The organism is Dialister invisus DSM 15470 (assembly GCF_000160055.1).
GTDB classification, from domain to species: domain Bacteria; phylum Bacillota; class Negativicutes; order Veillonellales; family Dialisteraceae; genus Dialister; species Dialister invisus.
In genome coordinates, this window is sequence record NZ_GG698602.1 from 230687 (window position 1) to 346029 (window position 115343).

Here is a 115343-nt window from a genome sequence, read left to right on the forward strand (position 1 = left end):
TTCTCTGGCTTTACTTCTGCTCATTGTTCTGCTTTCTTTATTTAATAACTTCTGTTACGGCTACATCAACTGATAAAACAGGTTCATCAGTCAGTAGTAAAATTTCGCGTTGTACTTGTTTTTGTACAAGATATCCCACCTCATGGACATGACAGCCATAAATGAGCGAGATAAAAATATTAATAGTCATTCCATTTTTATCATGGCGGATTAAAATCCCTTTATGCACCTTTTTGCCAAATGCTGAAGTAATTCCCTTGACGATATGCTGAAGACCTTCCGATGTAAATCCCTTAACTTCCGGAATAGCAAGAATAATTTCTTCAATTTTCAGATAAAGTTCTTCATCTGAAACAACAGAATGCAAATCTTCCACCATATCGCTTACCTTGCTGCACCAAAAACAATCTGCTGCACATTTACATTAACCTCCGCAACAGTAATTCCCGTATATTGAAAAATATCTTCTTTGACAGCTTCCTGTAACTGCAAGGCAACAGCAGGGATTCTCATCCCATGTTTCACGCAAATATATAAATCAATAATTACATTTTTATTTCTTATGGAGACACGAACACCTTCCGCATCCCCATCGCCAATCACAGAAGAAATTCCATGCGAATATCGACCATCCATGGACATAACCTCATTAATTTGAAGCGCTGTATCCCTGGCAATGGTAGCAAGCACCTGTTCAGAAATACTGATAATCCCCAATGATGTTTTAATTTCTGCAGCTGCCATCAAAAAGATCTCACTTTACACGTTCAATATAGTCGCCGGTACGTGTATCAATACGGAGCACTTCCCCTTCATTAATAAAAAGTGGAACGGATACGGTATATCCGGTTTCCAGCTTGGCAGGTTTTGACCCGCCAGTCGCCGTATCGCCGCGAATCCCTGGTTCTGTTTCAACAACTTTCAGCTCAACAGAGTTCGGAATATCAATCCCGATAATATCCCCATTGAAAAACATAACAGAACATTCCATCTCTTCCTTAAGAAAATTAATCTTATCTCCCAATTGATCCTTGCGAAGCATAATCTGTTCATACGTTTCCGTATCCATAAAACAATAGGATTCATCAGCCTCATACAAATACTGCATCGGCTTACGTTCTACAATGGCCGGCTGCAATTTAATCCCGGCATTAAACTTACGCTCAACAACCGAACCATTTACCATGTTCTTCAGCTTTGCACGTACAAATGCCGCACCTTTCCCCGGTTTTACATGTAAAAATTCGACACACTGCCATACAGATCCATCGAGTTCAATGGTAATACCCGGTCGCAAATCATTACTGGAAATCATTTACTTTCTTCCTCCTGCTACATTCTTAAAAATTTTTTCGGGAATTTTGTTAAGACTTCAATACCGTCTTTTTTTATAACAACCGTATCTTCAATACGGACTCCACCAATTCCTGGAATATATACCCCAGGTTCCACCGTTTCTATCATATTTTCTTTCAATACTGTATGGTCCCGTGCTGATAAAAAGGGGGATTCATGAATCTCCAGCCCCACACTATGTCCGAGTGAATGGACGAAATAAGACTCAAATCCATCTTTCTTCAGATACTCTCGCGCCGATTTATCCACTTCCGAACAAATAATTCCCTCCTTAAGCTGCATTTCAATATGCTCATTGCAGCATAAGACACTGTCATAAATCTTCTGCAGTCGCTCTGAAACATCTCCTATGGCAACCGTCCGTGTAATGTCAGAATGGTACCCCTTATAAATAGCACCAAAATCAAAAGTGACCAAATCACCATCTTCCAAAACCTTTCCTGTGGCTACACCATGAGGATATGCGGACCGTTCACCCGATGCGACAATAGTATCAAAAGATTTTCCTTCCGATCCTTCTTCAAGCATAGCGCACTCAAGGATAGTCCTCAACCGTGCCTCAGTTATTCCTGCCCTGATAAAAGGAAGAGTTGCCTTAAATCCCGCATCTGATATACGACAAGCCTCTTTTATACAGAAAATTTCTTCCTCAGATTTGATCTGCCGCAGCCGATCTATTTGAGAAAACCTGAATTCTATATTCGGCATATATTCATGAAAAGACAGGTACATCTGATAGGAAAAAACCGTTTCTACTCCCATAGTTTTTATATGGTATTCACCAGCAAGCTTCGCGACTATTTCTGCCAGATGACCTTTGTAATCCACCACTGTATAATCGGCAGATTCTTTTCTTGCCTGCTCTGTATATCTGCTGTCCGTCAGAAGGTACAACTCCTCTTTTGTCAGAAGCAGATAACTGTCTGAACCTGTAAACTTACTTAAATATCTGCAGTTTTCATCCTTTTGCACAAAAATTGCATCTAATTGATTTTCTCTAAGAAAATCAATTATTTTCATTTTCTCAGTCATTAAATCACCACTTTTCCGTTTCTTTATGATACCGTAAAAGTGTATGTTTGTCCATTTGGCTTTGGTTCCGGCAATGATTTCTGTTACGATTCCTTATTACCGGATAATCCGATAAAAAATGTTCCGTTATGGCAGTATCCGTAAATCACTTTATCAGATGATCCGTAAAATTATGAAAAGTCAAAATTGTTCTGTCACCCATATAATGTGTCATGCAAGTAATACCGGCATTATATAAACTGAAATTCCAAGCTGTTTTTAACGGTATATCCAAAAGACCGCAGATAATTGTCCTGATAGCCGCACCATGGCTTACAATTACATAAGTCTTATTATCCCCGCGGTCAATGATCTCTTCAACTGCTTGCACCGTCCTCCTCTGTAAATCGGCAAAAGACTCGCCGTGAGGCAGCTGCAGTAGTTCCGGATGATGATACATCTCCTCAATCATTCCCGGCCAGTAATGCTCAATCTCTTCAAAAGTTTTTCCTTCCCAGTCGCCAAAATGAAGTTCCTGCAACGCATCAATCACTTCGACATTCATACTCTTCAATTTTGCAATTTCTTTCGCCGTTTCCATGGCTCTTCCCAAACTGCTGGATATTATTCCATTCAGAGAAATTCCTTCAAACCAATGAGCTGTCAGCTTCGCCTGTTTTTTCCCCAATGCACTCAGTGCCACCTCAGTACTGCCTTGATACCTTCCAGATTCATTCCAGACCGTTTGTCCATGACGAACAAAATATAGCGTGATCATCTATTCAAGAACCTTTCTCAATGCATTAACTAATCGCAGATTTTCTTCCTTTATCTTTACTGCAATCCGAAAATAACTTTCATCCAACCCCGCATAATTACCGCATTGCCGCAAAATAATTTTATAAGGCCATAGTGCTTGCTGCAGTTCATATGCTGATTTGAACTTTCTCATCAGTTTGCATAAAAAGAAATTAACACTTCCCGGATATACCTTAATACTATCGATTGCAGACAAATCCGTAATCATCCTATTCCTTTCCGTTTTACAATATTCTCGTATTCTCTGAATATACGCATCATCTGCCAATGCACTCTTCATATAAGTCTGAACAAGTCCATTTACATGCCAAGGAATTAATTGCTCCTGGCATTTCTTAGCAATTTCTTCTGTGGAAAAACTGCATCCGATTCTTAGCCCCGGGACAGCATAAAATTTCGTTAAGGAAGAAACTATAATAACCTGTCTATGGCAAAGGCAAAGTTTTCGGTAGGAAAAAGAGTCTCCTAAAAAGTCCACAAAAGACTCATCCAAAATTAAATAGCTTTGCGTTTTTTCTACAAGCAGAAGTATCTGTTTCAACCTTTCCTCATTAAGTATTTGTCCGTCAGGATTGTTGGGGTTCCCTAAATATACAACAGATTTCGGTTCTATCTTTGTAAAAAACTCCACTGGAATTTTGAAATCTGTTTTTGCAGACAACGGTATTTCCTCTACCTTTGCGTTGACAGATTCAGCTGATAGACGATACTCGCTAAATGACGGTGCCGGTACATAAACCTTGCCAGGCAGCAGCACACGGAGCAGAGTATACATAATTTCTGTAGCACCATTTCCAACCGTTATCATCCGGTCAGGCATGCCATACCTGTTTGCCAAAGCAGAAATAAGCTCTCGACATTCCATATCAGGATACCGCAATACCTCTTTTTCCCAGGATCGAATAAGTGCTTCTTTGCCTTTCGGGGAAAGTCCTAACGGATTGATATTGATACTGAAATCTAAAAAACCATCCCGTTCTCCTCCCGGCAATTTAAATATATCGCCACCATGCCTACTTTGTGAAAGGATCATCCAATTTACACTTTCTAATCTGCATACCTTGATTTGTCAACCGTACTGTATCTAGATAAAAAACTCCTAAATCATAATCTTTAATTTTCGTCCGGATTGCTTCAATATCTGCACCAGGTGCTACGATTAACCCAAGAACAGTTCCACTGTGTGCGCAAATAACCCCTTTTCCGCCTAATGTGGTTCCCCTCGTATAAAAATCTTCCAGCGGCTTTTTAAAAAGTATCTTCTGGTTTGCAAACGCGCTGATTGTAGCCGCCTTTCCGATAACTTCCAATGACTGATTTTTTAATCCTTCCACCAAAAAAGACATCGCTTTCTCTATTTCAGTTTGATTGCTCTTTTGCAATGAAATCAAATCTTTCCTATTGTTAAAAGACATCGTATCAACTTCACCGCCACAATCGTAAATTAAAATCTGCATATCAGGACAATGCCCCATTTCCCGAATCACTTTCCCGTCACGGTAATCAAACTCCACAATCCCCTCAAAAAACGTAGCATCACTGGGTTCAATAGAAAGCGCGATCGTTGCTAATTCACGCGGAGAAAGAATTTCCCCGACACTTAACGCTGTCGCCTGGCATACCGCACTTATATCGGCCGTACTTGACGCCAATCCCTTTCCCCTCGGAATATAGGATTTTAGCTTAATCGGAACAATCGTATCGGGTCTTTTCAGATAAACTAATGTACGTTTCACGGCCTCCGCCGCCTTATCAGGCAAAATGTCACCAATTCCGTCGAATCCGCTATAAGCATAAGAATATCGATTAATCGGGCAAGTCACCATAAAGGAGGATCCATTCGCATACCCCTGAATAAACTCTCCGCATGATCCGGGAGATATAACTAAATATGCCATGCCCCACCTTTAACCAATAACACAAATAAGAATGCTATAAATGCCTCAGTGATTTCTGTAATAAACCCATAAGTATCACCGGTTGTTCCGCCAATCTTTTCAACTATCCACGAATTTAAATAAAGACCGAACAATATAGCCGCGCTGAAGAGAATAATATAGTCAAGCCCAAAACAAACTGCCGGCAGAATAGCTGTAAAAAATGCATAAAAAACCGCATTTTTAGACCTATAGGCCGAAAAGGACTTCCCGATTCCATATGGTCTGGCATAAGGATATTCACATATACTGATAACCAGATTTAACCTTCCCAGTGTCGGCATCGCGATAAGGACAAAATATAGCGCAGTATCAGCAGAAGCCAGCGCGAATGTTTTTAAGAGAACTATCAATAAGACAGAAAGTACCCCAAAAGCTCCTACATGGCTGTCTTTCATAATTTCCAGGCTTCTCTCTTTACTGCGTCCCGAAAATAAGCCGTCAGCGGAATCCATAAGCCCGTCAAGCAATAATGCCCCTGTAATAAAAAGTTCCGATATAACCAAAATAAATCCAATCAAAAGAGGGCTGCCGAGTGGTCGTATCAAAAAGAAAACACCGCATAACAGGAGTCCTATAATCCATCCAATTACAGGAAACCATGTTACACTTTTCCCAAAGTCTTCATCTTTCCATTCAGTTTGTGTGTCAAGGCGAAGCCGCGTCAAAAACTGCAGCCCGACAAGAAAACTTTTCATTCCATCACCAAAATAATAGAATCAACGATTCCATAAAGGCAAAAATAATAGTAGCCAGATACATCATCCAAATAGTAGTCTTAATGTGCTCCGCCCGCAAAGTTTGATCCGAATCCCCCATATAAGCACGAAACTCCGGTTTCCCATTGTAATAATTATATCCGCCAAGCTGCACATGCATTGCACCCGCCACAGTAGCTTCAGCATAACCCCCATTGGGACTCGGATGTTTGTTCGCATCACGAAATCCGATCACGCATGCGTTTCGCCAATCTAGCCGAAGAATAAAAGCGGCTATAATAAAAAGTAAATAAGTAACCCTCGCGGGTATGTAATTCAAAATATCATCAAGCCGTGCAGCAGCTCTGCCGAAGAAAAGATAGCGTTCGTTTTTATAGCCGATCATGGAATCCATCGTATTGCCTGCTCGATATACAATAGCGCCAATTGGGCCCAAAAGTAGAAAATAAAATAGCGGGGAAATAATTCCATCAGTCGTATTTTCTGCAACAGTTTCTATCGTCCCTCTTGAAATTTCACTTTCATTTAATCCGTCAGTATCTCTTCCTACAATCCAAGATAACCGGGCACGTGCTGTTTCTACATTTCCTTTTTTCAGAAGATTGTATATTTCCATCCCATCACGGGCAAGCGCGCGCGGAGTAATCGAAACATAGAGTAAAACCGTACTAAGCAGAAAATAACAGAAAATTCCTGCTTTCGCAGCAATATACAATATTACCGTAGATAGAATACCTACGCTCACCAAGACAAGAAAAACCACACCACATCCGTAAAGGAACAGCTTCATATTATCCGTATGATGCTTCGGATACAATTTATTTTCCCATGTGGAGATCAGTTTCCCGATGAGAACTACCGGATGCCAGTCCGATCGGGGATCTCCTATTACTGCATCTATTATCAATGCCATAAACGGAACCAACGCATAAGGGAGAGTTCCCAATTCACTCACCCCAAGACTTCATAAAACTTCTTCATATCAAAATGTTTTCGTACTGTATCGGCAAGACGGTCAAATTCCGATTCTTTATATTGGCGATAACGGAACTGCACAGGAAGCGTCTCCAATCCTTTTCTTTTACGAAGTGCGTTAATTATTGCCCGCCTAAGATCATCATTATCAAAGATACCATGGCAGTATGTACCAAATATATGATGTGTTTCATTGATATATCCGTCTTGCACTTGCACCGGTTGATTACTTCTCCGCACTATATTAAAAAGGCTTTGTGCTGAATGGGTAAGTACCGTTTCCCCCATATGTATTTCATACCCTTTTAAATGGCTTCCTTTAAAATCCATACCAAGAAATGGCAAGGCTTCACAATTAAACTCTACCTGATATGTATTTTTTTCCCCCTGCATGGTTGTAACATAAGGCATTAACCCCAGTCCTTCCACTGCATCATTACTGCTTTCTACATGTAATGGATCACAAACCTTTTCTCCAAGCATCTGATAGCCGCCGCAAATTCCAACCACGGGAATACCTCTTGCTGCAAGCGCTTTAATATCATGATCGTACCCCTGTCGCTTCAGATAAAGCAAGTCCTCTGTCGTATTTTTACTGCCCGGCAGTATAATAAGATCCGGACTCCCAATCAAATCTCCCTGCTGAATAAAACGCACGTTTACATCCGGTTCATGGGTAAATGCATCAAAGTCCGTGAAATTTGAGATTTTAGGCGTTTGGATAATAGCAATATGAACATCATGCATAATCTGATTCCGTGGCATTTCTTGAAGTGACACGGAATCTTCATCATCAATCCCCAGCTTATCCAAATAAGGAATAACACCTAAGACCGGAATCCCCGTATGTTCTTCAAGGAATGTCAATGCCGGTTCCAAAAGTGTAATATCCCCGCGAAATTTATTAATGATAAGTCCCTTCACAAGTTTACGTTCTTCAGGCTCTAACAGTTCAAGGGTTCCTACAATAGACGCCAACGCCCCGCCACGATCAATATCTGCGATCAAAAATACGGGAGACCGGCATTCTTTTGCAATCCGCATATTGACAATATCATTCTTTTTCAGATTGACTTCAGCAGGACTTCCCGCCCCCTCAATCACCAGCACATCATAATGTGTTTCCATGAAATCAAGACTCTTTTTTACGGAAGACCATGCCTCTTGGCTATATTTATTTTGATATTCTGAAGCGCTATAATTACCGACCGATTTACCGAGAAGAATCACCTGAGAGCAGGAATTCCCCGTGGGTTTCAAAAGTACAGGATTCATCTGCACAATAGGATTTTCCCCTGCGGCTTCCGCCTGGGCAACAGTAGAACGGCCGATTTCTCCACCAGAATGCGTAACATAGGAATTTAGTGCCATATTCTGCGCCTTAAATGGGGCAACATGATACCCATCTTGTTTGAGAATTCTACAAAATGCCGTTGTTAAAATACTTTTACCCACATGAGAGCTTGTTCCCTGAAACATAATTTTTTTGGCAATTTTTCTCACCATGGTTCCACTCCTCTGCTTTTAAGCTCCACTGTAATTCCTGCAATTGATAGATATACCTTATCTGCCTTTTGGGCCACATACTGATTTGCCAATCCCACCAAATCGCGGTATACCCGGCTCATTGCGTTGGCCGGTACGATGCCCATCCCCAACTCGTCAGAAACAAAGATAATTTCCTTGTTATCCGTCTGGGAAATGATATTAAAGAGCAATTCCAAATCTTTCTCCAGTAATGTTTGTAATGCCGTCAGATCGTTAATTCCAAGTGTTTCATTATCTTTATTCGCCAAATGCTCCATAAGAATATTGTTGACATACATCGTAATGCAATCAAAAAGAACCGTGTCCGCTTCCATAAGAACAAATCCTATTTTGCCGCTGACTTCTCCTAAAATTTCAAATGTTTTCCAGTCTTCCGGGCGCCTTTTTTGATGCAAGATAACGCGGTATTTCATTTCATCATCTAAGATTCGGCTTGTTGCGACATATCCTTTTCTTTTCCCTGTAGAATGATACATCAGCTCTTCGGCAAACTCACTCTTGCCACTTCTTGATCCGCCTAACACTAAAAATATTTTATTGCCCATCTGTGCCTTACCACCTTAAATCCCGAGTATGTCTTTTACATAATAACATATGTAAAATTCCTATGCCAATTAGACGGATTCCACCACTCGTCTTTCTTAAAAGTGCTACAATGTAAATATATTTTAAGTTATGGAGGATATCATGACAGAAGAATTGAATCAAGATTCTTACCACATTGATTTAATGCGGACCTTATGGGAAAACACTTATCGTGGAACCGTTTTCGATTATAAAGAGCAATATGTTGCAACCATACGATTAATCCTAAGCATTCCCCTTGATCGCAGCGAAGTCCCTGAAAACGCTCCGAAAGTTAATCCCTCAGTTATTGTACTCATTGAAGACACTATTCTTTCTCCGCTTGAAGTCGTGGAATTTGAACAAATTATGTCCAAGATCATCACGAAAAAAGTATCAAGTGAATATTTTCAACCAGACCGTATTATGTACTTTTACCCAAGCCCTTCTGATGGTGCAGAAACAGCAAATAGAAATGTAGATAATGTAAACTAATTATTTGGGTTATAGGACATTTTGTGTTGGTGGTTAATCCCAAAAACAAGCAGGAAATGAATCGGATTTATGTAATTCTGACCACACAATAGCATCTCCCCATGTGGGAATTGAATCCTCTAATTGGGATCGTTCATTCATCGCTTTATACAGTTTAGAAATGCTTCTGTCAGTGGGCATTACCTTTAGGATTTCAGATGCAGAAAGCGGTTTCGGTGTGTGGAAGTAACACCACCAGAAAACCGCTTTTATGCGTCTTTCAATGGACATCCCCCGATGGTTTCTAAGCATCGTTCTTAATTGTGCATTTATTCCGCCTTCTATACGGTTATTTGTCGATGGTAGTTCTTCTCCACAAGATAACGATTCATCCAAATAGGTAAATAATGTGTTTTGCCGTACTAATCTGACCAGTGACCGCTCGGCCTTTAGTAAACGTTCATGCATAGGGCGAAGTTTGCCTTTTTCATCTTGTGTCATTTCACTAAGAAAGGTCTTATGCTTTATTCTCCAGTTTATCAATCGGGTTGCCCAATGACCTGCTTGCTCCATGTCTTTTATCATCAGCAAATCCTTTGCTATCATGTACATCTCAATGCCGGCAATGGTTTTAGGACTACCGGTTGTGTATCTCTTTACCTGGATGAATGCATGGAAAGTACAACGCTGCAACTTAGCCTTGGGCCAGACTCTTTTTAGTGCTTTCCGGAAGCCGTGGCCTCCATCAGAAACGACCATAGCGGGAGCCGCAATTCTCTGCATCAATGCTTCCCAGGCTCTGGAATTCTCATAGCGGCACAAATACCATCCAAGCACATATCTTTCATTACAACAAATAAGGATACATGCTTTTCTTCCTAAATAAATCCCATCCACATATATGACATTCATCGGACTCTCAATTTTAGGCTGCATAGGCCATATTTCCCAAAATTTAGAGGTTTTCCTTCGAAAACCACGACCGTTGCCAGGCATGGATTTTTGCACATCCTTACCAAACAACCACTGAATAAAGTGCTTAAAATCATGAACCGTCTTATTAATCGGATTCACAAAGACAGAATGACATTCTTTGCAGTACCACCGTTGCCTTCCTGTACGAGTTTTACCATATTTTGAGCAAAAGAAACCGCAATATAAACACCTAACTTGTTTCATAAGGTTCTCCTTTTAAAATAAACATATTTTAAAAAGATATAACCCTAATTAAAGCAGTCATAGCAATCATTTTCGGATTTTTTACCAACTCATTTTGTCCACCCTTTATCTTCTTAGGAAAAGGATAAAATACCGATGAAGCCAGACAATGTCTAACTTCATCGGTATTAAAATCAACACAAAATGTCCTATAACCCTGAAACATGTCTAAAATATAAAAAGACAAGTTCAAACAACTCGTCTTCTTATATTCATCTCTTATGCTTTTTTAGCAGCTTCGCAAATTACAGTAAAACCAGCGGGATCACTAATAGCCAATTCAGACAACATCTTACGATTTACTTCGATACCAGCCTTTGTCAAACCTGCAATCAATCTGCTGTAAGTCAGCCCATTCATACGAGCTGCCGCATTTATACGGACAATCCAAAGCTTACGGAACTCCCTCTTCTTCGCTCTACGGTCTCTTCTTGCATAGTAGAGAGCCTTCATTACCAATTCATTCGCTTTTTTGAATTGGGCATGGCGGGCACCTCTGTATCCCTTCGCCATTTTTAAAATTTTTTTATGCCTTGCGTGTGCGGTTACACCAACCTTAACTCTTGCCATTCTCTAAATCCTCCCTATCATCCGTTCGGCAGCAATCTTGCTACGCGTTTGTAATCAGATTTGGAAACCAGTGCTGCTTTTCTAAAATTTCTCTTTCTCTTTGGAGATTTTTTTTCGAGAATGTGGCTTTTAAAAGCCTTATTTCTCTTAAACTGGCCGGAGCCGGTTTCGGTAAAGCGTTTTGCCGCAGCGCGGCGGGTTTTCATTTTCGGCATTTTCATTTCTCCTTTATTATGCTTTCGGACCAACAACCATAGTCATGTTACGTCCTTCCAATTTCGGTGGCTTTTCACGAACAATAGAATCACCAAGTTCTTTTGCAAATCTTTCAAGAACTTCTCCGCCAAGCTCCGGATGAGTCATTTCCCTGCCACGGAACATAATTGTAACTTTGACTTTATTCCCATCTGCTAAAAAACGCTGTGCATTTTTCAACTTGACATAGAAATCATGGTCTTCTATATTGGGGCGAAGTTTGACTTCCTTAAGTTGGAATACCTTCTGTTTCTTCTTCGCTTCTTTATCTCGTTTCTGCTGCTCATATCTGTATTTTCCGTAGTTCATGATACGGCATACCGGCGGTTTCCCGTTCGGTGCAACTTCTACAAGATCAAGACCTTTTTCCTCCGACAAACGGATGGCTTCATGGAGCGTCATAACTCCCAACTGTTCGTTTGTATCGCTGACTACCCGTACCTCTCTGGCACGAATCTCCTCATTGATACTGAGTTCCTTTCCTATTCTTTTCACCTCCGAAAAAGAAATTCATTGCAAGTAAAAAGCGGACAGCATATACTATCCGCTTCCGAATTCATACATAAACCTTAGTAGCTTTCGCCATGTAAGGTGAGAAGCGGATGACTTCTGCTTGCAATCAGTTACTCGTATATAATAAGTGATTCCACAAATAATGTCAAGCAAAGAGTGAAAACTTATTCCGACAGATCGTCACGAAGGACACGATGCGCCATTCCTACAGCAACCTCATTAAACCGGAGAACGCCAACCCCCACATAAACTGCAACACATAAATGTTCGTGCCACCGGGCTACACCGATTTTTCCGCCTACATTCATTCCCAATGACTTTAATTTTATCTGTTCGATAGCGGATTCCACCGCTCCCAAAACAGAGCCGTCACCTACATGGGTATCACTGATGACATGTTGACGTTGGGCAGCAACGATAGCCGATTCATAAATCTTAGGCAGAATATCTAAAAACTTTCCACCAAAATTAACCGCTACCGCGCGAATTTCCAGTTTGGCCAATTCTTCCCGAAGGATACTTTCTTCCACCCTCGTTTCAGAAAGTGCCATACGCAGCGCCGCCCGGCCAACATCACCACTTTGATATTCTTTATCCATATCAATATGACCTATCCCTAATCTCACGAATCAGATTGGAAACAAATACAGCCACTGGTAGAGAGCCTTCATCACCATTTTTACGGCTTCGAACCGAAACAGTATGTCCATTCATTTCCTTATCACCTACAACAAGCGTATAAGGAACCTTTTCCATCTGTGCCTTACGGATCTTATATCCTAAAGTATCATTTCCCTCTTCAATTTCTACACGTACATTGGATGCAGAAAGTGCGTCTGCCACAGATCTTGCATAATTCATATGTTTTTCTGTAACGGGAACCACTTTGACCTGAACTGGCGCAATCCAACTCGGGAATGCTCCGGCAAAGTGTTCAATCAAGATACCAATGAACCGTTCCAGGGAACCATATCCTGCTCTGTGCAGCATAACAGCTCTATGCTTTTCTCCATCTTCCCCCACATAGTTTACATCAAAACGTTCCGGCAGCTGCATATCCATTTGAATAGTGCCGCACTGCCATGTACGCCCAAGGCAGTCTTTAATGTGAAAATCCAGTTTAGGACCATAAAATGCGCCATCACCTTCATTAATAACATAAGGAACACCGGCCGCTTCAACAGCATCCCGTAATGCATTTGTAGAAATTTCCCACAGCTCCTCAGAGCCCATGGAATTCTCAGGACGCGTGGACAGCTCCACATGATATTCAAGTCCAAAAACACTGTATAATTTCCTATACATTTCCATAGTCTTAATTACTTCATCTTTCATCTGATCCTGCGTCATGAATATATGAGCATCATCCTGTGTGAACACACGGACACGGAATAATCCATGAAGCGCACCATGAAGTTCATGGCGGTGTACAATCCCAAATTCACCCACGCGTTTTGGTAATTCCCTATAAGAGTGCTGGTTTGTTTTATAGTATAAAATCCCGCCAGGACAGTTCATTGGTTTTACAGCATAATCTTCTTCATCAATCTGGGTAAAGTACATGTTTTCTTTATAATGATCCCAGTGACCGGACTGTAGCCACAACTTTTTAGAAAGGATAATTGGTGTCATAATTTCTTCATAGCCAAATTCGCGGAACAATTCCCGCTCATAAGCTATAAGTTCATTGCGAATAACCATTCCTTTCGGATGGAAAAACGGGAATCCTGGTCCCTCTTCATGGAAAGAGAATAGATTTAATTGTTTCCCCAATTTTCTGTGGTCACGCTTTTCCGCTTCAGCACGGACAAAGAGAAATCGATCCAGCTCCTCTTTATCAAAGAATGCGGTTGCATAAATACGCTGGAGCATTTTATTGTGTTCATCACCACGCCAATAAGCACCGGCCACTGCCATCAGCTTAAATACTTTTAACTTGCCTGTCGAACGAACATGGGGACCTCTGCATAAATCGGTAAAATCCCCTTGTGTATAAGTCGATATGATCGCATCTTCTGGAAGATCCTGTATTAAGATAACCTTATAATCCTGGTTTTTGCTCCTGAAAAATTCTAATGCCTCATTTCTACTCAAAATCTTTTTTTCAATAGGCAGATTTGCTTTAGCAATTTTAGCCATCTCTTTTTCAATAGCAGCAAAATCTTCCTGACTAAAAACATGGTCAGATTCTAAATCATAATAGAACCCATCATCAATTGCCGGTCCAATTGCAAATTTCGTTCCAGGATACAAATGCTGAATCGCCTGTGCCATTACATGAGCGGCTGTATGCCGAAGTGTAAAAAGCCCCTCCTTATCTGCTTTGGTAAAGAATTCAACCTGCGTTCCATCAGTAATATTATTCCGGATATCAGTTAATTCTCCATCTACTTTAGCTACCAATACATCTTTAGCAAGACTATTGGAAATTTTTTTCGCAGCTTCAAACAGTGTCACTTCATTTTCAAAGTGTAGTTCCTTCCCATCTTTCAACCGAATTGTTATCATAATCTTCCCTCTTTTCTTTCCGGAAATACCTCCCATATATTAGAGAAAAATTTCCTAAAAATAAAAAACTTCCATCCACAAGGGACGAAAGTTTAATTCCGTGGTTCCACCCAAATTAGAGTTAGTACTCCGCTTAAATAACTTATAACGCAGTCAACCGTGAAAACATACTTAATTCTGTTTCCCTGTTTAAGAGTGGTAATATAACCATGACAATACCTGCTTACACCAGCCGCAGACTCTCTATGCATGTACAATGGAAATATCATGTCTCTGTCATCACATTATGAGTATAATATTACACTCTTTTTATTTTATGTCAAGAATCTATTTCAAAAATCCTCCTTATAAAGAAAAATTTCATACCTCTTCAAAATAAACAACAGATTCTGTATTTCGCAAATCATTTTTAAACGCCTTTTTCTGTCCATAGTGAGGCAACCGCAGAGACATTGCGACCGCCGGAATATGCAATCCCAACTTATCTTTTCTGAAGTCAAATTCTAATAAATCAACTTTTTGCCTGCGGAGTGATTCCATAAAAGGACGGATACTTTCTGAATCTTTAAATTCCATATATAAATCTATCCTCCTGGAATTTTTATGTAATTTTTTATCAAGAGGCGCCAATACACGAAATATAAACAGAATAAAAATAACTGCCAAAAGAGTACCTTCAGCAAATCCGATTCCGGCGGCCAGTCCCACTCCCGCACATGCCCAAAGTCCTGCAGCAGTAGTAAGCCCCTTCACCTCACTTCGTCCGTTCATCATAATCGTACCCACTCCAAGAAAACCGATTCCACTGATTACTTGAGCACCAAGACGAGTGATATCTGTATTCATATTTGGGAATTCTCTAAATACATATTCATTTACGATCATTGCCATAGCCGCGCCAATACATACCAACGCATGTGTTTTTATCCCTGCGCCTTTATTTTTGTACTCCCTGTCTAACCCGATAATCACCCCTACAAAAGTCGCCAAAGCAAGCCGAAAACAGATTCCCGTCACGTTCCACTCTTTAACAAGATTCATTACTGTATCAAACATATCTGTCACTTCCCGTCCGCCTTATGCTTATATGTAAGAAATATTAAAAGTCATTTTTTTACATAAGCAATGTTTCTCGTCTTATAAAAAACGATTTTCAAGTCTTGCTGCAAACCACATTTTAATCTTGGTTTTTTATGAACTCTATGACCGCTTTTTTCTTTTCTTCTAAAAGCAACTTATCCCCTCTCGTTTCCATATTAAACCTAATCAGGGGCTCCGTATTGGAAGCACGCAAATTAAACCGCCATTTCCCAAAATCCATTCCCAGTCCATCTATATGCTGAATTTCTTTCGCATCATTTGCATATTTTTTTTCAACAGCCTGCATCACTCTATCAACATGACTCGCCGGCAGATTAATCTCCCCACTGCATGGAAATTCTTTTTCCAAATCGGAAACAAGCTCATAAAGAGATTCATTTGTTTCACTAATAATTTGCGCTACAATCAGCCAAGGAATCATCCCGCTGTCACAATAGGAAAAATCTCTGAAAAAATGGTGGGCGCTATTTTCTGCACCATAAATACCGCCAACTTTACGCATAGTTTCTTTCATAAATGCATGTCCACCTTTTGATTCTACAGAGATTCCCCCCAGCTCCTTACAAACTTTCTGTACACACCAATACACGCGTGGATCGTGGATAATAGTTTCTCCTTTATACCGATTCAGGAAATATCGAGAAAGTAAAGCCACCATATAATAGCCTTCTACAAAATTTCCCTTATGATCTATGAAAAAACACCGGTCGAAATCACCGTCCCAGGCTACACCCATATCGGCACCGTCCAACAGGACCTGATCTATCAAAGGTCGTCTGCATTCCTCCAGCATAGGATTAGGTACACCATGAGGGAATGTTGCATTTGGTTTCATATACTGTTCCGTAAAATGAAACGGTAAATACTTCTTTAAATTTTCGAAGCAAATATTGGCACAGCCATTTCCTGCATTGACAACAATTTTTAACGGCTTCATTTTAGAAATATCCACAAAAGATAAAAGGCTCTGAATGTAATCTTCTATAATTTCTTTTGTATAAACATGTCCTTTTTCAGCACAATTTTCAAACTCACTTGAAAAAGCAACTCTTTCAATATCCTTAAGACCGGTATCTGCGCTGACAGGTATTCCTTTTTCCCGAACGATTTTAATTCCATTGTTATTTGCCGGATTATGACTGGCAGTAATCATAAACCCGCCATCCAACCCATAATAAAAGGTGGTGAAGTACATCATCTCCGTCCCACAGAGACCGATGTTATATACATCAACACCAGCACCATTCATTCCTTGAATTACAGCATCAGCAATCGATAGGGAACTAGGCCGGATATCATATCCCACGCTTATCTTCTTAGGATGGTATAATTGTGCATATGCACGAGCCACACGATAAGCCAATTCCTCATTCACTTCCGTAGGTACGATCCCACGTATATCATAAGCCTTAAATCCGGAATGGCGCATTTTTGAAAAATCTCTCATTATACATCCTCCTTCTCTTTCTCTATTCTTTTCAGCATCTGGGCGTATCCATCGGCGCCATAAGCAAGCGACCTTTTTACGCGGCTGATTGTTGCCGTGGATGCTCCAGTTGCTTCTTCAATCTTGTCATATTTTTCTCCATGCCTAAGCATACGGGCCACTTCAAGCCGTTGTGACATATCATGCAGTTCATTAATTGTACAGAGGTCCTCAAAAAATTCATAGCACTCTTCCCTGGTTTCCAATTTCAAAATAATATCAAACAAATTATCTGTCAGTGGATTTACCAAACGCTGATTTACACTCATCATAACCTCCTTAATACACTTTTGATAAATATTCGCTCCCTTAATAATTAAAAATCTTTCTCACTTTAATGCATTATAGCATTTATGTGATACCACAAGCAAAATATTCCTATATTTTATAATATCGGTAAGTTAGTATTGACATTTTCAGATATAGAGCGTAATATATTCCCATCTTAATCCTTATGCAACGCATAACGGCAAACTTCAGAAAATTCATCATGAGTAGCGGAGGGACTGGCCCGGTGAAACTACGACAACCTTTCCAATGGAAAACGGTGCCAAATCCAGCGGGTATTCTGCTCGAAAGATGATATGATTTATTACTTTCATCTTTTGATGAAAGTTTTTTATTATAAAGGAGCATTATATGATTGAATTAAAGCACATAAACAAAATCTATAACGGCTTTAATGCATTAAATGATATCAGTCTCACTATCAAGGATGGTGAAATCTGCGGCATCATCGGACAATCAGGTGCGGGGAAATCTACGCTCGTCCGCTGTATAAACATGCTGGAACCGCCAACTTCAGGAGATGTTATCGTGAACGGAAGAAATATGGTCACCCTTTCAAAAAGAGAACTCCGTAAAGAACGAAAAAAAATCGGCATGATTTTTCAGCATTTTAATCTCCTGTCCAGCCGTACTGTATATGAAAATGTAGCATTTCCTCTCGAATTATCAAATGTACCTCAAGGAGAACAAAAAGAACGCATTAATGATATCTTAAAATTAGTCGGACTGGCAGACTACAGAAATAAATATCCCGCACAGCTTTCCGGCGGACAAAAACAACGCGTCGGCATTGCCCGCGCCATTGTCTCCAACCCATCCGTCCTTCTGTCTGATGAAGCAACAAGTGCCTTGGACCCGGAAACAGTAAAATCCATTCTCCAATTGCTGAAAGATATTAATAAAAAACTGGGAATTACCATCGTTATGATTACACACCAAATGGAAGTCATAAAAGAAATTGCCCAGCATGTAGCTGTTATTGAACACGGGAAAATTATTGAAGAAGGTTCTGTCATTAACCTTTTCACAAATCCTCAAACAGAAACACTGAAAAAATTTGTCGGTTCCGTCATGTCTTCTGAACTGCCCGCACAGCTTTCCCACATGAATATACATCCTACAAAAGAACATGAATCTGATAATATACTTATTTCACTCTCGTTCCGTGGTGATGTAACTAATGAACCGATTATTGCCCAATTGATAAAAAAGTATAATCTTAACGTAAGTATTCTTTACGGCTCCATCGACTACATCCAAGATATTTCTTTTGGCCGCCTGCTCATTATGATTAGTGGGCATTTGGAAGATCTTACAGACGCGCTTACACATTTAAACGCTTTACCAATTACAAGTGAGGTGATCGGATATGTCTCCCGTAATAACTAATTTACTTTTAAAAAGTCTGGCTGAAACCCTTTATATGCTTTCCATTTCTGCCTTTATCGCGGCAGCCGCAGGCATACCCTTAGGAATACTTCTTGTTGTTACAGAGAAAAATGGAATACTTTCCTGCCCGATTATTAATAAGCCACTGGCTTTTATCGTTAATGTTATTCGTTCCATTCCCTTTATTATTCTCATGGTAGCAATTATCCCTCTTACCAGATTAATTGCGGGTACCTCTATTGGTACCACCGCTGCCATCGTTCCGCTAACCTTAGCAGCAATCCCTTATACCGCCCGCATGGTTGAAACTTCTATCCGTGAAATTCCGTCGGGCCTTATTGAAGCTGCCGAATCCATGGGCGCTTCTCCATTCCAAATCATCCGCAAAGTTTTAATTCCCGAAGCACTTCCTTCTGTCATTCAAAACATGACCGTTGTTATAGTCTCCCTCATCGGATCCTCCGCTATGGCAGGAACCATTGGCGGAGGCGGCCTCGGTGACCTTGCCATCCGTTACGGATACCAGCGCTTCCAGGCGGATGTCATGATTGCCACAATTATTGTCTTAATCATTATTGTCCAGTTTATGCAGTTCACCGGTAACCTTTTGTCAAAGAGGGCAAACAAGAAATGAAACGACCATATAGGCTTTATTTGACAGTGATTTCATTCCCATATTTAGAAGTAAACATTACATAATATTTACACACGCAAAAAATCTCCTTCGATTTATTCATTGCAGTTTTCGTACCGCAATTTTACATCAATCGTAAGGAGATTTTTCTTGCTTGTAAAATCTTGCTGATGAATATTTACTCTCCTCTGTCTATATAAAAGAATATCTTTTTTACAAAAGCCTTTCTTCGTTATTCATTATGAATAATTCTGTTCTTATTCCAGCAATGCATTTTTTGCCAATTGATCAGCCATTTCGTTGTACATGACGCCTGTATGGCTTGCCACCTTATGAAAATGAACCATCAGCTGTCCTTTTATTAATTCATAATACTCCCGCAGCGCTTTTGTTCCCCGTTTATTCGCTTTCCACTCTCCGGTACACCATTTCTCTATACCGACATAATCATAATATAAATTTATCTCCGAGATCCCTTTTTCCAAACATTTTCCCATCGCAAACACTGCACCATGTATTTCTCCCGCCACATTCCGCATCTGCGCTTCTTCTGCATCAATAATTTTCTCTGCATAAGTTTCAACAGTTCCATGGTGAATAAAGACAACCCCAAACGAAAAGGTATCGGGAATTGTCGGAATATAAGAACCGTCTACATATACCGCCACTCTTAATTCGTCTTTCAAGGCTTTCACCTTTTTATCAGCAACATCCCCCAAGAATTCCATTGCTTCTTCTTTTGTAAAAAAGCCTTTGTAGGACGCACCGGGATATCCAATAACCTGCAATTTACAGTCATCCCAACTTGTAAACAAACCGGTTTTCCTGCCGGATTTCACAGCATACCATAATTTTTTTTTCACAAAAACGCTCCTTTATTATTCATATCCATAGACTGCCTGTGGTAGTATAATAAAAACTGAATTTATTAGAGGATCATTATGTTAAAATTCAATTTATTACACACTTTCCCTGCTTTTACCATCAAAAACTATCGGACTTTTTTCCTTTCCCAATGGGTTGCTCTCATGGGGCTTTGGATGCAGCTTACTGCACAGCAGTGGCTTGTTTATGAAATTACTGATTCCCCTCTGCTGTTAGGTGTTCTGAGTACTATGCAATATATGCCAAGCCTCCTTTTCACACTGTGGACCGGTTTTTGGATTGATCGCCACAAAAAGAAAAGTATTTTGTTGGGAACACAGCTTATGTATATGCTCCAGGCTTTTCTTTTAGGGCTCATCCTGTGGAGCGGTCATATTGATTATTATTGGATTCTTCTTTTTGCATTTTTTCTCGGTACCATAGACTGTATTGATCTTCCCGCACGGATGGCTTTCATGCCTTACTTAGTGGGAACACAATACCTGAAAAGTGCAGTCAGCTTAAATTCCACCAACTTTAATATTACAAGAATGCTTGGTCCCATTTTAGCAGCTTTTCTTCTTAGCTATCTCAGCTACAGTACTATTTTCTTTTTGAATGCACTCTGTCTTATCCCTATTATCATTGTCTACTTGCATATAAAAGTGGATGAACCACAAAACCATACCATCTCAAACGATATAATGGGAGAAATCAAGGCAGGTCTCAGATACACGTTGCATCATAAAGTTATTTTATCCAATTTGCTTGCGGTCGCAGTTGTCAGCGGTTTGATTCTTAACTTCGGTACTTACGGTCCACCCTTTGCGGATAGAGTACTCCATGCCGGATTAAACGGATTCAGCAAAATACTTTTTTCTGTTGGTACCGGTTCCATGATTGGCGGACTGATTTCCGCATCAGGAATATCCAAACCGAAACAGACTCTTCCTTTTTATTCAGCTCTTTTATGTGGTTTGTGCTTAATTATCATCAGTCAGACGAATTCGCTTTATCCAGCACTTCTTCTTTATGCAGGAATTGGGTTCACCGCTATTATCAGCATCGTCAACTTTAATACAATCATCCAATTTTCAACAGAACGCAGCTACCTAGGACGTATCATGAGCTTATATGCCCTTGTATTTTTAGGTGCAACACCATTTGGCAGCCTTATTGTCAGCAGCATGATTGAATATTCTGGAACCTCAAATGGTCTTCTTTCCATTGGGCTCCTTGATATAATGTTTATTCTCCTTATCAAATATCTCTACTGGAAATAGCGCAAAAGAAACCCTTTTATCTATCACACAACTCTCTTTAAAATCAATGTCTCATTTTCCCAAAATTTTATTAATTATCTGGGTCGTAGAATACCCCTTTACAAAAGGAAGTATTCTGACTTCCCCCGCATACTCTCTTCCAATAACATCCTCCACACTATAGTCACCGCCTTTTACCAAAATATCCGGTTCCAGACATTTTAACAATTCCAAAGGGGTTTCTTCATTAAAAATGACAACTTCATCCACAAACCTCAATGAGTTAAGCATAAATGCCCGATCCGATTCCGAATTAACCGGTCTCCCTTCACCTTTAAGTTTTTTTACAGATTCATCCGCATTAAGACCTATAATCAAATGCTCCCCCAATGCCGCCGCCTGCTGCAGATAAGTAACATGTCCCTTATGAAGGATATCAAAGCATCCGTTTGTGAAAACAACAGTTTCTCCTTGGGATTTCCACGCATCCACCTTACTTTTTGCTTCCTCCCAGCTTATCGGGATATAAGCCGTCCGCATCATATTGGATCCGCACCATGCGTCGATCATTTCAGTGTGGCCGACAGGATAAGTTCCCACTCGAGACACCGCAATTCCAGCTGCCGTATTTGCCAGTTCAAGAGCGGTCATCATATCCAAATTGACAGCTGTTGCGGCTGCAAGTATGGCCATAACAGTATCTCCCGCTCCGGAGACATCAAAGACATCCTGTGCGACAGAAGCACAATGTACACTTCCATTTTTATTAATACAGGTAATTCCCTTTTCAGACCTGGTTACAAAGATATTTTCTATCTGAAACGTTTCCCGCACCTTTCTGCCAATCCGTTCAATATCTGAATCATTATTATTGATGACGAATCCAGCGACATCAGATAGCTCTTTTATATTGGGGGTAATTCCATATGCACCTCTATATTTTGTCCAATCGCATCCTTTAGGGTCAATCAGTACCGGCACATCATACTCTTTCCCTTTTTTTATAATGGTTTGCGCCAACTGTTCTGTAATCATACCTTTTTCATAATCGGACAAAACAATACTGCCTACTCTTTGCTGAAGCAATTGATCCAGCCATTTTAAAATATATTTGCATACTTTATCATCAGGATTACACCTTTCTTCAAAATCAAGACGCATCATCTGTTGGCGGGCGCCAAGAATCCTGACTTTAGTCGTAGTATAGTACTCTTCTGACACGATAACTCCCATATCATCAATCCCGGCTGCCCTTAATAACTCTGAAAGTGTATCTCCATCTCTATCATTTCCTCGCATACCTGCAATAAAAACTTGTCCACCCAAAGAGGATAAATTGGCAGCCGTATTAGCAGCTCCTCCCAAAACATTTCGCTGTGATTTCACTAAATTAATAGGAACAGGCGCTTCCGGTGATATGCGTTCCACATTTCCGGAAATATATCGATCAAGCATAATATCACCTATCACCGCTACTTTTATATTTTTTATATCTTCTCTTAGAAATCTTTCTCCACCTATTTTCATCGTTGCACCTAAACTTAATCAAACTATATTTATCTAAAATTTACTTTTTTATTATACCATTTTCTTTCTGTAACCCATGAAAACAACAAATCTTCTAATGGTTTCATCACAAAGCTGCCCGTTTCATACAAAATAGGCAGCCGTTTTATAACAGATTATACTTTTTCATTCCCGGCTGTATATTTCCCGCTCTTTTTCTGTGCCTCATAAAGCTCAAAGTATTTTCCCTTCTTCTCCAAAAGTTCTCCATGAGTTCCTTTTTCTATAATCTCTCCATGATCAAGCACGATAATCTGATCGGCATCACGGACAGTGGATAATCTATGGGCAATAATGATCGTTGTGCGGTCCATTGCCAAGTCGTTCAATGTTTCCTGTATCTTTTTCTCTGTCTGGCTGTCAAGTGATGATGTGGCCTCATCAAAGATAACAATAGGAGGATTTTTCAAAAATACCCTGGCAATAGAAATCCTCTGTTTTTGCCCGCCAGATAACTTAACTCCGCGTTCTCCCACTTTGGTTTCATATCCATGGGGAAGCTGCGAAATAAATTCATCAGCAGCAGCCAATTTCGCTGCTGCTTTTATCTCTTCCGCAGAAGCCCCTTCTTTTCCATACCCAATATTTTCACCAATTGAATCTCCAAAAAGGAAAACATCCTGCTGCACGATTCCAATCTGTTTTCTTAAATCCTGTTGGCAATATTCTTTTATGTCTTTTCCATCTATCAATATTTCTCCCGATGAAGGATCATAAAAACGAAGAAGGACATTGGCAAGAGTACTCTTCCCTGTTCCTGTCTCCCCCACGAAAGCAATCGTTTTACCTGCAGGGATATCCAAACTTATATGATGCAAGACCAAACGATTATCATCATAGCCGAAACTCATATCTTTAAAACAAATATCCCCTCTGACTTTATTAAAAACGAGTGGCATTTCGGGATCCTCTATAGACGGTTTGGTATTCATAATTTCTTCAAAACGTGAAAACCCGGCCATGCCCCGCTGATATACTTCCGCCAATATAGTTAATCGGAATACAGGACGCATAAAAATATTCACATACAGTAAAAATGCAACAAAATCCGGCAATGTAAGTATATTGATGGAAATCATATATCCACCCGCCAGCAAAACCACCACATTGATAAAATTCGTAAAAAAATTAATACTTCCTGAGAAATAGGCAACTAATTTATAGGAATTGAACCTTGTATTTCTAAGCTCCCTACTTTTACCACAAAAACGCTTCCGCTCAAAATCTTCCATGGCAAATGCCTTTATAAGGCGAATCCCTGATAAACTCTCTTCCGCTCTGGCACTTACTTCTCCTGCTTTTACACGGTTTTTACGAAAGGCATCTTTCATCTTCCGATTTATTTTTACTGTATGGAATGCTTTACCAATCAGGAGCCCGCCGATTAAAATGGCCAATGTCCAATTCATAATAAGCATGGCTACGATGGTTCCTGTCATGATGACGGCACAAAGTAAAACGTCATTGGGACCGCGAAAAGCCAATTCACTTACTTCCGTCACATCACTTGTTATACGGGATAAAAGCTGCCCTGTTTTTTCATTATCAAAATAACGGAAAGATAACGTTTCGATATGAGAAAAAAGATCATTTCTCATATCATGCTCAATAGATGCACTCATAATATGCCCATAATATTGTACGGAATAAGAAATAATAAATTCAAAGATATAAAGCAGCAGCAGAATCGCGGATCCCCAAAAAAGTGCTGTCATGTTTTTAGAAGGAAGAACCTGATTAATAAGCTCTCTTACCATGACAGGAAAAATCAAATCAAGCCCCGCCATGGCAAAAGTCCCAATAATTACACCTATAAGCAGTTTCATATAAGGCTTGTAATAGTGCATAAGGTTTCTAATCATTATCATTCTCCCTGTTCCAAATATGCAAATCATAGGAACCGATTAAATCTCCATCCGGTGTTACCGCAGGCACTTCAATTCCTGCTGCATATTTCCCATCATCAGAAATAGAAATTGCCTGAATAGGCCCTTTAGTATGATATCGATTTAGCTCCTTTCCGTTGACTAAACTGATCACCGCAGCTCCATGCGCACCATAATCATGATTTCTTACATTCCGCCCAATAGCAATAGCTGCGATACCTGATGAGGAAAATGTAATTCCTTCCACTTCTGCTCCTGCTGTATATTTAAATTTATACGCCCCTTCCATATCAAAAAGATATATGCTATTACTGGAAGGATGTATAATCGGTGCGGGAATTTGCCAATTTGCCCGGTTAAATGTATTAATAGTTGTGAAGACAACACCTTCAGGCACGATATAAGCATCTCTACCGGCAGCGTTATACCAACCGCCGGCTACCTTATGTGGTTTTGAAAGGACCCGTTGCCAAAGTATACTGCCGTTCTCATCAAAAAGGATTCCTCTCCCATCACTGGTCATCGCAGACAAATACTTTCCATCCTCTGAATAATTAGGACCATTGCGTATCGTTGTTATCTCAAAAAGTGGTGCCGCCGGTATATCCTTAGCACTAATCAAAGTTCCTTTATCCTTGTCCAAAACATATATATTTTTATTATATTTTCTTTCTTCAGGCCCTGATTTGTCATAATTAGCAGAAGCAAACGCAAACCGCCCTGTTGCAAAAGATACACTGCCCCAATTAATCCAGCTGTCCATATTTTCATTGAGCGGGTACCGCCAGCGTTCATTCCCTCTTTCATCAAAGGAAATGATTCGGCTTATATAAGCTCTTGAATGATTCTTACTGACAGTAGATCGATAAAAAATGGCATATACATTCCCTTCCTTGTCTGTTTCTACATGAATCGGAATCGGATACGCGCGAATTTCATTTTCAACTCCAATAACATCAACTCCGTCAAATTTCCATAAGATATCTCCCGTTGCAACCTCTAAGGCGTAGAGCGTACCGGATGGGCTGCTTTCTCCGACATAGACAATCCTGTTATCTTTACTCAACGCCAACGAACGGATTTCACCAATTCCGATGGTTCTGGACCATCTTTCATATCCTTCTATAGAAAAATGATACATTTCCCCTTTTATGGTTCCGACAATCCATCCACGATTAACCGGTGAATAAAGAATCTCTCCGCCATCAAAGCCCATTCTGTCATAGTTTCTTCCTGCCACATTCCCCAGTGAAACAATGGTTTCTCCTTCAGCTTTTTCTCCATCGAACATTCCCCATGGCGTTTTATTTCCTGTCAGAAAGAACAGCAACAGCCAGGTCATCCCCAACAACAGAAAAATAAGCATTGTCTTCATCTTTTTCATAGATATAATTTTGTCCAATCATAAACTATACGCAGCGCGCCAAAATAAATCCCCTGCTGTGACAGTGCATACATGAGCTTGCTGATACCGGCTGCCATAATAGTCCCCATTAGGAACAGACATACTGCCTTTTCCCGCAAATCCCAGATTCCATAACTCTGCTGTTTTGCCAGAAACAACCCCCTGCTGACAACAGAAAGCGCCAGAGTTTGGGATCTCCTGATACATCTCGCCAAAAGAGGTTTCACTATATATGGCAAATGTCGGATAATCTGGGTTCTCCCTTTATTCCCATGACTGCGCAGCTGCAGCGCAATAATAACTTCACCAGCTTCAGAGGCCAATACAGGAAAAAATCGAATGGCTGTTACCAGCATAAAGGATATTTGCGGCGACAGACGCCAGGATGAGAGCCCCTTTAAAAGCTGGCGAGGATCGCTGGTCCAGCATACAAGCAGCCCCAATGCAATCATAGATACAGATCTCATTCCCTGTATCGCACCATATACGATTCCCTCCTGATAAATATAAAGTCCGTCGGTCAGTGCACCTAGAACAGGAAATGCAGGACTGATCAGCATAAGAATAGGAGTACGTGGATTTTGTGCAAAGAACAATGCCTGGCTGGCAACAGATTCCCACAACCCAAATAAAATAAATACCGCAAGCACCTTCCACTTATATACGGGTGTTCCCGCAGCTATATGAAGCGCTATACTTATAGAAAACAAAATAAATAATGTCCGTGGATTATCCACGATAACCATAATCAGAGCAAAAAGAAACAGGACACACAATTTAGTCCTTCCATCCAACCGTGAAAAGAAAGTATCATTGTTCGTACCTTCCCATAATTGCCTAAAGGACATGGCACATCACCTCCTTTACTGTTATACAGGGATCTATACCAAGGTATTCCGATAATTCAAGCATCGGTGGCATGGATAATCCCCCCATTCTAAGAACTTCTTTATTACTGAATATTTCATGAGGTGCCCCCACCGCTACAAAATGTCCTTGTGCCAGCACAAAGATGCGATCTGCCAGTGATGATGCCAATTCAATATCATGCGTACAAAAAAATATTGTTTTTCCTTGCTCCGCTGCATAGGAAAGGAGCATACTGAGATTTTCAAGACTTTTTTGATCCTGTCCCGCTGTCGGTTCATCTAATAAAAGAAGCTCATTGTCTCTTCGTGAAAGTAATGCTCCCAAGACGACGCGAAGGCGCTGCCCCTTTGATAAGGCAAGCGGGAAATCATCCCGATAATGATATACGTGAAGCTTGTGCAATAAAATATCCAATTCCTTTTCTGTCATTGTTTTATTATTCCACAACAATTCTTCCCGAACTGAATCATTTAGGAGCATCAGATCTGCTTCCTGCAGCATATATCCAATATATTCTCTCCGCTTCCCTATCGATTTCCCATGAATTAAAATTTTCCCTGAGGAAGGCTCCTCCAATCCCGATAAGATATTCATGAGTGTTGATTTCCCTGCGCCATTAAACCCCATGAGTGCATTGATAGATCCCTTCTTGATTTTAAAATTCAATCCGTTTAATGTATCAGAATCCGCACCGGGATATCTGTAAGTGATATTTTTACCTTCTAAAATCAACTTATCACTACTATCTTCTGCTATACATGGCTCTATGGATTTTTGGAATTTTATACCTGCTCGCTTTATTTCCTCCGCAGTCTTTCTCAGCGAGTAAGATAATTTTTCCAATTTCATGAATCTTCCCAATTTAACGCTTTGCGGTTCACGAATTCCATATCCATCATTTTTATCCAGAATATACCATGATTCATCCATTAATCCATCATATACAAAATGCCCCTTATGCATAACACAAAGACGAGGAAACCACGCAGCCAACTCATTGACCCTATGTTCAACAACTACAATGGTCATATGTTCTTCTCTCTGCAAAGAAACTAACAATTCAAGAAAAGACTGCACTCCCTGGGGATTCATCTGGCTCACCGGTTCATCAAGAATAAGCAATTTCGGCTTTGTCACTAATACGGATGCTAAGGCAAGCCGCTGTTTTTGTCCGCCGGAAAGCGCATGAATACTTCTTTCTTCCATCCCATCCAATCCCGTGCGTGCAAGAACTTCCTTAACCTTCTCTTTAACAACAGAAGCTTTTATTCCTCTGTTTTCAAGAGCAAACCCCACTTCATCGGCAACGGTCATCGCAAAAATCTGATCGTCCGGTGTTTGGTATACCGTTCCTACTAAAACGCCTATCTCTTCCGCGGACATCGCTGCCGTATCTTTTCCATCCAAAAAGATTTTCCCGTCTATAGAACCATCCTCTTTATCCAGCAGTCCTGTCACCGCTTTTACTAAAGTGGATTTTCCACATCCGGATCTACCTGCAATAAGCACCATTTCTCCTTCTTCTATACGAAGATTGACTCCTGTAAGCGTATCCTTTTCTCTGGAAGTATATCGGCAAGATACATTTTGAATATCTAAAATCATGTTCCCATCACCTGCTTAAGCTTCTCTCCCATGCGATACCCCATCCAGGCACCAATACTGCTGTATAGAATCCCATTAACCAGCATATAGAGGGCAATAAACCAATCGGCATAGTATAAACGATAAAAGAACATCATCTGCTGCATGTTTATAAAGGTAATAGACGCATCAGCTATACCTATCATTACCGCAATCAAAACAGCGTATTGTTCCGTGATTACTTCTTTTTTAAAGAATCCCCAAACCCATAGCACAAACTCTAAGACAACAATAGATACTGAGCAAATCAGGATTCCCACCAATGTAACACGCCCGAAAAGTATGGCAGACAGGAGCCAACGCATCAGGAAAAACAACGATAATACACCGGGACGCCTGAATAAAATTAACAACGCCATTAAAAGGAGGTATTGCACAATACCATTTAAGACCCCTGTTATAAGCCCCGAAAACGGCCCTAAGATAACATGAAAAAAGTCTCCCAGCAAAGTTACGGGTACAACAACACCGCCAAAAGCAAGCGCGGCAAAAAGAGCCACTGTAATATCTCCCCGTGCGCCAATCCGGATAGTACATTTCTTCAGCTTTTTAAAGGATGCCATTACAAATGCTACGCAAGCCCCGGCAAAACCGATGGCAAATATCTCTGTACTTTTTCTTTTCACAATTGTCAACGGAACTTCTGTTACTTTTGATGTATTTCCATCAGTCAAAGTAATCCGTAAATTATAATTGCCTTCATTAATAGTGAATGGGTTTATATAAAGCGGCATGATAACTGGTTGGCTTACTTGCGGCAAAAGACCTATAGATGCTTCCATAGCATCAGTGTTCTCATCACTCCAGCCGATACCTCCATCTTCAGTCCTGACTGAAATTAATCCCTTCTTCACTTCACCGCCGGGCCGGTCCACAAGTTCTGCCACGAAATGAAGTGTTCTTGTATCTTTATTCGGATTTCTCATTTCAAGGAGAATATACGCTGCCGGCGTATTCAATAATGACGGCCAATCTGCGGGCTTGCTTCCTATAAGCCGATTCCTTATGTTCTCAAGAGTCACATCCCGTACATACAATATATCTTTTGCTTCTCTTTGATCAACTTTTCCATCTTCATCTACAGGGACAATGATACGTTGTATATACCAAGTAGAATTTTTCTTTTCTTCAGAAGCTTCCGCAGTGGGCACCTCACTTTCGCCAATACTGAAATCAATTTTTTGTAGAAATTCTTTATCTCCATAACGAATTTCTACAGGAATCATATAATTTCCTTCTTTTAAATCCTTATCACAAAAAAGAGAAATAGCCGAAAAGACTTGTCCATAGTTGGCCGGCAGCCTCCACTTTGCTGTAATCACATTGTCTTTTGTCGTGCTCCACCCCTCCATTTTCAGTGCATGGATACCACTTGGCAGAGTCACTTTAATATCGGCCGTTTCTTCTTTCGGAAGATTTATGCTCTCAATATTTAAGAATAAAATTTGTGTACTCCCCGCGGGTATTATTTTATGTTTTTCTCCATTCAAACTGTAAGGGAACTGTACATCCAATTGAACTGATTCGTTCCCATAAACTGTTAATTGAAACAATTCCGAAAAGATCACTGCGAAAAAAAATAATATGCTACGAATCATGCTGTCCTCGCTCATAAGCTGTTTGCCGCCCTATACATAGCAAACGATCTTCGCTTATCTTGTCTACATGAAAATACGATGCACCCATTTTCTGAGCTAATTCTTTTGCAAGTCCCAGTTTGATAAAACCCGATTCTGTGTCAATTACTGCGGCCAGCATATGCCGATGTCCAATCCGCTCTGCTTCTGACAATGCATCTCTCACGGGATCCGTATTTTTATTAAGCGAATTAGTTGCTCTCCCATCAGTAATCAAAATTAACACCGGATCTTGCAACGGATCCTGCTTGTAAAGCCTGTCGAGCATATCTTCCGCTTTTATAAGCCCCTGGGCAAGTGGTGTTTTACCGCCAGTAGGAAGTGCTGCTAACTTCTTTTGTGCAAATTCTATACTTCGTGTTATCGGTAAAAGGACTTCCGCCCTATCCCGCCTAAATGCGATCATACCCACTCTATCACGTTTCTGGTAAGCATCCGCCAGCATTTTAAATACCACCCCCTTAACCGCTTTCATCCGTTCACGGGCACCCATAGATCCACTTGCGTCAACAAGAAATAAAAATATATTGCCTGTCCTTTTTTCCCTTTCTTTCCGCCGGATATCCTCATGACGGATGACCACAGCGCATCCGTTGGATTGTCTGCCTTTTTGATGGGGTGCCGCTGCGCGGAGTGTGGCATCAATTGCAATATCATGTGTTTCACCCTTAGGAATACCGGCTTTTACATACCGTCCCTGTCTCTCATCGCTTCTCGTTATATGTCTCTTTCCACTGCCTTTGGGGGTAAATTGTTTTTTCTCGTTCTGTATCCAGAGCGGAGGAAGAGTTACATGTAAATCTGCGGAATCTACTTTTTCATCATCCGCCCCCTGCGGAAATTCCGGCATATCCGATGATGATTCATCATTGTTACCCCCATTCCCCATCGCTTCAACAATATGATTCCCGCTTGGATCCTCTCCATCATCACCAGGATCGTTATTTTCGGATTCCTGATCTTTCTCTGTATTGTTTTTATCCGGATCTTCCAGTTCATCAGACTGCGGCAGTTCCTCTTCCCAGTTCTTTCTCATACGGTGGGGAAGTACAAATTCCGCCGCTTTTTCCAGATCCTTAGGCAATACATATCTTCTTTCTGCCAAGGCAGCCAATGCTCGTGCCGCTTCAATTAAATAGATATCCGCCCGATGTCCGGATACATGTGCTTTTAATGCATATACCGATGCCAACTGTATCATGGCCGATGAAACAACCACTTTGGGCAGCAAGGACATTGCAGAATGTATTGCCTTCTTTATTTTTTCATTTTCCAATTTCCATAATTTACAAAAAGACGCACAATCCTTTTCAAAAGAAATAGTACGTTTTAATATCTCAACACGTGTATTTTCATCATGGATATTGTCAACATTTACGAAAAGCCCAAACTGATCCAAACAAGCCCCGGATAGCATCCCGCTCTCCGGATTTATCGCGGCAATAACGGTAAAACTCGTATCACACCGCAGTGATAATCCATCCCGTTCAAGCTGATACGCCCCAACTTCTGCAATATTTAAAATAGAATCCAGCAAATCCTCCCGCAATAAATTAGCATCATCTAAATAGAGCACACCTTGATCCGCTTCATTAATAATTCCGGGATACAGTTTTTTCTGTCCGCTGTAAATGGCTTTTTCAGTATCAATGGTACCAAACAACCGGTCTTCGGTAACACTTACCGGTATATCCCGCCACGGTCTTTCAATCAGTTCCTGTGTGCTTCTCATCAGTGTAGATTTACCAATGCCTTGAGGTCCGGAAATCAAAAGACCACCGGCGCGAGGATTTACCAGCACAACAAGTATGGCTGTTTTTGCATGATTTAGTCCCAATACAGCGGAGAAAGGAAAATTATTGCGTCTCATCATCAATAACCTGATCCACCTGCTCCCAATTCAATGTTTGTTCTTCAAACGGGCGGCGATGCATACGATGCGGGAGCACCATCCTTGACGCCGCTCTCAGATCTTCCCTGTTTACTGCTGTACGCCCTTCAACAGCTGCTATCGTTTCTGCTGTTTTAATCAATGTTATATCTGCCCGATGCCCATCAACACCGAGCAATATAGATATTTTAGCGGCAAGAAGCAGTAAACTGTCAGAAACCATAACCCGTGGAAGCAATTTTATAGCCTGCTCTATCCTCCCCACTTCTTTTTCCTGTTCCTCTTTCCAATCGGCAATAAACTTCTCCGAATCCGCCTCATATGCCAATCGGCGTTTTACAATCTCCGCCCTTTTCTCCGGATTTTGTTCCCCCGCAACCTTGACTGATAATGCGAAACGATCTAATAACTGTGGACGGATGTCCCCTTCTTCCGGGTTCATTGTTCCTACAAGAGAAAACTGCGCAGGATGAGAATAGGAAATTCCTTCGCGCTCCACTGTATTAATTCCCATAGCTGCCGAATCTAAAAGGATATCTACAGCATGATCGTCCAAAAGGTTAATCTCATCTACATATAAGATATTACGGTTCGCATCTGCCAAAATACCTGTTTCAAAACTACGACGTCCTTCCCGTATCGCCAATTCAATGTCCAATGTTCCCACGATACGGTCTTCTGTTGCGCTGACCGGCAATTCCACCACTTTCATAGGCAATAATACTACCGGAGGTTTTCTGGTGTCATATAATTCGTGACAGCTGTCACACCAGTTTGTTTTATTTTCAGGATCGTCATGATAATGACATCCTTGAATACATTCCCGCGGCGGTAATAAATCCGCCAATGCACGGACAGCGGTAGATTTGGCAGTCCCTTTTTCTCCCTGGATAAGAACACCGCCTAATCGGGGATTGACCACATTGAGTATGAGCGCCTTCTTCATTTCTTCCTGCCCGATAATCGCAGTAAACGGAAATACTCCCTGTCTTTTCATATGGCTTTCTCCTGTCTTTTCAGATACCGTTTAACAAAAAATTTTTTTAATGCGCATTCTGCTTCTGAACACCTTACTTGTCCGTTCTTATCAAGCCATCGGGAAAAGCATCCTCCGCCGCAAAGTGAAAAATACTCACACATTCTGCACGCTTTCATAGAGTTTCTAATGAACGTTCCTATCTTCCTGACATTTTTCGGGCACCTGCCTGTATACACATTGCCCAATTTATATTCACTCTTTCCCATCAGTGAAGAACAGGCATAAATATCACCATGCACATCCACAAAAGCAGCTTCCCCATTCATAGCAAAACATTGAGGAAACTCATACTTCCCCGTCCTCTGCAGCATTCGCACCCGATCTTCCTGTGTAAAATGAATATGTTTTCCTGTAATTTCTTCCAACATATCCATTTTCTTTGCAGTTCTTTCAAGAGCTTTTTCCATTTGCTCGGCAGTGGGCGCATGTAATCCTTTCCCGCGCCCCTGCTCTCTGAGTATATCAAAACCAATCTGATGGACATTCCCATAAAAGTATGCCATATCAACAATCCCATCCAGCTGCTCTACCGTGTCATCAGTTACGACACAAGTAATTCCGGCCTCTATATTTGACTCTCCCAGATTTTGGAAAGCTTGAATCACTTTTTGCGAAGATCTGTCTCCATCTTTTGAAACACGCAAGCTGTTCATAAGTTCAGGACGACCGTCACAAGAAATACCAATTCCTACATGATGGTCAAAAAGCCACTTTCCAATGTCTTTCGTCAGCAAAGCTCCATTCGTTTGTATCTGCATCTGTGCATTCACATGATTTTTCTCTACAAAATCCACTACTTTCCGGATTAAAGGAAATTGCAGCAACGGTTCTCCTCCGGAAAACTGGAGAAGAAATTGATTTTTCGACACATGCGCTAAAGCCACTGCAGCTATGGCAGTTTCTTCAGTCATATCAACTGGATCCTGCTCTGAAGCATAACAATAAAGGCACTTAAAATTACATCGGCCGGTTAACGTGAGCACAAGCATTCGAATTGGTGGAATTTCACACATTGTCATCCCCTTCGCCTTCCAATTCTCCCTCAATGGATAAATACAGATTTTTTAGTTCCTTCATTGTCTTTTCTTTTGCATTCCACAGCCCCCTTGCTTCAGCTTCAAGAAGCGTTTCGGTAATACGCTGCAACGCCCAAGGATTTACACGTTTCATCCAGTCCTGTACCTTTTCATCAAGTGCATATTTTTCTGCATACTTTTCATACATCCAATCTTCCATCACCTCGCTTGTCGCATCCCATTGGAAACTGACAGACACCATTTTTGCCATATCGGATGCTCCTTTATATCCGTGATTCATCATACCGTTAATATGCTTGGGATTAATTGACTCCATACGAAAAATACGCTTTGCTTCTTCCTGGACTGTCCTTACTTTTGGACGCAGCCGATCTGCACTGTCGCCGGCATAAGAATGGGGTGCTGATCCTCGTATACTTCTTACCGCAGCAATCATCCCTCCATGATAGGCGTTATAATCATCAGAACTGAACATATTCGTTTCATGATTATCCTCATTCTTTACGGTGACATCCATAACGGATAACCGTTTTCTGAACAGTTCCGGAGAATATTCACCTTTTACCGCTCCTCCATACGCATGACCGCCCCATCGTACAAAGACATCAGCCAAATCATCGACGGTCTGCCAATTTTTGGATTCCAAAAGCGCCGACACCCCAGCACCATAAGTCCCCGGCGCATCACCAAAAATTCTGTATGCTGCATTCCGCCAAGATTCTTCATGTGTCATCCCGCTTTTTTCCATTAAGCTGCTTTCCTCGGAAATATGTTTTTTGATATAGTTGTCATCTTCCAATTCATTAAGATCTGCTGCCAGTAAAACAGCTTTATCCAGCAGCTCGACAACAGTAGGCATTGTGTCACGGAATAACCCGCTGATTCTGGCGGTCACATCTATACGGGGACGCATTAATTCAGAAAGGGGAATCACTTCCAACCGTTTAACCTGAAGACTTCCCTTTTCCCAAACGGGTTTGATGCCCATAAAATAGAGAAATTCCGCTATACACTGACCATGGCTGCGCATATTGGAGCCTGACCAAAATACCATTCCTATATTTTCAGGATATTTTCCTTCATCGGCAATATACTGCTCAATGACCTGATCACCCAATCTTTTACCAAGCTCCCATGCTGCTTTTGTAGGAAGCGTCCTCGGATCCAAGCCGAAGAAATTACGTCCGCTCGGTAAAAGATTGACTCCTCCGGTGTGAGGAGATCCTGACAGTCCAGGGAGTATGTACCGCGAAGAGAGCCCATCCATGATATGATCCATTTCCTCCGCAGTCTTCCATAAGCGCTGAATCAGGTCATGACATATATAGGAAAGTATACCTGTCAACTTCTTCTTCCACGATTCATTTTCCTCAAATATACAAGTTTCAAGAAGAGCTTTTTCTATTCCTTCATCACTGAAATCATAGGCCTCCAATATTTTTATAATATTTTTAGTCTCATTACGTATTCTTGACATCAGCTCACTGTAAGTGATTTGAAACCGGGGATGCAACTTTCCTGCATTGCCAATGATTTCATCAACAGTGGTGTCATATTTTTCCGCCCATATTTCATAAATTGACGGGATTTCCCCGTTATCCAACCGCAGAAACTGGAGAATTTCATCGATAAGGATTTCTCCTTGGGGTGCTTGTCCCAATATATGAAGTCCCACATGGACCTCACCATTCTTCAATTCTTCAAGGTATTGATGAAGTTTTCCGACATATTCCAGAAAAGGCTTGTTCTCATCATAAGGTATTTCCCCGTCTAATTCGGCTTTTTCGGCAAGTTCTCTGATCATCGGCTCCAAAGAGCCTGCATTTTCCGGTTGTATCTGCATAAAATGGGCATACTCGTCCATCATCTTTTCCAATTCCGCCAGCTCATCATAAACACCCGCTTCAGCAAGTGGTGCCGGCAAATGATCAACCAGACATGCTGCACTTCTTCTTTTAGCCTGTATACCTTCCCCTGTAATTGTCATATGGTAAGGATAAATATTAGGCAGATCCCCCAATGACAAATCGGGATAACTTTTCCTATCCAGCCCCGCTCCCTTTCCGGGAAGCCATTCCAGATTCCCATGTGTCCCTACATGGATAACGGCATCTGCTTTCCATTCATCACGAATCCATTGATAAAAGGAAATATATTGGTGAGTAGGCGCTACATAAGGATCATGATAAATCTTGGCAGGATCCATCCCATAGCCGCGAGGCGCCTGAACGGTAATAAAAATATTGCCGTCCATAATTCCGGGAACCAATAAGTTTTTATAATCATCAAGCATAACTTTACCGGGAGCCTCTTCCCAGTCTTTTTCCATCTGTCGCTTTACCGATTCAGGAAATGTTGCAAAAAAGTCAATATACGCCTTAGAAAAATTTTTATTACATTCTTCTACTTGTTTATCAGTAAGCATGGATATGTCATTTGTCGCATGAGCAGTTAAGGTCTTAATAAAACTCTCCGTATCTTCAGGAATAAAATCAACCCGGTATCCTTCCTTCTTCATACGCTGTAAAAGCAGGCGGATACTTTCAATAGAATCCAAACCGAATGCGCTTCCGATGCTTGCGTTAGTGGGCGGATAATTATGGAAAATAATTGCGATTTTTTTATCTTTATTCTCTTTACTGCGCAATAACGCCCATTTTTTTGCCTTGGAAACCATAAAAGCCATACGCTCTGAAATGGGAAGATATTCCACCTCTCCATTTTCCTTCATATGTTTTGCCGCAACAGGTACACCATGAATAATTCCGTCAAACTCCGGCATGGAAACACTAATGGATATTTCCACGGGATTCATGCCTTCTTTGGATTTCGCCCATTCCTGTTCAGGCATGATTAAGGAATATCCCTCCAAAACAGGAATGCTTATTTCTTTTAGTTCCTCTTTTGTGATAGAACCTGATGCTGTAAAAGAAAACTTCAGAATATTGACAATTATATCTACTGCCGGTTTCCCGTCTGCCATAAAGTAGTTATGAAATACTTGGTTAAGCGTAGGCATTCCCATTTCGGAAACAGGAAGTCCGTTAGTAAATACGGCAATCGCATTCATCCCCTGTCTTTCACATTCGCGAATAAACGTATTCTGATACTGTAAATCTCCCCATATCCACTCATCTCTGTAAAAAATCATCCCAACCGTTGGCCGGTCCTCTCTGCAGAACATTTTTTTATATCTTCTCAAATCGGTTGTACACAGTTCCGGCAGTCCAGGATGATATATTCCTGCCCAGCAGTAAGCGGACGGTTCTGCCGGCATCTCCCCGCCTTTATTCGTTATAAATTGCAAAAAGAGCCACAGGTTTTTATAATTTTTGATTCCGCTGTAAAAACTATACTGCTTAATCTTTTCAACATCCGCTTCACTCACTCCGTTCCGAGCCTCTTCCTCCGCAGATCCCGCAGCATCCATGTAGTACGGAATCGACTTAGCCGCAAAGAACGCCAGACATTTATCCCAAAACATCGTCCGGATAGTCGTTCCCATAAAACGAATCATAACTAAATCGGCATCGCCAAGTTGTTTTTCCCAGATTCTGCTCCATAAAGAAGTACTTTCTACTTTCAGCGTCTCATATTCCGCCGGAACAAGCCCCTCTCTTTTTAATTCACTGCAGGCTTTGCGCATCATAAAGAAACGACGGTCTACATTTGTTAAATAAATAACTTTCCCTTCCATTTATCTCCTCATATAATTAACTATTTAATAAAAATATGGTTATTCCCACAATTCCGGATAAACAGCTCGTGCAACAGCTTCAACAGAATCCGTTACATGTTGGGACATTACATACTTATACCGTTCCGAAAAGAAAATAAACTGATTATTCTTAACAGCTTTTACATCCTGATAAGCAGGATTTTGCATAAGCTCCTTTTTAAACTCATTTTCATCATCCCCTTCCCGCGTTTTCCACACAGGAAGTAAAAATATATCCGGATTTATAGAGGGGATGAGTTCATTCGACAGATAAACACCGGCGCCTTTGGGAATATCAATACCATCTGCGCCATTTTTTACATGCGCCATTTTCAATATTTCATTAAACAGCGTGCCCCGCTTCCCGATAATTCCGCGGAAGGAAAGCGCGACAACTGTCTTTTCCTGATTAGGACTTAATACCGACAATTTCTCCTCTATGGCTTTTCGCTTCATACGCATGCGGGAAACGACCTGATCTCCCCGTTCGCTTTCCCCCACCGCCTTAGCCATTCCCTGCACTTTCAGTTCTACTTCATCCCATGTAGTCGCTGTAACTGACACATATACAGGAACTCCCATACCTGACAGGACTTCTGTTATTCCGTTTGAGACAGCAGAAGATATAATTACTAAATCAGGATTCAGCTCCATAATATTTTCGGGATTCAATTCAACAACATGCCCCACCGCCTCACGCTGCGCTTCAGTAACAAAGGTGATATCAGGATTCCCCGCATATTTGCTGAGACCAACAATTCGGCTTATATCCACTAAATCAAGAAGCACTTCATCCGTTCCATAAGTAGTGGAAACAATCCGCTGCGGTTTATGTGGAATCTTTACGGTACGCCCCAGTTCGTCTGTCACTACATAAGCATTATTTTCGACAGGCACTTCGGCAAAATGAAAACGGCACCCGTTTGTTGCTAAAAAAATAATACATAATAGTACAAATATTAGTTTTTTCATGTTTTCGCCATTCTTATATGCCCACTAAGTTTTGCATTCCATATTTTCTCATAAAGGTATTCTGCCCCTCTTATTCCGCAAAGAGGAAGGTCGCTCACTGCCATTTCATCATAAACAGGTCTTGTAATATGGCAGCTTACAAAAGGCCTATTCATACGGAGTAATCGTTCCGTTTCATGTGAACTTGACAGAATCAACCCGCCATCCCATTTTTTATAATCTTCAGCAATAGATATGTCATTAATGCCGATTACTCTTACTGTATCCACTGCCGGCGTTTCGGAGCAGGTATCTGCCTGCAAATGAACAGTCAAATTTTCTGTGTCCGCCCATTCCCCCCGCAACGCTTCTGCAATTCCCAGACTCTCTTCCGGTGGTGCCGAAAAAAGAATGCGGTCAAACCAAAGCGTTCCCCACATGGATTTCATATTATTCCCAAAATGAAGAAGCCTTTTCTGTCTGCATCTGATTTCCATTTCTGCTGCTTTCAAAGAAGCCGAATTTACTGCTTCTGCGATTCTATTCAACCATCGCAAAGTCCCTTCCATCCCATAGGGAAGCCCCACAGAAATATAGGGGATATCGAATCGGGATTTCATGTCTTCTGCTGCTTTTAACGCCAGTTCATTCCTTACCACTATATTCAATGCCGCTTCCGGAGCTTTCATAATACTTTCCCAGGAATCTCCCACACCGGGCATGGACACTACATGTATATCGCATAACTCCAGCAAACGTCTAATTTCAATGGCATCAGCTTTTCCGCGCAGATAAACGGAAGAAAGTCCAAGCACGTTAACACCGTCAGATTTTTTTAAAGGGTTCATCTGCTGCACCAGCAGAGATAAGGCCCTTGAAAACCCGCCCGCAAAGCTCCCGTGAAGTCCCCCGCTGTCTATTCCATATACGGGCCACGGCAGATGGCTTTTAGCCGCAATCCCCTCAATATCATCACCTACAAGACTTATACTGCAATTATTTTGAACAAATAGCCGCTCCGGATTTCCATTTTTTTTCAAGTATTCAAATCCATTAATCAGATCCTTCTCCGTTCCATAAACCAATGAATTCTGATCCGGCTGTGTGCAATAAAATCTTTCCGCTGCACCGGGCATACTGTCATCAATATATTTCATCGCATAAAAGTAGCACCATAGCGGACCATTCACTATGACATAGCTGCCGGGAATTGATGCAAACAATGCAGCGGAACCGGTTAACGCACAAGTTCCTATCCGGTGACAGGAATTTTCCCACTCAGATGGTTGCATAGGCAATCCCCCCCTTATTCCCATATCGGCAAAGCAGCCGGTATAATGCCCGAAATATCATAATTTCTCCATTTGTACCAACCATCGGTACCATAGGTATAAAAAATTGTTTCGTTTTCGTGCTGACAATTTCATTCGTCGTCAAAAGTATATCGGCAGCATCTATCAACTCCTGTCCGTCTCGCCCGTCATAGACTGGAATTGACTCCTCTTTTCCAATCCGATGGCGATATTCCGCTTTTTCCTTATCAGTTAAATTATCATAAAGAATTACCGCCTCAATACGCATTTCCAACTGCCGCAGGGCGGAAATTGTATCTGACGGATTATACCAGTGCGTACCGCGGCCAATACCGATGACTGCCTTTTTACCTTTTGTGATATGCAGAATCGATTTCACATAAGAATCTATTCTCTTCTTTTCTTCCTCTATAATCACTTTTGCCTTTTCTACGTTTTTATGAAGCCGTCCTATTTCAAGAATCCATTTACAAGTATTTTCCCAACCGATTGGATATATATCTTTAACGGCATGGATACCAAATTTCTTTTCTAACAAATCAGCCATTCCATTCATACGATCTGATTGTCCTGTTGTTCCCAGCACGATAGCCAATTCAGCAGCAGGAGCATTCGCCCATTCGGGAAAAGGAAGATAGCCGGGAAACTGCCCCTGTACCTCCAATCCGAGTAAGGAGAGAAGGCGTTTCACCTCGGTCACATACTGCCCTTCGGGCCCCATTTGGTCTCCTAAGAGCAGAATCCTATTAGGTACGTGCTCACAGGGTCTAAAAAAGCGCTCTATGATCGTTTCCGCCGTCTTATAATACCCCGCTGAATACTCACCGCCAAGAAAGCCCGCATAAGGAATACAGATAACCGGAATCCCGTACCTCATTTCCGCATCTGCCGATTCTGACTCTGCATCATCTCCAATAACTCCTGCCACACAAGAAGTCGCAATAAAAAGACATTCCGGATGATATGTTTCCATAACATACGAAATACTCTGCCGAAGTCGGCCTGTTCCACCGAAGATACTGTCTTTTTCCCGTATATTTGAGGAAACAAGAGGCACACATTCCATATTTTCCTGTCTGCCGTCAGCAAGAATCCGGTAATGCGATCCCAGATCCATCGTCTCTGCCACATGGACACACCCCATGGGACTGTGAAAAATTACTGCACATCCCCGGCAGCATGCAACCGCCCTCCATACGCCCGACATAGTACAGCTGCAGGACCTATTTTTAGAAAGAAGCCACTTAGTTCTCGGTTCCATAAATATCTACCAGCTTTTCTAATTCCTCAAACGTTATTGGTGTCGGTACAGATAACTCTTCATTCATCCAAATATCATTCGCTAATTTTCTGTATATATCCGCCTGCGCTGAATCCGGTGCATACTGAAGCACAGTCTGTTTCGAATTTTCAGAAATATTCACAATTCTGTCGCGCGGTACGAAAGCTACCAACTTTGTATTTAAACGCTTAGCAAATTCCGTGAGCAACTTCTTTTCGTTGGGTGTGTTCCTGCTGTTGCCAATAATACCTGCGAGTCTTACATTTCCGCGCATAGCAAACCGCCGCACACCTTTGGCGATATTATTAGCTGCATAAAGAGACATTAATTCACCTGAAGACACAATATAGATATCAGATGCATATCCTTCTCTTATGGGCATTGCGAACCCCCCGCATACCACATCACCAAGTACATCATACAAGGTTAAATCGACAGAAGGCAGTGCATTCAGTTTGTCCAACAGCTGTAAAGATACGATAATCCCCCTTCCGGCACAACCTACTCCGGGCTCAGGTCCGCCGGTTTCCACACAGGTAATCCCGTTAAATCCGGCATGGACTATATCTTCCGCTTTAATATCCTCAATCTCACAAGCCCGAACCTTATCCAAAATAGTTTCTTTACATATGTGCCCCAAAAGCAACCGGGTCGAGTCATTCTTCGGATCACAACCGATTTGGCAGACTTTTCTCCCCATCAGACTTAACGCGGCAGAAACATTCGATGCAGTTGTGGATTTGCCAATACCGCCCTTTCCATAAAAAGCAATTTTTTTCATGAGAATCTCAACCTTTATTTTTAATAATATGATCGAATCATATATTGTTCCTTACTCATTATTATATACAAATGCGAATGTTTTTGACAGAATATTCTATAATCTATAAATCATTCTCTAATAAAATAGTTTTATACGACATTTATTTAGAAATGAAATATCACCATCAAATCAAGCAGATGGACTCCGGTCCTTACTTTCTCTCCATCAACCGAATTTTCAAGACAATGCCCATCTTACTAAAGCGCTCCATATGAAAAGATCCTCCTGCTGTATAAGACAGAGAAGGATCTTAATATTTTATTATGATTCTAAAATCATGCTTCCGCTCTATTTCTGCTGCTCCTGACATGTTCATGCCAGGTTACCCAAATGGATGTAGCTACGCAGACGGAAGAATAAGCGCCTGAAATAAATCCGACAAGCATGACCAAAGCAAAGTTCTTTGTAGTATCTCCACCAAAAAGATAAAGGGAAGTAACACAAAATAATGTGGTAATCAGTGTGTACATAGAGCGGCGGATGGTCTGATGAATAGAGTCATTAGCTAAAATAGCAAAACTGTCCGTCCGCCTGTGAGTATGAATCGCTTCCCTAATACGGTCAAAGATAACAACTGACTCATTCATGGAATAGCCTAAAACCGTTAAAATAGCCGCCAGGAAAGACGCATCCACTTCCAAATGGAAAAAAGCAAATACGCCAAGCACCATCAAAATATCATGAACGATGGCAACAATCGCTGCAAATGCAATCCTATGCTCAAAACGGATTGTCATATATAAAATCATAGCGCCAAAAGATAACAGAACATTTAAAAGTGTATTTTTGGTTACTTCTGATCCAATAACCGCGCCTACTGTCTCAATACGTTTTACTTCTGCCGTACCTACTTTGGTATTGATATGGTCGATTATGGCCTGTGACTCATTTGCGCTCAGGTTTCTCGTGCGAATAATAACATCATTTCCCGATTCCCCATCTATAGACCCGGAGAGCTGGATAACCGCCGTTTCCAATCCATCTTCCCGAATCCCATTTCGAACTTGTTCTACGGTCACATTTTGACTGAACCCCAATTCAAGAATTGTTCCACCGGTAAAATCAATGCCCCAGTTAAACCGGAACATAATAATAGACATGATAGAAAGCAGTACCAACAAACCGGAAACAGAAAACCAAAGCTTTCTCTTTGCAATAACATCAAAATTTTTAAACATTAGCTTCATCCCCCTTTTTACCACCAAACCACCAGGGGTTATGAATCCAGTTCGCATTAATCAGAAGCATCAGCAAAGTACGGCTGACCGTAATAGCGGTAAACATAGAAACTGCTACGCCAAGTCCCAATGAAAACGCAAAGCCTTTAACCGTCGCACTTCCCAAGAAAAATAAAATGCATGATGTAATAATTACTGTCATATTCGCATCAAAAATTGTAACAAAAGCACGTTTAAACCCAGACTGCACCGCCAGCCGCAAAAGTTTTCCGGATGCAATTTCTTCTTTAAATCTTTCAAAAATCAATACATTCGCATCCACAGCCATACCGATCGACAAAATAATCCCTGCGATACTGGGCAGTGTCAATGTTGCATGGAGCACATAAAGTATGCCCAGCAGTATCAATACATAAACAAGAAGCGCTGTATCTGCTACAAACCCCGATATACGGTATACTGCAAGCATAAAAAATACAACAAGGGAAAGTCCAATTGCAAAGGCTACTACCGACTTATCTTTCGAATCCTGCCCTAAAGACGGACCTACCGTACGAACTTCAAGCACCGATACTTTAACAGGCAGTGCACCGCTGCGAAGAAGAATCGCCAGATCTTTAGCCTCTTCCAATGTCCTTTGTCCGGTAATAACTGCGGATCCACCTGTAATTGCATCATTGACAACAGGATTCGTAAGTAAATCCCCATCCAGATAAATCCCTACATGACGGCCGATATTGGCTGCAGTAAGCTTCGCAAATTTATCTCCCCCTTCTTTACTAAATTGTAAGGCAACAAGAGGTTCTCGATTCTGTCCGATCTGTTCTCTCGCATCTTTCAGGTCTTCCCCGGTAAGACAAACATTCCCTTCTTCATCTCTAAATTCAAGAACAGCTGTTTTTCCGATAGTTTCGATAGCTTTCTGCGGATCCCTTTCCCCCGGAAGTTCAATAATAATACGATTTGCGCCTTCCCGTTGAATGATAGGCTCTGTCAACCCCATTTCATTGACGCGCTTTTGCATAATATTAATAACTTGAACAATAGACTCAGGAGTTACTTTGTTCTGCTCAGTATCTTCCGCCTGCATAATGATATGCGTCCCGCCCTGAAGATCGAGTCCCTGCCGTATATTTCCTGCTAACCATCCGATGGATGCGGCAAAAATGCCGATAATTACACCGATAACGACAAAAAACTGCAGCAATTTTCCCGTGCGGAGCGAGCTTGCTCTCTTCTTTTCCAAAACTTCATCCCCTTTTCGTAATAATGATACGTTTTTCTGTAACTATTTTTGAGATATATTTATCATAAATTCCATTAGGGACAGAATCCATCACCTGAAAATCCCATAAAACAGACACACGTTTTTCAGGGGAGACTCTTTCGAGATATCTGTCATAATATCCTGCTCCCATCCCCAAACGGGTTCCGTCTACTCCACAGGCAACCGCAGGAACAAGCACTAAATCTAAATCTTCTGGTCCAATCATTGTATAAGGTGCAGGAAGATTCCTTAATCCAAGAGGTCCTTTTGTAAAGCCGGACATGGAAAAAAGCCGCCCGGCCCCCATCTGTCTTTCAGGTAGACAAACAGGAATATATATTTCCTTTTCATCCGCCAAAGCCTGTTCAATTAATGGATCTAGATTTGACTCCCCCCTCATGGCTAAAAAAGCCATAATGCGGTTGGCCTTTTTATATTGCGGCAGAGAAACGATATTTGCCCGCAAACACATTGCCATTTTATCCATTTCATCAGTAGAAAGAGCCCGCCTTAAGGCGAGCATCTTTTTCCGAAGTTCCTTTTTCTTATAAATAAGAAGAGGCTCTTCCATGATCATTTATTTCTTTTCCCTGCTGATCTCATTACCATTTTCATCGACTTCAATAACTTCCTCTACAATCTCTGTACCTTCTTCAGCAGCGCTGTCAACCTCAACAACTTCTTCTATGGTCTCGGTATCTGTCGTTTTTCTCTGTTTAGAAAGCCGATCAGTTTCTTCCGGATTTTCTGCTTCTGCACCAATTACTGCTGCACCGGCTTTTTTTGCCGTTTCAGCATCAATCAGATCAACGTCACCATGATGAATTGCCGTTTTTTCAACCTTAATTACAACCTTAGGCGCGATTTCAAGTTCTACATATTTATCACGCAATACCTTAATGATTCCATGAACACCACCGGAAGTCACCACATGATCCCCTTTTCTTAAAGAAAGAAGAAAACGCCCGCGCTCCAATTGTAACTTCTTCTGGGGACGATACATAAAAAAGTAAAAAATAGCAATTAAAATCAAAAATGGCCAAAACATTCCCAAAATATTTACTGCATCTTCCATTATACTCACCTCCAAGCATCATATGGTTTATTTTACCACAGCAGTTTCTGATTGTCTTTACTTTCAAGCCGACACATTCAACTCAGATTTTTATAATCACTATAATTTACAATGAACATTATTAATCGTAATCATTTCTTCCTATAGAATGCAATACTTTCACGCTATCATTGCTTATAATGTTCCATAAAATGTTCCCTGAATTCAGAAAAGTTTCCTTGCACAATCGCTTCACGCATATCACGCATGAACTGAAGCAAAAAATACAGATTATGAATCGTAACCAATCGAAACGCCAGCAACTCTTCTGATTTATATAAATGCCTGATATAAGCTCTTGTATAGTTTCGGCAGGTATAACAGCCGCAGCTTTCTTCTATCGGGCGAAAATCCCTTTCATATTGTTTATTTTTCATGTTCATACGTCCTGTATGGATCATTGCCATTCCGTTGCGAGCCACACGAGTCGGAAAAACGCAGTCAAACATATCTACTCCGCGTGCCACACCTTCCACCAGACAGTCCGGCGTTCCTACGCCCATAAGGTATCTTGCTTTTCCTTTCGGCATCCATTGTGTCGTTTCTTCTAAAATGTCATACATCAAATCATGAGGTTCTCCTACGGATAATCCGCCGACAGCCACTCCATCAAAAGGCAGCGAAGATATTTCCATCGCACTTTGTTTTCGTAAATCTTTATACATACCACCCTGTATAATGCCAAATATACCTCTGTCAGTCCGTTGATGTGCTTTGATGCATCGTTTTGCCCAGCGTGTCGTTCGCTCTGTCGATTTTCTTGCATATTCATAATCCGCCGGATAAGGAATGCATTCATCAAAAGCCATGGCAATATCGCTTCCCAAATCTTCCTGGGCTCTTATGGATATTTCAGGGGATAAAAATTGTTTAGAACCATCTAAAAAAGAACGGAAATAAACGCCTTCTTCCGTAATCTTTCTCATCGCCCCCAGGCTGAAAACCTGAAAGCCGCCGCTATCGGTCAATATTCCTTTATTCCAATTCATAAATCGGTGCAGTTCGCCCGCTTCATGAATCAATTCTGTCCCCGGCCGCAAAAAAAGATGGTATGTATTGGAAAGAATAATTTGCGCCCCCATCTCTTCCAGTTCTTCAGGTGTTACCGTTTTTACTGTAGCCTGAGTTCCGACCGGCATAAACATGGGCGTTTTAAATACTCCATGCGGCGTATGTAATAAACCGGCACGAGCGCCAGTCTTTCTATCCTCTGCTACTAACTCATAATTGACAACCATTTAAACCTCTTAGCGCAAAAACATGGCATCTCCAAAAGAAAAGAACCTGTACTTTTGGCGGACAGCTTCTTCATAAGCAGCCAAAATATGTTCTCTCCCAGCAAAAGATGCCATCATCATAATCAGAGTTGATTCCGGCAGGTGAAAATTCGTCACGATAGCATCTACCACCTGCCACTGATATCCGGGATAGATATAAAGCTGTGTCCAGCTGCTGCCGGCCTCTACTCTTCCTGTTTGCCCCGCCGACTCCAAAGTTCTGACAGAAGTCGTACCCACAGCGATGATCCGTCGGCCTTCTTCTTTAGCCTCATTTACTTTTTGTGCTGTTTCTTTTTCAATAGTATACCATTCCCGATGCATTTCGTGATCCTCAATATTCTCTTCTGCAACTGGTCGAAAAGTTCCTATTCCCACGTGGAGTGTCACAAAAAGAAGTTCTGCCCCTTTGTCTTTCATTTTTTCCAGAAGCTCAGGAGTAAAATGAAGCCCTGCTGTCGGTGCGGCGGCAGAGCCCTTAAACTTCGCATATACCGTCTGGTATTCATCTTTATTCTCCAGCTTTTTATGGATATAAGGCGGCGTCGGCATTTCTCCCAGCTGATCCAGCCAATTATCAAAATCACCGGAATAATGAAACTTTACCAATCGGCCGCCAAATTCCGTCTTATCAATAACAGTACATGAGAAATTCTCTGAAAATTCTATTTCCTGACCCGGCAATGCTTTACGACCCGGATTTACAAGAATTTCCCAAACATCATTTCCTTTCGGTGTCAAAAGAAGTGCTTCCACTTTTCCGCCAGTTCCCTTGCGCCTGCCAAATAATCGGGCAGGAATAACTTTCGTGTTATTGAATACAAACACGTCTCCCGGTCTTATTTCATCAAGAATATCTCTGAATCGACGATGTTGCCATTCCCCTGTTTTTTTATCCACCATAAGAAGCCGACACGAATCACGCGGTTCTGCCGGCTGTTGAGCAATCAGTTCCTTGGGGAGAACATAATTAAAATCTTCAAGTTTCATTACTTACTCCAAATACATACAAATATATCAATATATCTTCTCAATTTTGCTGCCTGTAAAATAGTGGAGCAGAATTCTTTTATAATACTCTTTCCCGTCGCCGTTCTTTTCCGCCATCGCTTCCGCCCCCCACTGGGAAAGTCCCAATCCGTGACCAAATCCATACCCGGTAATAATTAAATTGTTACCTTTTGCAGAAATATCAAAAAGTGTACTGTCCAAGTCAAATGCACTTTGGATTACTTCTCCGGGAATTATTTTCCTGCCGGATTTTCCAGTAATTTCCATCGTCTTAACTCGTCCTGATATTCCCCGGTCCTTCGCTTTATTATTCCCCATGCGAAGCCTGGAGAGACCTATCTTTTTTACCTTCCCCACATGATACCCTGCTCGTGAAATCGCATTGGAAAATGAATCAATCGAAACAATTTTGTGCCATGGGCGATTAACTGTAGAGCTGCTCTCCTCTTTTACTCCCCGCAGATAAGGGACATATGATCCCCATACATTTTCACTGTCTTCTGTATATCCGCCGCCATTCGCATGAAAAAGTGCATCAATAGCCTTTCCGTTATAAGTAATTATCTCTCCTGCCGTTTCTTCCACTGCTTTATTCGTTGCCGACGTTTCCACAGAACAGCCACGATACACCTGTGACCGGGTATCATCTGTTATATCATAACCGGCGGATCGGTATCCATTCTTGTGATAAACAGCATAAGTCCTTGCCGCGACAGCCTGCGCCTTAATGGCATCAGGCTTCCATGAAGGCACGATTTCACTGGGAACTACGCCCTTTAAATACAACTCCATCGGCACCCGGTTCACAACAGTAACACCATTATTCCATGCAGAAGGAATTATCTTCATTTCGCCACGATACCTGTTTCCCTTTACAGAGAAAGCTTCTTCTCCATTTCCTGTCGTAAAATACACAGGAGCATTAAAAGCCTTCCCTTCTAAAACTATATTTTTCCCTTTCCGTGATACAGAAATCCGCTTGCCGGCATTATAAGATTTCCATACTTTGCCATTCGTTTCAATTCGGAAATGACTTAGTCCCTCAATCTCTACCTGCGGCTGTCCGGAAAGCAGTCCGACTTCTACATCAGGCCCTTTTTTTTGCACAGGCTTAATCTTTGCAACATTTTTAACAAATCCTGATAAAAGCTGTACCTGTTTCTTTTTTACGGGAATAGACTCAGCACTTACGTTAACTGAATTTCCTATTAATACTGCAAAGGTTATGCATGCAGCAGCAACAGCTATATTTTTTTTCATATAATCGTTCCTTTATTCATTCTTACCGGATAAATGATCTTTAAATAAATATATTTTTATTTTCTAAAAAACAAATTTAAAAGAATTGTTCCTACAATACTGATAACTAAAGATGAGACGACAGGAAAGAAAAACTTCGTCTTTCCCCAGGACCAGTGAATATCCCCCGGCAACTGCCCCAACAAGAAAAATTTGCTGCTGAAACCTATTGCCACACCTGCTATGATCATAAAAATTCCGAAAACAATCAACATTTTTCCAAAATCCATTATCCCCCCTCAAACAGTTCGTCTTGAACCGTTTCTTTACTCCATATCGCACCTAAATGATCATAAGCCGCCTTGGTTGCAATCCGCCCTCTCGGTGTACGGGAAATGAATCCGATTTGCATCAGATACGGCTCGCATATATCTTCAATAGTAGCCCGTTCCTCACTAATTGACGCAGATATTGTGTCAATACCCACAGGCCCGCCATTAAATTTTTGTATAATTGCTTTTAATACTTCCCGATCAATCAAATCCAATCCGATATCATCCACATAAAGCGCAGAGAGAGAGTCTGCCGCAATCTCCTGTGAAATAACGCCTTCCCCTTTTACCTGTGCAAAATCGCGAATACGTTTTAATAATCGGTTCGCGATTCTTGGCGTTCCCCGGGATCGACGTGCAATTTCTTCCGCTCCCGTCTCTTCGATTTTAATATTCAAAATCCCTGCTGCACGAATCAGTATATGCTTTAATTCGTCTGCCGTATAAAACTGCATATGATTAATAATACCGAAACGATCCCTAAGCGGAGCCGATAAAGCCCCAGCCCTGGTAGTCGCGCCAATCAAAGTGAATGGCGGCAGCTCAATGCGTATGGAATTAGCACCGGCGCCTTTCCCCATGACAATATCCAACGCGAAATCTTCCATGGCCGGATAGAGTATTTCCTCTACACTTCGATTTAAACGGTGAATCTCATCAATAAATAAAACATCATGTTCCTGCAGCGTAGAAAGGATAGCAGCCAAATCTCCGGGCCTCCCGATGGCCGGCCCGCTCGTCACCTTAAACTGGACTCCCAATTCATTAGAAATAATTTTTGCCATCGTGGTTTTTCCAAGACCGGGCGGTCCGTAAAGCAATACATGGTCAAGTGCTTCTTTTCTGGATCTTGCGGCAGAAATATAAACATGCAGATTCTCTTTAAAAGTCGACTGTCCAATATAGTCACTTAACCGCTGCGGACGAATAGTCTGCTGCCACTCATCCCGCCTGCTTCCTTCACCTGCAGTAATCCGTCCTTCTGTGCCTAACATTTCTATATGTTCTTCTCCACCAAGGCTTTTTATATATTTGTTATTCATAAGTACCTTCAAGCAACCTCTCTTACCCCTCCTGAAATATCAGTACAACTTTATTGTTTTCCAAACTCACGAAGAGCTGCACTCACCAATGGGGAAACATCTTTATATTCTATTGACAGCTTTTTCAGTACCGGTTGAATTTCCGTATCTTCATAGCCAAGCGCACGAAGGTACTTAGCCGCATCGGCAGCAATACCGCTTTCATCCGGTTTTCCGGCCGCCAACGATTCCGGCTCATCTATATCGCCCTCTGCGAAATCTCCTACCTTATCTTTTAATTCCACCAAAAGCCGTTCAGCCGTTTTCTTGCCCACACCGGGCAGCTTTGTTAAAACTGATAAATTTCTGTTCCGGATACTCAAAACAAAATCCGCCGGCTCCATCACTGAAAGAATGCCCATTGCCACTTTAGGTCCTATTTTAGACACCGAGATAAGAATAAGGAACAGATCATATTCTTCCTGTGTCAGGAACCCATATAAAAGTATAGCATCTTCTCTTACTGCCATATAAGTCAGAAGCCGTACAGGCGCCCCTAAATGAATTTTCTGACGGCTCATTTCTGAAATAAATACACGGTATCCTATACCGCCAGCTTCGATGAAACAGAACTCTTTAGAAACAACGGTCGCTTTACCTTTTATATATCCAATCATATTTCCTCCTTGAACAGCCGCTTATGTTCCATTTGATAAATAGCCGTTAATCCTATTGCCAATGCATCTGCTGCATCATCAGGATTTATTTTTGTATTTATATGCATGATCCGCATAACCATTTCAATGACTTGTTTCTTTTCCGCGCGCCCATAGCCGGCCAATTGCTGTTTAACCTGTAGCGGAGTCACATTCACTGCAGGTACGCTCTGCCTGTATCCGGCAAGAAGAATTACCCCTCTGGCCTGCGCGACTTCAATTCCTGTTGTTATATTCGTATTAAAATAAAGCGATTCCACTCCCATGAAATGCGGACGGTACATTTCTATAAGTTCAGCCACCCCTTCATAAACGATATTTAAACGTTCTAAGGAATTCTGTTCCTTAAATGTTTCAATTACACCATAGTTAATCGGCACAATTCTATTTCCATGCTTCTCTACAATTCCAAACCCGCAGCGTCCTGTTCCGGGGTCAATGCCAAGTACGCGCATAATGCCCTCCCAGTGAAATTATTTCTTATTATATCATAGACAAAATATGGAAATTCTCTGTTCCAAGCTGACATCTGCAAAACAAAACAGGTCCGAAGACCTGCTTCTTTTAAGTTAAAGGTTACGGGAGTCCGTCCTCCATTAAATGCGCATAATGTTCTTGGATCTTTTGGGTTACATCGCCCACCTTACCGCCACCAATAAGGTTACCATCAATGGATAAGACCGGAATGATCCCATCCTGGGAATTTGTCAGAAATACCTCTTCGGCTGTCATCATATCTTCAAACCGCACAGGCTCAGATGCCTCATCAATAGATGTTACCCCTGCAGACGGAGCTGCGCGAGTGAGTACAAGAGAACGGGTAACCCCACGAATCATATGCTCATTCGTTGCCGGGGTCCAAATAACTCCCGCTTTGACAATACATACATTTGAATGAGATGCTTCTGTCAAAAGTCCGTCTTTAATAAAGACAGCATCATAACAATTTTTTTTCTGTGCCTCTGCTCTTGCCATCATATTATTTAATTGATTCAGACTCAAAATATCGCAGTGATGTCCGCGATCATCATCAAGTGTAATACAGTTCACTCCGGACTGGACTTTTTCAATTGCATTCAAATCAATAGGCTTCCCATATACAAGGACATTCGGTTGAAGCGCACTTCTTGCAGGGATCGTGAAGTTATGGTCATCACTCCCCCGAGTCACAATAATCTTCACATACCCTTCTTCAATTTCAGACTCTTCTACAACGACTTCTACGATTTCAGTAAATTCATCAGGAGCTGTTACGGGGCGGATTCCTAAAAGGCGCATGGACCGATATAATCGGTCGGTATGATAAGAAAGCCCGAAAGAATGTCCATGGTGTATACGGATCCATTCATAAGCACCGTCTCCAAACTGGATCGCCCGATCATCAGCACTGATAATTTGTGAAAAATCATAGTAAAAATTGTGATTGTAATATATGGCAGTTTTGGTTTCTCCCATACAATTCCCCTCCCAGCAAACAGAATACAGAATCAATCGTTTTCTTCTGCGTAATATCCTGCTAAAATTACTATACCGTTATTGTTTTTCAGATTTTATCATTTTTATTTTTTCAATAAATAACGGCAGGAATGTTTTTAAATCCGCAATGACCGCATAATCCGCTGTTTCCATAATCGGTGCTTTCGCATCACGGTTTACCGCGATAAGAACATCCGCTTTTACTGCACACAAATGCTGCATAGCACCGGAAATCCCAAAAGCAAAATATACCTTGGGAGAAACACCTTTACCGGTTTGTCCGATTTGATGGCTCTGTTTCTCCCAGCCAAGTTCAGCTATAGGTCTGCTGCATCCCACTGATGCGCCAAGCAGTTCCGCCAATTCATGAAGTTGTACCCATTCTTTTTCTGAATGAATACCGCGACCGCCGGAAACAATAACAGACGCCTCTTCCACCGGATTATCATCAGAAATTTCAGGTAGAATTTCTTTTAAAAGCGTGCCAAAATCTTCCAGCCCCAGATGGACGGGAACATCAATAATTTCACCAATACGGCTTTCATCATATGTGGGATACCGGAATGTCCCTGCCCTGACCGTCCCTACTTGCGGACGGAAATCAGGACTGACAATATCCGCCGTAATATTTCCTCCCATCGCCGGACGGGACCAGACAACCAGTTTCGTTTCCGGTTCAACAGATAATTCCGTTACATCTGCCGTTACACCGCAAACTAAGTCTGCCGCCATACGAGGAGCCAAATCCCTGCCATAAGGATCTGCTCCAAACATCACGATATTGGGTTTCTTTTCTTTAAAAAATCCCGTTAAAGCCTTCTGATATGCCACACCATCATAATGCGTAAAAATCGGTGCATCCATAACGTAAACGAAATCCGCACCAAGATGAATAAGTTCTTGTGCTTTATCGCGAATCTCACTTCCCACAAGAACAACGGACACCGATTCATTCAGTTCAGCAGCCAATTCACGGGAAGCTCCAATCAATTCCCCCGTAACTTTCTGTATTTCACCATATTTAGGAATGGCAACAACGTAAATTCCTTTATAATCAGAAAAATCCATACTTACCCTCCTAAATTACAGAAATTTTCCTTAATGCTTCTATCAGAATATCTACCGATTCTTGAGGATCTTTTTCCTCAATACGAAGGTTTTCCTTTTGTGGCGGTACTACGGGCCGTACACGTTTCACCTGTGTGGGAGAACCTTTTATTCCAATCCGTGCAGTATCAATATCCAAATCCGCCGCTGTAATGATATGAAGTTCAGCATCTCCCTTGCCCAAAATTCCTTTTATCGAGGAATACCGCGGTTTGTTAAGTTCTGGCAAAACGGTTACTACCGCAGGAAGTTTTAATTCAACAACTTCAGCACTGCTTCCATTTTGCCTGGTAACAATAAGACCGCCTTCTTTTTCAAAAGAAATAAATGAAGCACCACTCACATCGGCAATCCCGAGTGTTGCTGCTATTTCAGGCCCTATCTGCGCTGTATTACTGTCAATAGATTCTATTCCGCAGAAAATCAAGTCAGGCATCCCTATTTTAGAAATGGCTGCAGCAAGGGTATAGCTGGTTGCCAAAGTATCCGCTCCGCCAAAGGCCCGATCTGTTACCAGATAAATATCATCAGCCCCCATAGCAACCGCGTCCCGAAGAACGGCTTCCGCCTGCGGCGGTCCCATGGTAATCACCGTAACCGTTCCACCTATCCGATCTCGAAGAGATAAGGCTGCTTCCAACGCATTCAAATCAACAGGATTCATAATGCTATTGGCATTATTACGTTTAAGGCGCCCCGTTTCCGGATCCACTTCCATTTTGGAAGTGTCTACTACCTGTTTAATACAAACGAGAAACTTCATGACATCCCCCTTTATCTATTAAACCATATGATTCAGTATATCATACGGGCATGGATTATGCATAAATATCACGCCTCGGTAACTCATTCAGTTTCCCTGCTTATGCAAGACTTCTCCCACTACAGATTGGGGGCCCAACAGCTTTTTGAGTGCTATTTCAGAATCCGCACTGAAGTCCAGATAAAACTCTCTGCTCATTGTAATCTTCTGGTGTGTTCTCTCCAGATGAAGAAATACAGGAACATTCCCATGATTTTCTCTCAATATGACCGACAACCGATTACTTACGGCATCAGATTCATGGGCAGCATCGATATAAAGATGAACTGACTTATACATCGGACGTACTACTTTATGGAACTGTGCCAGCGGTATAATCTCCTCGGCCAATATTCTTACATCCCTTTCATTCGCCTGCACACGCCCGCGGACACACACCGCGCGGTCTTCAGAAATCATCATACGTGAGTTTTCCCATACAGAAGGAAATATGACCGCTTCCATGGCTCCTTCATAATCTTCCAGACTTACATACCCCATGGGCGCGCCTTTTTTAGTTGTCATACTTTTGACGCGGGTTATAATCCCTCCAACAGAAACCATCTTCCCGTCATATTTCATCCCATCACTTAACAGTGAATAAATAGGCGAACAATATTTCATCTGCTGCTTATAAGAATCAAGAGGATGCCCGCTTACATAAAACCCAAGCAGTTTTCTTTCCGAATCGATCTTCTCCGCCGCCGACATATCTGGTAAATCGGGATAAACGATTGTTTTTGCCTTTATTTCTCCACCAAATAAGGACAATTGTCCCGATTCCCTGTCACTTCGCGTCACTGACGCATTATTTAATGCCTGGGGCAGCACTTCGATAAGCTGTCTGCGATTATAGCCAAAAGAATCCATAGCCCCGCAGCGAATCAGACTTTCACAGGCGCGGCTGTTCAATCCCTTGGAATCAATCCGTTCCAGCAGATCGGAAATAGATTTAAACGCGCCATCTTTTTTCCGTGCGCCGATAATGGAATTTACGATTCCTTCTCCTACATTTTGCACACCGGCAAGACCAAAAAGAATGGTATCCCCATTCACGGAAAATCCCGCTTCACTTCGATTTACATCAGGCGCCGCTATTTTTACTCCTGCACGTCTTGTGTCGGAAATATAACGGCTGACCTTATTACGATCCCCATTATAACAAGTCATCATAGCTGCCATGAACTCAGGTCTGTAATGTGCTTTTAAATATGCTGTCTGCCAGGCAATCCATCCATAACATACACTATGTGACTTATTGAATCCATATCCGGCAAAATGAACCATCAGATCAAATACACGGTTAGCAATTTCTTCACTTATTTTTTGTACTGCCGCCCCTTTAACAAACAACTTACGCTGGGCCTGCAGTATTTCCGGTTCTTTATGCCCCATCGCGCGACGAAGAAGATCCGCCTGACCAAGACTGAATCCCCCCATAACAGACGCAATCTGCATAACCTGTTCCTGATACAGGATAATCCCGTAAGTTTCTTTAAGAATTGTCTCCAACGAAGGATGCGGATAATCAACTGCTGTTTTCCCATGCTTGCGGTTAATAAAATCTTCCGCCATGCCACTCCCCAGCGGTCCGGGGCGATATAAGGCTACCATAGGAATCAAATCTTCAAAACACTCAGGTTCCAACTGCATCAAAAGCGATGTAAACCCTGATGATTCCGACTGAAATACCCCCACCGTATCTCCGGAGCGCAGCATTTTGCAAGTCAATTCATCCACATGAGGAAGCGCTTCTATGTCAAGCGCAATTCCTCTGTTCGTCTTAATCATTTCTAATGCATCATGAATAACCGTAAGATTGCGAAGACCTAAAAGATCCATCTTAAGCAGTCCAAGCTCTTCGTCTAAGTCCTTTTCATACTGGGTTTGGATAAAATTATCCTGGGTCAACTGTATAGGAACATATTCTTCGACCGGTTCAGAACAGATCACTACGCCTGCCGCATGGGTTCCCGAGTTTCTTGAAAGGCCTTCTAAATCCAGACAATGGTCAATCAAACGATGTATATTACTATCAGACGCATATAATTCCGCAAACTCTTTTGACCGTTCCAGCGTTGTCCTCAGCGTAACTCCGGGACCACTCGGAATCATTTTGGCAATCCGATCCACTTCCCGAAGCGGCATGCTTAACACACGCCCGACATCCCGAATTACCGCACGGGCAGCCAATGTACCAAAAGTAATAATCTGCGCCACATGGTCTTCACCATATTTTTTTGCTAAGTACTCAATGACCTGACCCCGCCCTCTGTAACAGAGATCCGTATCAATATCAGGCATAGAAATCCGTTCCGGATTTAAGAAGCGTTCAAAAAGCAAATGAAAACGCAGCGGATCCACTTCCGTGATATGGAGAAGGTATGACACGATACTCCCTGCAGCACTTCCTCGCCCCGGACCGATAGGAATACCGTGTGTTTTCGCATATTGAATGAAATCCATGACAATGAGAAAATAATCAGCAAACCCCATCTGGTTTATAACGCCCAGTTCATAATCAAGACGCTCTTTTTCCTTATTCCCATAGTTCGGATATCGCTCAGGAAGAGCTTCTTCACACAACCTGCGCAAATAAGTTGCCGCGGTTTCTCCTTCAGGAACGGTAAAAGACGGCAGCTTGTGTTTACCAAAAGTAAATGTGACATTGCACCGTTCTGCAATTCTCGCTGTATTCTCAATGGCCCCGGGAAAGTTTCCCAAAAGCGCTTTCATCTCTTCTCCGCTCTTACAATAGAATTCCTCATTCGCAAAACGGAATCTACCGGGATCATCCATCGTGTTTCCTGTTGATATACAAAGTTTGATCTCCTGACTTCCCGCATCCTTTTTTCTGGTATAGTGAAAATCATTGGTCGCCACGAGTCCAAGTCCATATTCTTTGGCAAGTTCAGCCAGCGCAGGCCGTACCGCCGCCTCTTCCGGCAATCCGTGGTTTTGTAATTCTATAAAGTAATTATCTTTTCCAAACGTATCCATATAAAACCGGATAATTTTTCTTGCCTGTTCCAAATCTCCCTTCAGGACTGCCTGTGGCAATTCGCCGCCGATACAAGCCGACAATGCAATAACACCTTCATGATACTTCAGAAGTAAATCATGATCTGCCCGAGGTTTATGATAGTATCCTTCCGTCCACGATTTTGAACAGATTTTTATAATATTCTTATAACCAGTGTTATTCTCTGCCAAGAGAATCAAATGAGCCAGCTTTTCTTTTTTATCGGCATCCTTAATGAAACGGCTCCCCGCTGTCACATATATCTCACAACCGATAATCGGCTTAATCCCCTGTTTTAAGCATTCTTTATAAAGGTAAACAGCTCCATACATAACGCCATGATCTGTAATGGCTATCGCCGTCTGCCCCAGTTCTTTTACATACGAAACAAGTTCCTTGATTCGACAAGTTCCGTCAAATAGGCTGTACTCTGTATGAGAATGGAGATGAACAAATGAATCCATACTATCCTCCAATTCATTAACTATACACAATCAAATTACAAAAAGACATTTAGTATTTCAGTATTTATCATACCACAGGGATAATTCTCCACCAATAAAAAACAGGCTTTAACCTTATTTTTCTCTTGGTTGCCTGTTTTCCGTTTTTACTCAACTTTTTCTGATCTTTTCTTCTTTAGTACCACTGAACTACCGCTCTTTTCCGCTTCAAGAACATCATCTTCCGATAAGTGATCCGTATCTAAAACGATTTTCACACCCATCCGATCCAGCATTTCATCAATGGTATGCTGCGTTTTAAAAAGTTCACCCATTTTTAGCTCCTTATCCTCATTTTCATTCAAATATGGTCTTCCCAAACATATTCCACTTTATGGCGACACATCCGCCAAATAAATACGATACCTGTCCATACGGCGGCAGCTCCGATAATCAAACTCATATCGACTTTGATTACAGAATCCTGCGCTGGGGAAGGAAAGCTTAACATCATGGTAAATAAATAGATACACACGGCACCCCACTGCGCAATATAGGACAGCAACATCCCCGCATATACATGTCTGGCTCTTACGGAAAAAAACGCTATGGCTGAAATAATTACAACAGATGAAAATCCTGACAGAAGCATATCTGTTCCAAATATTTCACGATTCCCCAAAACATACCATGCACCAAAAACAGCAATAAATGCCATCAATGAAAGAATATTGGTTACAAGGAAAGTCGCCCGAAATCTTTCCCCCAACGGGTTCGCTGTCTTACAGGCTCCATAGATGGCACCGACCTGAATACAACTCATAAACAACCAAATAAGGCCAAACACACTTTTCGTTGTAAAAAGGTCCCAATTGGCCAATTCCAACGCAAGAACCCCTGCAGAGATGACATTAATGATTGTGATAAAACGGACTCCTCTTAATAGCAAAGGCTGCTGGAATATATTCCCCCAAAAGGCTGCCGCTAACCGCACAATCATTCCCGTAAGAATAATCCCCAAAGGCCAAAATGTGCTTTCCGGAATATTAAACCGACCATTCGAAAAAAGTGCGCCAGTCACCCCTGCGCAGAGAAACGCCCATGCTTCATTTCCGTCTAACCCCGGTTTTAAAAGATTAAGCGCCGTCTTTCTTTCCTCTTCGTTTTGCGCAACCATCGGTGCTACAATAGCTACGCCAAAATCCTGAGACTCCAGCCACAAATATATGGCAAGAAAAAACATCGGTACAAATAATATATAATCAGTAGAATCCATCATTCCCCCCTAATCTTTATCGGAATTTATCGGAACAGCTTTTACCCCGAAGTATGTCCATATTTTATCACAAATAAAAAGGAAATGAATCTCATGGCTTTTCTCGCACCGCTTTGTTATGATAACTGATAAGAGGTGATTTTATGTCTAACTTATTAAAATTGACCATGATCCTCACAAAGGCTAAAGTCGCAGATATTGCAACAAGAAGATTATTATCCTTTGGTGATAAAATGATAAAAACAAATTCAAAAAGGCGGTTCACTCCGCTCCGGCCGATTGCAGGCGTTTTCTGGCTCTTACATCCTCGAAAGGAACTTTATTTCTTTATACTGCAAAAATCTCTGACGGTTGCATGGTCTATTACAAAATCCATCATCAATAAAAAAGTTTAGAATGCAATCCATATCTAATTACGCAGCATTTTTCGTATTTCATCAGCAGCTTCCAATATTGTTCCACCGCCATGCACGGCATATAAGCACAAAGCAGCAAGACAAAATATGTCATTCTTGGTATCTGCATATACTGGATAGGAAAACACTGATTCCTCTGCAAAAAAACTGCTTATTTCCATTTTGGTGACACAAGTAATCAGCTTTCTCGTTAAGGCTCCTTCATAGATAATAAGACCCTGCTTTTCCATGCACCGGGCCGCATGAGCAAAAAGCCCCGACTCCTCCAGATCCTTCGTTACAATCACAAAGGAGTCGGCCGCTCTTATCCGTGCCAATGCTTCTACACGATTACTTAATACAGACTGATGTCCGGCAAAAAATAATCCCGCTTTTATTCCCTGCCTATCTAAAAAATGGCAAAGGGATAAGGCCTTTTTTTTTGCAGATTCATCAGGAACTATAAAAACAATCACAAAAGACATTCCCTGGTTTTCATCCGGATACCATTCTGCCAATTCAGCCAGCTGTTTATAGGAAATCCCTGCCAATCTGTTCACACTTTCATGAAAAATCTCTCGGTTATGCCGAGAGATCGTAAATAAACGTCAAAAATGATTAAAAGATTTACGCCCAGATGGTGCCAACTGCCCTTCCATCGCTTTAATCATTCGTCTGCGTTCTTCTATATCGCTCTTTTCACGTCCCGATATAACGGCACCCCAAATAAGGCCTACCGAAATAACATTAGTCAACAATGACGTACCGCCATAAGAAATAAAGGGCAATGGAATCCCAGTAACAGGAAAACATCCAATGACCATTGCCATATTAATAATTCCCTGTACAGAGATAAGCAATGTCAATCCGTAAACAAGTAAAGATTCATAAGGTTGTTTCAACTGGCGGGCGCAGGAAAACCCGCACATAAGAAATCCCATGAACAGGCACATAACAGCAACTGAACCGATGAATCCAAACTCCTGGCTGAAAACTGCATAAGCAAAATCTGTATGCTGTTCAGGAAGGTATAAAAATTTGTACACCCCTTCCCCCGGCCCCTGCCCCCAAAATCCACCGGAACCGACTGCGGTTAAACTCCGTACAATCTGATATCCCGCCCCCAAAGGATCGGCAAACGGATCCCATAATATAGCCATACGCTCCGCGCGATAAGCAGAAACAACAGCCAGATATCCCCCAAGACAAACTGCCGTCACAATTCCTGCCAAGATTTCCAAAAACGGCATCCCCGCAAGAATATAAAGCAGTCCCGGAAAAAAAAGGATAATAGCCGCCGTTCCCATGTCAGGTTGGAGCAAAACAATCGTTGCCAAAACCGCAGGACATAATATCGGCAAAAAATGATGGACAAGCCCCCTCCTTTTCCGACGCTTTCCCGCAGGGCGATTCAATATACCATAAAAAACTGTAATAGGCTCTTTATTATTGATCCGTTTCGCCAAAAAAGCAGCCGTCCAAATAATTCCCGCAACTTTCGCCAATTCCGAAGGCTGCAGTGACATGGGGCCCAACATAATCCAGCGATTCGCACCATTAACACTAATTCCCGCAAATTTAACAAGAATAAGAAGCAGAAATACCGCAATAAACCAAAGCCAAGCACCTTGCCGAATTTTATTCGTTCCCAATTTAACAGCAATCCAGGCTGCAAAAATTCCTCCTAAGAGAAACAGGATGTGGTTCGATATATGTTTATATGCGCTTCCGCCGTCATAAATATCCATATAATATGTCGAGCTGTATATATTTAAGCATCCTATCACTATAAGCACGCCGGTAATCGCAATAAGCCACCGTAAAGAATCCGGTACATACTTCATCTTATCGGACGCGTGGCCACGAGACGACATACAAGGTTCCCCTTTCTGCTGAACTTTTCTTCATACTCTGTTTCCACATCGCCTTTCACCGGTTCACGGTGGAGATCGTAAGTAATGAAAGAAATCTTCCATCCCATTTCCTTGAACTCCGCCAAAGAAAAATCAAAGAGGTCTTTATTATCTGTTTTAAAACGGATTTCTCCACCTTCTTTAAGTATCCATTCATATTTTTTCAGGAACTCTCTATAGGTCAATCGCCGCTTCGCATGTCTGGCTTTAGGCCAAGGATCGCTAAAATTCAAATAAATGACGGAAACCTCTCCCCGGGCAAAAATATCCTGAATATGTTTCACATCCCCTAAAATCAAGCGGACATTGGCAACTGGCGGATCCATCTCTGCGGTCTTCTTGGCCGCATAATAAATGACACCTTCCTGTACCTCCATTCCTATATAGTTGATATCGGGATGAAAGCTTGCCATGCGGGAAATAAACCGTCCCTTTCCTGTACCGAATTCTACATGAATTGGGTTCTCAGGTTCAGGAAATAAAGTATTCCATTTGCCTTTCAGCCGTGTCGGCTCCTCCATGTATAAAATATCCGTATAATCCTTTATCGCTTCATCTATCCAAGGTTTCCTCCGAAGACGCATAGATCCTCCACCATTTTATTTTCCTTATTGATTATAGCATAATGACCACCGCATAAACCGATTGTCTGAAGGCCGCTACTTTTGACTGACGCCTTCATTTCTAATATACGTTACCGGCTGCGTTCGTAAAAATGTCTGATCAAAATTGTTCCAATTAAAATTCATATGTCCCGCTTCTTCTGCCGCCTCCATTCTTTTTCGATTCCACAACCTGTCGATTTCTTCCTTATTTTCTCCTACCTGTTCCCTATCATTCCTAATCATTACGTTTCCATACATCGTCATTAATGTGGTTACATCCTTATCAAAATCAGGTGAAAACAGATTACATGCTGAATCATAATGGACAGCGGTCAATCCCATCATTCCCATCAGCGTATCATACAGCATATCATTGGAAAACGGTACGTTCCTTCGCGCCTCAATCATCGCGGCCGTCTGCGGATTTATCCGATGATAGTCCTCAGACATATAAATCCAAAATGGAATATGAACCATGGTGAAGTTAAATTGATCCGCATTGTGTCCCGGTCGGGCCGTCACCTCTTCACCATGATCAGAGAAATACATAACAGCATCAGCATGCAGGTAATTGGTGGCCTCATTCATGATAGATTCCATCACATAATCATTAAACAGAACTGAATTATCATATTCATCATTCATAACCTCTGCCGTTTCACGTTCTTTAGATGTATCAACCGGCCAATGATAGAACTCTCTGGGATAGCGGTCCCAATAACTGATATGGCTCCCCATCAAATGAATGACGATCAGCTGCCTCCTGTTTGCAGGATCCACTTTTTTTAAATAAGGTATCAGCGCAGTATCGTAATCTTTCGTAATTACATCGGTTCCTATATATTGATTAAGCCAATATTGGTCATCACACTCAGAACCGATAGCACCGATAGGCGTATCCCATATACCGAAACGGGACTGATTAGATATCCATGTAGTTTTAAATCCCGCTTCTCTTGCCAAATCAATAATAGAATAAGCATCAGACAAATTCATTCCGTTATATTGGTTCTTCTCCGTCAGCGCACAAGTGAGAACTTGTACCGTCTGCGTATAGCAGGAATAGACATGATTAAAAAACGTATAGTGAGGATCTAGGTTTGCCTCTGTTTGAAATGGCGTCGTTTCCCTTTTATATCCATATACATGCATATGATCCCGCGTAAGCGATTCTCCTATGACCAGTATATATACTCCATCAGGAGCCGCTTTCAGCTTCGCCAGCACATCCGGATCTGTAATGTGCATATTCCGCCTTGCTTTTAAAATGGATTGATACTCGCCAAAGCTTCTTAAAGTTTGATATGCCTCAGCATATACATGGGCAATACGTGTACTGCTGATAGAAAGTACAGAAAGCCCACAATTCGCAAAGAAGAAGAAAAGCAATACAAACCAGGCCTTTTTGGATACAATTTCTTCCTGATGAAAGCTGTACCTGCTAATAAGGAACACCAATGCCCCCAACAGGATCAGCGCGATAATCCCGCCTGCCAATCCGGCATAGGGAAGATTTACTTCCATGTAAGAAATCGCTTCCGATATATTTGTCTGCGCCATGGCTATCATCATATTCACTGACAAAAGAGCCTTAGTCGTCATATAATACCCGATATAGCTGAATTGGATCAGCACATATAAGAGAATGAAAACCATGCAGATAATCCGGGCAATCATTCTCCACCTATGCGGCAGCAGCCATGCAGCAGTAAGACAGGAAATAAAAAGATAAAGAGGCGTGCTAAATTCCCCCGATAAATCTGCCATATCCAGAGTGACATTAGCTTGTATAGATAAATAAGGCACAATAAGAGAAAGCCCGAATAAAAATGTAATCGTAAGCCACAGTGATACAATCGCTTTTAATAAATGCCGTCTGATGAAGTATGCAGTCACGAATCCTGTTTGCAGAAAAAGCAAAAAAAGTTTAATTAATGAATATGGCTGATATCCGCCGGGCGCACCAAAATGCCAGCTTAAGAAAAATGTGATTCCTACAGGTATGAATGTGGCAAATGCCCACCAGTATATCCAATGTATATTTCCCGACTTATCCATACCCGGCATATGATTTACAGTTCCTCTGGTTCCCATGTATATAAAACCTTTACTCCATATAATGTACTTATTTTATATCTTTGATTATTCTAACACAGCCGTAAAGAAATCATATCCATCTTTCCTCCCTATAAATTTAAAAAGATGGTATCCGCGAAAAGATAACCATCTTTCACTTTTATGTATAAATAAACCTCTAATTTGTTAATGCTCTCAAAGGCGCCGGAATCTTTCCTCCCCGGGCAATAAACTGATCTGCTTTAAACCGATTAATATCAATAACCGGTGCATATCCCATAAGTCCGCCGAAATTAACCATGTCTCCAGGCTTCTTTCCGGGAGCCGGAATCAGTCTTGTCGCCGTCGTTTTGTTATTAATCATGCCGATTGCGGCTTCATCAGCAAGAATCGCCGAAATCGTCGCTGCGGAAGTATCTCCCGGAATTGCTATCATATCCAATCCGACGGAACATACGCAGGTCATGGCTTCCAATTTTTCCAAAGAAAGACTTCCCCGCTGCACCGCTTCAATCATACCGAGGTCTTCGCTGACCGGAATAAATGCTCCCGACAGGCCTCCAACACTAGAAGACGCCATGAGACCACCCTTTTTCACCGAGTCATTCAAAAGTGCAAGTGCCGCGGTCGTCCCCGGTCCGCCGCAACTTTCCAATCCCATTTCTTCCAATACCTGCGCCACACTATCTCCGACAGCTGCCGTTGGTGCCAATGATAAATCAACAATACCGAAAGAAGCGTGAAGACGTTCTGTAGCCGCTTCCGCCACAAGCTGACCTAAACGCGTAATCATGAACGCCGTATTTTTCACCGTTTTTGCTACAACATCAAAAGGTGCGCCTTTTATACTTTCCAAGGCTTTTTTCACAACACCGGGACCGGAAACGCCGACATGGATAGCAACATCCCCCTGCGTCACCCCATGGAATGCGCCTGCCATAAAAGGATTATCTTCCACAGCATTACAAAATTCAACCAGTTTTGTACAGCCATACGCATCTTTATCTTTCGTCAACTCTGCCGTTTCTTTAACAATTTCCCCCATACGTTTTACAGCATCCATATTGATACCCGCTTTAGTTGACCCGATAGCGACAGAACTGCAAATGCTCCGTGTCACGGCTAAAGCCTCGGGAATGGAATCAATCAGCACCTTATCCGCCGATGTCATCCCCCGATCAACTAAAGCGGAAAACCCGCCAAGAATATCTACACCGACTTCATCAGCTGCTCTTTGGAGTGTTTCAGCAATCGAAACGTAGCTGGAACTCCTGATTCCGCCTGCTACCAGTGCAATCGGCGTTACAGAAATCCGCCTGTTTATAATCGGTACGCCGTACTCACGGGATATATCATGGCTTACCTCCGCCAGATCTTCCGCATTACGGCAGATTGTATCATAAATGTTATTACACAAAGTTTTTTCATCAGAAGAAACACATCCGAGCAGCGATATCCCCATCGTTATCGTCCTTACATCCAGTTTATTCTGATCAAACATACGCTCCGTGGACAGGATATCCTCAATATCTAATTCAAGCATGGTCCCTCCTCAAATGCGATGCATAGCATAAAATATGTCTGCAAGCTGTACACGCACATCCACACCCAGTTCTTTACCAAGCATCCCCAATGCATCTTGTACATCTTTAAGAGTTCCCTTTGCCTTTTCCATATCACAAATCAGGATCATATCAAAAATTCCATCCAAAATCGTCTGAGAAATATCCAGTATATTAATATTCTGCAGTGCCAATTCTTTAGTAACGCCCGCAACGATACCGACACTGTCCGCGCCGATAACCGTAACAACAATCTTTTTCATACCCGTTCTCCTTTCCCCTGACAAAAAGTCATAATTTAATACTTAGTCATTATATCATATAACACCGTATCTTTTATCCATTAGCATTTCGTATTCATCTTTTTATCCCCATAAACAGTATCCTTCACTCTTTTCTTCTATAAATAATGAAGAGAACCGTGTATAATAAATAACCAAAGAATAGCTCGTTTATCTTTCAGAAGGAGAACTTATGAAAAGTTTAAAATATATTTCCTGGAATGTTAATGGACTCCGCGCTTGTATGAAAAAAGGCTTTATGCAGTCTTTTAAAGAGTTGGATGCAGATTGCTTCTGTCTGCAGGAAACGAAACTCCAGCCTGACCAGATCGAGCTTGACCTCCCAGGTTATTATCAGTATTGGAACAGTGCAGTAAAAAAAGGATACAGCGGAACCGCATTATTTACTAAAATAAAACCTCTCTCTGTTACCTATGGTATCGGTATGGAGGAGCATGATCAAGAAGGACGGGTCATCACAGCAGATTTTAATGACCACTGCCTGGTAACCTGCTACACACCAAACAGCCAGCGTGGACTGGCACGGCTTACATATAGAATGAAATGGGAAGATGATTTTAAAAAATATCTGCTTGATTTATCTAAAAAAAAGCCGGTCATTCTCTGCGGCGATTTGAATGTGGCCCACGAGGAGATCGACCTTGCCAATCCGGCATCAAATCATATGAACGCAGGTTTTACTGATGACGAACGTAATAAAATGACAGAACTCCTTTCCGATGGATTTACTGACTCTTTTCGCTATTTACATCAGGACAAAAAAGATGCCTACTCCTGGTGGAGCTACTTTGCAAAATCCAGGGAAAGAAATATCGGGTGGAGAATTGATTATTTCCTCGTCTCCGATATATTGCAGCCGCGGATTAAAGCGGCAGAAATCCATTCTTCCATTTTGGGCAGTGACCACTGCCCGGTGGAATTGGATATTGAAATCTAAGATATACCTGCAAGATTCTAATTATTTATACCATTCAGAAAGAAGGAATTTAAATGACGAATGTACTCATCGTGGAAGATGAGCCTGCCATTTCCGACATGGAAAGGGATTTTCTTGAAGGCGCGGGATACAATCCCTTCATTGCAGAAAACAGTGAAGAAGCATTGCACATGATGCGCAGTGAAAAGATAGATGCCGTTATTCTCGATGTCACCCTGCCGGGAGAAGATGGATTTTCCCTTTGCCGCAAACTGAGAGAAATCACAAACGTGCCCATTCTTTTTGCAACAGCCAGAACAGAAGACTCTGATATCGTCCGCGGGCTGGGACTTGGTGCCGATGACTACCTGCTTAAACCGCTGAAAGGAACCATCCTTATTGCCCATTTACGTGCACAGCTTTCTGTCCACATGCGGATTAAAGCGGAACAACTCAATAAATCCATGCCGGAAGAAGGAATTACTATCGGAGACCTCATCATACGCCCCAAAGCTCGGCAAGTCATTCTTAACGATAAAAATGTATTGCTTACAGGCAAAGAATTTGATCTTCTCTATTTCCTTGCCACACATCCCAATGAAGTATTTTCAAAAGAGCAGCTGTTCGAACAGATATGGAGCTTAGATCCCATCGGTGAGCCGGCAACGGTTACAGTCCACATTAACCGGCTCCGTTCCAAATTAAAAAAGGTATCCGGCCGTGCTTATGAACGGATTGAAACTGTTTGGGGCTCCGGCTACCGGTTTCATGGAAATTGATTCTTTTGAATGGGCAATACCATCCGATGAAGAACTTTACACCATTGCATGATACAAGGATAATATTATGAAAATTTTAATTACAGGCGGCGCAGGATTTATCGGCTCCCACTTATCCGATGCGCTCCTCGCTGCCGGGCATGAGATCACAATCATAGATGATCTTTCGAGCGGAACAAAAGATTTTCTTCCCAAAGAAGCGGAATTTCTCAAAATGGATATCCGGGATGAAAAACTGACGGATATCTTTAAAGAAAGACATTTCGACATCATCTATCACGAAGCAGCGCAGACCATGGTTCCCGCTTCTATTGATAATCCCTATCTGGACGCGGATATAAACATCAGCGGTATGCTCCGTGTACTGGAAGCCGCACGCAAAACAGATGTGCAAAAAATTATCTTCTCTTCCTCCGCCGCGGTTTATGGAGATAATCCCGCGCTCCCTCTTACAGAAAATCTGATTCCCGCTCCCAGTTCTTTTTATGGACTTACAAAGTGGATGACGGAAAAATATCTCGCTCTTTACCATAAAATTTACGAACTCTCCTATACCGTCCTCCGTTACAGTAATGTGTACGGCCCCCGGCAAGGTGCTGATGGCGAAGGCGGTGTCATTTATATTTTTGCCAAATCGCTCGCGGAAAACAAACCGATTACCATTTTCGGAGACGGTCGGCAGACCAGGGATTTTATTTCCGTCCATGATGTTATTTCTGCCAACCTGGCAGCTTTACATCAGGCGGACGGCGAAATCATAAATGTCAGCACCGAAACGGAACTGTCACTGAACGATTTGGCTTCAAAAATGATTGCGGCCGCTGGGTGTTCCGAAGACCTTCTCCGTTACGGTCCTCCACGCACAGGCGACATCTATCGCTCTTGCCTCTCTAATCAAAAAGCGAAGACACTGCTACATTGGACTCCTTCAAGAAACATCAAAGATGGTCTTACCGAAACGATTCATTTCTTTCAGGACAGACTCTAAATGATACAAAAAAGCATTTCCCTATGCAGACGCATGAACGGAAATGCTTTTTTAACTTGTTATACGAGATACTCCGCCAAAACTTTAGCTACTCCATCATTCTCGTTAGAGTCACAAATGTTTCCTGCTGCCGAACGGGCATATTCGTCCGCATTTTTTACAGCATAAGAAATTCCCGCCATTTTCAGCATAGATACATCATTTTCTGTATTACCAAAAGCGATGACCTCAGAAAGAGAAATATCCCACATATTGCACAACTTTTGAAGCGCTGTCCCTTTGCTGACTCCTTTTTTATGGACATCCACGAAATCATCTCCCGGGAATACGACTTCTACCTCATCTGAAAAATTCGTCTCTATGACCCTGCGTATCTCTCTGCGGACCGCTTCGGACCCATCCGCAAAAATCAGCCTCGTCGGCTTTTTCTTCGGATGGTAAAATGCATTTCCCAGGTATGCCACAGCCTTGGTTCTGTACTTCTTATACTTTGCTTCCGTTTTATTGGGCTCTGGCAAATAGATCTGGTCATCAAAAAAAGTATGTACCAGCCATCCTTTTTCTCTTGCTGTCAGAAGAATCTTTTCTGCCACGGAAATATCTATCCCATCCTGCCATATCGGTCTCCCGGAACGGCTCATCATGATCCATGCGCCGGTATAACAAATCAAAGGTGTATCAGAAAGTCCCAATTCTTCCGCCTTGGGACGCGCTGCGTCAAACATACGCCCCGTCGCCAGCACGATGTGTATCCCTCTGTGTTCTGCTTTCCGTATAATATCCTTGGAAAAATCGGAAAGCGACATATCATCATGAAGAAGAGTTCCGTCCAGATCAATCGCCGCCATTTTGATTTTCATTCAATTTCTCCTTTATAGGCCATCATCTATTCGTTATAATAGTATGTATCTATTTATAACGAACGGAGTACATCCAGTCACATGAAATATCGGTTACTGCTTCTTTTAGCAGCTCTTATCTGGGGCTTTGCCTTCGTCGCGCAAGTCATAGGCATGGATTCCATCGGCCCCTACGCTTTTAACGGGATCCGTTTCCTTTTAGGTTCCCTGTCTCTGCTTCCTATTATTTATTATTATCCTTCCGGCAGAAATCCGAAAGAAGCTTCCTTTTCCATCTGGGTTGCCATTCTTATGGCGGGTATACTTCTCTGCGGCGGCGCCACTCTTCAGCAGGTCGCCCTTCAATACACCACGGCATCAAAAACAAGTTTCCTTACTGCCACTTACCTGCTCATGGTGCCGGTCATCGGTCTTTTCTTCGGGCAGGTACTGCGCCTGAACCATATCTTCGGTGTCATTCTTGCCATGGCGGGGGTCTACTTTATTTCCATCACGGAAACACTCGATATCGGATATGGAGATTTCTTAGTGCTTCTCTGTGCCATCTGCTACGCAGCCCATATCATTCTCCTCAACTATCTGACGCAGCGTTTCCCGCCTGTCACACTCTCATCCGGACAATTCATGGTCGTAGGTATATGCAATCTTATTCTGGCCTTCTTCTTTGAAACCGTTTCTATTTCAAGCATACTGTCCTCCTGGTGGCCCATTTTATATACAGGCATACTTTCTACCGGTGTCGCATATACCTTACAGGCAGTGGGACAGAAATATCTCCCTGCCACGGAAGCCACCATGCTCCTAAGTCTGGAAATGGTCTTTGGCGGACTCTGCGGCGTGCTCTTTCTGAATGAATCCTTTACCGGAAAGCAGCTCATCGGTATCCTCTGCATGACAGCCGGCGTATTTCTTGCGCAGATACCAAGCCGCACTATACTGCCGCTGAAAAAATGAAATAGCCAACTTACGAAATAATACAAAGGAGCAAAATGATCCTCTACCCTTACGATTAAAGTCATTACAGCGAGTATCCTCAGTCGCACTGCGTGCGCCAGCTCCTTATAAACAAGGAGCCTTGCTGTATCTCATCTTTTCTCATAAAGTATTTAATACGAACCGACATTTAGAAAAGGAGTTCTAACGGTAAGAATAAGGATTGAGTGAGCCTCCTTATCTATAAGGAGGGGGACCACGTCAGTGGTGGAGGATACTGGCTCGAGGGAGTGACACGAAAGGTAAGAATGAAACTCTCTCCTCTGTCAGTCGTCTGCCGGCTTTTATTATCTGTTATTAAGGAGCAGAACGACGCGTAAAAATGGTTCACTTGTCCTTGTGGCTGGTGAGTGATATACCAACAGCACCAAAACAGCACAATTAAAAAATCTCGAAGAATTTTTCTCTATACAGGAGCTTACCATGAAAGAATTTACCATCACCAAAGCAGAAGAAGGACAGACGCTTTTCAAGTACCTTTGCAAACTCCTGCCCCAGGCTCCGGCAAGCCTGTTCCACAAAAGCTTCCGCAAGAAAAATATCACATGGAACGATGAAAAATGCACGGGAAAAGAAATTCTCCGGGAAAAAGACAACATAAAAATATGGTTTTCCGATGAAACATTCCATACATTCTCCGAAAAGAAAAACGCAGATCCCTCACAAAAGAAATCTGCCTTCCCCTTTTCACGACGCATCATCTACGAAGATGAGCATATCCTTATCGTAGACAAACCGGCAGGCATACTGACCCAAAGTGATAACTCCAATGAATTATCCCTGAATGACGCTCTGCTGGACTATTGCCATTACAATAATCATTCCACAGCGAAGCCATCCGTATGCAACCGTCTGGACAGAAATACAAGCGGTATCGTTCTTTGCGGAAAAACTGTCAAAGGTCTGCAAATGCTGAATGAAATCATCAAGAACCGTACCCTTCATAAATATTACCGCTGTATCGTCTTAGGAGAAACAAAAGAACAGGACACCCTGAAAGGCTTCCTCATAAAAAATGAATCAGCGAATCAAGTCACTATCATTACAGAGCAAAAAGACAATGCTGTACCTATAGAAACGAGATACAAAAGAATCTCCACCATGGAAAGAGCGGGGAATATTTGCTCTCTGCTGGAAGTCCGGCTCATCACCGGCCGCCCCCACCAAATCCGCGCCCACCTCACTTCCATAGGCCATCCTATCTTAGGCGACAGAAAATACAGAAATAAAAAGAGCATCGAAATCTCCAAAGCTCTTCACATTCCCCACCAGCTTCTTTGCGCCTGTTCCATCACGTTTCCAAAAATAAAAGGGACATTTGATTATCTGTCGGGGAAAAGATTCTCTTCATTTGTAACATGGTAATTTATAATTGTTACAATATAACAAGGTTGCATCAATATTTTTATATTCTAAAAAATACGGAAAAGCTTTTTCAGGAGCATTTCTACAAAGAATGTTCCTGCCATCAGCATTTCCGTATTTTTGTGTATCCTTTTTCACTGACAATGATTTTATGAGGCCTGTGAAACACCAGATACGCTCTTGGTTGATTAACCTATTAATTCTAAAAATGAAGATATTTCCTGAAGAATATCGCTTCCGATTTCCTTTTCAAAATTCTTTCAGCCTTTTATGGAAATTTTCAGTTTTTCCACATATTCCTGTATAGGCGCTCCCGCTTCTTTCCCGTTTTTGTTTATCATATCCACCACGATGCTTCCTGTGGTAATTCCATCAGCCATTTCTTTCATCCCTTGAAGTTCTTCCGTATGATGACCGTCAAGTCCCACTACGACGGGCGTATCCGTCGTTTTCCGAATAACGGAGATAATATCTGCCAAATTTGTTTTCATATCTGATTTCCGATTTGCCGATTCAATGGAAGACACAATATATATAAATCCAGTCGCGTTTCTCACATTTTGACAGATACGTTCTTCCGATGCCGGTCCGATAATCTGTATGATGTCTATTTCATATGTATCGGCAAAGGGACGTATTTCCATCTGCTCTTCATAGGGCAGATCGGGAATGGCTACACCATCCAGTCCGATGTCCTTTGCTTCTTCAAAGAATTTTTTTACACCATAGTTAAATATAGGATTGTAATAGGTCAAGAATACCAAAGGCGTTTCTGACTGTTTTCGAAATGCTTTTACAATTTCTATCACCTGAGGCAAATGGACTTTATTTTTCAATGCCTGTACATCGGCTTCCATAATGACGGCGCCATCAGCAACCGGATCCGAAAAAGGCACTCCAATTTCAATCAGATCGGCTCCGGCTGTTTCCAGATCTCCCATATATCTTAATGTATCTTCTGCTGACGGTACGCCGGCCGTCAGAAATCCAATTAGTGCTTTTCCGTCTTTAAACGCTTCCTTGATACGGCTCATGATTTCCTCCTCATTCTTTCAGATCCTGTCCGCGATAACGGGCAATGGCTGCTACATCTTTATCGCCTCGTCCGGACAAAGTAATCAGTATGATTTCGTTTTTCCCCATATTCTTAGCGTATTTCACGGCTCCTGCCACTGCATGGGCACTTTCGATCGCGCAAATAATGCCCTCCGTCTTAGCCAGATATTCAAAGGCCTGCACAGCTTCTTCATCTGTAACCGCCATATATTGTGCTCTGCCAATCTTATGAAAATACGCATGTTCAGGGCTGACTCCGGGATAATCCAATCCTGCCGAAATAGAATATACTTCTTCAATATTTCCGTCACTATCCTGACAGAAAAGGGATTTCATACCATGAAATACACCGATACGTCCCTTCGCAATTGTTGCCGCATGGTACGGCGTATCAATCCCTTCCCCTCCGGCTTCACATCCGATGAGCTGTACATCGGTATCATCTTTATAGGGATAAAAGGTGCCGATAGAATTACTGCCTCCGCCCACACAGGCAAATACGGCATCCGGAAGGCGACCTTCTTTTTCCAATATTTGTTCTTTTGATTCTTCTCCGATACAGCACTGAAAGTCTCTGACCATTTCCGGAAACGGAGCAGGTCCCACAGCAGAACCTATCAGGTAATGCGTATCATCACAACGGGCGCTCCAATTCTGCAAGGCCGCATTGACAGCATCTTTCAGAACTCTGGACCCGGTTTTCACCGCGTTGACTTTTGCTCCTAAAAGGCGCATACGGTACACATTCAGCGCCTGCCGCTCCGTATCTATTTCTCCCATGAATATTTCGCATTCCATCCCCAGAAGCGCCGCGACAGTAGCCGCAGCCACACCATGCTGCCCGGCCCCCGTTTCTGCAATGAGCTGTGTTTTTCCCATTCGTTTTGCAAGCAGTGCCTGCCCGATGCAGTTATTGATTTTATGAGCGCCTGTATGGTTTAAGTCTTCTCTTTTCAAATAAATTTTCGGCCCGCCCAGATCCGCTCTCATCCGTTTCGCCTCATACAGCATGGAGGGACGGCCTGTGTAATTCGCATACAAATCTTTCAGTTCCGCCTTAAATGCCGGATCATTTTTATACTTTTCATAAGCTTCCGCCACATGATTGATTTCACTCATCAAGATTTCCGGAATATACTGTCCACCGAATTCTCCAAATCTCGTATTCATCATTTTTTCTCCGTTTTTCACGTCATCAGATTTCTTATATTTCCAGTTCAGTTTCCATCACCATCCGCCATCGCCTTCGTGTATCCACAGCCAGACCTCTTTTCCAAATAAAAACGTCCTCAGCAATTACTGCCAAGGACGGATATACCGCGGTGCCACCTTGTTTCAAGCCTAAGCCTGCTCTTAGCGAAGTACCAACATACTTCCGGCAACTTACGTATGCCTTACGTCATAAGCTAATCGTTTTCACTTTCACCATGCCCTCCGTGATCCATTTAACAGCCTGCGTTCTGCCGGCTTCTCAATATCCCGGCTCCCTGTAAGTGCACTTACTGTTTTTATCTCCACATCAACGGTTTATTCAATGCTATTAAATTGTAAATTATCATAAAACTTTCCTCCCAATCTGTCAAGCCGCTTATTTTCAAATGTATGTCTTCCCTTTTACAGGCTTATCATAATTCCACATTCAGCAAGTACCTTCATATCCATCAATACTGCCTTTTCGCCTCCATTTTATCATCTTATTTTTCTTTTAAATTACAAAAAGCGCCCACATTCAGCAAGCGCTTTTCATCAGTCATTGAAATACTCTACTGATACTAACCCTTTTTCGTATTTTTCCCAAAAGACGAATAGGTTGTCCCCTTAAATACATAAGTGACTTCCCCGGTGGCGGCATTCAAAGAATAAGCTTCCCCATCAATCGGCGGTTTCGGTTCGCTCTTAAGAAAACCGTCCTTGCCTGTCGCATTCACCAAGTCACCAATCGCCGCAGGATAGCTTCCATGTTTTGCATAGTGCACCTCTACCGCCGAACCGAGCGTCGATAAATCCGCCTGGATACGCGCTATTTTCGCCTCATCAGTCAAACCGATAAAATTAGGCACTGCTACCGCTGCTAAGACCCCGATAATCGCTACCACCATGAGAAGTTCAATAAGCATAAATCCCTTACGTTTCTTCCCGACCGTTTTCTGCACTGCATTCTTCATTCCATGAATACCTCCCATCTAAAAAAACTGATAAATAACAAACGGCACTTTACCGTTTATAACCCCTTATGACAATAAAAAACGCCTACTGTAAGTAAGCAGACAACAAATCTATATGCCTGAAAAACACAAGCTCCCTTCCCGATTCCGTTTCTTCTTCACTGGACCGGGCTTCCATCAGACAGTTAGCAGAAACACCAAAAACATTTATATTATTATTATTTATGTCAAAGCATCTACTATACTTGAAAATCTCACCGTAAACATCTTTCTTTTGCTTTATATGCCTAAGAAAAAACTCCTTGTCCATAGAAAGTTCCCGTTTACCTTTCTCCCATCCGACTTCGAATCATCTTATTGATAGCACCGCATGAACAAGTATTCAGAGAATTAGATAACTTCCCTATATATAAAACAAATAATAAATTTCTGCCTTTAGGTTAGCATAAAGGCACTTGATAATGCAAATTATTTCTACATTCAGATAAAGGTACGTCATACCGGCATAAAAAATATTTATCATTTCCCCGAATGATTTGGCTTCAAATGTCAGAAAAGCCTGAATTCTGCGTTTTATTTCATTTTTCCAGCTGCTATTCATTTCAGTATACATATTTTGATCATTGTCATTCCGTAAGAATCCCTTTAAATTTTTAGATAACGGAAATATCAGAAAACCGCTATTCTCGCCACGCTTGAAAAAATCCGGCCTCTGTAAAAGAAAAAAACCGTAAAACAAGGATTATCTCCTTTTTACGGTTCAGTTCCTTTGGACAAAAACAAATTCATTCCGGTATCAATCGATGATATTCAAAGCATATATACGATATTCTTCACCAAGTGCTTCCGCCTTGCGGACCATTTCCCGCTGCAGATTGGAAGCCATATCATAGTCCTTTCGCTTCAATGCCTCCTTCAGTTTGGTACAGATGCATTTTTTATGCCTGCCATCCTTGATAAGCTCAATACGCTTGGCACTGATGCTATCCCAACGTTCTTCATCAAGTTCATCTTCATGAATAAGTTTCTTATAACGCTTTACAGCTGCTTCCGTGTCCGGAATCAAACGATCAATCAACTCATTTTCCCACCGATATACAATACCGGCCACAAAAGAATCTACGATAGCGTCAGAAATACCATCCCCCTGCGTCAAGACAGCCACTTTATCAGGGTTTTCTTTCATAATTTTTACATTTTCCCATACCGTGGCAGGCGGTTTCCCGAATACTGCATCCCGCTCTTCCTGCGTATAATCTTCGAACACATTCTTCTCGCAGCGGTACTCTCTTTCTTTCTGCAGATAATCGGCATCTTCTCCGGCAGTTTTAGAAAGCTCCTTTAAAAGTTCATCAGGTGTCTTTCCGCAATTTACCGCATATTTCACACCATCCAATGCTGTCAGGTACAGGCAGGAAACAGCCAGATAGGTATTTGTAAAGGGATTTGGCGCACGAAGTTCAAATCGGGTCGCCTTTGGATTCCCCAAATCACGAATTAAACCGATCAGGATGCTTCTATTCCGAGAGGGCTGCTCCGGTTTATGCCCAAGAGATGTCACAATACAAACCGGTGCTTCAAATCCGGGTTTAAGCCGGTTAAACGCGTCCGTCGTAGATGAAATAAATGGATTGGTCGCTTCATAATTATTCAAGACGCCCATGATAAATCCATATCCAATGGTAGAAAGATATTCTTTTTTCAAATCTTCCGGTGCAAGGAGATTCAAAACTTTTCCATTCTTAAGGCGGGCGGCAAATCCCACGTGGGTATGTTCACCATTTCCTGCAACCCCGATAATCGGTTTTGCCTTAAAAGATACATCAAGACCGTTTCTGCGAAATACTTCACGGATTATAATACGGGCAGTCAATTCATTATCTGCTGCCTGCAACGGATTGGTAGAAAAGAGCCAATCCAATTCCAGCTGTTCACAGACATCAAAAATATGGCCGCCGTCATCCACTTTTGATTTAATGCCGCCGACCTCTTTATGTCCCATTTCCACATGCATGCCCCTGGCATCCAGTTCCTCAATAGCCTGTTCCATCGCAGTACGGACATTTCCACGCATTCTTTGCCAATACTGTTCTTTCAAGCGTTGAGAAATGGATAAATGCTGCACTGTTTCCTTTTCACTCGGCGTCTTTACCCAAAATTCCAATTCGGTACCCGTTGTAAAAACAATATCCTGAATTTCACCTGTCGGAAAATTCTCCATCCCCTTTATGGTTTTTCCCGCAATGAGTTTTTTTAATTCTTCCGCCACATAATCACAAGACCGTTTCAAAATAGAACGGGAATCAATAAATTTGTCATTGTGTATAAGAAAACTGGGAATACGCAGCGTTCCCACCGGCAGTCCCGTCGCATCGTCCACATTTTCGTCATTATAATCTACATACCAGTTAACTGTGCTGTCTGCAACAAAATCAACTCTGGCATCATTCAAGGTGGCTATATTCATAAATACAACAGAAGAGCCGTCCGTCTGCACGGCTTTTCCCGCAAAGAAATCATCATAGTCTTTCATAAATATTTCAATCGGAATTTTCTCATCTGTATCATTGCCTGCAAGATCGATTCCGATGAGCGATACAAATCTGATTTCAGGATGCTGTGCCAGTAAAGAAAGAACACCCTCTTTCCCATACTGTCCTGCCGGAATCCAATACAGCAAATCTTTGTTCATTTTAAAACCTCCTATAAGTTTTTTTAGAACGGCTGTATCCTTTACAACCAAGTTCCACCAAACGAAAATGACCCACTCCCGAAGGAATGAGTCATCTTTGACGTAATATTAACTTGTGAATTAAGAATACATCAAGCATCTTATACTTGTCAAGCAATAAAAGAGTCAGCCGAGTACGTCCCGGACAAGACGGTTAACCACTTTTCCATCTGCTTTCCCTTTTAGTTTCGCCATGACTGCTTTCATCGCCGTACCAAGATTTTTTCGTTCCGGATCCAAAGCAGAAATCACATCAATAACAACTGCACGAACGGCATCTTCTGTCATTTCTGGCGGAAGATATTTTTCAAGCACAGCAATTTCCTTTTGGGTTTCCTCAACCAGGTCATCTCTGCCGGAATCCTTAATTTCAGCAAGCGTTTCTTTCCGCTGCTTCACTTCCTTCCGGAGGACTGCAAGAACCTGATCATCATCAAAATCCGCGTGTCCATCGTCAATTTCTGCTTGACGAATATGCGCCCGTGCCATACGGATAACGCCTAATGCCAAACGGCCTTCTTCTTTTGCTTTCATGGCAGTCTTCATGTCTGCCATCAGCTGTTCCTTAATTGACAACTCCATCACCTTACTGCCTATTACTTAAACTTACGTTTTCTTGCGGCCTCAGATTTCAGTTTACGTTTTACGCTGGGCTTTTCATAATGTTCACGTTTTCTCACTTCAGAAAGAACCCCGGCTTTTTGGCAGGAACGTTTAAATCTGCGAAGAGCACTATCCAAAGACTCGCCCTTTTGAACTTTAATTTCAGACATCCATATCCCTCCCTCCAAATAGACTGATGGGGTGCTATTGCACGCTATTAAATTATAATTTATTGTCATCTAACTGTCAATGAATATTTATTGAATGAAATCATTGTTTCTCTTCAGGGAATGGCGGCCATCCCATTTCTTTTCCGCCTATAATATGTGCGTGGAAATGAAATACTGACTGCCCTGCTTTCTCTCCTGTATTTACCACCAGACGGAATCCGTCTTCTCCAAGTCCTTCATCTTCCGCTATTTTTTTTACGATCAGGAAAAAATCAGAAAAATCATGATTGATTTCCGATGTCATCCCGAGAATATTTTTTACATGAACTTTAGGAACCAACAAAATATGGACAGGTGCACATGGCTCGATATCCTTAAAGGCAAACCAATGCTCGTCTTCATAAATTTTTATACTCGGAATCTCCCCGCTGATAATTTTACAAAACAAACAGTTATTCATTTTCTTCCTCCTTTTGTACCATACCGATCATTCCATTGTCCGTCATCGAATCAATCCATACAGAATACACTTTGCCTTTTTCGACATCTTTATCTTTGATGAACACACGAATATATTCATCAGATACCCCCTCAAAAAATCCCTCTTTTTCTTCTTCCACTAAGACACGGACCATTTTATGAAAAAACTGGTTCCTATAAGCTCCGGCCAGCTCTTTTCCCAGTGCTTGCACACGGGCTGCCCTTTCCTTTTTGATTTCCGGCTTTACCTGATTCGGATAAGCGGCAGCCGGTGTTCCTTTCCTTGGGGAATAAGGAAATACATGAATCGCCGAAAATTGTAATTCCTGAAGGGTATCCAGCGTCTCTCTGAAATTCTCTTCCGTTTCACCGGGAAATCCTACAATAAGATCCGTTGTCAAAGCTAATCCGGGAATTTCTTTTCTCAGATTCCGGATAAGTTCTTTATACTCAGCAAGCCGATAATGGCGGTTCATTCTTTTAAGAATATCATCAGATCCCGCCTGTATGGGCAAGTGGAGATGGGGGCATACTTTTGGTTCTTCCCTTATAATACGGATCAGTTCATCAGACAATTCCACCGATTCGATAGATCCTAGCCGGATTCGGAGTAAATCAGGGATTCTTACTAATTCTGTCACAAGTGTCGACAATGAAGTTCCATCATGAAGATCTTTTCCATAATTCCCCAAATGAATTCCGGTAAGCACGACTTCCCGATAACCCTTTTCTACTAATCTTCTGATTTCTTCTACCGCATCTGACTGGCGGCGGGACTTCAGTTTCCCCCGCGCAAAGGGAATAATACAAAACGTACAATAATTATCACAGCCTTCCTGTATTTTTATAAAAGCCCGTGTCTTGACTTCCCCTTCCGCATCAACAGAAAGGTTTTCAAAATCAGTAACAGCCATAATATCACCGACTGCATTAAGTGTCTTCTTTTCGGCAGCGGCTTCTTCTACATATTCCACAATATGGGATCTATTCTGGATTCCCACAATGACATCAACATCACCCATTTGTACAAAAACATCGGGCGCCAACTGCGCATAACACCCTGCTGCCGCAATAACAGCCCCGGGGTGCTCACGTCGGATACGCCGTACCATTTGTCGGGACTTCCGGTCACCAATACTCGTTACGGAGCAAGTATTGATGACATACACATCAGCGTTTTCATTTTCTTTTGCCACCTTATATCCGTTTCTGATAAACAGACTTCGCATGGCATCACTGTCATACTGGTTAACCTTACAGCCAAGAGTGATAAAAGATACTTTTTTCCCGTTTGATTCTATAATTTCTTTTTCCATTTTTTTATTATACCATGAGTATCACAGGAAACAGACTGCGCGGAATTGTTTCCACGTAAAAACTGCCTCGGCATTACCGAAGCAACAATAAAAACAAGATTTATATTCTTTTATATGTGTTTATCAAAATCCTTGAAGGGATAGATTTTATCGGACGTGATAATGCGATTATGTGTTATCACGTTTTATATTATTCCGCGCAAAAACATTGAATTATTTTCAAAATCAGGGTCAAATTTGGGGTCAAGATTGGGGTCAAATATCATAAATTTTTCCAGTTTTACAATCATTCAATTCTTGCCACATCTTATCTATCACTTTGCCCGCATTAAGTCTGTTACATAGTAAAACAATCCCCGTTTTTGCTCTGGGGAGCATTTCTCACATTAGGTAACTTTCTTTTGATAAATTATCCATGGATGAAATTTCATCATCTAAAAAACGCTCGTTAGGCTCTATTTTTCTTGATGTCTAAATAATTGTCAGGGGCTTGGCGACCGTTGCACTCTTGTTTCGGTTATTAGAAGTACCTGTGAAAGCAAAACGAAAAAGACTACTAAGCAGTAGTCTTTCATTACATCATTATTATTTTTACATCTTCCATGGATTCTTGTTTCTGTTCATCGTATATATGTCCGTATAAATCGGCGGTCATCGAATAACTGGCATGTCCCATTATCTCTTTTAATACGTTTAAAGGCATACCCTTTTTCACAGCCATACTTGCAAAAGTGCTTCTAAATGCATGTGCCGTAAAAGGTTTTATTTCTATTTCTTCTATCCTTTTTAGTATTCTTTTTATGGAATTATTTATGGTCTTTGCATATACGATTCCCTGCATTTCTGCGTTAAATACCGTATCATTCAGTTTTATTATCCTTTCGGCTGTCCACATGCTAATAAAATTTCTTTGTTTTGATAAAATGTTTCTTATCTCCGCATTTAAAGGAATATCACGCTTCGACTTTTGGGTTTTTGGCGTAGTGCCTATTATACTTTTGCCATTCTGATTAACTGTTACGGTTTTAGTAATATGTATAACATTGTTTTTATAATCAATATCACTCCAATATAACGCCCCTAATTCTCCCGCTCTCATTCCTGTTGCAAGCAATAAACATATTGCATTGTAATTCCAATCCGTTTGAGCATACTTTAAAAATAATTTCAATTCTTCCTCTGTTAGCGCTCTATGTATAGTCTCTCTGGCCACTCTTTCATTACTTTTCTTTTTGATTTTGGGTAAATATTCAGCTGCATTTACAGTTGTAATCCCATCTATCACCGCCGATTCTAATAATTGTTTGATAATATTTATGGCTTTTTTAGTGGTGGACGTAGTATATTGTTGCCCTAACTTTGATTGAAAACTTACTAATTCCCGCCGCTCTAAATCTTGGATCTTGCGTGTTCCCATAATTTGGGCTATTTGATTCTTATAAATTATTTTATACAAGCGGACGGTGGTTGCCTTTACTTCCTGCTCTTTCTGTATAATCCACTCGTTAAAGTATTGGTTCACTGTAACATTTTGATTCTTTACATATCGATGTTCGGCTATTTCTTTCCGGCGGATAAGTTCTTTTTCTATACACTCCTTGCAGGAATGCCCAAAAACAGAATATCGTTTCCTATCTATCGTAAATCGTTTTTCATATCGTCCGTCTTTACGCAAATGCATGCCAACATATCGCTTGGACATAGTCCCATCCTTTCTTCATAAATCAAGTCTATCAATCTATAAAGCGCTTTTATTATCTGCCACTGGTAATCTATTCAAAATTGCCCCAATTCCGGCAGCCATTATTTCTCTCACTTTTTTAGATGGATTATAAACTACACCTTCAAAAATAAACCTTTCATTTTCTATTACATCATATAAATCTATGCCACTCTGTACTCCATATCCGTCTTTAAGTAAAACAGATATATCAATTAAAAAACCTTTTTCCATTCTTAATCATCCTTCCTTTACAGAAACTAACGCTATTAATGGCTATAACTTGGCTCCTTCTACAGTATTAGATAAACAGAAATACCTTCGCAAATAAATTTTCCATAACGTAAACCTTCTTTATTACTTCCGATAACGCCATATTATCGGAAGTAAACAATTTCCGGCGGGTCAAATTTGGAGAAAACAGGGCTTTTTAATCAATATTTTTGCAAAGAAAATACAGTATTATGCATATTCTCCCATAAAAGTATCTGTTTCTAAACAAAATCACCGAACAAAATATAACATTATCCCCTGCATAATTCCCCATTCCCGCTTTTTTGGTTACTGCATATAAAACTTTTCTATCTGAAAATCGAATAAAGTTAGTTATTGGAGGACTATAAGATTACAGCCCTCCAACATTTAAACACGATTTACTCTTGCTTTATCGGATTTTCTAAATCGATAGTATCTAATAGATTCTCCAAAGACTCAAGCTCTTTTTCTAACAGCTGGATAATTCTATGTTCTAAGTTGCTAAACCGTCTCACCTCATAGCGGTTATGGCCTAAACTCACCACCAACGGCTCCTTATTTCCGCCGCCCAAAATATCAACCAAAATATCTTTTTTGAAGATCACATCATCCATAAATTCCTCTGTAACTCTTACCTTTTCATTGTTCATTTTTTTGTTATTCATTGCACACTCTCCTTTTTAATCGACATCTCTGCCTGTGTAGATTTTCAGAATGTACCGCCGGAAATTTCTTCATGCTTTACAAGCGGCGTATATGCGCCTGTTCTCCATTCCCATAAAGGGCAATGATAACATGTGCACTTTGTAACAGCGTATAACTCATAGCCCACACAATCTACACAATGTAGATGTATCGCATTAGCACGTCTCAACCTGTCACGTTTCCTTAACTGTACAACTTTCTCTTTCCAGTCCGTATTATCCATATTAAATTCTCCTACATCCGCTCTGGGGAGCGTTTTTCACACTTTGCGGATTTCTTTTGATAATTACACATGGATGAAATTTCATCATCTAAAAAACGCAAATTTTTAATCACCTGTTTTAGGAATCATAAATAGAGATTTCATTCATAGAATACTTCTTCTTGTCGATCAGAATTTACCTCTCCCATGGCATATATGTATATGTATGGCTATTTAGCCAGTGTATAGCTATTTTCTAATAAAACTCCCGTGCGTCCGATGGATATTAATCAAACAGCCATTTTTGCACACTGGCTGTTTAGCCATGTATCAAGGCTGAAAAATGGTCAAAATCGACTCACAACATGGCTATTTAGCCAGTAGTAACATGGCTATTTAGCCAGTGTATTTTCTAATTTGTACGCTTGCCATCCAGAAGACATTTGATAGACAGATTTAATTCTTCGATTTTTTCCATTTGAGATACAACGAATTAATCCGACTTCTTGCAGCTTTGCCATATCCCGCCGGAAGGTACTTTCACTTTTTACCTTGTACAGCCCATCATTACAGGCTGTGGAAAAGGTCAGAAAGAAAGTATCATCTCTGCATACCTGATCTACGCTTGGATATATTTTCCGTGGATTCATTACTGCCCTTAACTGCTGCATGCACAAAAGATACAAGGATTTTTGCTTGCCGCTTAAACAGCGAAATGCTTCTGAATGGGTCAGTGTATTAGACAACATATTAAACCCGTCATCTTTTCGGGAGCTTTGCCACGGCGGAAATGGCTTTCTCGCCTTACCACCCATTTAAGCTCTTTCTTTCATATACCGCCTGAATACCCGCAAGGTTATTGACTGGCTTTTGATACGCCGTTCAAATGAGGCAAGCTGGCTCTGTATCTCAACATCATTAGCCGGCATAAAATATCCCCCTTTCCCCTCCATCCTGGAACAAATTAATACACCTGATTTTCTTTCATCTTCTACCGCTTTTGTGATTTCCCGTATTGTCTTGCCTGTTAGAATGCAAAGCTCTGTTATTGTCAGGGCATTTTCTATGCCCACAGCATTATGCTCTTTTAAAACAGCCTCTATCATTTTTCATCACGCCCCATTCTGTCCAATGCCCTATCAATGACTGACTTATCATAAAGGACACGCCGTCCTATATGTACATCAGCTTTGATAGATTTCCCCCATTCAATGGCTTTATTTCTGCCTAAACTAAGGTAGTCCTGTAACTCGCTTAAACTCAATAATCTTGCTTTTGTCTCATTTGTCATACAATTTTTCTCCTATCTTTTTGATGAACATTTAAACTCTTAAGAGCCTTTTGTTGACGTCTGAACACATTATGAACTAAAATATTCATATCATAAATTAATATGTTGAAACTGGTTTTTTACAAACAAAAAAGTCAATTAATAAATTTGGCAGCCATTTAGTGAATTTATTATTGAAGAAATTTCATTTTATGAATTAATTTTGTTCCGCGATATGTGAGGTACCACCATGAAGACAATAAAAGAAATCAATATTCCAGAAATCGACATTTCAGAAATTGACGCAAAAAGTAAGGAGATAGAAGAAAACATCAACTATGATGAAGTCCGCGATAGAATAAGACAGGTACTTGAAAAAATTACGGATAAAAAAAATAGAGGGAAAAAGGTCAGTCAAGATACTATCGGCAAATATCTTTTTCCACACTTAGGAGCCGATAGCAGTACACAATCCACCATGTCTCGCTTTGTCAATGGTAATAAAAAAACTAAAAACCTCTCTGATAATTGCCCCGATATAAAGGCTTTAACACGCTTATCACAATTGACAGGTATTTCTACTGACTGGTTTTTATATGGAGAAAATTCCAGCGGAATAAACAACAAGAAAAAAACCTTGCGTGATTATGCAAGGCTAATGCTTATTGATATGAAAAGAGATCTTAACGCTGATATAGCACTAGTGAATTGTCCGATTGACGATTTACCAGTACCCACAGGAAAATTTCCTGTTATAAGAATTGACATTCCCATTAAAACATACACAAATTATGACGATAACCGCCCCTTGCTTTATCAAGATAGATTCATAGAATGGGAATCACCAATGGGTGATTTATTTAGAGCTGTTAAGTCCGTTAACGCTCTGGATTCCCTCATGGAACAAACGCCCATTAATTCTCCTGCCTATCCTGCTCTATCTAATTCCATTCAACTTACTATTCAAGGACTGGCACCCGTTTTGCCCCCATTTTTTTATGATGATGATGAATATTAAAATTGTGGTCAAAATTGGGGTCAAATAAGGTTGAAAGATAAAAATTCTCTGTATTTGTCGAACACATTGGACATCATCGAATTACCGAAGCAGTAAAACGATTTTGGTTTATATCACACTGTGAAGAATATCTGAGGCAATGGCAAGAGCGGATAAAGTCTTCGCATCAGTGATCTTCCCCTCATAAACCATTTGAAATACTTCTTTAAGCGGTATTTTTACAATATCCAAGTATTCTCCATCATCCAAATGCTGATGTGTGTAAACCAGATGATCCGCTATATACAGATGAATCTTTTCGTCGCAGAATCCCGGAGTTGTATAAATAATTCCTATCTTACGAAGTGTTCCAATACACCCCGTTTCTTCCTCCAGTTCGCGAACCGCACAGACACCGGGATCTTCACCACGGGCAAGCTTGCCTGCAGGAATTTCAAGCAATGCCTGCTTAATCGGATAGCGGTACTGTTTTACAAAAAGAATTTCCCTGTCTTCTGTCACAGGAATAATCGCTGCAGCACCGGGATGTTCCACAATCTCCCGTCGATAAGTTTCTCCGGCAATATCCACTTTATCGTAGTACACATGAAGAAGCTTTCCTTCATACATCATTCGATGATCAATGGTTTTTTCTTTTTCAATACTCATTGCACACCTGTACTTCCCATACCGCCGATACGCTTACCTTCTGTATGATCATCATCCGTTAAAAGATATTTCATAAACAGCCCCTGGGCAATCCGATCCCCTTTAGAAATATGGAAAGCTTTTCGAGAAGAATTATATAAAGCACACATAATATGCCCTTCATTATCTTCATTCCCATAGTAGTCCGCATCAATAATACCGGTGCTGTTTGCAAGCATAATGCCATGTTTAACGGCCATGCTGGATCTGATATAGACTGCCAGATACTCATCAGATTCCATGTATGCTTTGAGTCCTGTCGGAATCACCTTTATTTCTCCCGGCAGCACCTCTGTTTCCACAGCACTTTCTATATCATATCCGGCACTCATGGCAGTTTTACGCCGCGGAAGGGAAATACCTGCACCTTTCCAAGTACTGACTATCTCAAAGCCCCTTTTCCCCTCCATTTATTTCTTCTCCTGGAGCAAGGCCTTGCGGGAAAGATTAATACGGCCCTTGTCATCAATTTCAGTAACCTTGACCATAATCTCATCCCCTTCATGAACTACATCTTCCGGCTTTTCTACACGCCGCGTCGCCAGTTGGGATACATGAACCATCCCCTCTTTACCCGGCAGGATTTCCACAAATACCCCAAACTTCATAAGTCGTGTCACTTTACCAAGATAAGTTTCACCCACCTGCACCTCATGAGTCAATTCTTCCACCCACTTCTTTGCCCGCTGTGCGGCTTCTTCGTCAGGTGTCGCAATGTATACATGACCATCTTCTTCAACGTCCATCTTTACACCGGTCTCGCTGATGATTTTATTGATTATCTTTCCTCCGCTTCCGATAACATCGCGAATTCTATCCACCGGAATCGTCAATGTAATAATCTTCGGCGCATAAGGCGACAGATGTTCAGCCGGTTTATCGATGCATTCGGCCATCTTTCCAAGAATAAACATACGGCCCTTCTGTGCCTGCTGAAGAGCCGCAAGCAGAATTTCACGGGAAAGCCCATGGATTTTGATATCCATCTGGATCGCTGTGATCCCTTTCGCCGTTCCTGCCACTTTGAAATCCATATCACCAAGCGCATCTTCCATTCCCTGTATATCGGTAAGAACAGTGAAATGTTCACCTTCATTAACTAATCCCATAGCAATACCCGCTACCGGAGCCTTAATCGGAACACCTGCATTCATCAGAGACATAGTGCTCCCGCAGACAGATGCCTGGGAAGAAGAGCCATTAGATTCCAGTATTTCAGAAACCACGCGGATAGCGTAAGGGAATTCTTCTACTGTCGGAATAACAGGAATAAGCGCTCTTTCTGCCAGCGCGCCATGACCGATCTCACGCCGTCCCGGCCCTCTGGAACTCTTTGTTTCACCGACAGAATAGGACGGGAAATTGTACTGGTGAATATATCTCTTTTCTGTTTCCTGGGTCAGATCATCAATGATCTGTGTTTCCGACATAGGTGCCAACGTAGTAATGGTCAGTGCCTGTGTCTGTCCGCGGGTAAACAGGGCAGAACCGTGGACGCGTGGAAGAAGGCCGACTTCACAGCTGATAGGGCGAATTTCATCCAATGCACGTCCATCAGGACGAATCTTATCAACAGAAATCATATGACGGACAATTTCTTTGGTAAGATGATTCAAGCATTCCGCAATATCGGAACCATTTTCAGGATAAATTTCTTTGAAATGGGCTTCCGCTTCTTTTCTTACTTCTTCCATATGGGCTTCACGAGTCAGCTTATCCGGATTAAAAATCGCTTCTTTAAGCGGTCTTTCAGCATAGGCATAAATAGCAGTCTTAATCTCTTCCGGAATTTCCGGGAAGATCAATGTACGCTTCGGCTTGCCTACTTCTTCAATAATCTTCTTTTGGAATGCCACCAGTTCTTTGATGGTTTCATGTCCAAACATAATAGCGTCAAGGACATCTTCTTCCGGCGCCTCCTGTGCGCCGCCTTCTACCATTAGAATAGCTGTTTCAGAACCTGCAACAGTAATATTCAAAGTGGATACTTTGAGCTGTTCCTGCGTCGGATTGATGACAAACTTCCCGTCAACACAGCCCACACGGACACCCGCAATCGGTCCGTCCCACGGGATATCGGAAATTCCCAAAGAAGCAGATGCGCCAAGCATTCCGCAAAGTTCAGGCGCATTATCATAATCTACAGAAAGAACTGTTGCCATCACATGTATATCATTGCGGCACCTCTTATCAAATAAAGGACGAATCGGGCGGTCAATCAGTCGGGCATTCAGAATCGCTGAATTCCCCGGACGGCCTTCACGCCGAAGAAAGCCTCCCGGCATTTTGCCTACGGCATACATTTTTTCCTCGTAATCAACAGTCAGCGGGAAAAAATCCATTCCCTCTCTTGCTTCTTTGCTTGCGGTAGAAGTTACAAGAACCACGGTTTCACCGTACCTGACCAAAACTGCACCACTTGCCTGCTTTGCCATTTTTCCTGTTTCAACAATCAGCGAACGTCCGGCAAGTTCCATACGAAAGGATTTCTCCATTCCCTTTCCTCCTTATAATATCTAATCTTTTTAAATATGTACCGTATTATTATATGCTTAATAAGATTCTAAATCAAATAAATTTTCTTTCTGCACTCCGCACACAGTCGAAAGTCCCATAAAAAAACGACAGCAGAATTTTCTACTGTCATTTCCTTTTCTTTTCACCCTATTTCAGGCGCAGACCCAGTTTTTCACCAAGCATTCTGTATCTTTCAATATCACTGCGGCGAAGGTAATCAAGCATGTTTCTGCGCTGCCCGACCAGTTTCAGCAATCCGCGGCGGGAATGATGGTCTTTCTTGTGTTCTTTCAGATGTTCAGTGAGAAGAGCGATTCTCTTGGAGAGGATAGCGATCTGCACCTCCGGAGATCCTGTATCGCCTTCATGTACCGCATACTGTGCAATAATTCCTTTTTTCTGTTCTGCTGTAAGCATAATTAAGCCTCCTGTAAATAAATTGCCGCATCTAAGTGATTCGTCGGAGTATCGAAATCCCGGGATGCAGTTCATACCTTAGCCATTATACACAGAGTGCATATATTTTTCAAGTCCTATCCTAGAATAACCTTATCACTCAATGCATCTGCATTTTCCTCAAACTTTTTGAGGAGCACTTCAATTGTCAGTTCCCGTTTTTCCTCTTCTGCATAATCGGCAATAATTCGTCCGCTATTCATCATAATCAGACGGTTTCCGTATCTTAAAGCATCACGCATATTATGGGTAATCATCAAAGTTGTTAAATGCTGCTCACTGACAATTTCATCCGTAATTTTCAGAACCTTATCCGCAGTTTTAGGATCTAAAGCAGCTGTCGGTTCATCAAGGAGAAGAATATCCGGCTTTTTCAGCGTCGCCATCAACAGTGTCACTGCTTGGCGCTGCCCCCCTGAAAGAAGATCAATTCTTGTTCCCAAACGATCTTCAAGTCCTAAATCAAGGCGGGCTACCATTTCCCTATATTTTTCGTGATCACCATCAGAAAAAGCCCATTTCAATCGGCGGCTTTCTCCACGGCGGGAAGCTAAAAGAAGATTTTCCTCCAACTGCATTCCGCCTGCAGTCCCTTTCATAGGATCTTGAAACACGCGTCCAATAAATTTGGCACGCCTGAATTCGCTCATCCGTGTTACATCTGCACCGTTCAACTCAATTGTTCCTTCATCAGGAATATAAACTCCGGAAACAGTATTCAGAAGGGTACTTTTCCCTGCACCATTACCACCGATGACAGTGCAAAAATCCCCATCATTCAAAGTCAGTGATAAATCAATCAATGCTTTCTTTTCATTAGGTGTTCCCCGAAAAAAAGTCTTGCTGATATGTGAAATTTTTAACATAATCAGCCTGCCTTTCCCAGATTGGCTTTCGCCTTAATCAAAGGCGTCGCCAACGCAAACATAACAATAATTGCAGTAAACAGCTTCAAATCATTCGGCGGCATCCCCAAATGAAGTACTGCAGCAATAACGATCCTATAAATTATCGAACCAAGAACAACCGCCATCAGAGAAGACGAAAAACTGTCTGATCCGAGAATAACCTCGCCAATAATCACGGAGGCCAAGCCGATCACGATAGTACCAATACCCATTCCCACATCAGCAAAACCATTATTCTGGGCTACTACAGCACCACATAATCCAATCAGAGCATTGCTGAGACAAAGCCCCAATATAATCATAGAATCTGTATTTACCCCTTGGGCACGAACCATTTGTGGATTGTATCCTGTCGCGCGAATGCACATGCCTAATTCAGTACCGAAAAACCAATAGATAAAGGCACTGATAATTACCATAAAAACAAAAGGAACGATAAATGCACTGACAGAAGGGTCCGTATGGAAAAATTTACCGGTAACAGAAAATACTGTATCTGCCCGAAGCAGAGAAATATTTGCTTTCCCCATCACATGGAGGTTAATAGAATACAGGGCAATCATTGTCAGGATTCCGGAAAGAATTGCCGGAATTTTTAATTTCGTATATAAAACACCTGTGATAACTCCTGCTGCGGCACCGCAGATCATAGCACTAAGAATCCCCCAGCCGGGATTTACATTTGAAGAAATAAGTGAAGCGGCAACAGCTCCTCCGAGAGGAAAGCTGCCTTCACAAGTCATGTCCGGTACGTCAAGAACACGGAAAGATAAAAAGACTCCAATTGCCAGCATAGACCACATAAGTCCCTGGGCAACTGTAGATATAAATAGATCAAACATCAATTTCACCCCGCAAAACAGGCTACGGTCTTGCCGCCTGCCCGTCATACAAATATAATTTTCTTGCTTTCTGCCACACGTCGTAAGGCAGTTCTTTCTTCAATGTTTTTGCTACAGACATGTTCACGATCCAATCAGGATCGATCTGCTTGGTAATACCGATTTCATAAGGTTTCTTTTTCCCATCCAGCAATTCTGAAGCAATCCGGCCGCCACTGAATCCCATACGATAATACTCTGCAGATACAGAAAGCAAGGCTCCTCTCCTGACCATTTCCGCATTTTCTCCAATAACCGGAATACCAAGTTTCATCAAATGCTTCACGATCTCATCAAAAGACTTTAGAACGGTTTCATCTGCAGGAATATATACCGCATCTACGTGTCCGCTAAACTTTTCTATCTGACTGATGGGATCCTCTTTTTCATCAAAAGCCACTTCATAAATATGAATCCCCTTTTTTTCACTTGCATCTCGAAGCAGATTCAGTTGGATCACAGCCCCTTCATCTTTCGGATTAAAAATAATTCCAACGGTTTGAAGGGAAAGCACCTTTGCCGCCATACGTATTTGGTTCAGTACTGCAGGCATATCACTGATTCCTGTCAGATTATAACTATTATCAAAAAAATTATTACTTTCCGGTGGAAGCATTCCCACACCTACAATGGGAACGGACTTTGTTTCAAGGACACAAGCTTTCGTCGCATCAGTTCCCACTGTAATAATCAAATCTTTTTTATCTTTGACGAAATTTTTAGCTTGGACATCAAGTTTTTTCTCATCACCATCAGCAGAAAAAACGTCAATCCGGATATTATCTTTTTCCCGATACCCCCTCGATGCCAAAGCTGCTTTTATTCCGGCAACCATTTTTCCCTGTTCCGGTAAAGAATCACTCTGCAGGATTCCGATATAATAAAATCCTTTTTGTGGAATAAGCCTGATTTGTTTTTTTAATACTGCTGAATGGTCATCAATGACAGATGCCATTACGATTACAGCGCAAACTGCAATCAGCAACAGCATCCACCAGTTCCGCCTTATTGCGGTCATTTACCGATTCCTTTCCCCAAAAACTACAAGAGTTCCGCCCGATCAAGAACTGACTTTGGAATCTGTATTCCTAAATTTTCCATTTCTGCTTTATTGATATACAGCTTGGAGTTAGCTGCGCCTTCTACAGGGAAATCCTTTATCTGCTTTTTCCCTTCAAGGATATCTGCGGCCATTTGACCTGCTCGCTTTCCAATATCATAGAAACTGATTGATTCCGAAGCCAAAACCCCAGACTTTACATGCCCCACTTCAGCACCAAAAACAGGAATTTTTTCTTTATTGGCTACGGACATCAATGTTGGAATAGACGATGCAATAATATTATCAGTCGGAATAAAAATAGCTTCTACGTTGCCCCCCAGGAAACCTTCCGCCACCTGCTGCACATCATTAACCGAATTTACTGTCAGTTCCGCCACATCAATCCCCAACGGTACACATACTTCTTTCAATCTTTTTGCCTGCACAACAGAATTGATTTCGCTGGAATTGTAAATAATCCCGATTCTTTTAACATTCGGAATAATCTCACGAATCAAAGAAACCTGCTTCTCCAAGGGACCGCGGTCATGAGTACCGGTCACATTAGCATCAGGCATCTTTTCCGATTTCATAAGCTTCGCATTTTCATAATCAGCAATAGCCGTACAAATAATCGGGATTTGATTTGTGGCATTCGCCATAGCCTGCGCAGCCGGCGTAGAAATAGCGCAAATCAAATTATAATTCCCTGACACGAATCGATTGGCAATAGAACGTAAATTAGACTGATCTCCCTGTGCATTCTGCTGGTCAATTTCAATCTTGTCCTTTAGTCCCCTCGCAGCCAAAGCATCGACAAATCCCCTATTTGATTCATCAAGTGCCGGATGCTGTACAATTTGTACAACTCCTATTTTCATTTTTCCGTTGCTGCCCGTGCCGGATGAATTTCCACATCCTGCCAAAACTCCTACGGCTAAAACTCCCGCAATACCTGCTGCTGCTGCTTTTCTCCACTTTTTTCCTACCATTCTACTCATCCTCCTATACTTTCTGCCTTATCATAGGCAGAATTAATTGCCATATATTGTAGCACACTTTTCCATGAAATGCTTAAAGGAATCCTCTTCTAATGTCTTCTATCCATTATGCATAAAAAATACACTCCATTGAACATGGAATGTATTATTGTGAAGAATTATTCTTCTGTCTTTGCTTGAATAACTGATCTTCCTTTATAGAAACCACATACCGGACAAACATGATGCGGCAATTTCATTGCATGGCACTGTGGACATTCTACCAGACCCGGAACGGTCAGCTTCCAATTGGCACGTCTTTTATCCCGACGAGATTTGGAATGTTTACTCTTTGGACTTGGCATTTCTTGCACCTCCTTACCGATCGGACCTTTTGCTGTCTTGTATGCTGTATATTGACAACATCAAATAATATTCAACTTCATCATTATACGGGGCAGCTTTGTGTTTGTCAATAAGTTTCATTGCGAATCAAAAAATGGGAACCCTCAATTTCTTCATTTTTTTACTTCCGGTTTTAAAAGCACTTTCTCAAGAGATATTACTTCAATATCTCTTTTAAAATTTCGATAAATCATCTCTTTCCCTATCAATAAATCCTTCCACCAACATTCGTTTTTCGTCCTTCTTCATCCTGAAAAACCGGAAAACATTTTCTGCTGCCGTTTTATTCATCCCTTTCACACGGGTAAGTTCCTCCACTGTCGCATTCCGCATTTCATCAAGCGAACGGAAAGCATGCCACAGTGCATTTCTACGCTGTGGTCCGATTCCCGCAATATGATCCAATATGGATTCCGTATTCCTTTTTGTCGTCCACTTTCTATGATAAGTGATAACAAAACGATGGGCTTCATCACGAATAAATTGCAGGAGCTGCAGCGCCGGCTCATGCGGATCAATGATAATCGGATCCGTCTGCCCTTCCACATAGATTTCTTCCATACGCTTGGCAAGGCCAATGACCGGTGTATCAATTCCACAGCTTCGGATCACCGGAAGCGCAGCATCCAGCTGGCCTTTGCCGCCGTCGAGAACAATCAAATCCGGTCTTGGCCACTTGGTTTCTATACCATATCTCCGTGCCATAACTTCTGCCATAGACTTGAAATCATCGGGCGTCCCCTGAGTCGACTGCAGTTTGAATCTGCGGTATTCCTTTTTATTGGGGCGTCCGCTTTCAAATACAACCATGGATCCTGTAGTTTCGGCACCCTGATTATGAGAAATATCAAAACATTCTATCCGTTCAGGCAGCTTTGGCAAATGGAGCAGTTCTTTCAATTTATTCACAGCGCCTTGTTCACGGGCATCCTGATATTCCCATTGTAATTTTTTATCCGCCAAGTATTTCGCAGCGTTAGACTGCGCCATGTCTTTCAATCTGCGCTTAAATCCACGTTCAGGAACATATATTTTGACATCACCGTTGCGAAGTTTTGACAGCCACGCAGTTAAAAGCAATGATTCCTGCGGCAAAATCGGCAGTATGATTTCCTTCGGTACAGAAGATGGATTCGCACCGTAAAAATTTTTAATAAATGCCGCGATAATATCCTCATCCGTTTCATGAAGACTGTCGGGAATACTGAGATTTTCTTTCCCCACCATTTTCCCGTAACGGATATAAAAAATTTCCAAACCGGCGTGTTCATCAAGACGTGACATCCCCACCACATCAAAATCACCCTCTTTGGAAACGATATTTTGCCTCTGCTGCACACTCTGTACAGCATGAAGCTGATCCCTGAGCACCGCCGCACGTTCAAAATTCATTTCTTCCGATGCCGACTCCATATCTTTTTGCAATGCCTTTACAAGCTCCGTATTTTTCCCTTCAAATAAATCACAGGTTTTTACTACATACTCATGGTATTGCTCTTCTGTGCAGTGATTCCAGCAAGGAGCACAGCACAGATTCATATGGTATTGAAGGCATGGACGGCTGACCTTCATACTCCGGCAGGTCCTAATCGGATACAGCCTGCGGATAAGACTCAACGTTTTTCGCAGACTCCCTACATCAGTAAAAGGGCCGAAATATTTAGCACCATCATCTCTTCTGATATTTCTTGTCACAAGAATACGCGGCCATTTTTCATTAACCGTGATTTTCACATAGGGATAAGATTTATCATCACGGAGGGAAATATTGTACTTCGGGTGCAGTTCTTTAATCAGATTGCATTCCAAAATAAGAGCTTCCATCTCTGTTGCCGTCATGGTGATATCCAAATCCGCTGCATGACGGATCATGGCTGCCACTTTAGGAGAGCGGTTCTTATCTTCCCTCAAATAGGAACGAACTCTGTTTTTTAAATTGACGGCCTTCCCTACATAAATAACGCGTCCGTCTTTATCTTTCCAACGATATACGCCGGGAGAATCAGGCAACGCATCTACTTTTGCCCGTATTAATGTATTAATCGTCTCCATGATGTTCCTTCATCAATTTCCTGGTCCGTTCTATAACAGGTTTTAAGTACTGCCCCGTATAGGAGCGTTTGACTTTGCAGATTTCCTCAGGAGTACCAAAAGCTACTACTTCTCCGCCCTTATCTCCCCCTTCGGGCCCCAAATCGATAATATAGTCCGCCACTTTAACCACATCAAGGTTGTGCTCAATAACGACTACCGTATTTCCCTGATCTACCAGCTTCTGTAAAATCACCAGTAATTTTCGAATATCTTCACTGTGAAGTCCTGTGGTCGGTTCATCAAGGATATACAGTGTATCTCCCGTATCTCTCCTCATGAGTTCCGTCGCCAGTTTCACACGCTGCGCTTCACCGCCGGACATGGTTGTAGCAGGCTGTCCCAGATGAATATATCCGAGTCCCACTTCCTGCAAAGTCCGCAGTTTACGCAAAATCTTATCATGATTCTCAAAAAACGGAATTGCCTCATCCACCGTCATATTAAGTACATCAGAAATATTTTTCCCTTTATAACGGACTTCCAATGTCTCTCTGTTATACCTTGCACCATGGCACACTTCACAAGGTACATAGACATCTGAAAGGAACTGCATTTCAATTTTTATAATACCGTCACCATGGCAGGCTTCGCATCGTCCGCCTTTTACATTGAAACTAAACCGCCCCGGCTTATATCCACGCATTTTTGCTTCCGAAGTCTGGCTGAACAGTTCACGGATATCACTAAAAAGGCTTGTATAGGTCGCCGCATTGGAACGGGGCGTCCTACCGATAGGCTGCTGATCTATATTAACGATCTTATCCACATATTCCGCGCCTTCAATCGCTTCAAAAGCGGCATTTCCATAAGAAGTACGATTTTTTATATTAGATAATCCCTGATATAAAATCTCATTAATCAGAGTACTTTTTCCTGACCCCGATTCTCCTGTCACTACGGAAAACGCCCCTAAAGGAATCCTTACATCAATATGTTTCAGATTATGTTCCGATGCACCTTTAATTATAAGGGACATCCCGTTCCCGGTGCGTCTTTTGGGCGGCAAAGGAATATATCGGCTGCCTTTCAGATATTGCCCGGTTAAAGAATCTTTTACTGCCTCCACCTGTTCAAGCGTTCCTTCCGCCACTACACGGCCGCCCTGTTCGCCAGCGCCCGGACCGATATCCACAATCCAGTCGGCTGCACGGATGGTATCTTCATCATGCTCCACAACAATCAGCGTATTGCCCAGATCCCGCATCCCTTTCAGTGTATCCAGTAATTTATCATTATCCCTCTGATGGAGGCCAATCGAAGGTTCGTCGAGAATATACAGAACGCCTACAAGACCGGATCCGATCTGTGTTGCCAGCCTGATCCGCTGTGCTTCCCCGCCGGAAAGTGTAGTCGCCGTACGGGATAAAGTAAGATAATCCAATCCCACATTGATTAAAAAGGTAAGACGGTTATGAATCTCATGAAGAATCTGTTCTGCAATGATTTTTTCCTTTTCCGTCAGATCAAGATTATCAAAAAATGGTAAAAGATCCGATACGGCCATATCGGAAATTTCCGCTATATTTTTATTACCTACGCGAAAAGCAAGGCTTTCTGGACGAAGACGGGCCCCGTGGCAAACAGGACACGGCTTTTCAATCAGAAAATTGGAGAGCGTTTCTTTCATCTTGTCTGTCCACGCCTCCTCATATCTCCTTTTTGTCATAGGAATGATTCCTTCAAAAGCACGGTGGTACTCTTTAGTTTCCCCCTCCATGTTCGTATAACTGAACGCCAACAGGTCAGCACCTCCCTGCTGGAATTCCACTTTTGCTTTTTCCGGCAGATCATTATAACAACAATCCATGGTAAGCTTGTAACCTTCAAGAAAGGCATCAAGCTGTCTGTAAAGCCAGGTATCCCTGTTATAAGGAAACGGCTTAATTGCCCCCAAACGGAAGGATATCTCCCGATTAGGGATAATCCTGTTAAAATCCGCCTCCAAAGAGGAACCAAGCCCCATACACGCAGGACAGGCACCGAAAGGATTATTGAAAGAAAAAATCCGCGGCACCGGCTTCGGTAAAGAAATGCCACAATCAGGACAGGCAAAATGGGAACTGAAAATATGATCATTTCCATCCACTACAGCGGCAATCATCATACCGTCCCCCAATTTAAGCGCCGCTTCTACGGAATCGGTCAACCGCTTGGCAATCCCCTCCTTAATAATGATCCTGTCTATCACGACTTCAATAGTATGTTTTTTGTTTTTCTCAAGAATAATTTCATCGGAAAGAGAATACAGTATATTGTCCGCACGCACACGTACATAACCTTCTTTCCGCAATTCTTCCAGAAGCTTCTTATGCGTTCCTTTTTGACTGACTGCCACAGGTCCAAGAATCATCAATTTAGTGCGGTCTCCCAAATCAATCAGGGCATCTACGATCTGATCCGTCGTCTGCCTCTCAATCGGTTTGCCGCAATGAGGACAAAAAGCGCGGCTTGCATGGGCATAGAGCATACGGAGATAATCATGAATTTCCGTAACCGTTCCTACTGTAGAACGCGGATTGTGGCTTGTTGATTTCTGATCAATGGAAATAGCAGGGGATAAGCCTTCAATTTTATCAATATCCGGTTTATTCATCTGCCCCAAGAACTGTCGTGCGTAAGCAGAAAGCGATTCTACATATTTTCTTTGTCCCTCCGCATAAATTGTGTCAAAAGCAAGGGAAGATTTTCCTGATCCCGAAAGACCGCTGAATACAATCAATTTATTTCTCGGGAGTGTCAGATTGATATTTTTTAAATTATTCTGTCTTGCCCCTTGTATAACAATTCCTTTTTCCATAATTATCCTTCCGTTATCTCAGATTCTCTTTTTAAGAGGACGATTGATTCTCTTATTCTGGCTTTCCTGGCGCCTCAAAGCTGAATCCGCACGGGAACCGTACCGATCACTCCACTGCTGGCGAAGTCCGGCAAGCCGATCCCGCCACAAGGCAGCCTCTTCAAACTCCATCGCTTTTGCCGCCCGTTTCATGTTCCGCTCAGAATTCTTCATCCGATTATACAGTTCTTCATCAGACAAATTTTCAACGGATTGATCTCCACTTCCGTACGTTTCCGTACTTTCACTGATTTTAGTAAGTTCAATTAAATCCTTTACTTTTTTTCGGATTGTTTTCGGCACGATATGATGTTTTGTATTATAAGCTTCCTGAATTTTTCTTCTGCGGTTCGTTTCCTCGATCGCATACTTCATGGATTTTGTCATACGATCCGCATACATGATGACATGTCCATGAGCATTTCTCGCCGCACGGCCGATAACCTGTATCATGGATGTTTCATTACGCAAAAAACCCTCTTTATCGGCATCTAAAATGGCCACCAGAGAGACCTCCGGCATATCCAACCCTTCACGAAGGAGATTTATTCCCACAAGCACATCAAACTCACCGGCACGGAGATCCCGGATAATCTCCGCCCGTTCAATTGTCGCCACATCGGAATGGAGATATCTGACTTTCACTCCTGCTTCATTTAAAAAGTCCGTTAAATCTTCCGCCATTTTCTTCGTCAACGTAGTAATCAAAACCCGTTCATTGACTGCTTCCCGTTTATGAATTTCTCCCAGCAAATCATCCATCTGTCCTTCGATAGGACGGACCTCTACGCTGGGGTCCAACAGGCCTGTAGGACGGATAATCTGCTCCGCCATATTTGTCTGCACACTCATTTCATAACGGCCCGGCGTAGCGGAAACATAAATGATCTGATTGATTCGGTCCGTAAATTCCTCAAAAGTCAGGGGACGGTTATCCAGCGCGCTTGGCAGACGGAACCCATAATCCACAAGCGTGTGTTTTCGCGACTGGTCTCCATTGTACATGGCATGAAGCTGAGGTACGGTAATATGGGATTCATCAATCATAATCATATAGTCATCAGGAAAATAATCAAGCAGTGTATATGGAGGGTCTCCCGGTCTGCGATCCGACATATGGCGCGAATAATTTTCGATACCTGAGCAATACCCCACTTCCTGCATCATCTCCAAATCATAATTTGTCCGCTGCATGAGACGCTGTGCTTCTAAAATACGATCCTGCTCCCGAAGCTCCTTCAGGCGCTCTTCCAACTCCACCTTAATTTTAGCAATGGCATTTTTTAACTTCCCGGAAGTTGTTACATAGTGGGATGCGGGAAATATTCCGATATGATCCCGTTCCGCCACTGTGGCACCTGTCAAAACATCAAATTCGTACAGGGATTCAATTTCATCACCAAACATTTCTATCCGCACTGCCGTATTATTGGAAGATGCAGGAAACACATCAATTGTATCACCTCTTACACGGAACGTATCGCGGGTAAAATTAAGATCATTCCGCAAATACTGCATATCTACCAAGCGCAAGAGAATTTGATCCCGCGTGATTTCTTCACCGGGCCGAAGTGACAATCCCAGTGTACTGTAATCCTCCGGATCTCCTAATCCGTAAATGCAGGAAACTGATGCCACGATAATAACATCACGCCTCTCAAAAAGAGCCATTGTTGCAGAATGGCGAAGACGATCAATCTCCTCGTTTCTTGAGGAATCTTTTTCTATATATGTATCCGTCTGCGGTATGTAGGATTCAGGCTGAAAATAATCATAGTAACTCACAAAATAATACACCGCGTTATCAGGAAAGAAATCCTTAAATTCACTGGCAGTCTGTGCCGCCAATGTTTTATTTGGGGAAATAATCAGTGTCGGACGCTGCATTTCTTCAATCACTTTTGCCATCGTGAAAGTTTTTCCCGTACCCGTAGCCCCCAGCAAAACCTGCGCCCAATGTCCATCTCTCAAACCATCTGTCAGCGACTTCACTGCTTCAGGCTGATCCCCCATAGGCTGAAAAGGAGCTGCCAGCCTGAAAGGCGTCATCTTTCCCATATATTGTCTTTCAATTTTGGCATTTCCCATACAAATTCTCCTTTTAAACCCTATTCTTTACCATGATATAAAATGTATTTCCTACATCATTATATCGTTTTTTATCGATACTGTATATAAGAAAATGAAAACGGATGCCTGCCTGACACCCGTTTCTCGATTATTTTAAAAGATATTTCCTTATGAAATAGATTATTGCAACTGTGGCTAAAACAATAGCTCCATAGATAAAGAACAGCCACACCAATACCAATCCCAGCAGTATAAAAACGGCGATACCTAACCCTCCCAACAGTTTCTTCCACCATGGCAATTCATGAATATGAATCATATATATATGGATGAAAGAATCTTCTGCAGACCGTTCTTCCTGCTCCCCTTGCTCATTCAACGTCAGTCCGTCATAGTCATTCACATCATCTCTGGACATGACATGCGGTTCTTTCCTTACCTCGTTCTGATTGTTTTCACTCATAATTCAGATAATTTCTTGGCAAGAAGCTGATTAACCACCTGCGGATTGGCCTGTCCTTTTGTTGCTTTCATAATCTGCCCTACAAGAGCCCCCACAGCTTTCTTCTTCCCTGCCTTGAAGTCGGCAACAGCCTGGGGATGCTCGGCAATAACGGCTGCAACCAGCCCCTTCAATTCTCCTGTATCACTAATCTGGGTAAGACCTTTTACTCTGACGATTTCTTCCGCGCCACCGCCATCTTTCCACATATCCGCAAAGACCTTCTTTGCAATTTTACCGGAAATCGTCCCTTTACTAATCAACTTCAGCAATTCTGCCAAATTTTCAGCAGTAACAGGAGCCGCCGCGATTTCAATTCCATCAGTGGACAGCTGGCTCGCAAATTCTCCCATCAACCAGTTTACAGCGGCTTTGGGATCGGCCCCCGCCTTAACAACCGCTTCGAAATAATCCGACCGCCCCTTATCATTTGTCATCATAACCGCATCTTCAGAAGAAAGCCCGAAACATCTCATATATCTTTCTTTTCTTGCATCGGGAAGTTCAGGAAGCGTTTTCCGTATTTCTTCAATATACTCTTTGCTTACTGTAAACGGTACAAGATCCGGTTCAGGAAAATAACGATAGTCATTGGCTTCTTCCTTGGAACGCATACTTTTGGTTATACCTTCTTTTTCATCCCATGTTCTTGTTTCCTGAATAATCTTCCCGCCTTCTTCCAAAAGTTCCGCCTGACGAAGCGCTTCATATTCAATAGCCCTTTCAACACCTCTGAAAGAGTTGATATTTTTAATTTCCGTTTTTGTCCCCAATTCTTTCTGTCCAATAGGACGAACTGAAACATTGGCATCACAACGGAGACTGCCTTCTTCCATACGGCAGTCGGAGATTTCCACATATTGGAGAATCGCACGCAATTTCTCCATGTAGGCCACTGCTTCTTTCGCAGAACGCATATCCGGTTCAGAAACGATCTCCAGCAGCGGTGTTCCCGTGCGGTTATAATCCACCAAAGAATAGTCAGAATCCGTAATGGAATTGCCATGATGCACCAGCTTGCCGGCATCCTCTTCCATATGGGCACGAGTAATGCGGATATGCTTCTTTTCCCCTTCTACTTCCACATCAAGGAATCCAGGACCACAAATCGGCAAATCAAATTGAGACGTCTGGAAATTTTTTGGCAGATCCGGATAATAATAATTTTTTCTATCAAATTTACTGAATCGGGCAATTTCACAATTCAAAGCTAATCCCGCTCTTACACCGAATTCCAACACTTTTCTGTTTAAGACAGGAAGCACACCGGGAAGCCCAAGACATACAGGACATACATTTGTATTGGGATCTGCACCAAAAGAAGTTTTACAGCCGCAGAAAATTTTTGTTTTTGTTCTCAACTCCGTGTGGACTTCAAGACCAATGACAACTTCGTATTTCATTCAAACTCTCCTTTCGGCGCTGTCTTCGTAAATTCAGGATGATCCTGTTCAAACGTATAGGCAGCCTGCAGAATCTTTTCTTCTCCAAGCGTCGGTCCGATAAGCTGCATACCAAGAGGCATCCCATCTTTAAATCCGACAGGAATGCTGATGGAGGGTGCACCAATCAAATTAACCGGCACCGTACAGATATCTTCCATATACAGCGCCAGCGGATCCGAAAAAGCGTCAAATTTGAAGGCAGTTCCTGATGCAGAAGGTGCTGCAAGAATATCACACCGCTCAAAAGCTTTTTCAAACTCCCGCTTCAAAAGAGTGCGGACTTTCAGCGCAGTCAGGTAGTATGCATCATAATAACCTGCAGAAAGTACATAGTTGCCAATCATGATACGACGCTTGACTTCTTCGCCAAATCCCGTACTTCTGCTCTTAATATACATATCCACAATATCTTTTCCTGAAGCACGGTAACCAAATCCGACGCCGTCATAACGCGCCAGATTGGAACTTGCTTCCGCAGGAGCAATGATATAATACACATCTACACCGCTGGTAATATGGGGGATAGAAACATCCACGATTTCAGCTCCCTCTTTTTCATAATAAGCAAGCGCCGATTTAATTGCTTCTTTTGTTTCTTCCCCGATTCCTTCACCGAAGAATTCTCGGGGCACACCGATACGAAATCCTTTTACATCTTTTATAAGAGCTTTCTTGTAATCCTTCTTTTCCATACGGATAGACGTGGAATCCCGATGGTCGTAACCCGCAATAGCATTTAAAACGATAGCTGCGTCAGTCACGTCCTTGGTCAACGGGCCGATCTGGTCCAGTGACGAAGCAAATGCCAAAAGCCCATAGCGGGAAACAAGACCATACGTTGGCTTAAGACCTACAATCCCGGTAAAAGAAGCAGGCTGCCGGATGGATCCGCCGGTATCAGAACCAAGAGTCCAAATTGCTTCATTAGCAGCTACTGCCGCCGCACTGCCGCCGGAGGAACCGCCGGGAACACTTTCCAGATTCCAGGGGTTATGGGTAGGCCCGAAATAAGAACACTCCGTACTGCTCCCCATAGCAAATTCATCCATATTCAATTTACCGAGAGAAATATAGTCACAGCTTTCTAATTTTTCAATGACTGTAGCATTATAAGGAGCTATAAAATTCTCCAGCATTTTCGATGCAGCTGTACAGGGCTGTCCCTTAATGCACATATTATCTTTAATTGCCCCGGGAATCCCTGCCAGTTCAGAAATCCTTTCTCCTGAAGCAATTTTTTTATCTACTTCTGCCGCCCTCTCCAACGCCGTTTCATCGCTCATCGACAAAAATGCATGGATCTCCCCTTCCACAAGATTCCGATGGGCAATAATCTTTTTTGTTAATTCTACAGAAGATATATCTTTATTGACAAGTTTTTCATGAAGACCATGAATTGTATACTCCACCACTGTACCTCCTATATAATTTTAGGCACTTTAAAATAACCGCCTTCTTTTTCCGGCGCATTAAAAAGTGCTTCCTCATTTGATAAAGACTGATGCGGTTCATCTTCACGCATGACATTATACTGTTCTACCGCATGAGCCGTCGGTTCTACGCCATACGTATCATGTTGATTCAATTCTTCCATATGGGTGAGAATACTGTTCATAGATTCACGCATTTTTTCCAGATCTTCTGCACTGAACTCCAGACGGGAAAGAAGTGCTATTTTCCGCGCTTCCTCTATCCTGATTTTCATAGATCCACTCCCTTACTATTAATAACTATAAATACGCCATAATTATAACATACAAGTTCTGATACCGTTTATTCTTTTATTCCCACCCCCGCACGTTTCAGAAACTCTTGTTCATCTATCACCGGAATGCCCTTCGCTCTTGCTTTTTCCAACTTACTTCCTGCATCTTCCCCCGCCACAACGAGAGTAGTGATATTCGTCACAGAACTTTGTGTCGTTCCCCCCAGACGCTTGATCAATTCTGATGCCTCACGCCTTCCCATAACTGCAAGTTTTCCTGTAAGTACAACAGATTCCCCGGAAAACATCCCGCTTTCCGATTCTTCTTTAATTTCCTCCATTAAGACGCCGGCATTTTTTAATTTATTAATCATTTCTATGTTTTTCTCATCATGAAAATAGTCATATAAACTTTTTGCCGTTATTTTACCGATCCCTTCCGTTTCTTCAATCGTTTCCACATCAGCAGCCATAATAGCATCTATCGTATGAAAATAATGAGCTGCCAGCTCACTGCCTTTTTCTCCAAGGAAACGTATCCCAAGACCGAAAAGCAATTTGGCAAGTCCTCGTTCTTTACTGGCACGAATAGCAGTAATTAGATTAGCTGCACTTTTTTCACCCATTCGCTCAATCTGCCGCAAATCATCTTCTTTTAACGCATAGAAATCCGCCGCATCCGCAACCAGCCGATATGCAAGCAAACTGTCTACCACCGCAGGGCCCAAGCCTTCTATGTCCATCGCATCACGAGAAGCGAAGTGAATGAGCTTTTCACGAACCACACCGCCACAGGCAGGATTTATACAACGGAATGCCGCTTCCGTATCGATCCTTCGTATGGAATTTCCACATACCGGACAATTTTCGGGCATCTCAAATTCCTTTTCACTGCCATTTCTCTTTTCTTTTAAGACAGCTGCTATTTCAGGAATAATTTCACCGGCTTTGTAAATGATAACGGTATCTCCTTCGCGAATATCTTTTTCCCGAATAAAATCCAGGTTATGAAGTGTTGCCCTTTTTACCGTCGTGCCGGCCAAGCGGACAGGTGTCAAATCAGCCGACGGTGTCAGTACGCCGGTCCGCCCCATAGAAACAACAATCTTTTCTATTTTTGTAACCGCTTCCTCCGGCGGATACTTATATGCTATAGCCCACTTCGGATCTTTCCCCGTAGCACCCAATAATTCCTGCTGCCGGAAATCATTTACTTTAATGACCATTCCGTCAGTATCATAGTCCAGTTCACGACGCTTCTTTTCCCATTCCCGGACTCCTGTGATAACCCCCTCTATGGAATCCCATTTTCGATAATGGGGATTTACACGGAAATGAAATTTCTTCAACTGCAGAAGCAGATCATCCTGTGAGGAAATATCCAATCCCTCTTCTGCCCCCAGCGCATAAGCAAAAAAATCCAGGTTCCGCGCAGCCGTTACTTTGGGATCCAATTGGCGAAGTGATCCTGCCGCTGCATTTCTGCAGTTAGCAAAAGGCATCATTCCCGCCTCATCACGTTCTTCATTCAACGCAATAAAACTTTTACGAGGCATATATACCTCACCGCGAACTTCCATATAGGCAGGCGCGTTTTCAATATATAAAGGAATTGTTTTAATTGTCTTTACATTTGATGTTACATCTTCGCCTACCTTCCCATCTCCCCGCGTCAGTCCCTGCATTAATGATCCATTCTCGTAAATGAGATTCATAGAAAGTCCGTCAATTTTAAGTTCTGTGATATATTCCACAGGCATTGCACCTATGCCGCCATGGACACGCCGGTCAAAATCACGAAGTTCTTCCGCACTGAAAGCATTTGCCAGACTCAACATCGGCTTTTTAAAAGGAATCTTCCTGAAATCATCCGATGCTTTCCCTCCGACTCTTTGGGTTGGCGAATCAGGCGTTACTATTTCAGGGTATTCTTTTTCCAGATCCACAAGTGACCGATACAAGCGGTCAAATTCAAAATCTGTAATTTCAGGCTTATCCAGTACATAATATAAATAACTGTGATAGCGCAGCTTTTTTCGTAATTCTTCCGCTTTTTTTATAATTTCTGCCGTTACCATATTATTCCTCTTTTTCGATTGGCGCAAAAGCTACCATAACCTGACGAATCTGATCATTGGGGAAGATGAGTTTTAACATCATATGCTTTCCGCTCCCTGTTACCTCTGCAACTTGTCCTTTTCCCCACATACGATGAGACACTTTATCTCCGACCTGCCAGTCGAACCTTGCTTTTACACTCTTTTTCGCCACCGGCTTATTCATTATTCCCGCAGAGGACAATGCCCATTTGCTCTTCTGCTCATTATTACTCCTGATTAGAGTACGTCTCTTTGCCTCACTGCTATTCCCGCGGATTTCATCCAACAAATCGACAGGGATTTCTTTAAGGAAGCGGCTTTCTACATAAGGTTTCACCTGCCCGTACATCGTTCGTACAGCAGATGTGGTAAGATATAACTTTTCCTTTGCCCTTGTAATCGCCACATAACAAAGGCGACGCTCCTCCTCTAAAGCCGTCTCATCCATCAAAGAACGTACCCCCGGAAAGATGCCTTCGTCCATACCTGCCATATAAACTATAGGAAACTCCAATCCCTTGGCACTATGGATAGTCATTAAAGTCACTTTATCATCCTGTTCTTCAAAGGAATCTACGTCATTTACAAGAGCGACCTTTTCCAAAAATTCCGGAAGTCCTCCTTCCGGCTGCTCCTGTGTAAAATCCTTTGCCACGTTCAGCAGTTCACCCAAATTTTCTTCTCTGCTCTGTGCCTGAGGATCACTGCTCTGCTGGAGAACCGACAGATATTCCGTATCAGTCATAATTTTCTGAATAAGTGTAAATACATCGCCTTCCGTGGAAGCATTCAAGAAACTAAAAATCAAGGCGCTGAATTTTTGGAGTTTGGTTCTTGCTGGCACGGGGATATCAGACTCTTCCAGTGACATGATTCCCTCAAACATGGACATATTTCCCTGTTTGGAAAACTCACTTAACTTCTGCATGGTTGTTTGTCCGATACCACGTCGGGGCACATTGATAATACGCATCAAGCTGATATCATCACGAAAATTGGCCACCAATTTAAGATACGCCAGCATATCCCTTATTTCCGCACGGTCATAAAATCTTGTTCCGCCGACCATGGTATAAGCAATACCGCGCTTTACCATGCTTTCTTCAATCACACGGGACTGGGCATTCATACGATAAAGAACCGCCATTTTCCCATACGGGACATGATTTTCCCCGTGTTCTTTCATCATGGACTCTACAATAAAATCCGCCTCATTATGTTCATCAGAAGCAGCATATTTCTGCAGATGAACACCTGGATTATTTTCTGTCCACAACCGCTTCTCCAAGCGTTCCACATTATTTTTAATAACCGCATTGGCCGCATTTAAAATTGTTTGTGTCGAACGGTAATTCTGCTCCAACTTAATAATTTGAGCCGAAGGATAATCTTCACGGAAATCCATGATATTCCGCAGATCGGCTCCACGCCAGGAATAGATACTCTGATCCGCATCACCTACGGCACAAATATTTTGAGATTTGCCTGCGATATACTTTGCCATAAGGTACTGCGCATGATTGGTATCCTGATATTCATCAATTAAAATATAGTGGAAATGATCCTGCCAACGTCTGCGTATCGTTTCATCAGCTAAGAGTTTTGTTGTCGCAAAAAGAAGGTCATCAAAATCGAGTGCATTGTTCTGTTTCATATATTTATCGTACAAATCATAGACATCAGCAATCTTTTCGTTGTAAAAATTACCGCTGGCTTCCGCGCGAAATGATTCCGGCCCCTGGAGTGCATTCTTTGCGGCAGAAATACGGGCCTGTATATTTCTTGGCGGATACTGTTTATCATCCAGATTTAATTCCTTCAGAATATTCTTAATCATCTGTTTGGAATCATCAGAATCATAAATCGTAAATTTATCAGTAAACGGCGGATGGTTATTGATTTCCCGCCGCAAAAAACGCGCACCAAAAGAATGGAATGTATACATCCACAGTTTATCCGCTTCCGCCCCTACCAGATGATGGACACGTTCACGCATTTCCTGTGCCGCTTTATTTGTAAAAGTGATAGCAAGGATATTCTGCGGCCGTATTCCCTGCTCCAGCATATAAGCAATGCGGCAGGTTAACGCTTTAGTTTTACCCGAACCGGCACCTGCCATAATCAACACGGGTCCTTCAATCTGTTCAACAGCCTGACGCTGTCTTTCGTTTAAAGTATCAAGATAACTCATCCAAACGCCCCTTATAAAAGAAAAACTCATATATGACGAATGCCATGTATGAGTTCTTCGTTCCGCTCAAAATTATTCGCCGTATGCTTTCAGAAGTGGCGGAGTTACCTGTTTCTTTCTGGACATAACATGAGGAAGATAGGCAACTCCATTTTCAGGCTTACCGGCAAATGCTTTCTCTACAATGCTTTCCGCACCTTCAGTGAACCACAAGAATGTATCCTCCGCCAAGATATCTGTTACCATGAGATAAGAAGCTGCATAGCCCTTTTCAGCTTTGATCGCCTCCAGCACTTTCATGATTTCTGCTTTCTTTTCATTAATCGGATCCACATTCATAACGGAAATCTGTCCGACAGTAAATACATTTCCTGCCGCGCTAAATTCCTTTGTATCGTTCCGTGCCAATTTTTCAGCAGGATAATCGGAAATATCCGCACCGGCTTTCAGCATTTCCATACCATAAGCCTCATAATCCACTCCCGCAATTTCAGCCAGTTCTTTCGCCGTTTCTTTATCTTCTTCTGTCGTTGTCGGCGAACGGAAAAGGACTGTATCGGATATAATGGCGGAGAGCATGATTCCCGCGATTTCACGGGACGGCTTTATATGATTCGCTTTATATAATCCATAAATGACCGTATTCACACAACCGACAGGACGAACAAGAATGAAAATCGGATTCTCCGATTCGAAATCCCCGAAACGATGATGGTCAATAATTTCCAGGACTTCCGCGTCATCCATACCATCGATTGTTTGTTTGGATTCATTGTGATCCACTAAAATCACTTTCTGTTTTTCATCTTCCGGATTTTTTCTTGCTACGGAAGTCACGAGCATCGGCTCTTCCAGATCGAAATAATCCAAAGCAAATCTGGATTCTTTATTGATTTCTCCCGCACGAACGGCCACAGCATCCATGCCTAACCGGCGTTTTAAATAAGAATAGCTGAGGGCAGCGGCAATGCTGTCCGTATCAGGCGATTTATGTCCGCTTACAAATACTTGGCTCATCATATATTCCCTTTCTTACTCATACCCCAAATAATAAAATTTTACCCAATCATTATATCATATTTTCTATCCTCGCTTTATAAGCAAAAATACCTTTCTCCAGGAAAATCATTTTCGCTGCGGAAAGGTATTTCACATCCGGGAAATCTCAGTCTTCTTCAGTCACCAGTTTTTTCTTACGAAAGCCCCCAAAATGAAATTTTTCAATAACAATAAACAACATTGGTACGATAAAAATCTGAAATGCTGTCGCAGAAAGAACACCGAATACCACGGCAATCCCCATTTCGGAACGGGAATTCGCACCCGCACCTGTTGACAGGGCCAGCGGAACGTTTCCCAAAATAAAAGCAAGGGAAGTCATCAGAATAGGACGCAGACGGATCTTAGATGCTTCCACTGCAGCCTTAAGCGGCGCCATGCCCGCATTTGTACGAACCTTCGCATACTCTACAATGAGAATCGCATTCTTGGCGGCAAGCCCTATGATGGTTAACAAACCGATTTGGAAATAAATGTCATTATATACATTAAACATCCAGGCGCCAAGACAGGCTCCGAAGAAGCCGGTCGGCATACCAAAGAGTACGACAAAAGGAACTTTCCAACTTTCATATAATGCCGCCAAAGAGAGGAATACAAAGAGCATCCCCAGTGCCAAGGCATAAATCGTCTTCCCGCCGGCTTCTTTCTCCTGTGCCGAGCTTTCCACAAAAGCATAACTATATCCGGTAGGAAGTACTTCCGCTGCCACTTCTTCCAATGCGTCCAACGCTTGTCCGGAAGAATATCCGTCTGCCTGGTTACCGCTGATTTTAACCGCAGGGAAATTATTATAACGGGTAATAACGGAAATTGCATTAGATTTTTTCGGTGTGATAAAAGTACTGATAGGAATCATGTTCCCGCTGGAGTCTTTCACAGTCAGGAACTTATTCGCCGAAGGATCCATACGATAATCCACATCAGCCTGGGCGACCACCTTAAAGTTACGTCCATAGGCAGTAAAATCATTAATTTGGACAGACCCATAATAGACCTGTAAGGCTGTAAAAATATCTCCCAGCGCCACACCATTTTTTAAAGCCTTTTCACGATCTATATCAAAATTATATGAAGGAGTATCCATACGGAAAGTGGTATAAGCCATCTTTATTTCCGGTCTTCGATTAGCCGCTCCGAGGAACTGCCCTATAACCCGCTGCATATTTTCATTGGAATCGCCATTCTTATTCTGGATATACATGGAGAACCCGCCGGAACTGCCCAGCCCGGGAATAGCAGGGGGATTCAATGCCATAATATTTACATCAGGGTGTGTGGCATTATAGGCTGCCGCTTTTCCAATAAGCGCTCCCACCTGTGAAGCAGCGCCTTTTCTCTCATCCCAGGGCTTCAGTTTAATAAAAGAAAGTCCCGCATTGGGTTTCTGACCACCAGAAAGGATATCAAAGCCGGTAACACCAAAAGTCTGCTCTACAGCATCATCTTTACCCATATAGGCCAGAAACTCTTTAATTGCCGCATTGGTTCTTATATTGACAGAACCTTCCGGCAGCGAAATAGCCCCAATAAAGTAGCCATTATCCTCTTCCGGCAAAAAAGCAGTCGGGAGAGCAACAAACATAACAACAGAAGCAACGGTCAATCCAATGAGGACACCAATGGGCGCTATAATCACGCGTCCCATTTTTTCAAGACTATGACCATAAATTTCAATCATACGATCGAACCAGTCATTGAATTTATCCCAGAATTTCTGCAGCTCCCCCCGTTCTGCGCCTTCCTTATGATGACGGAGCATCCCTGCACAAAGAGCCGGCGTCAAGGACAAAGCCACAAAGGCAGAAATCAACACGGAAACCGCAATAGTAAGGGCAAACTGTTTATAGAGAATACCCATAATCCCGCCAAGGAAGGCAACCGGGACGAATACAGCAGCCAGTACGATAGCAACCCCGATAACCGGGCTCTGCACTTTTTCCATCGCCGCAACTGTAGCGTCTTTCGGCGGTAAATTGTTATACCGCATTTCATACTCTACAGCTTCAATGACAACAATTGCATCATCGACAACCAGTCCAATTGCTAAAACCATGGCAAAAAGTGTCAGCGTATTGATTGTAAAACCGAGTACCTCAAAAGCGCCAAAAGTACCAAATAACGATACAGGGACGGCGATCATGGGAATAAGGGTAGATCGCCAATTTTGCAAAAATATATAAACAATCATTGCTACAATCAGCAGTGCTTCAAAAAAGGTCTGAAGAACTTCTTTAACGGACGCATAAATGAAATCCGTATTATCCATAGAAATACGATAAGTCATATCTGCAGGAAAAGACTTGCTGTCTTCAGCAAGTTTAGCCTTAATCTTGTTAATCGTATCAATAGCATTTGCATCATCAGTGAGTGAGAATGCTACCGCTGCAGATTCATGGTCACCGGAACGGGCAATAAAATCGTAGTTCTTTGCATCCAGTTCGATGCGGGCCACATCTTTCATTCTGAGCATACTGCCGTCACTGTTTGTACGAATGACTATATTCCCAAATTCTTCTGCTGTGGCTAAACGCCCCTGCACGGTAACAATGTACTGGAATGCCTGATTCTTGTCCACCGGAGCCGTCCCCACATTACCTGCCGCTACCTGTCTGTTCTGTGTGCTGACAGCAGATATAACTTCCGATGCGGTGACTTTATTTTGTGCCATTTTTGCGGGATCAAGCCAGATCCGCATACCGAAATCAGAACCAAATTCCTGTACACTCCCTACACCGGGAATGGATTTCAGCTCATCAACATAGTTCATACTGAAATAGTTTTTGAGGAATGTCTCGTCATAAGTCCCCTTTGGCGAGAGCAAACTGACAACAAGTGCCATTCCGCTGGAAGACTTACGTGTCGTTACGCCGATAGAGCGAACTGTATCAGGAAGCGCCGCCTCAGAAGATGTAACCCCATTCTGTACACGAATTGTTGCCATATCGGAGTCTGTCCCTGAGACAAACTGTACCGTCAACGAATAAGAACCGTTCGAGTTACTTGTCGAGCTGATACTATCAAGATCTTCTACACCAACTACATTCTTTTCTATGACTTCTGCCACCGTCTGCGCCACAACCTCCGAATCGGCACCGGGATAAGCAGCGCTTACAGAAACCTGGGGCGGTGTGATCTTCGGATATCGGTCAACCGGCAGGGTAAAAATACAAAGCATACCGGCGATAGAAATAACGAGCGCCAAAACAATTGCAAAGATAGGACGATTGATAAAAAACTTAGCCATGTCCCCTCCTTACTTCGCAAGACCATGCTGATCTGCAGCAGCCTTGGTTGCGGATTCTTCCATTTCTTCTCTGGTCGTTTCTACCGCTTCTACCGCTTGGCCAATCTGCACTTTGTTCTGACCTTCTACGATAACTTCATCAGTCACATCAATGCCGCTTTCAATAATTGTATATAATCCATAAGTTGCACCAACCTTGACTGCTTTCTGCTGTACCTTCCCATCCACTACCACATCAAGCATATCTTTATTTAAAAGTTGGATAAGGGCTTTCGTCGGAACGAGAATACTTCCCTGTGCTAACTCAGCATCAGAAACAATGGTTGCATACATCCCCGGAATAAGAAGATTATTAGGATTAGCAAAAGATGCTTTCATCGTCAGCTGACCGCCGTTGAGTCCCGGACTGACCTGTACGATTTTACCGGTTTCACTGTAAATGGATCCATCTGACAAGCGGAGTTTTAATTCACTTCCTAAAGTTTCCGTAATATTTTTCTGACGAGTAAGCTGCAAATACTCGCTTTCGGACATGTCGAACTGCACATAAAGCGGATCAGAAGAGGACAGGGTAACAAGTCCCGTCGTACCTGCGGTTGCAAAAGTGCCTATGTTCACATCATCCATAGACAGTGTGCCTGAAAATGGCGCTGTCACAATCGTATCACCTAAATTATCGGAAGCAATCTGTACCTGCGCCTGAGCCGCTTCATAAACAGCCCGATAGGCTTCTGTAGATGATTTCTGTCCGTCATATGCCTGTTTTGAAATAGCACCACTGCTAACCAGCTGTTCATAACGGGCCAGATCCTTTTTCGCATTTTCATAAGTAGCAGACGCCTGTGCTGCAGATGCCTGTGCCGCAGCCAATGCAGATGCATAACTTCTTGTATCAATACGATACAGGGCCTGCCCCACTTCTACATGCTGACCGCCGGTAATATATTTTTCAACAACTGTCCCTGATACCTTAGCGCGGACAGGAACCTCCTGCAATGCCGTAATAGAGCCTGTATATTCCCTCATGATCGGCGTATCTGATTTAAACGGTCTAAATGTCGTCACCTTTAAACTTTGCTGTTGCTGGCTCTTTGCTGAACCGCATCCTGTAAACATACCTGCCGATAAAACAACTACACTGACCGCCATGACAGCTGCCAGCACTTTTTTATACTTCATTCGTCTCCCCCTTACGGTCATTTTAAAAGCTGCTCCTTAAATAAAACTCCAAAACACGACCATCAGTCAAAATGCTGTCCGTATTAACTATAATACCAAAATGGCGACTATCGGTCAATGTAAGATTCTATATATTTCACCCATTTCATAATTTATTTAACGGAAATTTTAGAACCGCCTTCCTGATTCTGCAAGGCCCTTTCGCTCCCATGCAGAGAGGCCTATGCAAATCTTCGGGAAAACAAATCACAAAATTTCCCGTATGAAGATACGCACGGCTTTCTTCTCCTTCCGACGCGAAAAAATATAAATCTCTATCTTCATAAGATTCAGTCACTTTTCCGGCTTCCCAAACAGACCGGCAGCCAATCTGCTCCTCTTCCACATCAACTTCATAAACTATATCGATATACCTTTGATGTCCTTCCAATTTACGTTTATCAGCCGGCTCCGTCATTGAAGTTTCTACCCCCACCTTATAACCGTTAATCTCATATTTCCCGTCAGGCAGGTCTTCAAACCCATAGGCCGCCATTTTCTCCAGACAATCATAAAGTTCTTCAGACAGCTGTGCCTTATAAGCAGAAAGATGTTCCGCATTCCCAATGATCATTTTAATCTCCTTGTTTGCATGAATGAAAAATGCAGATTCACGTACGCAAACCTGTCGCAATATAACCTTATTATATCCCGAGTTGTAAAATTTAAGTATAATGTCTGCCGGGACTGACGGTGTCAAGTTGTTGTGGGTAAGCGCTCT

107 protein-coding genes, 1 riboswitch and 1 other annotated feature (1 of these 109 cut by a window edge) are annotated in these 115343 nt (G+C 42.1%); of the genes, 11 read left to right on the plus strand and 96 right to left on the minus strand.

The genetic code is table 11. The features are described 5' to 3' along the window. The 12 genes from nusB to cobU form a co-directional block, all read right to left on the minus strand. Positions 1-24 carry the 5' end (the start) of a transcription antitermination factor NusB gene (nusB, locus tag GCWU000321_RS01105; RefSeq protein ID WP_007069219.1) on the minus strand. It extends 378 nt beyond the left edge of the window, so the window shows 24 of its 402 coding nt (coding positions 1-24); its start codon is at positions 22-24; its stop codon lies beyond the left edge, outside the window. A gap of 13 nt (positions 25-37) precedes the next feature. Then, positions 38-379: an Asp23/Gls24 family envelope stress response protein gene (locus tag GCWU000321_RS01110; RefSeq protein WP_007069220.1), complete on the minus strand. Its 342-nt coding sequence runs from the start codon at positions 377-379 to the stop codon at positions 38-40. A 5-nt stretch (positions 380-384) separates the two neighbouring features. Continuing rightward, complete coding sequence (locus tag GCWU000321_RS01115; protein WP_007069221.1) at positions 385-744, minus strand: Asp23/Gls24 family envelope stress response protein; 360 nt, start codon at positions 742-744, stop codon at positions 385-387. A 10-nt stretch (positions 745-754) separates the two neighbouring features. Next, the gene (efp, locus tag GCWU000321_RS01120) at positions 755-1315 is read right to left on the minus strand and encodes an elongation factor P (protein WP_007069222.1); all 561 of its coding nucleotides are present in this window, start codon (positions 1313-1315) and stop codon (positions 755-757) included. A 17-nt stretch (positions 1316-1332) separates the two neighbouring features. After that, a complete protein-coding gene (locus GCWU000321_RS01125) occupies positions 1333-2388 on the minus strand; it encodes a M24 family metallopeptidase (RefSeq protein ID WP_007069223.1) in 1056 nt (351 codons plus the stop codon). 145 nt (positions 2389-2533) lie between these two features. Beyond that, the gene (locus tag GCWU000321_RS01130; protein WP_007069224.1) at positions 2534-3145 is read right to left on the minus strand and encodes a histidine phosphatase family protein; all 612 of its coding nucleotides are present in this window, start codon (positions 3143-3145) and stop codon (positions 2534-2536) included. Then, positions 3146-4219, minus strand: a complete 1074-nt coding sequence (locus GCWU000321_RS01135) for a pyridoxal phosphate-dependent aminotransferase (protein WP_007069225.1) — start codon at positions 4217-4219, stop codon at positions 3146-3148. It abuts the gene before it with no gap. After that, positions 4200-5084, minus strand: coding sequence for a GHMP family kinase ATP-binding protein (locus tag GCWU000321_RS01140; RefSeq protein WP_007069226.1), 885 nt, complete (start codon positions 5082-5084; stop codon positions 4200-4202). The genes GCWU000321_RS01135 and GCWU000321_RS01140 overlap by 20 nt, the downstream gene beginning before the upstream one ends. Beyond that, positions 5072-5821: an adenosylcobinamide-GDP ribazoletransferase gene (gene cobS, locus GCWU000321_RS01145; RefSeq protein WP_007069227.1), complete on the minus strand. Its 750-nt coding sequence runs from the start codon at positions 5819-5821 to the stop codon at positions 5072-5074. Before cobS ends, GCWU000321_RS01140 begins: the two co-directional genes overlap by 13 nt. 4 nt (positions 5822-5825) lie before the next feature. Continuing rightward, positions 5826-6797, minus strand: coding sequence for an adenosylcobinamide-phosphate synthase CbiB (gene cbiB, locus GCWU000321_RS01150; RefSeq protein WP_007069228.1), 972 nt, complete (start codon positions 6795-6797; stop codon positions 5826-5828). After that, entirely contained in the window at positions 6794-8311 is a 1518-nt protein-coding gene (locus GCWU000321_RS01155; RefSeq protein WP_040381719.1) for a cobyric acid synthase, read from the minus strand. Before GCWU000321_RS01155 ends, cbiB begins: the two co-directional genes overlap by 4 nt. 5 nt (positions 8312-8316) lie before the next feature. Then, a complete protein-coding gene (gene cobU / locus GCWU000321_RS01160) occupies positions 8317-8910 on the minus strand; it encodes a bifunctional adenosylcobinamide kinase/adenosylcobinamide-phosphate guanylyltransferase (RefSeq protein WP_007069230.1) in 594 nt (197 codons plus the stop codon). A 142-nt stretch (positions 8911-9052) separates the two neighbouring features. Here cobU and GCWU000321_RS01165 point away from each other — a divergent pair, with 142 nt between their 5' ends. After that, positions 9053-9424, plus strand: a complete 372-nt coding sequence (locus tag GCWU000321_RS01165) for a hypothetical protein (RefSeq protein WP_244835024.1) — start codon at positions 9053-9055, stop codon at positions 9422-9424. Positions 9425-9457: 33 nt separating this feature from the next. Here GCWU000321_RS01165 and GCWU000321_RS01170 read toward each other — a convergent pair whose 3' ends face one another. The 9 genes from GCWU000321_RS01170 to GCWU000321_RS01210 form a co-directional block, all read right to left on the minus strand. After that, a complete protein-coding gene (locus GCWU000321_RS01170; RefSeq protein ID WP_040381072.1) occupies positions 9458-10582 on the minus strand; it encodes an IS256-like element ISDin1 family transposase in 1125 nt (374 codons plus the stop codon). 258 nt (positions 10583-10840) lie between these two features. Beyond that, on the minus strand, positions 10841-11191 hold the full coding sequence (gene rplT, locus GCWU000321_RS01175; RefSeq protein WP_007069234.1) for a 50S ribosomal protein L20: 351 nt from the start codon (positions 11189-11191) through the stop codon (positions 10841-10843). A gap of 17 nt (positions 11192-11208) precedes the next feature. After that, positions 11209-11406: a 50S ribosomal protein L35 gene (gene rpmI, locus GCWU000321_RS01180; protein WP_008858952.1), complete on the minus strand. Its 198-nt coding sequence runs from the start codon at positions 11404-11406 to the stop codon at positions 11209-11211. Positions 11407-11422: 16 nt separating this feature from the next. Continuing rightward, positions 11423-11941 carry a translation initiation factor IF-3 gene (gene infC, locus GCWU000321_RS01185; RefSeq protein WP_007069236.1) on the minus strand — a complete coding sequence of 173 codons (519 nt, stop codon included), beginning with the start codon at positions 11939-11941 and terminating at the stop codon, positions 11423-11425. 182 nt (positions 11942-12123) lie between these two features. After that, entirely contained in the window at positions 12124-12558 is a 435-nt protein-coding gene (locus GCWU000321_RS01190; RefSeq protein ID WP_007069237.1) for a HutP family protein, read from the minus strand. A gap of 1 nt (position 12559) precedes the next feature. Then, positions 12560-14467, minus strand: coding sequence for a threonine--tRNA ligase (thrS, locus tag GCWU000321_RS01195; protein WP_040381723.1), 1908 nt, complete (start codon positions 14465-14467; stop codon positions 12560-12562). Between the two features lie 77 nt (positions 14468-14544). Beyond that, positions 14545-14756 (minus strand) — a binding site (T-box leader). A 71-nt stretch (positions 14757-14827) separates the two neighbouring features. After that, a complete protein-coding gene (locus GCWU000321_RS01200; protein WP_007069239.1) occupies positions 14828-15523 on the minus strand; it encodes an MgtC/SapB family protein in 696 nt (231 codons plus the stop codon). A 121-nt stretch (positions 15524-15644) separates the two neighbouring features. After that, a complete protein-coding gene (locus GCWU000321_RS01205; RefSeq protein ID WP_007069240.1) occupies positions 15645-17015 on the minus strand; it encodes a phosphomannomutase/phosphoglucomutase in 1371 nt (456 codons plus the stop codon). Continuing rightward, positions 17015-17323, minus strand: coding sequence for a YerC/YecD family TrpR-related protein (locus GCWU000321_RS01210; protein WP_022026836.1), 309 nt, complete (start codon positions 17321-17323; stop codon positions 17015-17017). The genes GCWU000321_RS01205 and GCWU000321_RS01210 overlap by 1 nt, the downstream gene beginning before the upstream one ends. A gap of 213 nt (positions 17324-17536) precedes the next feature. Next, positions 17537-17640: riboswitch (SAM riboswitch) on the plus strand. A 53-nt stretch (positions 17641-17693) separates the two neighbouring features. Here GCWU000321_RS01210 and GCWU000321_RS01215 point away from each other — a divergent pair. Both GCWU000321_RS01215 and GCWU000321_RS01220 read left to right on the plus strand, forming a co-directional pair. Next, complete coding sequence (locus GCWU000321_RS01215) at positions 17694-18731, plus strand: methionine ABC transporter ATP-binding protein (RefSeq protein WP_007069242.1); 1038 nt, start codon at positions 17694-17696, stop codon at positions 18729-18731. After that, positions 18712-19365 (plus strand): methionine ABC transporter permease, encoded by a 654-nt coding sequence (locus GCWU000321_RS01220; RefSeq protein ID WP_007069243.1) that lies wholly within the window; start codon positions 18712-18714, stop codon positions 19363-19365. Before GCWU000321_RS01215 ends, GCWU000321_RS01220 begins: the two co-directional genes overlap by 20 nt. Positions 19366-19622: 257 nt before the next feature. Here the strand turns inward: GCWU000321_RS01220 and GCWU000321_RS01225 are convergent, their stop codons facing one another. Next, on the minus strand, positions 19623-20228 hold the full coding sequence (locus GCWU000321_RS01225; protein ID WP_007069244.1) for a ribonuclease H1 domain-containing protein: 606 nt from the start codon (positions 20226-20228) through the stop codon (positions 19623-19625). A gap of 78 nt (positions 20229-20306) precedes the next feature. Here GCWU000321_RS01225 and GCWU000321_RS01230 point away from each other — a divergent pair, with 78 nt between their 5' ends. Next, on the plus strand, positions 20307-21512 hold the full coding sequence (locus GCWU000321_RS01230; RefSeq protein WP_007069245.1) for an MFS transporter: 1206 nt from the start codon (positions 20307-20309) through the stop codon (positions 21510-21512). Positions 21513-21563: 51 nt separating this feature from the next. Here the strand turns inward: GCWU000321_RS01230 and rfaE2 are convergent, their stop codons facing one another. The 31 genes from rfaE2 to GCWU000321_RS01385 form a co-directional block, all read right to left on the minus strand. Continuing rightward, entirely contained in the window at positions 21564-23018 is a 1455-nt protein-coding gene (gene rfaE2 / locus GCWU000321_RS01235) for a D-glycero-beta-D-manno-heptose 1-phosphate adenylyltransferase (RefSeq protein ID WP_007069246.1), read from the minus strand. A gap of 155 nt (positions 23019-23173) precedes the next feature. Beyond that, a complete protein-coding gene (locus tag GCWU000321_RS01240; RefSeq protein ID WP_040381074.1) occupies positions 23174-24919 on the minus strand; it encodes an ABC transporter ATP-binding protein in 1746 nt (581 codons plus the stop codon). Further along, positions 24912-26309, minus strand: a complete 1398-nt coding sequence (locus GCWU000321_RS01245) for a dehydrogenase (RefSeq protein WP_244835028.1) — start codon at positions 26307-26309, stop codon at positions 24912-24914. Before GCWU000321_RS01245 ends, GCWU000321_RS01240 begins: the two co-directional genes overlap by 8 nt. A gap of 14 nt (positions 26310-26323) precedes the next feature. Further along, entirely contained in the window at positions 26324-27196 is an 873-nt protein-coding gene (locus GCWU000321_RS01250) for an energy-coupling factor transporter transmembrane component T family protein (RefSeq protein ID WP_007069249.1), read from the minus strand. After that, positions 27186-28823, minus strand: a complete 1638-nt coding sequence (locus tag GCWU000321_RS01255; protein ID WP_007069250.1) for an ABC transporter ATP-binding protein — start codon at positions 28821-28823, stop codon at positions 27186-27188. The genes GCWU000321_RS01250 and GCWU000321_RS01255 overlap by 11 nt, the downstream gene beginning before the upstream one ends. Continuing rightward, complete coding sequence (locus GCWU000321_RS01260) at positions 28820-30460, minus strand: hypothetical protein (RefSeq protein WP_007069251.1); 1641 nt, start codon at positions 30458-30460, stop codon at positions 28820-28822. The genes GCWU000321_RS01255 and GCWU000321_RS01260 overlap by 4 nt, the downstream gene beginning before the upstream one ends. After that, positions 30450-32372 carry a VWA domain-containing protein gene (locus tag GCWU000321_RS01265; RefSeq protein WP_007069252.1) on the minus strand — a complete coding sequence of 641 codons (1923 nt, stop codon included), beginning with the start codon at positions 32370-32372 and terminating at the stop codon, positions 30450-30452. The genes GCWU000321_RS01260 and GCWU000321_RS01265 overlap by 11 nt, the downstream gene beginning before the upstream one ends. Then, positions 32356-33387, minus strand: a complete 1032-nt coding sequence (locus GCWU000321_RS01270) for a magnesium chelatase ATPase subunit I (RefSeq protein WP_007069253.1) — start codon at positions 33385-33387, stop codon at positions 32356-32358. The genes GCWU000321_RS01265 and GCWU000321_RS01270 overlap by 17 nt, the downstream gene beginning before the upstream one ends. Next, positions 33384-34448 carry a radical SAM/SPASM domain-containing protein gene (locus tag GCWU000321_RS01275; RefSeq protein ID WP_007069254.1) on the minus strand — a complete coding sequence of 355 codons (1065 nt, stop codon included), beginning with the start codon at positions 34446-34448 and terminating at the stop codon, positions 33384-33386. The genes GCWU000321_RS01270 and GCWU000321_RS01275 overlap by 4 nt, the downstream gene beginning before the upstream one ends. Next, positions 34435-38163, minus strand: a complete 3729-nt coding sequence (gene cobN, locus GCWU000321_RS01280; protein WP_007069255.1) for a cobaltochelatase subunit CobN — start codon at positions 38161-38163, stop codon at positions 34435-34437. The genes GCWU000321_RS01275 and cobN overlap by 14 nt, the downstream gene beginning before the upstream one ends. Before the next feature lie 39 nt (positions 38164-38202). Then, entirely contained in the window at positions 38203-39156 is a 954-nt protein-coding gene (locus tag GCWU000321_RS01285) for an ABC transporter substrate-binding protein (RefSeq protein ID WP_007069256.1), read from the minus strand. Next, on the minus strand, positions 39153-40427 hold the full coding sequence (locus GCWU000321_RS01290) for a nitrogenase component 1 (protein ID WP_040381076.1): 1275 nt from the start codon (positions 40425-40427) through the stop codon (positions 39153-39155). Before GCWU000321_RS01290 ends, GCWU000321_RS01285 begins: the two co-directional genes overlap by 4 nt. Next, positions 40414-41655, minus strand: a complete 1242-nt coding sequence (locus GCWU000321_RS01295; RefSeq protein WP_244835031.1) for a nitrogenase component 1 — start codon at positions 41653-41655, stop codon at positions 40414-40416. The genes GCWU000321_RS01290 and GCWU000321_RS01295 overlap by 14 nt, the downstream gene beginning before the upstream one ends. A gap of 37 nt (positions 41656-41692) precedes the next feature. Then, complete coding sequence (locus GCWU000321_RS01300; protein ID WP_007069259.1) at positions 41693-42511, minus strand: nucleotide-binding protein; 819 nt, start codon at positions 42509-42511, stop codon at positions 41693-41695. A 317-nt stretch (positions 42512-42828) separates the two neighbouring features. Next, on the minus strand, positions 42829-43740 hold the full coding sequence (gene secF, locus GCWU000321_RS01305) for a protein translocase subunit SecF (protein ID WP_007069260.1): 912 nt from the start codon (positions 43738-43740) through the stop codon (positions 42829-42831). Beyond that, the gene (secD, locus tag GCWU000321_RS01310; RefSeq protein WP_007069261.1) at positions 43724-44977 is read right to left on the minus strand and encodes a protein translocase subunit SecD; all 1254 of its coding nucleotides are present in this window, start codon (positions 44975-44977) and stop codon (positions 43724-43726) included. Before secD ends, secF begins: the two co-directional genes overlap by 17 nt. 4 nt (positions 44978-44981) lie before the next feature. After that, positions 44982-45575, minus strand: a complete 594-nt coding sequence (locus GCWU000321_RS01315; protein WP_007069262.1) for a 5-formyltetrahydrofolate cyclo-ligase — start codon at positions 45573-45575, stop codon at positions 44982-44984. Then, on the minus strand, positions 45576-46073 hold the full coding sequence (yajC, locus tag GCWU000321_RS01320) for a preprotein translocase subunit YajC (RefSeq protein WP_007069263.1): 498 nt from the start codon (positions 46071-46073) through the stop codon (positions 45576-45578). It lies immediately after the preceding gene. Between the two features lie 167 nt (positions 46074-46240). Next, on the minus strand, positions 46241-47350 hold the full coding sequence (gene tgt / locus GCWU000321_RS01325; protein WP_007069264.1) for a tRNA guanosine(34) transglycosylase Tgt: 1110 nt from the start codon (positions 47348-47350) through the stop codon (positions 46241-46243). Positions 47351-47359: 9 nt separating this feature from the next. Further along, positions 47360-48379, minus strand: a complete 1020-nt coding sequence (gene queA, locus GCWU000321_RS01330; RefSeq protein ID WP_007069265.1) for a tRNA preQ1(34) S-adenosylmethionine ribosyltransferase-isomerase QueA — start codon at positions 48377-48379, stop codon at positions 47360-47362. 27 nt (positions 48380-48406) lie between these two features. Continuing rightward, positions 48407-49660 (minus strand): SpoIID/LytB domain-containing protein, encoded by a 1254-nt coding sequence (locus GCWU000321_RS01335; RefSeq protein ID WP_007069266.1) that lies wholly within the window; start codon positions 49658-49660, stop codon positions 48407-48409. A 56-nt stretch (positions 49661-49716) separates the two neighbouring features. Then, the gene (locus GCWU000321_RS01340; RefSeq protein WP_007069267.1) at positions 49717-49929 is read right to left on the minus strand and encodes a DUF2905 domain-containing protein; all 213 of its coding nucleotides are present in this window, start codon (positions 49927-49929) and stop codon (positions 49717-49719) included. Continuing rightward, complete coding sequence (gene ruvB, locus GCWU000321_RS01345; RefSeq protein WP_050754538.1) at positions 49929-50966, minus strand: Holliday junction branch migration DNA helicase RuvB; 1038 nt, start codon at positions 50964-50966, stop codon at positions 49929-49931. Before ruvB ends, GCWU000321_RS01340 begins: the two co-directional genes overlap by 1 nt. 98 nt (positions 50967-51064) lie before the next feature. Continuing rightward, positions 51065-51670: a Holliday junction branch migration protein RuvA gene (gene ruvA, locus GCWU000321_RS01350; RefSeq protein ID WP_007069269.1), complete on the minus strand. Its 606-nt coding sequence runs from the start codon at positions 51668-51670 to the stop codon at positions 51065-51067. Continuing rightward, positions 51667-52164 (minus strand): crossover junction endodeoxyribonuclease RuvC, encoded by a 498-nt coding sequence (gene ruvC / locus GCWU000321_RS01355; protein ID WP_007069270.1) that lies wholly within the window; start codon positions 52162-52164, stop codon positions 51667-51669. The genes ruvA and ruvC overlap by 4 nt, the downstream gene beginning before the upstream one ends. A gap of 121 nt (positions 52165-52285) precedes the next feature. Then, positions 52286-53164: an aminotransferase class IV gene (locus GCWU000321_RS01360; protein WP_007069271.1), complete on the minus strand. Its 879-nt coding sequence runs from the start codon at positions 53162-53164 to the stop codon at positions 52286-52288. Between the two features lie 78 nt (positions 53165-53242). After that, a complete protein-coding gene (locus tag GCWU000321_RS01365) occupies positions 53243-54253 on the minus strand; it encodes an electron transfer flavoprotein subunit alpha/FixB family protein (RefSeq protein ID WP_007069272.1) in 1011 nt (336 codons plus the stop codon). Between the two features lie 10 nt (positions 54254-54263). Further along, positions 54264-55055: an electron transfer flavoprotein subunit beta/FixA family protein gene (locus GCWU000321_RS01370; RefSeq protein WP_007069273.1), complete on the minus strand. Its 792-nt coding sequence runs from the start codon at positions 55053-55055 to the stop codon at positions 54264-54266. 87 nt (positions 55056-55142) lie between these two features. Beyond that, the gene (locus tag GCWU000321_RS01375) at positions 55143-58580 is read right to left on the minus strand and encodes a DNA polymerase III subunit alpha (protein WP_007069274.1); all 3438 of its coding nucleotides are present in this window, start codon (positions 58578-58580) and stop codon (positions 55143-55145) included. Positions 58581-58726: 146 nt separating this feature from the next. Continuing rightward, on the minus strand, positions 58727-58894 hold the full coding sequence (locus GCWU000321_RS01380) for a hypothetical protein (RefSeq protein ID WP_022026808.1): 168 nt from the start codon (positions 58892-58894) through the stop codon (positions 58727-58729). Between the two features lie 26 nt (positions 58895-58920). Beyond that, positions 58921-59838 carry a cytochrome d ubiquinol oxidase subunit II gene (locus tag GCWU000321_RS01385; RefSeq protein WP_007069276.1) on the minus strand — a complete coding sequence of 306 codons (918 nt, stop codon included), beginning with the start codon at positions 59836-59838 and terminating at the stop codon, positions 58921-58923. Positions 59839-59978: 140 nt separating this feature from the next. On the opposite strand from GCWU000321_RS01385, the gene GCWU000321_RS01390 reads away from it, so the two are divergent. Next, entirely contained in the window at positions 59979-60230 is a 252-nt protein-coding gene (locus tag GCWU000321_RS01390) for a hypothetical protein (RefSeq protein ID WP_007069277.1), read from the plus strand. Positions 60231-60244: 14 nt separating this feature from the next. On the opposite strand, the gene GCWU000321_RS01395 is transcribed toward GCWU000321_RS01390, so the two are convergent. From GCWU000321_RS01395 to GCWU000321_RS01420, 6 genes are all read right to left on the minus strand, one after another. Then, entirely contained in the window at positions 60245-60790 is a 546-nt protein-coding gene (locus GCWU000321_RS01395; protein WP_007069278.1) for a hypothetical protein, read from the minus strand. Between the two features lie 48 nt (positions 60791-60838). Next, positions 60839-62104 (minus strand): FtsW/RodA/SpoVE family cell cycle protein, encoded by a 1266-nt coding sequence (locus GCWU000321_RS01400; RefSeq protein ID WP_156777725.1) that lies wholly within the window; start codon positions 62102-62104, stop codon positions 60839-60841. Continuing rightward, positions 62071-62727, minus strand: a complete 657-nt coding sequence (gene trmB / locus GCWU000321_RS01405) for a tRNA (guanosine(46)-N7)-methyltransferase TrmB (protein WP_007069280.1) — start codon at positions 62725-62727, stop codon at positions 62071-62073. Before trmB ends, GCWU000321_RS01400 begins: the two co-directional genes overlap by 34 nt. Positions 62728-62802: 75 nt before the next feature. Continuing rightward, positions 62803-64815: a phosphoethanolamine transferase gene (locus tag GCWU000321_RS01410; protein ID WP_040381733.1), complete on the minus strand. Its 2013-nt coding sequence runs from the start codon at positions 64813-64815 to the stop codon at positions 62803-62805. A gap of 187 nt (positions 64816-65002) precedes the next feature. Beyond that, a complete protein-coding gene (locus tag GCWU000321_RS01415) occupies positions 65003-66367 on the minus strand; it encodes a PFL family protein (protein WP_007069282.1) in 1365 nt (454 codons plus the stop codon). Between the two features lie 9 nt (positions 66368-66376). Next, the gene (locus tag GCWU000321_RS01420) at positions 66377-66649 is read right to left on the minus strand and encodes an ACT domain-containing protein (protein ID WP_007069283.1); all 273 of its coding nucleotides are present in this window, start codon (positions 66647-66649) and stop codon (positions 66377-66379) included. A 211-nt stretch (positions 66650-66860) separates the two neighbouring features. Between GCWU000321_RS01420 and GCWU000321_RS01425 the strand changes: the two genes are divergently transcribed. The 3 genes from GCWU000321_RS01425 to GCWU000321_RS01435 all read left to right on the plus strand — a co-directional run bounded on the left by GCWU000321_RS01425 (position 66861) and on the right by GCWU000321_RS01435 (position 69371). Then, positions 66861-67625 carry an exodeoxyribonuclease III gene (locus GCWU000321_RS01425; RefSeq protein ID WP_007069284.1) on the plus strand — a complete coding sequence of 255 codons (765 nt, stop codon included), beginning with the start codon at positions 66861-66863 and terminating at the stop codon, positions 67623-67625. 53 nt (positions 67626-67678) lie between these two features. After that, positions 67679-68383 carry a response regulator transcription factor gene (locus tag GCWU000321_RS01430; protein WP_007069285.1) on the plus strand — a complete coding sequence of 235 codons (705 nt, stop codon included), beginning with the start codon at positions 67679-67681 and terminating at the stop codon, positions 68381-68383. Between the two features lie 67 nt (positions 68384-68450). Next, positions 68451-69371, plus strand: a complete 921-nt coding sequence (locus GCWU000321_RS01435; RefSeq protein ID WP_007069286.1) for an NAD-dependent epimerase/dehydratase family protein — start codon at positions 68451-68453, stop codon at positions 69369-69371. Positions 69372-69430: 59 nt separating this feature from the next. Here GCWU000321_RS01435 and GCWU000321_RS01440 read toward each other — a convergent pair whose 3' ends face one another. Further along, entirely contained in the window at positions 69431-70231 is an 801-nt protein-coding gene (locus GCWU000321_RS01440; protein WP_007069287.1) for an HAD family hydrolase, read from the minus strand. 81 nt (positions 70232-70312) lie between these two features. On the opposite strand from GCWU000321_RS01440, the gene GCWU000321_RS01445 reads away from it, so the two are divergent. Together GCWU000321_RS01445 and GCWU000321_RS01450 are read left to right on the plus strand one after the other, a co-directional pair. Next, complete coding sequence (locus GCWU000321_RS01445) at positions 70313-71185, plus strand: DMT family transporter (protein ID WP_007069288.1); 873 nt, start codon at positions 70313-70315, stop codon at positions 71183-71185. Between the two features lie 462 nt (positions 71186-71647). Next, positions 71648-72589 carry an RluA family pseudouridine synthase gene (locus GCWU000321_RS01450; protein WP_007069289.1) on the plus strand — a complete coding sequence of 314 codons (942 nt, stop codon included), beginning with the start codon at positions 71648-71650 and terminating at the stop codon, positions 72587-72589. 260 nt (positions 72590-72849) lie between these two features. On the opposite strand, the gene trpA is transcribed toward GCWU000321_RS01450, so the two are convergent. The 14 genes from trpA to GCWU000321_RS01535 all read right to left on the minus strand — a co-directional run bounded on the left by trpA (position 72850) and on the right by GCWU000321_RS01535 (position 85283). After that, entirely contained in the window at positions 72850-73623 is a 774-nt protein-coding gene (gene trpA / locus GCWU000321_RS01455) for a tryptophan synthase subunit alpha (RefSeq protein ID WP_007069291.1), read from the minus strand. A gap of 10 nt (positions 73624-73633) precedes the next feature. Next, positions 73634-74818 (minus strand): tryptophan synthase subunit beta, encoded by a 1185-nt coding sequence (gene trpB, locus GCWU000321_RS01460; protein ID WP_040381080.1) that lies wholly within the window; start codon positions 74816-74818, stop codon positions 73634-73636. 599 nt (positions 74819-75417) lie between these two features. Next, on the minus strand, positions 75418-75810 hold the full coding sequence (locus tag GCWU000321_RS01465) for a type IV pilin protein (RefSeq protein WP_022026793.1): 393 nt from the start codon (positions 75808-75810) through the stop codon (positions 75418-75420). A gap of 796 nt (positions 75811-76606) precedes the next feature. Continuing rightward, positions 76607-78502 carry a glutamine synthetase gene (locus GCWU000321_RS01480; protein ID WP_040381081.1) on the minus strand — a complete coding sequence of 632 codons (1896 nt, stop codon included), beginning with the start codon at positions 78500-78502 and terminating at the stop codon, positions 76607-76609. Positions 78503-78667: 165 nt separating this feature from the next. Next, positions 78668-79123: a GatB/YqeY domain-containing protein gene (locus GCWU000321_RS01485; RefSeq protein ID WP_007069299.1), complete on the minus strand. Its 456-nt coding sequence runs from the start codon at positions 79121-79123 to the stop codon at positions 78668-78670. 14 nt (positions 79124-79137) lie between these two features. Next, a complete protein-coding gene (gene rpsU / locus GCWU000321_RS01490; protein WP_022026789.1) occupies positions 79138-79314 on the minus strand; it encodes a 30S ribosomal protein S21 in 177 nt (58 codons plus the stop codon). 100 nt (positions 79315-79414) lie between these two features. Further along, on the minus strand, positions 79415-79774 hold the full coding sequence (locus tag GCWU000321_RS01495; RefSeq protein WP_007069301.1) for a histidine triad nucleotide-binding protein: 360 nt from the start codon (positions 79772-79774) through the stop codon (positions 79415-79417). Further along, entirely contained in the window at positions 79767-81110 is a 1344-nt protein-coding gene (gene mtaB, locus GCWU000321_RS01500; protein ID WP_007069302.1) for a tRNA (N(6)-L-threonylcarbamoyladenosine(37)-C(2))-methylthiotransferase MtaB, read from the minus strand. The genes GCWU000321_RS01495 and mtaB overlap by 8 nt, the downstream gene beginning before the upstream one ends. Before the next feature lie 574 nt (positions 81111-81684). Continuing rightward, positions 81685-82812: a tyrosine-type recombinase/integrase gene (locus GCWU000321_RS01505; RefSeq protein ID WP_007069303.1), complete on the minus strand. Its 1128-nt coding sequence runs from the start codon at positions 82810-82812 to the stop codon at positions 81685-81687. 36 nt (positions 82813-82848) lie between these two features. After that, positions 82849-83064: a hypothetical protein gene (locus tag GCWU000321_RS01510; protein ID WP_007069304.1), complete on the minus strand. Its 216-nt coding sequence runs from the start codon at positions 83062-83064 to the stop codon at positions 82849-82851. Between the two features lie 419 nt (positions 83065-83483). Then, complete coding sequence (locus GCWU000321_RS01515; RefSeq protein WP_007069305.1) at positions 83484-83750, minus strand: hypothetical protein; 267 nt, start codon at positions 83748-83750, stop codon at positions 83484-83486. 634 nt (positions 83751-84384) lie between these two features. Beyond that, on the minus strand, positions 84385-84807 hold the full coding sequence (locus GCWU000321_RS01525; RefSeq protein ID WP_007069307.1) for a hypothetical protein: 423 nt from the start codon (positions 84805-84807) through the stop codon (positions 84385-84387). Continuing rightward, positions 84808-85065: a hypothetical protein gene (locus GCWU000321_RS01530; RefSeq protein WP_156777774.1), complete on the minus strand. Its 258-nt coding sequence runs from the start codon at positions 85063-85065 to the stop codon at positions 84808-84810. A 29-nt stretch (positions 85066-85094) separates the two neighbouring features. Then, a complete protein-coding gene (locus tag GCWU000321_RS01535; protein ID WP_007069309.1) occupies positions 85095-85283 on the minus strand; it encodes a hypothetical protein in 189 nt (62 codons plus the stop codon). 229 nt (positions 85284-85512) lie between these two features. On the opposite strand from GCWU000321_RS01535, the gene GCWU000321_RS01540 reads away from it, so the two are divergent. After that, the gene (locus GCWU000321_RS01540; RefSeq protein ID WP_007069310.1) at positions 85513-86280 is read left to right on the plus strand and encodes a hypothetical protein; all 768 of its coding nucleotides are present in this window, start codon (positions 85513-85515) and stop codon (positions 86278-86280) included. A 108-nt stretch (positions 86281-86388) separates the two neighbouring features. Here GCWU000321_RS01540 and GCWU000321_RS01545 read toward each other — a convergent pair whose 3' ends face one another. From GCWU000321_RS01545 to GCWU000321_RS01645, 22 genes are all read right to left on the minus strand, one after another. Next, positions 86389-86928, minus strand: coding sequence for an NUDIX hydrolase (locus GCWU000321_RS01545; protein WP_007069311.1), 540 nt, complete (start codon positions 86926-86928; stop codon positions 86389-86391). Next, the gene (gene dut, locus GCWU000321_RS01550) at positions 86925-87377 is read right to left on the minus strand and encodes a dUTP diphosphatase (protein ID WP_007069312.1); all 453 of its coding nucleotides are present in this window, start codon (positions 87375-87377) and stop codon (positions 86925-86927) included. The genes GCWU000321_RS01545 and dut overlap by 4 nt, the downstream gene beginning before the upstream one ends. Beyond that, positions 87378-89462: a polyribonucleotide nucleotidyltransferase gene (locus tag GCWU000321_RS01555; protein WP_007069313.1), complete on the minus strand. Its 2085-nt coding sequence runs from the start codon at positions 89460-89462 to the stop codon at positions 87378-87380. Positions 89463-89631: 169 nt separating this feature from the next. Beyond that, positions 89632-89901 carry a 30S ribosomal protein S15 gene (gene rpsO / locus GCWU000321_RS01560; RefSeq protein ID WP_007069314.1) on the minus strand — a complete coding sequence of 90 codons (270 nt, stop codon included), beginning with the start codon at positions 89899-89901 and terminating at the stop codon, positions 89632-89634. A 116-nt stretch (positions 89902-90017) separates the two neighbouring features. Continuing rightward, the gene (locus GCWU000321_RS01565; protein ID WP_007069315.1) at positions 90018-90806 is read right to left on the minus strand and encodes an ABC transporter ATP-binding protein; all 789 of its coding nucleotides are present in this window, start codon (positions 90804-90806) and stop codon (positions 90018-90020) included. Between the two features lie 2 nt (positions 90807-90808). Next, positions 90809-91690, minus strand: coding sequence for an ABC transporter permease (locus tag GCWU000321_RS01570; RefSeq protein WP_007069316.1), 882 nt, complete (start codon positions 91688-91690; stop codon positions 90809-90811). A gap of 22 nt (positions 91691-91712) precedes the next feature. Continuing rightward, positions 91713-92720 carry an ABC transporter substrate-binding protein gene (locus tag GCWU000321_RS01575; protein WP_040381083.1) on the minus strand — a complete coding sequence of 336 codons (1008 nt, stop codon included), beginning with the start codon at positions 92718-92720 and terminating at the stop codon, positions 91713-91715. A gap of 50 nt (positions 92721-92770) precedes the next feature. Further along, positions 92771-93763 carry an ABC transporter substrate-binding protein gene (locus tag GCWU000321_RS01580; protein ID WP_007069318.1) on the minus strand — a complete coding sequence of 331 codons (993 nt, stop codon included), beginning with the start codon at positions 93761-93763 and terminating at the stop codon, positions 92771-92773. 167 nt (positions 93764-93930) lie between these two features. Further along, a complete protein-coding gene (gene rpmF / locus GCWU000321_RS09330) occupies positions 93931-94116 on the minus strand; it encodes a 50S ribosomal protein L32 (protein WP_022026778.1) in 186 nt (61 codons plus the stop codon). Positions 94117-94330: 214 nt separating this feature from the next. Next, positions 94331-96208, minus strand: coding sequence for an excinuclease ABC subunit UvrC (gene uvrC, locus GCWU000321_RS01585; RefSeq protein ID WP_007069319.1), 1878 nt, complete (start codon positions 96206-96208; stop codon positions 94331-94333). Continuing rightward, a complete protein-coding gene (uvrA, locus tag GCWU000321_RS01590) occupies positions 96195-99047 on the minus strand; it encodes an excinuclease ABC subunit UvrA (protein WP_007069320.1) in 2853 nt (950 codons plus the stop codon). Before uvrA ends, uvrC begins: the two co-directional genes overlap by 14 nt. An 18-nt stretch (positions 99048-99065) precedes the next feature. Beyond that, the gene (gene uvrB, locus GCWU000321_RS01595) at positions 99066-101174 is read right to left on the minus strand and encodes an excinuclease ABC subunit UvrB (protein ID WP_007069321.1); all 2109 of its coding nucleotides are present in this window, start codon (positions 101172-101174) and stop codon (positions 99066-99068) included. Between the two features lie 130 nt (positions 101175-101304). After that, positions 101305-101619, minus strand: coding sequence for a hypothetical protein (locus GCWU000321_RS01600; RefSeq protein WP_007069323.1), 315 nt, complete (start codon positions 101617-101619; stop codon positions 101305-101307). Next, a complete protein-coding gene (gatB, locus tag GCWU000321_RS01605; RefSeq protein WP_007069324.1) occupies positions 101616-103061 on the minus strand; it encodes an Asp-tRNA(Asn)/Glu-tRNA(Gln) amidotransferase subunit GatB in 1446 nt (481 codons plus the stop codon). Before gatB ends, GCWU000321_RS01600 begins: the two co-directional genes overlap by 4 nt. Then, the gene (gatA, locus tag GCWU000321_RS01610) at positions 103058-104515 is read right to left on the minus strand and encodes an Asp-tRNA(Asn)/Glu-tRNA(Gln) amidotransferase subunit GatA (RefSeq protein WP_007069325.1); all 1458 of its coding nucleotides are present in this window, start codon (positions 104513-104515) and stop codon (positions 103058-103060) included. Before gatA ends, gatB begins: the two co-directional genes overlap by 4 nt. A gap of 8 nt (positions 104516-104523) precedes the next feature. Further along, entirely contained in the window at positions 104524-104808 is a 285-nt protein-coding gene (gatC, locus tag GCWU000321_RS01615; RefSeq protein ID WP_007069326.1) for an Asp-tRNA(Asn)/Glu-tRNA(Gln) amidotransferase subunit GatC, read from the minus strand. Between the two features lie 68 nt (positions 104809-104876). After that, positions 104877-106886: an NAD-dependent DNA ligase LigA gene (gene ligA / locus GCWU000321_RS01620; RefSeq protein WP_007069327.1), complete on the minus strand. Its 2010-nt coding sequence runs from the start codon at positions 106884-106886 to the stop codon at positions 104877-104879. A 1-nt stretch (position 106887) separates the two neighbouring features. Beyond that, positions 106888-109098 carry a DNA helicase PcrA gene (gene pcrA / locus GCWU000321_RS01625; RefSeq protein ID WP_040381084.1) on the minus strand — a complete coding sequence of 737 codons (2211 nt, stop codon included), beginning with the start codon at positions 109096-109098 and terminating at the stop codon, positions 106888-106890. A gap of 72 nt (positions 109099-109170) precedes the next feature. Continuing rightward, the gene (locus GCWU000321_RS01630; protein ID WP_040381739.1) at positions 109171-110115 is read right to left on the minus strand and encodes a manganese-dependent inorganic pyrophosphatase; all 945 of its coding nucleotides are present in this window, start codon (positions 110113-110115) and stop codon (positions 109171-109173) included. A gap of 148 nt (positions 110116-110263) precedes the next feature. Next, positions 110264-113404, minus strand: a complete 3141-nt coding sequence (locus GCWU000321_RS01635; protein ID WP_007069330.1) for an efflux RND transporter permease subunit — start codon at positions 113402-113404, stop codon at positions 110264-110266. A 9-nt stretch (positions 113405-113413) separates the two neighbouring features. Next, a complete protein-coding gene (locus GCWU000321_RS01640) occupies positions 113414-114583 on the minus strand; it encodes an efflux RND transporter periplasmic adaptor subunit (RefSeq protein WP_007069331.1) in 1170 nt (389 codons plus the stop codon). A 145-nt stretch (positions 114584-114728) separates the two neighbouring features. Continuing rightward, a complete protein-coding gene (locus tag GCWU000321_RS01645; protein WP_040381087.1) occupies positions 114729-115196 on the minus strand; it encodes a NanQ anomerase/TabA/YiaL family protein in 468 nt (155 codons plus the stop codon). Positions 115197-115343: the final 147 nt, after the last annotated feature.

Coding starts and splice junctions, on each gene's coding strand:
- GCWU000321_RS01205 (WP_007069240.1), bottom strand. CDS start 17,015: ATGAGAGATTTTTCAAAAATGCGCCATTCCGGATTTAAGGCTTATGAT.
- GCWU000321_RS01600 (WP_007069323.1), bottom strand. CDS start 101,619: ATGAGTGAAAACAATCAGAACGAGGTAAGGAAAGAACCGCATGTCATG.
- rfaE2 (WP_007069246.1), bottom strand. CDS start 23,018: ATGAAAATAGGTGGAGAAAGATTTCTAAGAGAAGATATAAAAAATATA.
- GCWU000321_RS01220 (WP_007069243.1), top strand. CDS start 18,712: ATGTCTCCCGTAATAACTAATTTACTTTTAAAAAGTCTGGCTGAAACC.
- GCWU000321_RS01315 (WP_007069262.1), bottom strand. CDS start 45,575: ATGATCATGGAAGAGCCTCTTCTTATTTATAAGAAAAAGGAACTTCGG.
- GCWU000321_RS01495 (WP_007069301.1), bottom strand. CDS start 79,774: ATGAATAACTGTTTGTTTTGTAAAATTATCAGCGGGGAGATTCCGAGT.
- GCWU000321_RS01230 (WP_007069245.1), top strand. CDS start 20,307: ATGTTAAAATTCAATTTATTACACACTTTCCCTGCTTTTACCATCAAA.
- uvrA (WP_007069320.1), bottom strand. CDS start 99,047: ATGGAAAAAGGAATTGTTATACAAGGGGCAAGACAGAATAATTTAAAA.
- GCWU000321_RS01260 (WP_007069251.1), bottom strand. CDS start 30,460: ATGATTCGTAGCATATTATTTTTTTTCGCAGTGATCTTTTCGGAATTG.
- ruvB (WP_050754538.1), bottom strand. CDS start 50,966: ATGTTAGGCACAGAAGGACGGATTACTGCAGGTGAAGGAAGCAGGCGG.
- GCWU000321_RS01645 (WP_040381087.1), bottom strand. CDS start 115,196: ATGATCATTGGGAATGCGGAACATCTTTCTGCTTATAAGGCACAGCTG.
- GCWU000321_RS01450 (WP_007069289.1), top strand. CDS start 71,648: ATGAAAGAATTTACCATCACCAAAGCAGAAGAAGGACAGACGCTTTTC.
- tgt (WP_007069264.1), bottom strand. CDS start 47,350: ATGGTTGTCAATTATGAGTTAGTAGCAGAGGATAGAAAGACTGGCGCT.
- pcrA (WP_040381084.1), bottom strand. CDS start 109,098: ATGAGTTATCTTGATACTTTAAACGAAAGACAGCGTCAGGCTGTTGAA.
- GCWU000321_RS01295 (WP_244835031.1), bottom strand. CDS start 41,655: ATGTCGGGCGTATGGAGGGCGGTTGCATGCTGCCGGGGATGTGCAGTA.
- GCWU000321_RS01390 (WP_007069277.1), top strand. CDS start 59,979: ATGTCTAACTTATTAAAATTGACCATGATCCTCACAAAGGCTAAAGTC.
- GCWU000321_RS01575 (WP_040381083.1), bottom strand. CDS start 92,720: ATGCTGTTGCTGATTGCAGTTTGCGCTGTAATCGTAATGGCATCTGTC.
- GCWU000321_RS01210 (WP_022026836.1), bottom strand. CDS start 17,323: ATGAGTGTAAATCAGCGTTTGGTAAATCCACTGACAGATAATTTGTTT.
- GCWU000321_RS01215 (WP_007069242.1), top strand. CDS start 17,694: ATGATTGAATTAAAGCACATAAACAAAATCTATAACGGCTTTAATGCA.
- GCWU000321_RS01165 (WP_244835024.1), top strand. CDS start 9,053: ATGACAGAAGAATTGAATCAAGATTCTTACCACATTGATTTAATGCGG.
- secF (WP_007069260.1), bottom strand. CDS start 43,740: ATGAAGCTAATGTTTAAAAATTTTGATGTTATTGCAAAGAGAAAGCTT.
- GCWU000321_RS01430 (WP_007069285.1), top strand. CDS start 67,679: ATGACGAATGTACTCATCGTGGAAGATGAGCCTGCCATTTCCGACATG.
- GCWU000321_RS01140 (WP_007069226.1), bottom strand. CDS start 5,084: ATGGCATATTTAGTTATATCTCCCGGATCATGCGGAGAGTTTATTCAG.
- mtaB (WP_007069302.1), bottom strand. CDS start 81,110: ATGGAAAAAGAAATTATAGAATCAAACGGGAAAAAAGTATCTTTTATC.
- GCWU000321_RS01525 (WP_007069307.1), bottom strand. CDS start 84,807: ATGGGTGGTAAGGCGAGAAAGCCATTTCCGCCGTGGCAAAGCTCCCGA.
- GCWU000321_RS01425 (WP_007069284.1), top strand. CDS start 66,861: ATGAAAAGTTTAAAATATATTTCCTGGAATGTTAATGGACTCCGCGCT.
- GCWU000321_RS01630 (WP_040381739.1), bottom strand. CDS start 110,115: ATGAGCCAAGTATTTGTAAGCGGACATAAATCGCCTGATACGGACAGC.
- GCWU000321_RS01580 (WP_007069318.1), bottom strand. CDS start 93,763: ATGGTAGGAAAAAAGTGGAGAAAAGCAGCAGCAGCAGGTATTGCGGGA.
- GCWU000321_RS01440 (WP_007069287.1), bottom strand. CDS start 70,231: ATGAAAATCAAAATGGCGGCGATTGATCTGGACGGAACTCTTCTTCAT.
- GCWU000321_RS01300 (WP_007069259.1), bottom strand. CDS start 42,511: ATGAAAAAAATTGCTTTTTATGGAAAGGGCGGTATTGGCAAATCCACA.
- ruvC (WP_007069270.1), bottom strand. CDS start 52,164: ATGCGCGTACTTGGCATTGACCCCGGAACAGGACGCTGCGGGTTTGGA.
- rpsO (WP_007069314.1), bottom strand. CDS start 89,901: ATGCTTACAGCAGAACAGAAAAAAGGAATTATTGCACAGTATGCGGTA.
- GCWU000321_RS01255 (WP_007069250.1), bottom strand. CDS start 28,823: ATGATTTTAGATATTCAAAATGTATCTTGCCGATATACTTCCAGAGAA.
- GCWU000321_RS01125 (WP_007069223.1), bottom strand. CDS start 2,388: ATGACTGAGAAAATGAAAATAATTGATTTTCTTAGAGAAAATCAATTA.
- GCWU000321_RS01190 (WP_007069237.1), bottom strand. CDS start 12,558: ATGGATAAAGAATATCAAAGTGGTGATGTTGGCCGGGCGGCGCTGCGT.
- rpmF (WP_022026778.1), bottom strand. CDS start 94,116: ATGCCAAGTCCAAAGAGTAAACATTCCAAATCTCGTCGGGATAAAAGA.
- GCWU000321_RS01285 (WP_007069256.1), bottom strand. CDS start 39,156: ATGAAAAAACTAATATTTGTACTATTATGTATTATTTTTTTAGCAACA.
- cobN (WP_007069255.1), bottom strand. CDS start 38,163: ATGGAAGGGAAAGTTATTTATTTAACAAATGTAGACCGTCGTTTCTTT.
- GCWU000321_RS01360 (WP_007069271.1), bottom strand. CDS start 53,164: ATGGGAGAAACCAAAACTGCCATATATTACAATCACAATTTTTACTAT.
- GCWU000321_RS01340 (WP_007069267.1), bottom strand. CDS start 49,929: ATGGATTTTGGAAAAATGTTGATTGTTTTCGGAATTTTTATGATCATA.
- GCWU000321_RS01265 (WP_007069252.1), bottom strand. CDS start 32,372: ATGATGAGACGCAATAATTTTCCTTTCTCCGCTGTATTGGGACTAAAT.
- uvrB (WP_007069321.1), bottom strand. CDS start 101,174: ATGGGAAATGCCAAAATTGAAAGACAATATATGGGAAAGATGACGCCT.
- thrS (WP_040381723.1), bottom strand. CDS start 14,467: ATGATAACAATTCGGTTGAAAGATGGGAAGGAACTACACTTTGAAAAT.
- GCWU000321_RS01370 (WP_007069273.1), bottom strand. CDS start 55,055: ATGAAGTTTCTCGTTTGTATTAAACAGGTAGTAGACACTTCCAAAATG.
- trmB (WP_007069280.1), bottom strand. CDS start 62,727: ATGCGTCTTCGGAGGAAACCTTGGATAGATGAAGCGATAAAGGATTAT.
- GCWU000321_RS01465 (WP_022026793.1), bottom strand. CDS start 75,810: ATGAAGAATGCAGTGCAGAAAACGGTCGGGAAGAAACGTAAGGGATTT.
- GCWU000321_RS01200 (WP_007069239.1), bottom strand. CDS start 15,523: ATGTTTGATACAGTAATGAATCTTGTTAAAGAGTGGAACGTGACGGGA.
- trpA (WP_007069291.1), bottom strand. CDS start 73,623: ATGAGCCGTATCAAGGAAGCGTTTAAAGACGGAAAAGCACTAATTGGA.
- dut (WP_007069312.1), bottom strand. CDS start 87,377: ATGGAGGGGAAAAGGGGCTTTGAGATAGTCAGTACTTGGAAAGGTGCA.
- GCWU000321_RS01115 (WP_007069221.1), bottom strand. CDS start 744: ATGGCAGCTGCAGAAATTAAAACATCATTGGGGATTATCAGTATTTCT.
- uvrC (WP_007069319.1), bottom strand. CDS start 96,208: ATGGAGACGATTAATACATTAATACGGGCAAAAGTAGATGCGTTGCCT.
- cobS (WP_007069227.1), bottom strand. CDS start 5,821: ATGAAAAGTTTTCTTGTCGGGCTGCAGTTTTTGACGCGGCTTCGCCTT.
- GCWU000321_RS01335 (WP_007069266.1), bottom strand. CDS start 49,660: ATGAAAAAAAATATAGCTGTTGCTGCTGCATGCATAACCTTTGCAGTA.
- GCWU000321_RS01480 (WP_040381081.1), bottom strand. CDS start 78,502: ATGAACAAAGATTTGCTGTATTGGATTCCGGCAGGACAGTATGGGAAA.
- GCWU000321_RS01385 (WP_007069276.1), bottom strand. CDS start 59,838: ATGATGGATTCTACTGATTATATATTATTTGTACCGATGTTTTTTCTT.
- GCWU000321_RS01410 (WP_040381733.1), bottom strand. CDS start 64,815: ATGCCGGGTATGGATAAGTCGGGAAATATACATTGGATATACTGGTGG.
- efp (WP_007069222.1), bottom strand. CDS start 1,315: ATGATTTCCAGTAATGATTTGCGACCGGGTATTACCATTGAACTCGAT.
- yajC (WP_007069263.1), bottom strand. CDS start 46,073: ATGGAAGATGCAGTAAATATTTTGGGAATGTTTTGGCCATTTTTGATT.
- GCWU000321_RS01380 (WP_022026808.1), bottom strand. CDS start 58,894: ATGGGTGAACTTTTTAAAACGCAGCATACCATTGATGAAATGCTGGAT.
- GCWU000321_RS01400 (WP_156777725.1), bottom strand. CDS start 62,104: ATGTCGTCTCGTGGCCACGCGTCCGATAAGATGAAGTATGTACCGGAT.
- ruvA (WP_007069269.1), bottom strand. CDS start 51,670: ATGATTGGATATATAAAAGGTAAAGCGACCGTTGTTTCTAAAGAGTTC.
- GCWU000321_RS01570 (WP_007069316.1), bottom strand. CDS start 91,690: ATGTTTGATCTATTTATATCTACAGTTGCCCAGGGACTTATGTGGTCT.
- GCWU000321_RS01515 (WP_007069305.1), bottom strand. CDS start 83,750: ATGAATAACAAAAAAATGAACAATGAAAAGGTAAGAGTTACAGAGGAA.
- GCWU000321_RS01135 (WP_007069225.1), bottom strand. CDS start 4,219: ATGATCCTTTCACAAAGTAGGCATGGTGGCGATATATTTAAATTGCCG.
- GCWU000321_RS01365 (WP_007069272.1), bottom strand. CDS start 54,253: ATGGATTTTTCTGATTATAAAGGAATTTACGTTGTTGCCATTCCTAAA.
- GCWU000321_RS01240 (WP_040381074.1), bottom strand. CDS start 24,919: ATGATTAGAAACCTTATGCACTATTACAAGCCTTATATGAAACTGCTT.
- GCWU000321_RS01245 (WP_244835028.1), bottom strand. CDS start 26,309: ATGCTTATTTTTCTGTTGTTGGGGATGACCTGGCTGTTGCTGTTCTTT.
- GCWU000321_RS01130 (WP_007069224.1), bottom strand. CDS start 3,145: ATGATCACGCTATATTTTGTTCGTCATGGACAAACGGTCTGGAATGAA.
- GCWU000321_RS01555 (WP_007069313.1), bottom strand. CDS start 89,462: ATGGAGAAATCCTTTCGTATGGAACTTGCCGGACGTTCGCTGATTGTT.
- rplT (WP_007069234.1), bottom strand. CDS start 11,191: ATGGCAAGAGTTAAGGTTGGTGTAACCGCACACGCAAGGCATAAAAAA.
- GCWU000321_RS01110 (WP_007069220.1), bottom strand. CDS start 379: ATGGTGGAAGATTTGCATTCTGTTGTTTCAGATGAAGAACTTTATCTG.
- GCWU000321_RS01435 (WP_007069286.1), top strand. CDS start 68,451: ATGAAAATTTTAATTACAGGCGGCGCAGGATTTATCGGCTCCCACTTA.
- GCWU000321_RS01290 (WP_040381076.1), bottom strand. CDS start 40,427: ATGCAACCATCTGAGTGGGAAAATTCCTGTCACCGGATAGGAACTTGT.
- GCWU000321_RS01420 (WP_007069283.1), bottom strand. CDS start 66,649: ATGAAAAAGATTGTTGTTACGGTTATCGGCGCGGACAGTGTCGGTATC.
- GCWU000321_RS01635 (WP_007069330.1), bottom strand. CDS start 113,404: ATGGCTAAGTTTTTTATCAATCGTCCTATCTTTGCAATTGTTTTGGCG.
- ligA (WP_007069327.1), bottom strand. CDS start 106,886: ATGGTAACGGCAGAAATTATAAAAAAAGCGGAAGAATTACGAAAAAAG.
- gatB (WP_007069324.1), bottom strand. CDS start 103,061: ATGAAATACGAAGTTGTCATTGGTCTTGAAGTCCACACGGAGTTGAGA.
- GCWU000321_RS01415 (WP_007069282.1), bottom strand. CDS start 66,367: ATGCTTGAATTAGATATTGAGGATATCCTGTCCACGGAGCGTATGTTT.
- gatC (WP_007069326.1), bottom strand. CDS start 104,808: ATGAAAATCAGGATAGAGGAAGCGCGGAAAATAGCACTTCTTTCCCGT.
- cobU (WP_007069230.1), bottom strand. CDS start 8,910: ATGGGCAATAAAATATTTTTAGTGTTAGGCGGATCAAGAAGTGGCAAG.
- GCWU000321_RS01170 (WP_040381072.1), bottom strand. CDS start 10,582: ATGAAACAAGTTAGGTGTTTATATTGCGGTTTCTTTTGCTCAAAATAT.
- GCWU000321_RS01540 (WP_007069310.1), top strand. CDS start 85,513: ATGAAGACAATAAAAGAAATCAATATTCCAGAAATCGACATTTCAGAA.
- GCWU000321_RS01270 (WP_007069253.1), bottom strand. CDS start 33,387: ATGAAAAGACAGGGAGTATTTCCGTTTACTGCGATTATCGGGCAGGAA.
- rpsU (WP_022026789.1), bottom strand. CDS start 79,314: ATGTCTGAAATTAAAGTTCAAAAGGGCGAGTCTTTGGATAGTGCTCTT.
- GCWU000321_RS01535 (WP_007069309.1), bottom strand. CDS start 85,283: ATGACAAATGAGACAAAAGCAAGATTATTGAGTTTAAGCGAGTTACAG.
- GCWU000321_RS01445 (WP_007069288.1), top strand. CDS start 70,313: ATGAAATATCGGTTACTGCTTCTTTTAGCAGCTCTTATCTGGGGCTTT.
- trpB (WP_040381080.1), bottom strand. CDS start 74,818: ATGATGAATACGAGATTTGGAGAATTCGGTGGACAGTATATTCCGGAA.
- GCWU000321_RS01510 (WP_007069304.1), bottom strand. CDS start 83,064: ATGGAAAAAGGTTTTTTAATTGATATATCTGTTTTACTTAAAGACGGA.
- rpmI (WP_008858952.1), bottom strand. CDS start 11,406: ATGCCGAAAATGAAAACCCGCCGCGCTGCGGCAAAACGCTTTACCGAA.
- GCWU000321_RS01250 (WP_007069249.1), bottom strand. CDS start 27,196: ATGTCCTTTAGGCAATTATGGGAAGGTACGAACAATGATACTTTCTTT.
- GCWU000321_RS01375 (WP_007069274.1), bottom strand. CDS start 58,580: ATGGATTCATTTGTTCATCTCCATTCTCATACAGAGTACAGCCTATTT.
- GCWU000321_RS01275 (WP_007069254.1), bottom strand. CDS start 34,448: ATGACAATGTGTGAAATTCCACCAATTCGAATGCTTGTGCTCACGTTA.
- GCWU000321_RS01565 (WP_007069315.1), bottom strand. CDS start 90,806: ATGTTAAAAATTTCACATATCAGCAAGACTTTTTTTCGGGGAACACCT.
- GCWU000321_RS01640 (WP_007069331.1), bottom strand. CDS start 114,583: ATGAAGTATAAAAAAGTGCTGGCAGCTGTCATGGCGGTCAGTGTAGTT.
- GCWU000321_RS01545 (WP_007069311.1), bottom strand. CDS start 86,928: ATGAGTATTGAAAAAGAAAAAACCATTGATCATCGAATGATGTATGAA.
- GCWU000321_RS01505 (WP_007069303.1), bottom strand. CDS start 82,812: ATGTCCAAGCGATATGTTGGCATGCATTTGCGTAAAGACGGACGATAT.
- GCWU000321_RS01485 (WP_007069299.1), bottom strand. CDS start 79,123: ATGGAGTTGTCAATTAAGGAACAGCTGATGGCAGACATGAAGACTGCC.
- queA (WP_007069265.1), bottom strand. CDS start 48,379: ATGAAACTTGAAGATTTTAATTATGTTCTCCCCAAGGAACTGATTGCT.